Origin of the sequence: Methanoregula sp. (genome assembly GCF_035543475.1) — an archaeon.
Lineage (GTDB): Archaea > Halobacteriota > Methanomicrobia > Methanomicrobiales > Methanospirillaceae > Methanoregula.
Window position 1 is genome coordinate 54,781 of record NZ_DATKKA010000023.1, and the last position, 111,160, is coordinate 165,940.

The 111,160-nt window shown below is 55.9% G+C and carries 121 protein-coding genes and 1 tRNA gene (2 of these 122 running past the window's edge); 75 read left to right on the forward strand and 47 right to left on the reverse strand.

Features of this window, described 5'->3' with window-relative positions:
* Positions 1–180, forward strand: the 3' end of a protein-coding gene (locus VMS83_RS07735) for a histidine kinase dimerization/phosphoacceptor domain -containing protein (protein WP_325411497.1). 1,158 nt of this gene lie to the left of the window's left edge; 180 of the gene's 1,338 nt are visible here — the last part of the coding sequence; the start codon falls outside the window, past its left edge; its stop codon occupies positions 178–180.
* A 186-nt stretch (positions 181–366) separates the two neighbouring features.
* Entirely contained in the window at positions 367–2,151 is a 1,785-nt protein-coding gene (locus tag VMS83_RS07740) for a CHASE4 domain-containing protein (protein ID WP_325411499.1), read from the forward strand.
* A 47-nt stretch (positions 2,152–2,198) separates the two neighbouring features.
* Here the strand turns inward: VMS83_RS07740 and VMS83_RS07745 are convergent, their stop codons facing one another.
* Positions 2,199–2,810, reverse strand: coding sequence for a hypothetical protein (locus VMS83_RS07745; protein WP_325411501.1), 612 nt, complete (start codon positions 2,808–2,810; stop codon positions 2,199–2,201).
* Between the two features lie 251 nt (positions 2,811–3,061).
* Here VMS83_RS07745 and VMS83_RS07750 point away from each other — a divergent pair, with 251 nt between their 5' ends.
* Positions 3,062–3,508, forward strand: a complete 447-nt coding sequence (locus VMS83_RS07750) for a hypothetical protein (protein WP_325411503.1) — start codon at positions 3,062–3,064, stop codon at positions 3,506–3,508.
* A gap of 348 nt (positions 3,509–3,856) precedes the next feature.
* Here VMS83_RS07750 and VMS83_RS07755 read toward each other — a convergent pair whose 3' ends face one another.
* Positions 3,857–4,045 carry a hypothetical protein gene (locus VMS83_RS07755; RefSeq protein WP_325411505.1) on the reverse strand — a complete coding sequence of 63 codons (189 nt, stop codon included), beginning with the start codon at positions 4,043–4,045 and terminating at the stop codon, positions 3,857–3,859.
* The gene (locus VMS83_RS07760; protein WP_325411507.1) at positions 4,042–4,404 is read right to left on the reverse strand and encodes a DUF5658 family protein; all 363 of its coding nucleotides are present in this window, start codon (positions 4,402–4,404) and stop codon (positions 4,042–4,044) included. Before VMS83_RS07760 ends, VMS83_RS07755 begins: the two co-directional genes overlap by 4 nt.
* Positions 4,405–4,637: 233 nt before the next feature.
* On the opposite strand from VMS83_RS07760, the gene VMS83_RS07765 reads away from it, so the two are divergent.
* The 7 genes from VMS83_RS07765 (at position 4,638) to VMS83_RS07795 (ending at position 13,922) form a co-directional block, all read left to right on the forward strand.
* Entirely contained in the window at positions 4,638–5,321 is a 684-nt protein-coding gene (locus VMS83_RS07765) for a hypothetical protein (protein WP_325411509.1), read from the forward strand.
* Between the two features lie 85 nt (positions 5,322–5,406).
* Entirely contained in the window at positions 5,407–5,736 is a 330-nt protein-coding gene (locus tag VMS83_RS07770) for a hypothetical protein (protein WP_325411511.1), read from the forward strand.
* Positions 5,737–5,827: 91 nt separating this feature from the next.
* Positions 5,828–6,643 carry an exodeoxyribonuclease III gene (locus VMS83_RS07775; RefSeq protein WP_325411512.1) on the forward strand — a complete coding sequence of 272 codons (816 nt, stop codon included), beginning with the start codon at positions 5,828–5,830 and terminating at the stop codon, positions 6,641–6,643.
* A gap of 471 nt (positions 6,644–7,114) precedes the next feature.
* The gene (locus VMS83_RS07780; protein ID WP_325411513.1) at positions 7,115–8,122 is read left to right on the forward strand and encodes a substrate-binding domain-containing protein; all 1,008 of its coding nucleotides are present in this window, start codon (positions 7,115–7,117) and stop codon (positions 8,120–8,122) included.
* A gap of 31 nt (positions 8,123–8,153) precedes the next feature.
* Positions 8,154–9,062: a phosphate ABC transporter permease subunit PstC gene (gene pstC, locus VMS83_RS07785; RefSeq protein ID WP_325411514.1), complete on the forward strand. Its 909-nt coding sequence runs from the start codon at positions 8,154–8,156 to the stop codon at positions 9,060–9,062.
* Between the two features lies 1 nt (position 9,063).
* Positions 9,064–11,586 carry a phosphate ABC transporter permease PstA gene (pstA, locus tag VMS83_RS07790; RefSeq protein WP_325411515.1) on the forward strand — a complete coding sequence of 841 codons (2,523 nt, stop codon included), beginning with the start codon at positions 9,064–9,066 and terminating at the stop codon, positions 11,584–11,586.
* Between the two features lie 290 nt (positions 11,587–11,876).
* On the forward strand, positions 11,877–13,922 hold the full coding sequence (locus tag VMS83_RS07795; protein ID WP_325411516.1) for a PKD domain-containing protein: 2,046 nt from the start codon (positions 11,877–11,879) through the stop codon (positions 13,920–13,922).
* 213 nt (positions 13,923–14,135) lie between these two features.
* On the opposite strand, the gene VMS83_RS07800 is transcribed toward VMS83_RS07795, so the two are convergent.
* Positions 14,136–14,771 (reverse strand): hypothetical protein, encoded by a 636-nt coding sequence (locus VMS83_RS07800; RefSeq protein ID WP_325411518.1) that lies wholly within the window; start codon positions 14,769–14,771, stop codon positions 14,136–14,138.
* A 138-nt stretch (positions 14,772–14,909) separates the two neighbouring features.
* Here VMS83_RS07800 and VMS83_RS07805 point away from each other — a divergent pair, with 138 nt between their 5' ends.
* Together VMS83_RS07805 and VMS83_RS07810 are read left to right on the forward strand one after the other, a co-directional pair.
* Positions 14,910–16,226, forward strand: coding sequence for a PKD domain-containing protein (locus tag VMS83_RS07805; protein WP_325411520.1), 1,317 nt, complete (start codon positions 14,910–14,912; stop codon positions 16,224–16,226).
* 197 nt (positions 16,227–16,423) lie between these two features.
* Positions 16,424–18,229 carry a type II/IV secretion system ATPase subunit gene (locus VMS83_RS07810; RefSeq protein WP_325411522.1) on the forward strand — a complete coding sequence of 602 codons (1,806 nt, stop codon included), beginning with the start codon at positions 16,424–16,426 and terminating at the stop codon, positions 18,227–18,229.
* A 108-nt stretch (positions 18,230–18,337) separates the two neighbouring features.
* Here the strand turns inward: VMS83_RS07810 and VMS83_RS07815 are convergent, their stop codons facing one another.
* The 4 genes from VMS83_RS07815 to VMS83_RS07830 form a co-directional block, all read right to left on the reverse strand.
* The gene (locus VMS83_RS07815) at positions 18,338–19,570 is read right to left on the reverse strand and encodes an archaellin/type IV pilin N-terminal domain-containing protein (RefSeq protein ID WP_325411524.1); all 1,233 of its coding nucleotides are present in this window, start codon (positions 19,568–19,570) and stop codon (positions 18,338–18,340) included.
* Positions 19,571–19,833: 263 nt separating this feature from the next.
* Positions 19,834–21,066 carry an ABC transporter permease gene (locus tag VMS83_RS07820; protein ID WP_325411526.1) on the reverse strand — a complete coding sequence of 411 codons (1,233 nt, stop codon included), beginning with the start codon at positions 21,064–21,066 and terminating at the stop codon, positions 19,834–19,836.
* A gap of 169 nt (positions 21,067–21,235) precedes the next feature.
* Positions 21,236–22,510: a hypothetical protein gene (locus VMS83_RS07825; protein ID WP_325411528.1), complete on the reverse strand. Its 1,275-nt coding sequence runs from the start codon at positions 22,508–22,510 to the stop codon at positions 21,236–21,238.
* The gene (locus VMS83_RS07830; protein ID WP_325411530.1) at positions 22,494–22,688 is read right to left on the reverse strand and encodes a hypothetical protein; all 195 of its coding nucleotides are present in this window, start codon (positions 22,686–22,688) and stop codon (positions 22,494–22,496) included. The genes VMS83_RS07825 and VMS83_RS07830 overlap by 17 nt, the downstream gene beginning before the upstream one ends.
* Positions 22,689–23,002: 314 nt before the next feature.
* Here VMS83_RS07830 and VMS83_RS07835 point away from each other — a divergent pair, with 314 nt between their 5' ends.
* Positions 23,003–23,968 (forward strand): phosphatase PAP2 family protein, encoded by a 966-nt coding sequence (locus tag VMS83_RS07835; RefSeq protein WP_325411532.1) that lies wholly within the window; start codon positions 23,003–23,005, stop codon positions 23,966–23,968.
* A gap of 8 nt (positions 23,969–23,976) precedes the next feature.
* On the opposite strand, the gene speB is transcribed toward VMS83_RS07835, so the two are convergent.
* Positions 23,977–24,951 carry an agmatinase gene (gene speB, locus VMS83_RS07840; protein ID WP_325411534.1) on the reverse strand — a complete coding sequence of 325 codons (975 nt, stop codon included), beginning with the start codon at positions 24,949–24,951 and terminating at the stop codon, positions 23,977–23,979.
* Between the two features lie 54 nt (positions 24,952–25,005).
* Here speB and VMS83_RS07845 point away from each other — a divergent pair, with 54 nt between their 5' ends.
* Both VMS83_RS07845 and VMS83_RS07850 read left to right on the forward strand, forming a co-directional pair.
* A complete protein-coding gene (locus VMS83_RS07845; protein WP_325411536.1) occupies positions 25,006–25,149 on the forward strand; it encodes a hypothetical protein in 144 nt (47 codons plus the stop codon).
* Positions 25,150–25,241: 92 nt separating this feature from the next.
* Positions 25,242–25,433, forward strand: coding sequence for a hypothetical protein (locus VMS83_RS07850; protein ID WP_325411538.1), 192 nt, complete (start codon positions 25,242–25,244; stop codon positions 25,431–25,433).
* Between the two features lie 273 nt (positions 25,434–25,706).
* On the opposite strand, the gene VMS83_RS07855 is transcribed toward VMS83_RS07850, so the two are convergent.
* Entirely contained in the window at positions 25,707–25,871 is a 165-nt protein-coding gene (locus VMS83_RS07855; protein ID WP_325411540.1) for a hypothetical protein, read from the reverse strand.
* Between the two features lie 313 nt (positions 25,872–26,184).
* Here VMS83_RS07855 and VMS83_RS07860 point away from each other — a divergent pair, with 313 nt between their 5' ends.
* From VMS83_RS07860 to VMS83_RS07925, 14 genes are all read left to right on the forward strand, one after another.
* Complete coding sequence (locus VMS83_RS07860) at positions 26,185–26,421, forward strand: hypothetical protein (RefSeq protein WP_325411543.1); 237 nt, start codon at positions 26,185–26,187, stop codon at positions 26,419–26,421.
* 183 nt (positions 26,422–26,604) lie between these two features.
* Entirely contained in the window at positions 26,605–27,117 is a 513-nt protein-coding gene (locus VMS83_RS07865; protein ID WP_325411545.1) for a hypothetical protein, read from the forward strand.
* Between the two features lie 111 nt (positions 27,118–27,228).
* On the forward strand, positions 27,229–28,167 hold the full coding sequence (locus VMS83_RS07870; RefSeq protein ID WP_325411547.1) for a PD-(D/E)XK nuclease family protein: 939 nt from the start codon (positions 27,229–27,231) through the stop codon (positions 28,165–28,167).
* Positions 28,157–30,469 (forward strand): hypothetical protein, encoded by a 2,313-nt coding sequence (locus VMS83_RS07875; RefSeq protein ID WP_325411549.1) that lies wholly within the window; start codon positions 28,157–28,159, stop codon positions 30,467–30,469. The genes VMS83_RS07870 and VMS83_RS07875 overlap by 11 nt, the downstream gene beginning before the upstream one ends.
* Before the next feature lie 143 nt (positions 30,470–30,612).
* Positions 30,613–31,056 (forward strand): hypothetical protein, encoded by a 444-nt coding sequence (locus tag VMS83_RS07880; protein ID WP_325411551.1) that lies wholly within the window; start codon positions 30,613–30,615, stop codon positions 31,054–31,056.
* Positions 30,996–32,210, forward strand: coding sequence for a hypothetical protein (locus tag VMS83_RS07885; protein WP_325411553.1), 1,215 nt, complete (start codon positions 30,996–30,998; stop codon positions 32,208–32,210). The genes VMS83_RS07880 and VMS83_RS07885 overlap by 61 nt, the downstream gene beginning before the upstream one ends.
* A gap of 192 nt (positions 32,211–32,402) precedes the next feature.
* On the forward strand, positions 32,403–32,906 hold the full coding sequence (locus VMS83_RS07890) for a hypothetical protein (RefSeq protein ID WP_325411555.1): 504 nt from the start codon (positions 32,403–32,405) through the stop codon (positions 32,904–32,906).
* 10 nt (positions 32,907–32,916) lie between these two features.
* Complete coding sequence (locus VMS83_RS07895; protein ID WP_325411556.1) at positions 32,917–33,054, forward strand: hypothetical protein; 138 nt, start codon at positions 32,917–32,919, stop codon at positions 33,052–33,054.
* Positions 33,055–33,185: 131 nt separating this feature from the next.
* Positions 33,186–33,323: a hypothetical protein gene (locus VMS83_RS07900; protein ID WP_325411559.1), complete on the forward strand. Its 138-nt coding sequence runs from the start codon at positions 33,186–33,188 to the stop codon at positions 33,321–33,323.
* Positions 33,324–33,459: 136 nt separating this feature from the next.
* Positions 33,460–34,113, forward strand: a complete 654-nt coding sequence (locus tag VMS83_RS07905; protein ID WP_325411561.1) for a tetratricopeptide repeat protein — start codon at positions 33,460–33,462, stop codon at positions 34,111–34,113.
* Between the two features lie 133 nt (positions 34,114–34,246).
* Entirely contained in the window at positions 34,247–34,843 is a 597-nt protein-coding gene (locus tag VMS83_RS07910; RefSeq protein ID WP_325411563.1) for a hypothetical protein, read from the forward strand.
* Positions 34,844–35,024: 181 nt separating this feature from the next.
* Positions 35,025–36,440 carry an MFS transporter gene (locus VMS83_RS07915; protein ID WP_325411565.1) on the forward strand — a complete coding sequence of 472 codons (1,416 nt, stop codon included), beginning with the start codon at positions 35,025–35,027 and terminating at the stop codon, positions 36,438–36,440.
* A gap of 39 nt (positions 36,441–36,479) precedes the next feature.
* Entirely contained in the window at positions 36,480–37,190 is a 711-nt protein-coding gene (locus VMS83_RS07920; RefSeq protein WP_325411566.1) for an NAD(P)H-dependent oxidoreductase, read from the forward strand.
* A 212-nt stretch (positions 37,191–37,402) separates the two neighbouring features.
* Entirely contained in the window at positions 37,403–38,320 is a 918-nt protein-coding gene (locus VMS83_RS07925; RefSeq protein ID WP_325411568.1) for an AEC family transporter, read from the forward strand.
* 94 nt (positions 38,321–38,414) lie between these two features.
* Here VMS83_RS07925 and VMS83_RS07930 read toward each other — a convergent pair whose 3' ends face one another.
* On the reverse strand, positions 38,415–39,041 hold the full coding sequence (locus tag VMS83_RS07930) for a hypothetical protein (protein WP_325411570.1): 627 nt from the start codon (positions 39,039–39,041) through the stop codon (positions 38,415–38,417).
* A gap of 158 nt (positions 39,042–39,199) precedes the next feature.
* Positions 39,200–39,925: a 4Fe-4S double cluster binding domain-containing protein gene (locus tag VMS83_RS07935; protein WP_325411572.1), complete on the reverse strand. Its 726-nt coding sequence runs from the start codon at positions 39,923–39,925 to the stop codon at positions 39,200–39,202.
* Between the two features lie 125 nt (positions 39,926–40,050).
* On the opposite strand from VMS83_RS07935, the gene VMS83_RS07940 reads away from it, so the two are divergent.
* From VMS83_RS07940 to VMS83_RS07975, 8 genes are all read left to right on the forward strand, one after another.
* Entirely contained in the window at positions 40,051–40,665 is a 615-nt protein-coding gene (locus VMS83_RS07940; RefSeq protein WP_325412001.1) for an FmdE family protein, read from the forward strand.
* A 77-nt stretch (positions 40,666–40,742) separates the two neighbouring features.
* Positions 40,743–40,985, forward strand: coding sequence for a hypothetical protein (locus tag VMS83_RS07945; protein ID WP_325411574.1), 243 nt, complete (start codon positions 40,743–40,745; stop codon positions 40,983–40,985).
* 97 nt (positions 40,986–41,082) lie between these two features.
* The gene (locus VMS83_RS07950; protein ID WP_325411576.1) at positions 41,083–43,065 is read left to right on the forward strand and encodes a M3 family metallopeptidase; all 1,983 of its coding nucleotides are present in this window, start codon (positions 41,083–41,085) and stop codon (positions 43,063–43,065) included.
* Positions 43,066–43,111: 46 nt separating this feature from the next.
* Positions 43,112–45,754 carry an aminotransferase class V-fold PLP-dependent enzyme gene (locus VMS83_RS07955; RefSeq protein ID WP_325411578.1) on the forward strand — a complete coding sequence of 881 codons (2,643 nt, stop codon included), beginning with the start codon at positions 43,112–43,114 and terminating at the stop codon, positions 45,752–45,754.
* Between the two features lie 383 nt (positions 45,755–46,137).
* On the forward strand, positions 46,138–46,938 hold the full coding sequence (gene thiM, locus VMS83_RS07960) for a hydroxyethylthiazole kinase (RefSeq protein WP_325411580.1): 801 nt from the start codon (positions 46,138–46,140) through the stop codon (positions 46,936–46,938).
* 11 nt (positions 46,939–46,949) lie between these two features.
* Positions 46,950–47,600, forward strand: a complete 651-nt coding sequence (gene thiE / locus VMS83_RS07965; RefSeq protein ID WP_325411582.1) for a thiamine phosphate synthase — start codon at positions 46,950–46,952, stop codon at positions 47,598–47,600.
* Positions 47,593–47,979 (forward strand): DNA polymerase ligase N-terminal domain-containing protein, encoded by a 387-nt coding sequence (locus VMS83_RS07970; RefSeq protein ID WP_325411584.1) that lies wholly within the window; start codon positions 47,593–47,595, stop codon positions 47,977–47,979. The genes thiE and VMS83_RS07970 overlap by 8 nt, the downstream gene beginning before the upstream one ends.
* Before the next feature lie 113 nt (positions 47,980–48,092).
* Entirely contained in the window at positions 48,093–48,575 is a 483-nt protein-coding gene (locus tag VMS83_RS07975) for a hypothetical protein (protein ID WP_325411586.1), read from the forward strand.
* Positions 48,576–48,606: 31 nt separating this feature from the next.
* Here VMS83_RS07975 and VMS83_RS07980 read toward each other — a convergent pair.
* A tRNA-Thr gene (locus VMS83_RS07980) sits at positions 48,607–48,678 on the reverse strand.
* A 58-nt stretch (positions 48,679–48,736) separates the two neighbouring features.
* The gene (locus VMS83_RS07985; protein WP_325411588.1) at positions 48,737–49,033 is read right to left on the reverse strand and encodes a DUF3467 domain-containing protein; all 297 of its coding nucleotides are present in this window, start codon (positions 49,031–49,033) and stop codon (positions 48,737–48,739) included.
* 154 nt (positions 49,034–49,187) lie between these two features.
* Between VMS83_RS07985 and VMS83_RS07990 the strand changes: the two genes are divergently transcribed.
* The 4 genes from VMS83_RS07990 to VMS83_RS08005 all read left to right on the forward strand — a co-directional run bounded on the left by VMS83_RS07990 (position 49,188) and on the right by VMS83_RS08005 (position 52,500).
* Positions 49,188–49,823: a recombinase RecB gene (locus VMS83_RS07990; protein WP_325411590.1), complete on the forward strand. Its 636-nt coding sequence runs from the start codon at positions 49,188–49,190 to the stop codon at positions 49,821–49,823.
* A gap of 161 nt (positions 49,824–49,984) precedes the next feature.
* Positions 49,985–51,010 carry a radical SAM protein gene (locus VMS83_RS07995; protein WP_325411592.1) on the forward strand — a complete coding sequence of 342 codons (1,026 nt, stop codon included), beginning with the start codon at positions 49,985–49,987 and terminating at the stop codon, positions 51,008–51,010.
* The gene (gene uppS / locus VMS83_RS08000; RefSeq protein ID WP_325411594.1) at positions 51,007–51,774 is read left to right on the forward strand and encodes a polyprenyl diphosphate synthase; all 768 of its coding nucleotides are present in this window, start codon (positions 51,007–51,009) and stop codon (positions 51,772–51,774) included. Before VMS83_RS07995 ends, uppS begins: the two co-directional genes overlap by 4 nt.
* Before the next feature lie 75 nt (positions 51,775–51,849).
* Positions 51,850–52,500 (forward strand): primase-like DNA-binding domain-containing protein, encoded by a 651-nt coding sequence (locus VMS83_RS08005; RefSeq protein WP_325411596.1) that lies wholly within the window; start codon positions 51,850–51,852, stop codon positions 52,498–52,500.
* A gap of 15 nt (positions 52,501–52,515) precedes the next feature.
* Here VMS83_RS08005 and VMS83_RS08010 read toward each other — a convergent pair whose 3' ends face one another.
* A complete protein-coding gene (locus VMS83_RS08010; protein ID WP_325411598.1) occupies positions 52,516–53,157 on the reverse strand; it encodes an undecaprenyl diphosphate synthase family protein in 642 nt (213 codons plus the stop codon).
* Positions 53,158–53,291: 134 nt separating this feature from the next.
* On the opposite strand from VMS83_RS08010, the gene VMS83_RS08015 reads away from it, so the two are divergent.
* The 6 genes from VMS83_RS08015 (at position 53,292) to VMS83_RS08040 (ending at position 58,163) form a co-directional block, all read left to right on the forward strand.
* Positions 53,292–53,999 (forward strand): RAD55 family ATPase, encoded by a 708-nt coding sequence (locus VMS83_RS08015; protein ID WP_325411600.1) that lies wholly within the window; start codon positions 53,292–53,294, stop codon positions 53,997–53,999.
* Complete coding sequence (locus tag VMS83_RS08020; protein WP_325411602.1) at positions 53,996–55,159, forward strand: GTP-binding protein; 1,164 nt, start codon at positions 53,996–53,998, stop codon at positions 55,157–55,159. The genes VMS83_RS08015 and VMS83_RS08020 overlap by 4 nt, the downstream gene beginning before the upstream one ends.
* Before the next feature lie 37 nt (positions 55,160–55,196).
* Positions 55,197–55,949 carry a diphthine synthase gene (dph5, locus tag VMS83_RS08025; RefSeq protein ID WP_325411604.1) on the forward strand — a complete coding sequence of 251 codons (753 nt, stop codon included), beginning with the start codon at positions 55,197–55,199 and terminating at the stop codon, positions 55,947–55,949.
* On the forward strand, positions 55,943–56,521 hold the full coding sequence (locus tag VMS83_RS08030; protein ID WP_325411606.1) for a DUF357 domain-containing protein: 579 nt from the start codon (positions 55,943–55,945) through the stop codon (positions 56,519–56,521). The genes dph5 and VMS83_RS08030 overlap by 7 nt, the downstream gene beginning before the upstream one ends.
* 106 nt (positions 56,522–56,627) lie before the next feature.
* On the forward strand, positions 56,628–57,644 hold the full coding sequence (locus tag VMS83_RS08035; RefSeq protein WP_325411608.1) for a flippase-like domain-containing protein: 1,017 nt from the start codon (positions 56,628–56,630) through the stop codon (positions 57,642–57,644).
* Between the two features lie 69 nt (positions 57,645–57,713).
* Positions 57,714–58,163, forward strand: a complete 450-nt coding sequence (locus VMS83_RS08040; RefSeq protein WP_325411610.1) for a bifunctional nuclease family protein — start codon at positions 57,714–57,716, stop codon at positions 58,161–58,163.
* A 32-nt stretch (positions 58,164–58,195) separates the two neighbouring features.
* Here VMS83_RS08040 and hisE read toward each other — a convergent pair whose 3' ends face one another.
* The 3 genes from hisE to VMS83_RS08055 form a co-directional block, all read right to left on the reverse strand.
* On the reverse strand, positions 58,196–58,507 hold the full coding sequence (hisE, locus tag VMS83_RS08045; RefSeq protein ID WP_325411612.1) for a phosphoribosyl-ATP diphosphatase: 312 nt from the start codon (positions 58,505–58,507) through the stop codon (positions 58,196–58,198).
* Positions 58,507–58,950 carry a NusA-like transcription termination signal-binding factor gene (locus VMS83_RS08050; protein ID WP_325411614.1) on the reverse strand — a complete coding sequence of 148 codons (444 nt, stop codon included), beginning with the start codon at positions 58,948–58,950 and terminating at the stop codon, positions 58,507–58,509. Before VMS83_RS08050 ends, hisE begins: the two co-directional genes overlap by 1 nt.
* 161 nt (positions 58,951–59,111) lie before the next feature.
* Positions 59,112–59,825 (reverse strand): SIMPL domain-containing protein, encoded by a 714-nt coding sequence (locus tag VMS83_RS08055; RefSeq protein WP_325411616.1) that lies wholly within the window; start codon positions 59,823–59,825, stop codon positions 59,112–59,114.
* Between the two features lie 170 nt (positions 59,826–59,995).
* Between VMS83_RS08055 and VMS83_RS08060 the strand changes: the two genes are divergently transcribed.
* The 4 genes from VMS83_RS08060 to VMS83_RS08075 all read left to right on the forward strand — a co-directional run bounded on the left by VMS83_RS08060 (position 59,996) and on the right by VMS83_RS08075 (position 63,630).
* A complete protein-coding gene (locus VMS83_RS08060; RefSeq protein WP_325411618.1) occupies positions 59,996–61,246 on the forward strand; it encodes a 3-isopropylmalate dehydratase large subunit in 1,251 nt (416 codons plus the stop codon).
* 68 nt (positions 61,247–61,314) lie between these two features.
* Positions 61,315–61,812 carry a 3-isopropylmalate dehydratase small subunit gene (locus VMS83_RS08065; protein ID WP_325412003.1) on the forward strand — a complete coding sequence of 166 codons (498 nt, stop codon included), beginning with the start codon at positions 61,315–61,317 and terminating at the stop codon, positions 61,810–61,812.
* Positions 61,791–62,906: a 3-isopropylmalate dehydrogenase gene (locus tag VMS83_RS08070; protein WP_325411620.1), complete on the forward strand. Its 1,116-nt coding sequence runs from the start codon at positions 61,791–61,793 to the stop codon at positions 62,904–62,906. The genes VMS83_RS08065 and VMS83_RS08070 overlap by 22 nt, the downstream gene beginning before the upstream one ends.
* 25 nt (positions 62,907–62,931) lie before the next feature.
* On the forward strand, positions 62,932–63,630 hold the full coding sequence (locus VMS83_RS08075) for a hypothetical protein (protein ID WP_325411622.1): 699 nt from the start codon (positions 62,932–62,934) through the stop codon (positions 63,628–63,630).
* A 12-nt stretch (positions 63,631–63,642) separates the two neighbouring features.
* On the opposite strand, the gene VMS83_RS08080 is transcribed toward VMS83_RS08075, so the two are convergent.
* From VMS83_RS08080 to cutA, 17 genes are all read right to left on the reverse strand, one after another.
* Positions 63,643–64,572 (reverse strand): PAS domain-containing protein, encoded by a 930-nt coding sequence (locus VMS83_RS08080; RefSeq protein ID WP_325411624.1) that lies wholly within the window; start codon positions 64,570–64,572, stop codon positions 63,643–63,645.
* Between the two features lie 168 nt (positions 64,573–64,740).
* The gene (locus VMS83_RS08085; protein ID WP_325411626.1) at positions 64,741–65,160 is read right to left on the reverse strand and encodes a hypothetical protein; all 420 of its coding nucleotides are present in this window, start codon (positions 65,158–65,160) and stop codon (positions 64,741–64,743) included.
* 118 nt (positions 65,161–65,278) lie between these two features.
* Positions 65,279–66,409 (reverse strand): nitrogenase component 1, encoded by a 1,131-nt coding sequence (locus VMS83_RS08090; protein ID WP_325411628.1) that lies wholly within the window; start codon positions 66,407–66,409, stop codon positions 65,279–65,281.
* Positions 66,402–67,442 (reverse strand): nitrogenase component 1, encoded by a 1,041-nt coding sequence (locus VMS83_RS08095; protein WP_325411630.1) that lies wholly within the window; start codon positions 67,440–67,442, stop codon positions 66,402–66,404. The genes VMS83_RS08090 and VMS83_RS08095 overlap by 8 nt, the downstream gene beginning before the upstream one ends.
* Positions 67,408–68,220, reverse strand: a complete 813-nt coding sequence (gene cfbC, locus VMS83_RS08100; RefSeq protein ID WP_325411632.1) for a Ni-sirohydrochlorin a,c-diamide reductive cyclase ATP-dependent reductase subunit — start codon at positions 68,218–68,220, stop codon at positions 67,408–67,410. Before cfbC ends, VMS83_RS08095 begins: the two co-directional genes overlap by 35 nt.
* A gap of 78 nt (positions 68,221–68,298) precedes the next feature.
* Complete coding sequence (locus VMS83_RS08105; RefSeq protein ID WP_325411634.1) at positions 68,299–69,756, reverse strand: TrkH family potassium uptake protein; 1,458 nt, start codon at positions 69,754–69,756, stop codon at positions 68,299–68,301.
* A 72-nt stretch (positions 69,757–69,828) separates the two neighbouring features.
* Positions 69,829–70,209 (reverse strand): desulfoferrodoxin, encoded by a 381-nt coding sequence (locus tag VMS83_RS08110; RefSeq protein ID WP_325411636.1) that lies wholly within the window; start codon positions 70,207–70,209, stop codon positions 69,829–69,831.
* A gap of 18 nt (positions 70,210–70,227) precedes the next feature.
* Positions 70,228–71,412 (reverse strand): FprA family A-type flavoprotein, encoded by a 1,185-nt coding sequence (locus VMS83_RS08115; protein ID WP_325412005.1) that lies wholly within the window; start codon positions 71,410–71,412, stop codon positions 70,228–70,230.
* Between the two features lie 270 nt (positions 71,413–71,682).
* Positions 71,683–72,150, reverse strand: coding sequence for a tryptophan-rich sensory protein (locus tag VMS83_RS08120; protein ID WP_325411638.1), 468 nt, complete (start codon positions 72,148–72,150; stop codon positions 71,683–71,685).
* 187 nt (positions 72,151–72,337) lie between these two features.
* Positions 72,338–73,306: an IPT/TIG domain-containing protein gene (locus VMS83_RS08125; protein WP_325411640.1), complete on the reverse strand. Its 969-nt coding sequence runs from the start codon at positions 73,304–73,306 to the stop codon at positions 72,338–72,340.
* Between the two features lie 106 nt (positions 73,307–73,412).
* Complete coding sequence (locus tag VMS83_RS08130; protein ID WP_325411642.1) at positions 73,413–74,249, reverse strand: hypothetical protein; 837 nt, start codon at positions 74,247–74,249, stop codon at positions 73,413–73,415.
* A 77-nt stretch (positions 74,250–74,326) separates the two neighbouring features.
* The gene (locus VMS83_RS08135) at positions 74,327–75,175 is read right to left on the reverse strand and encodes a thiamine pyrophosphate-dependent enzyme (protein WP_325411644.1); all 849 of its coding nucleotides are present in this window, start codon (positions 75,173–75,175) and stop codon (positions 74,327–74,329) included.
* Positions 75,172–76,830: a 2-oxoacid:acceptor oxidoreductase subunit alpha gene (locus VMS83_RS08140; RefSeq protein ID WP_325411646.1), complete on the reverse strand. Its 1,659-nt coding sequence runs from the start codon at positions 76,828–76,830 to the stop codon at positions 75,172–75,174. Before VMS83_RS08140 ends, VMS83_RS08135 begins: the two co-directional genes overlap by 4 nt.
* Before the next feature lie 92 nt (positions 76,831–76,922).
* A complete protein-coding gene (locus tag VMS83_RS08145) occupies positions 76,923–77,312 on the reverse strand; it encodes a response regulator (RefSeq protein ID WP_325411648.1) in 390 nt (129 codons plus the stop codon).
* Positions 77,313–77,424: 112 nt separating this feature from the next.
* Positions 77,425–77,718: a DUF1894 domain-containing protein gene (locus VMS83_RS08150; RefSeq protein WP_325411650.1), complete on the reverse strand. Its 294-nt coding sequence runs from the start codon at positions 77,716–77,718 to the stop codon at positions 77,425–77,427.
* Positions 77,706–78,197, reverse strand: a complete 492-nt coding sequence (locus VMS83_RS08155) for a DUF1890 domain-containing protein (protein ID WP_325411652.1) — start codon at positions 78,195–78,197, stop codon at positions 77,706–77,708. Before VMS83_RS08155 ends, VMS83_RS08150 begins: the two co-directional genes overlap by 13 nt.
* 64 nt (positions 78,198–78,261) lie before the next feature.
* Positions 78,262–78,606, reverse strand: a complete 345-nt coding sequence (cutA, locus tag VMS83_RS08160) for a divalent-cation tolerance protein CutA (RefSeq protein ID WP_325411654.1) — start codon at positions 78,604–78,606, stop codon at positions 78,262–78,264.
* Between the two features lie 117 nt (positions 78,607–78,723).
* Here cutA and VMS83_RS08165 point away from each other — a divergent pair, with 117 nt between their 5' ends.
* From VMS83_RS08165 to VMS83_RS08185, 5 genes are all read left to right on the forward strand, one after another.
* Positions 78,724–79,872: an LL-diaminopimelate aminotransferase gene (locus VMS83_RS08165; RefSeq protein ID WP_325411656.1), complete on the forward strand. Its 1,149-nt coding sequence runs from the start codon at positions 78,724–78,726 to the stop codon at positions 79,870–79,872.
* Positions 79,869–81,161, forward strand: a complete 1,293-nt coding sequence (gene lysA, locus VMS83_RS08170; RefSeq protein WP_325411658.1) for a diaminopimelate decarboxylase — start codon at positions 79,869–79,871, stop codon at positions 81,159–81,161. Before VMS83_RS08165 ends, lysA begins: the two co-directional genes overlap by 4 nt.
* Positions 81,162–81,172: 11 nt before the next feature.
* Positions 81,173–82,471 carry a nucleic acid-binding protein gene (locus VMS83_RS08175; RefSeq protein ID WP_325411660.1) on the forward strand — a complete coding sequence of 433 codons (1,299 nt, stop codon included), beginning with the start codon at positions 81,173–81,175 and terminating at the stop codon, positions 82,469–82,471.
* A gap of 86 nt (positions 82,472–82,557) precedes the next feature.
* A complete protein-coding gene (radA, locus tag VMS83_RS08180) occupies positions 82,558–83,535 on the forward strand; it encodes a DNA repair and recombination protein RadA (RefSeq protein ID WP_325411662.1) in 978 nt (325 codons plus the stop codon).
* Positions 83,529–84,227, forward strand: coding sequence for a phosphoglycolate phosphatase (locus VMS83_RS08185; RefSeq protein ID WP_325411664.1), 699 nt, complete (start codon positions 83,529–83,531; stop codon positions 84,225–84,227). The genes radA and VMS83_RS08185 overlap by 7 nt, the downstream gene beginning before the upstream one ends.
* On the opposite strand, the gene VMS83_RS08190 is transcribed toward VMS83_RS08185, so the two are convergent.
* Together VMS83_RS08190 and VMS83_RS08195 are read right to left on the reverse strand one after the other, a co-directional pair.
* Positions 84,209–84,463, reverse strand: coding sequence for a PRC-barrel domain-containing protein (locus VMS83_RS08190; protein WP_325411666.1), 255 nt, complete (start codon positions 84,461–84,463; stop codon positions 84,209–84,211). The genes VMS83_RS08185 and VMS83_RS08190 overlap by 19 nt on opposite strands.
* A 124-nt stretch (positions 84,464–84,587) precedes the next feature.
* The gene (locus tag VMS83_RS08195) at positions 84,588–85,466 is read right to left on the reverse strand and encodes a CBS domain-containing protein (RefSeq protein WP_325411668.1); all 879 of its coding nucleotides are present in this window, start codon (positions 85,464–85,466) and stop codon (positions 84,588–84,590) included.
* 45 nt (positions 85,467–85,511) lie between these two features.
* Between VMS83_RS08195 and VMS83_RS08200 the strand changes: the two genes are divergently transcribed.
* Positions 85,512–86,504: an NOG1 family protein gene (locus VMS83_RS08200; RefSeq protein ID WP_325411670.1), complete on the forward strand. Its 993-nt coding sequence runs from the start codon at positions 85,512–85,514 to the stop codon at positions 86,502–86,504.
* Here the strand turns inward: VMS83_RS08200 and VMS83_RS08205 are convergent.
* Positions 86,445–87,425 (reverse strand): presenilin family intramembrane aspartyl protease PSH, encoded by a 981-nt coding sequence (locus VMS83_RS08205; protein WP_325411672.1) that lies wholly within the window; start codon positions 87,423–87,425, stop codon positions 86,445–86,447. The two genes, VMS83_RS08200 and VMS83_RS08205, sit on opposite strands and share 60 nt — an antisense overlap.
* A gap of 66 nt (positions 87,426–87,491) precedes the next feature.
* On the opposite strand from VMS83_RS08205, the gene VMS83_RS08210 reads away from it, so the two are divergent.
* The 3 genes from VMS83_RS08210 (at position 87,492) to VMS83_RS08220 (ending at position 90,954) form a co-directional block, all read left to right on the forward strand.
* The gene (locus VMS83_RS08210; RefSeq protein ID WP_325411674.1) at positions 87,492–87,806 is read left to right on the forward strand and encodes a hypothetical protein; all 315 of its coding nucleotides are present in this window, start codon (positions 87,492–87,494) and stop codon (positions 87,804–87,806) included.
* Positions 87,807–87,851: 45 nt separating this feature from the next.
* Positions 87,852–88,853: a flap endonuclease-1 gene (gene fen, locus VMS83_RS08215; protein WP_325411676.1), complete on the forward strand. Its 1,002-nt coding sequence runs from the start codon at positions 87,852–87,854 to the stop codon at positions 88,851–88,853.
* Positions 88,854–88,977: 124 nt separating this feature from the next.
* On the forward strand, positions 88,978–90,954 hold the full coding sequence (locus tag VMS83_RS08220; RefSeq protein WP_325411678.1) for a PAS domain S-box protein: 1,977 nt from the start codon (positions 88,978–88,980) through the stop codon (positions 90,952–90,954).
* A gap of 437 nt (positions 90,955–91,391) precedes the next feature.
* On the opposite strand, the gene VMS83_RS08225 is transcribed toward VMS83_RS08220, so the two are convergent.
* Positions 91,392–91,937, reverse strand: coding sequence for a protease inhibitor I42 family protein (locus tag VMS83_RS08225; RefSeq protein ID WP_325411679.1), 546 nt, complete (start codon positions 91,935–91,937; stop codon positions 91,392–91,394).
* A 144-nt stretch (positions 91,938–92,081) separates the two neighbouring features.
* On the opposite strand from VMS83_RS08225, the gene VMS83_RS08230 reads away from it, so the two are divergent.
* Together VMS83_RS08230 and VMS83_RS08235 are read left to right on the forward strand one after the other, a co-directional pair.
* Positions 92,082–93,020 (forward strand): cation transporter, encoded by a 939-nt coding sequence (locus tag VMS83_RS08230; RefSeq protein ID WP_325411681.1) that lies wholly within the window; start codon positions 92,082–92,084, stop codon positions 93,018–93,020.
* A 118-nt stretch (positions 93,021–93,138) separates the two neighbouring features.
* Complete coding sequence (locus VMS83_RS08235; RefSeq protein ID WP_325411683.1) at positions 93,139–95,439, forward strand: PAS domain S-box protein; 2,301 nt, start codon at positions 93,139–93,141, stop codon at positions 95,437–95,439.
* A 51-nt stretch (positions 95,440–95,490) separates the two neighbouring features.
* Here VMS83_RS08235 and VMS83_RS08240 read toward each other — a convergent pair whose 3' ends face one another.
* Positions 95,491–96,432 carry an ABC transporter substrate-binding protein gene (locus tag VMS83_RS08240; RefSeq protein ID WP_325411685.1) on the reverse strand — a complete coding sequence of 314 codons (942 nt, stop codon included), beginning with the start codon at positions 96,430–96,432 and terminating at the stop codon, positions 95,491–95,493.
* Between the two features lie 3 nt (positions 96,433–96,435).
* Positions 96,436–96,924 (reverse strand): helix-turn-helix domain-containing protein, encoded by a 489-nt coding sequence (locus VMS83_RS08245; protein ID WP_325411687.1) that lies wholly within the window; start codon positions 96,922–96,924, stop codon positions 96,436–96,438.
* Positions 96,925–97,027: 103 nt separating this feature from the next.
* Between VMS83_RS08245 and VMS83_RS08250 the strand changes: the two genes are divergently transcribed.
* From VMS83_RS08250 to comE, 5 genes are read left to right on the forward strand one after another with little or no spacing between them, the layout of a single operon-like run.
* Complete coding sequence (locus VMS83_RS08250; protein WP_325411690.1) at positions 97,028–97,840, forward strand: ATP-binding cassette domain-containing protein; 813 nt, start codon at positions 97,028–97,030, stop codon at positions 97,838–97,840.
* Positions 97,837–98,544: a GTP-binding protein gene (locus VMS83_RS08255; protein WP_325411692.1), complete on the forward strand. Its 708-nt coding sequence runs from the start codon at positions 97,837–97,839 to the stop codon at positions 98,542–98,544. The genes VMS83_RS08250 and VMS83_RS08255 overlap by 4 nt, the downstream gene beginning before the upstream one ends.
* A 4-nt stretch (positions 98,545–98,548) precedes the next feature.
* Complete coding sequence (locus VMS83_RS08260) at positions 98,549–99,166, forward strand: (Fe-S)-binding protein (RefSeq protein WP_325411694.1); 618 nt, start codon at positions 98,549–98,551, stop codon at positions 99,164–99,166.
* A gap of 7 nt (positions 99,167–99,173) precedes the next feature.
* On the forward strand, positions 99,174–100,448 hold the full coding sequence (locus tag VMS83_RS08265; protein WP_325411696.1) for a cysteate synthase: 1,275 nt from the start codon (positions 99,174–99,176) through the stop codon (positions 100,446–100,448).
* Positions 100,441–101,556 carry a sulfopyruvate decarboxylase subunit beta gene (gene comE / locus VMS83_RS08270; protein WP_325411698.1) on the forward strand — a complete coding sequence of 372 codons (1,116 nt, stop codon included), beginning with the start codon at positions 100,441–100,443 and terminating at the stop codon, positions 101,554–101,556. Before VMS83_RS08265 ends, comE begins: the two co-directional genes overlap by 8 nt.
* A 60-nt stretch (positions 101,557–101,616) precedes the next feature.
* On the opposite strand, the gene VMS83_RS08275 is transcribed toward comE, so the two are convergent.
* Together VMS83_RS08275 and nadA are read right to left on the reverse strand one after the other, a co-directional pair.
* On the reverse strand, positions 101,617–102,480 hold the full coding sequence (locus VMS83_RS08275) for a methanogenesis marker 8 protein (RefSeq protein ID WP_325411700.1): 864 nt from the start codon (positions 102,478–102,480) through the stop codon (positions 101,617–101,619).
* A 131-nt stretch (positions 102,481–102,611) separates the two neighbouring features.
* Positions 102,612–103,523: a quinolinate synthase NadA gene (gene nadA / locus VMS83_RS08280; protein ID WP_325411702.1), complete on the reverse strand. Its 912-nt coding sequence runs from the start codon at positions 103,521–103,523 to the stop codon at positions 102,612–102,614.
* Between the two features lie 124 nt (positions 103,524–103,647).
* Here nadA and VMS83_RS08285 point away from each other — a divergent pair, with 124 nt between their 5' ends.
* Both VMS83_RS08285 and VMS83_RS08290 read left to right on the forward strand, forming a co-directional pair.
* Positions 103,648–103,842 (forward strand): MoaD/ThiS family protein, encoded by a 195-nt coding sequence (locus tag VMS83_RS08285; protein WP_325411704.1) that lies wholly within the window; start codon positions 103,648–103,650, stop codon positions 103,840–103,842.
* Positions 103,843–103,846: 4 nt separating this feature from the next.
* Positions 103,847–104,782, forward strand: coding sequence for a TIGR00269 family protein (locus VMS83_RS08290; RefSeq protein ID WP_325411706.1), 936 nt, complete (start codon positions 103,847–103,849; stop codon positions 104,780–104,782).
* On the opposite strand, the gene fdhD is transcribed toward VMS83_RS08290, so the two are convergent.
* Genes fdhD through VMS83_RS08305 form a run of 3 tightly spaced genes read right to left on the reverse strand, consistent with a single transcriptional unit; the run spans position 104,768 to position 106,770 of the window.
* On the reverse strand, positions 104,768–105,535 hold the full coding sequence (fdhD, locus tag VMS83_RS08295; RefSeq protein WP_325411708.1) for a formate dehydrogenase accessory sulfurtransferase FdhD: 768 nt from the start codon (positions 105,533–105,535) through the stop codon (positions 104,768–104,770). The genes VMS83_RS08290 and fdhD overlap by 15 nt on opposite strands.
* Before the next feature lie 17 nt (positions 105,536–105,552).
* The gene (larE, locus tag VMS83_RS08300; protein WP_325411710.1) at positions 105,553–106,389 is read right to left on the reverse strand and encodes an ATP-dependent sacrificial sulfur transferase LarE; all 837 of its coding nucleotides are present in this window, start codon (positions 106,387–106,389) and stop codon (positions 105,553–105,555) included.
* Positions 106,390–106,431: 42 nt separating this feature from the next.
* Entirely contained in the window at positions 106,432–106,770 is a 339-nt protein-coding gene (locus VMS83_RS08305; RefSeq protein WP_325411712.1) for a transcriptional regulator, read from the reverse strand.
* Positions 106,771–107,002: 232 nt separating this feature from the next.
* On the opposite strand from VMS83_RS08305, the gene nifS reads away from it, so the two are divergent.
* The 5 genes from nifS to VMS83_RS08330 are packed head-to-tail and all read left to right on the forward strand — an operon-like array spanning position 107,003 to position 110,168.
* Positions 107,003–108,199, forward strand: a complete 1,197-nt coding sequence (nifS, locus tag VMS83_RS08310) for a cysteine desulfurase NifS (RefSeq protein WP_325411714.1) — start codon at positions 107,003–107,005, stop codon at positions 108,197–108,199.
* Entirely contained in the window at positions 108,192–108,626 is a 435-nt protein-coding gene (gene nifU, locus VMS83_RS08315) for a Fe-S cluster assembly scaffold protein NifU (RefSeq protein ID WP_325411716.1), read from the forward strand. Before nifS ends, nifU begins: the two co-directional genes overlap by 8 nt.
* Positions 108,627–108,668: 42 nt before the next feature.
* Positions 108,669–109,436, forward strand: a complete 768-nt coding sequence (locus tag VMS83_RS08320; RefSeq protein WP_325411718.1) for a HesA/MoeB/ThiF family protein — start codon at positions 108,669–108,671, stop codon at positions 109,434–109,436.
* Positions 109,437–109,451: 15 nt separating this feature from the next.
* Positions 109,452–109,730 carry a ubiquitin-like small modifier protein 1 gene (locus tag VMS83_RS08325; RefSeq protein WP_325411720.1) on the forward strand — a complete coding sequence of 93 codons (279 nt, stop codon included), beginning with the start codon at positions 109,452–109,454 and terminating at the stop codon, positions 109,728–109,730.
* A 12-nt stretch (positions 109,731–109,742) separates the two neighbouring features.
* Entirely contained in the window at positions 109,743–110,168 is a 426-nt protein-coding gene (locus VMS83_RS08330; protein ID WP_325411722.1) for a molybdenum cofactor biosynthesis protein MoaE, read from the forward strand.
* A gap of 27 nt (positions 110,169–110,195) precedes the next feature.
* Here VMS83_RS08330 and VMS83_RS08335 read toward each other — a convergent pair whose 3' ends face one another.
* Positions 110,196–110,450 carry a hypothetical protein gene (locus VMS83_RS08335; RefSeq protein WP_325411724.1) on the reverse strand — a complete coding sequence of 85 codons (255 nt, stop codon included), beginning with the start codon at positions 110,448–110,450 and terminating at the stop codon, positions 110,196–110,198.
* A gap of 215 nt (positions 110,451–110,665) precedes the next feature.
* Here VMS83_RS08335 and VMS83_RS08340 point away from each other — a divergent pair, with 215 nt between their 5' ends.
* On the forward strand, positions 110,666–111,160 hold the beginning of the coding sequence (locus VMS83_RS08340) for a small ribosomal subunit Rsm22 family protein (protein WP_325411726.1). It continues 1,050 nt past the right edge of the window; the window shows 495 of its 1,545 coding nt (coding positions 1–495); it begins with the start codon at positions 110,666–110,668; its stop codon lies beyond the right edge, outside the window.

Below are 111,160 nucleotides of genomic sequence, written 5' to 3' on the forward strand. Positions count from 1 at the left end.
ACCCTTGGGATCCGGCTGATCCATATGCTTGTACGCCAGCTCAGGGGAGAAATCCTGATGACCAACCATAATGGCACCCATGTACGTATCCAGTTTCCTCTCGCCATGCATGACTACGGGATGCAATCCACTGTTTCATGCATGGCTGAAGAACAGACAACAATTTCCCGTTGGTCATGAGCTGTTTATATGTGCGTTGTGCCGCGTGCACTATTGTAAGGAACGGCTCGTTTGGGTAAAGGCTTGTATCCTGCCTAAAGTTGGCCGCTTTCCCGATAAGGGGATCCCGTGTGTCTATATCACTATAGAGTCTAAATAAGAAATTATGATGTGATCTTAGCAAAGATAATATCCCTGGGTTCTTCAATGAAGGTCCGCACACGCACCCGTTTGATCCTGGCTGCCATGGCGTTAATTTTTTTGATCGGCCTCAGTTTTGTTACCCAGTTTGTCATCCTTGATTCCTTTCGTTCTATAGAAATGCAGCAGATGACAGCGAATGTAGAACGGGTAGTTGCAAATATCAACAGCCAGGAGAAAACGGTTGCAGCCTCCTGCAGGGACTGGGCCGGCCGTGATGATACGTATACTTTTGCGGGGATCATGGAAACACCCGGGCCATCATCCGGGGGGACTTTTAACCAGCCGGTTCTGCTGGGAACCCTGGATGTTGACTATCTCCTGATATACAATACTTCAGGGCAGCTGGTCTTTTCCGAAGGGGCGCTGGGGGCCGATGGAACCCCGGAGATTGTACCCCCACAGCTGGGAGATATTGTCGATGACAGCATCATTCCGCCAGGTGTACCGGGTGGGGTATCGGGGCGGCACGGGATATCGTTTTTGAACGGCGAACCAGTTATCATGGCCGGCTACTCAATACAGGGGAGCAACCTGTCGCAGCCTTCTCATGGCACCCTTGTCATGGTCCGGGTCCTCAACAGCCAGAGGATCAATGATATGGAGAGTGTTCTCCAGATCCCCGCCTTTACCCTGCTACCTCCTTCTCAGGGAACAGGTATCGAGGGGATCAGTACCACAGACATACAGAGAATGAAAAAAGGCAGCATTGTCAGCCAGCCGATCAATAACAGCCTGATGGGGGGAACAGCGATGATTTCCGGTATCGAGGACAAGCCAACCTTCCTTACGCTCCAGGTGTATACAGATCGGATGGTAATCGATGAGGTCCAGACCGCAATTCTGATCGTAGCAGCGGTCATCATCCTCATGAGTGTAATTTTTATTGTCGCCGTCCAGCTCCTGCTGCAGCGTTTCGTCCTCGGACCGATGAGTGCTGTTGATAACAATATAAAAATAATCGGACAATCCGGCGATCTCTCCCGCCGGATCCCGGAACAGGGTGACGAGGAGATCGTTTCGGTGACCCATGCCCTCAACCAGTTGCTTTCTGATCTTGAAGAGAAAAGGGCCGAACTCTCCGCAGCGAGAACAGAGCTGGCCCAGCGGAACCGTGAGCTGGAGGAGCTGAACCGGAAGGCAAACCTCTACCTGGACATTTATCTCGATGTGATCACGTACGAGATCCTGAACGCTCTCATGGGTCTGCGGGGATACGCCGAGTTCCTTAACGAAAATGCCCGGGAAAACGAGAAACGTTTCCTGAAAAAAATCAGCGAGCTGGCGCAAAAAAGCAGCAATGTCATTCGTAATATCGAGACTATCAGCCGCATCTACAAGATGCAGCCGGGAGTCAGTGCCGTTAACCTGGAAAACGTCCTGAGAAATGAGATGACGGGTAGCCCTGGTGCCCATATTCTCCTTGAAGGATGTAACCGGATGGTTTATGCAAATGACATGCTCGGGGTGGTCTTCAATAACCTGTTCTCGAACAGCTTCAAGTTCGGGGGACCTGATGTATGCATAACCGTCTCTGCCGGTGATGCCGGCGAAGGGATGCTTGAAATATCGGTTGCGGACAATGGCCCGGGAATCACTGATGAGATGAAACCCGGAATCTTTGACCGGTTTGCCAAGGACAGTAAAACCCGCAGCAGCTACGGGCTCGGGCTCCATATCGTCAAGATGCTGATAGAAGGGTACGGGGGCCGGGTGTGGGCTGATGACCGCGTACCGGGGGTGGTCTCGTCCGGTGTTGCCATCCGCTTTACCCTGAGGCTGGCAGAATAAAAACGATATCGCGGTTTACCGACAGGTACCTTGAAGGGAATAATGCCTTATCCGTGTCGCTCACGGGTATCGATAAGGAAACCGTCCTCGCTGACGGTGAACGGCAGCATCTTTTCAAGGAGCCGGGCTCCCTGCATCTTGGGGATATTGAGATAACGCTTGAGCTTATCGCCTTCAGTGACCGTGGTAATCTGGATAACACCGTCTGCCATGGCCCGCAGAAGTGCCTCATGCCGTTCCGGGAGAAGACCGCGATCCATCAGCAAAAGAAAGACTTTTCCGGATTTTGCTGTTGTTCCGATACGGGAGATCGCTTCACGGATCTCCGCAAGGGATGCATCAAGGAAATACAGGGAGAACTGGTCCACGATGACGATATCCCCGATACCCTGAAGGGTGAGATGATCGAGGAGTGTGTTTGGGGAAACCGCAGGCAACTCCTCCGCGTGAAAATCTTTTGGAGGCAAAATCCGCATCCGTTTCATCTCGTTGAGGATATCATCAGCGGATCTCGTGGTGATATACCTGACCACTTTTCCGTTCCCAACTGCTTCGGCGGCTATGTACTCGGCGTACACCGTTTTGGCAAGCCCGTTATCCTCTTCGATCAGGATCACGCTCTTTTCCGGAAATGTATCCATGCCATGAACGGGTGCCATTACCTTACGTTTGCATGTTCCCTCTCATAAGTGCTTTGAAGATACGATCGGGATCATCAATAACACTATTGAAAAATACGACTCAATCGGTCAAAGAATGCGATTTCAGTAAATATATCCGACTGGATCCCGCAATAAGCCAGTTTAACTCATTATTTTGGAGAATTATAAATAGTTTGACCGCAGATTATTCAGATATCCCCCACAGAGACCGTTTCAAAAAAAGGGTGAGTCTCAGGGATGCATCCATCATGCAGACCATCCCAACCCTCTTGAAGCGTATCTACCATACGCCGGCTTGCATTGCCCTTATTCCCCCGCTTGCAGTAATTATCGATTATTCGCTGACATTTTTCCTGGCGGGAAGTAACCAGATGATCCTCCAGTGGGAAGCAAGCCTCCTTGTGCGCTATGCTGTCGCACACAATATCCTCGATATTTACCTGATCGGGATCATCCTGTTCTATTACGGGGCATCCTATGCCGTGCTCCATATCCTGAAACAAACCCGCTATTACGCGTTTGGTGTGGGCCTTATCGGGATGGTGAGCATCATCCACGTTCTGGGTGGGTTGTCGTGGCAGATGAAAACAGCGTGGTACTCCAACTGCATAATGTCCCTGTCATTTTTGTCCGTCATCATTGCACTCTGCCTGTTCGGATATTCTGTTGTGCGTCAGGCACGTTCAGTACCTTAAGGTTAAGAACCCGCAGAAAACGAACGGATTTTTCCCTCTATTATCTCTATATTAATCATATATGCCTATATTTTAAATTCAAAAAGAATATATCCTGAATGGTACAGATTACTCCCCCGGACAGGCAGTGCGGGCAATGCAGAACCACAGACCCGTAATAAGAAGGAGCGAAGCAACCCGTGAGCAAGACACAAACAGACCCGGAAAAGCTAAATCATAAAATAATTCCCGCCGCTGCCTGTCTTACCCTTCTTACTGTAGCGAGTTTGTCGGTTTACGGGAGTTTTGACCTTATTTTCCCGTTTATCGCCACTCTCGCGGGGATAGTCATTGTATATCTGGCGGTTCTTAGGGTAACTGCACAGAAGATACCGGCATAACCCCCAATAGGGATTCATCTGTTTTATCCATTATTGTTTTTCTGTTCGTATCACCGGTATCTTCCCGGGCAGTCCTGAAATCGGGAACGATATGCAGGGAGGGTCCATCTCCTTCCGGGATGCAAATCCTCTCCTGTCGAAGAGCATCGCTGGTCATCCATGGGCAAGGATAAGCAGCTGGTCTGAGTACGTCAGCCAGAACAGGTTCATCGTGAAAGCAAGCATGTAAGGAATGCAGGCAACCTGGACAATCCGGAGGCCCAGACCCCGGTAATTACGTTCCATGATGTTTGCCACCAGGATCGTAAAAAGGGCAAACAGCAATTTGATGCCGAGGTGGAGAAAGGGCTGGTGAACGATATATGCCATGAAGGGATTAGCTTCCGTTGCTGCTCCCGCACCGGCCCCTTTCCAGAGGAGCAGTGTTGTGGAGAGGACATCAAAGATGACAAGAAACGTCAGAAAAAGCATCCATTGGCTGTCAATGGCGATGTTGTCCGGAAATATCGTCTGCATCGCAGATTTAAAAGGGGATGACCGGGTCTTGCACTGCATCAGAGGGAATTCTCCGGGTGGTTGCTCGTTAGATGAGTATCTTCTGTTTCCCTATAAATAGATATACCGGTTTCCTCAATAAAAACAAAAAATCTTTATTCAATATCTTTTTAATATAGAGATTGTACCTTAAGTATAGATGTCGGCACACGGGCGTGCCGGATCTGTCCTCTCCTCCCCGGGGTCGTGCGGCCGTGAACCTGATCATCCTGAAATACGGCATCCTTATCGGAGCTCTCCTTGCAACCACGCTGTACGTTTCCCCTTCTTTAAACCCGCTGTCCTCACCGTCCGGAGATCAGAACAGCAGTGAGATCGATGCGCAGTCCATCTTCGCTTTCGGATCTCAGGTTTTCTACAAGGAGGTGTCAAAGCCCGGGAACGAGTACATGCAGACCAGCGTGCAGGGGTATTCGAAGAACCTGGTACCGACCGATTCAGATAACCAGGCCTATGCCTCATCCTGGCAGGCCGGGGTGGCAGACTTTGTAGCCGGATACGACCGGTGCACTTCCGCGCTCTTCGACCTTGCCTCAGTGCCAACGATGCTGACGGCAAAGGAGAAGATGGCGGTATGCGATGAATTTGCGAACGGGGAAAGTCAGATGACCAGGGGGCGGGGAGAGTTCGCTTCAGCAAAGGGAAGTGCATCACCGGCGACCGACTCAGGCTTTACCATTGCGATGGTACTGGAACGGGTCGATGAGATTATCCAGAGCTCGGATGACGCGGACACGGCATGCATGAAAGCAGTCGTCGCCGATCATAACCATGATCCGTCAGGATTTTCAGAGAATCTCAAAGACGCACAGAGTGCTGTGCAGGAGATGCAGCGGGTCTATCCCGAGCTGAAAGTGCTGAGCAGTGATTTTACCTGAAATCACGGCAGGAGATGCTGACAGATGAAAGCAGACAAAAATTTTGCAAAAACTCCGTATGCGGAGAAGAACAGGTGATATGCACATGAAATTACCCGATCCCAGAAGACTGCTCATTGACGACAGGCCCGTGAGCGATGAAGAGTTCAGGTCCCAGAACCTGGTATATGTGATCTCTGCAGCGGTCCTGATGATCACCGGGCCGCTGTTTATCTATCATGGTTTTAACCTCCTGACCTGGCCGTATACGGCAAAATGGGGGGCCCTGTCGATCGCCATTGGATCTTTTGTCCTTATCTTTGGATTCAGCCTCTGGCAGGATCGCCAGGTGCAGATCCTCCAGCGAATGTACAGGAAAGATGCTGAGGAGATGAAACAGGTCCTCAGGGAACTGAAAGATGAGAGAAAATCGTAGCGGAAAGGTATGCAGGTATGATCGCCTTCTGGCTGCATTATCCCGGCCCTGTGCTTCGTGGGCCCGATCCTGAGAATTGTACAGAGTGCGTATGATACTGACCATCCTTTCCTGGAATGTGAACGGCCTGCGGGAGTGTTACGAGAGGAAATATTTCCTGCCGGTCTTCCGGCACAACCCGGATCTTGTCTGTGTCCAGGAGACCAAGGCATCCGGGGAAAAACTTCCGGAACGGGTGCGGAACCTGATCGGGTACCACACCTTTTTTTCCGCGGTCCCGTCGGGTAGTACCGCCGGTGTCGGTCTGTTTTCCCGGAGCAGCCCGCGATCGGTGCAGTATGGTTTCGGTGACCCCCATTTTGACAACAAGGGTCGTGTCCTTGTCGCCGATTACGGCAGTTTTGTCCTGCTCAATATCCATATCCCCCTGGGCATACGGCCCATGGGGAACCTCGATAACAAGCTGAAATTATTCGACGCTTTCCTCCTGTATGTCCGGTCACTCCGCGAAAAGGGCCGTGAGGTTATTATCTGCGGGGATTTCAACGTGGCACACACCAACAGGGATCTCTATAATCCTCCCAAAAAACCGGTCCGCCAGATTGGTGTATCGCCGGAGGAGCGCAGCAGGCTCGATCAGCTTCTGGCCCTCGGGTTTACGGATACATTCCGGATTTTCCATCAGGATCCCGGCCACTATACACGCTGGCCGTTCCAGAACAATTCGCGGGAGCGGAATTTTGGCTGGCGTATCGATTATTGTTTTGTCAGCCCGGGCCTGCGTCCGTACATCTCAGATGCCGCTATCTTAAACGAAGTCAGGGGATCGGATCACTGCCCGGTCATGGTCGAGCTGAACATTCCGGATACGGAATTGTCCCCGGAGACCGGGAAAGCCGTATCATGATACGCGGCTTGGACAAATGACCCCCTCTGGAATGGTCTTACCGTATGGTCTCGCCCCTGTGTTTTCTTTGCAGTTACCGACGGGGATAAGATTCCGCTGGAAGCGCGGAGGAAATCTGTCTGGCGGGACCAGGCCACACAGAAAATACGCCCTGTCATGATCTTCACAGAGTATATCAGAACTGCAAGGATCGAAACCAATCTGGCCTGTTTCCTGTCTTCATTATGGGGTTTCCCGGATTATCGCCGGAAAATTGTTTTCACTATATCCTATTGCGATCACTATATTGAAAAGCCTTAAATCTATATCAAAAACGCTAAAAATATATAGTCAAGGGACGATATTCTGATTGGTGAATTGACATCTGTGGGGGATGTATGAACTTCACCAGAACTCCGTGGCAAATCCATCAATCTCTGCAAAAGTTTTCTTTGTAAAATCCCATCCACAAACACCAAGGTGAAATCAGTAATGTACGCAAACAAGAAACGCATGAACAATGAGATGGCAGTCTCTCCGATTGTCGCGACTCTCGTCCTTATCGTCGTCGCAGTGATCGGTGCGGTTGCCGTAGGTACCATTATGGGTACTTTCTCAACAGATGTATCGAAGCAGGCAAGTGCAGGCCAGGCCGCATCCGCGTCCTCGACCAACGTCCTCCTCGCAGGTTCGACCACTATCCAGCCCGCAATGAACCTTGTTGCAGCTGACTACATGGCAGCAAACCCCGGCGTTAAGATCACCGTCCAGGGTGGCGGATCGGGCGCAGGTCTCCAGTCAGTTTCCTCGGGCATCGCCGACATTGGCATGTTCTCCCAGGCAATGGACACCGCCCAGCTCGCAGCATACCCGACCGTTAAGCAGTATGTCGTTGGGTATGGCGGCGTCGTCGCAATCTACAACAACGGCACTACCCCAAGCACCTATGTTGCAAACGTATCCGATCTCAAGGGATTCTACACTACTGGAGCAACCTACCATGCGCAGAACGGAATGAACGGTCTTGTCCCGACAGAAATCGTCACACGCTCCGATGTCTCCGGTACCGCTGACAGCTTCGGCTCGTACATCGGCCTTGCATCCGGTGCAATCTACACCACCACCACCAACAATGCAGTTGCCAAGAATGGCAATGGTGACATGAACACTGAAGTCAAGGGTCACGTAGGCGCCCTGGGGTTCACTGACCTTGACTACGCTCTGACTGCAACCGGCTATATCTACCTCCCGTGGGACAACATCGGCGGCGGCAAGACAGGTAGCGTCACAACGACCTATACCTACAAGGATGTCCGGGACGCAAAGAACGGCATTGCCTCAACCTTCCCGGTTGGCGCAGTCCGCCCGCTCGAGCTCCTGACCAACGGCCAGCCCAGCGCACTTGAGAACAGCATCATCCAGTTCACTACGTCACCCAGCGAAGCAGGACAGTTCCACAGCATCAACCTCGTGCACGCTTCCGATGTCGTGACCCTGTAAGACTGATGATCTCCTAACTCTCTTTTTTTCCATGAACCTCAGCCGTGATCCGCAGTGGCTCTTTCTTCTCTGCGCATCATCAGTGATCGTTGCAGTCGCCCTGATCTTCGGGTTTATTCTGGTCACAGCGGTACCCGCGATCCAGATGTCCGGCCTCAATCTTATTCTCGGCTCGGTATGGGACTATAATACCCACCAGTATGGGATGCTGATCCTGATCACCGGGACGCTCTTTCTGACCGTCCTGACACTTGCCATTTCCGCACCGGTAGGCATCCTGACGGCTATCTATCTATCAGAATACGCACAACCCGCAGTTGAAAAAACCCTGCGCCCGCTCATCGAATTGTTGGTCGGGATCCCTTCGGTTGTGTATGGTATTTTCGGTTTCTTCCTCCTTGAACCGGTCTTCAGGACCGTTATCAATCCTGACATCGGATCGCTGCTCGGGTTCATTCCCCTGTTCCAAAATGTCAGCCCCATTACCGGAGAGGGGTATCTCCTTGCGGCAACTGTTCTCTCGATCATGATCCTTCCAACCGTGATCGCTCTTTCCCATGAATCTCTTCGGGCCGTTCCTGCCGAGTATCGAGAGGGTTCGTTTGCGCTGGGGGCCACCCGCTGGGAAACGATCAAAAATGTTGTCATTCCTGCAGGAGCGTCCGGCATTATCACCTCGATCGTGCTTGGTGCTATGCGTGCCATGGGTGAAACCATGGCAGTGGTCATGCTGATTGGGGGGGTCATGCATGTACCAACTTCGATCCTTGACCAGGGTTATACGATCACATCTAAGATCCTTTCAGACTCATCCTATTACCTCATGTTCCCGGGAACGCGGTCAGCAATCTTTGCCATGGCAATCGTCCTCTTTGCCATGGAGATCGGTTTTGTCGCGCTCATCCGGCTGGTGAGCAAAAGAATTTCTGGGCAGCAGTAACATGACGTTTTCCCGTCGGCTCGTAATAGATCGCCTCGTAGGATATCTCTGTCTTAGTACAACAATTGCCTCAGCGGCTCTCCTGTTTGTCATCCTTGGGTACCTCTTCATCGGTGCCCTGCCGGTGCTGAGCCTGAACTTTATTATCCTGCCGGAATCGGCATTGCGAATCGCTGACGGTGCAATCGGCAACGCCATCGCCGGCACCATCCTGATCTCCGTTCTTGCAACCCTGGTAGCAACGCCGTTCGCTTTCGGCACGGCTGTATACCTTGCGAAGTACGCCAAAAAAAACAGGTTCACGGACACGCTTCGGTTCTTCATCGAAGTGCTGTCCGGAACCCCCTCCATCGTGATCGGGATCTTCGGGTTCCTCATCCTTGTGATATACCTGAAACCCTTCACGGGAGGGTTATCCCTGATAGCCGGGGCTATGGGGCTTGCAATCCTGATCGTGCCGGTCATAGAGCGTGGGGCAGAAGAGGCAATAGCAGCGATTCCGGGAGATCTGGAAGAGGGCAGTTATGCGCTGGGGGCCACCAAATGGCAGACCATCAGCCTTGTCACGGTACCGGCAGCACTCTCCGGGATTATTACCGGGATTGTCCTTGGCTTCGGACGGGCGGCAGAAGAGTCTGCGGTCGTGCTCCTCACCGCCGGGTACACTCAGTTTATGCCTGAATTTGCTATTAAGACAAACCCGAAAATGTTTCTGGGGATACAAATATTTCCCCTCCAGGATCTTGTCGCTACCCTTCCTTTATCAGTTTACCAGGCTTACGAACATGCAAATATCGTCCCCATGGCAAACGGGTTTGCCGCTGCTTTTGTGCTTGTCTGTATTGTTCTTGTGATCAACATCGTTGCAAGAACAATTACCGCCAAGTATACTTGGACCGGTCCTAGAGACGATTCGTTGATATCGGAGCTGATGGAAAAGCTGTCCATACATCAAAGAAACAGGGCATGCTATGATAGTAATGCTGCAAAAACCGGGACCCCGAGCGTACCGGAAGTCGAAAAACCTGAACTCTTATGGGGCGACGGGGAATCCGGTGGATATGGTACAGTTCCACCCGGATCGGCCTCTTCTCCTCCTCTTTCTGGAGATATTTTAACAGGTACACCTCTGCCGGCTCAAGGGATTGCTCCCCCGGCAGTTCAATCTGGAGAGGATGCCCGGAGATCTGCCCTCATCCCTAAGCTGTCCTTATGGTCACTCAGGAGGATGGGTATCCGTACCCGGCTCCAGAAAATCCGCCAGAATCTGTCCGCACCGGCCTCACCCCGGCAACCGGAACCACCGGTTCCCCAAAAAGAAAAGCCGCAGTCCCGGTTAAACCTTCTTCCCTTCCTTTTCACTCTTGCTCCTTTCATACTCGTTGCAGTGCTCCTGCTGGTTTTGACCTTTGTCCTGCCCGGTGCCACTGCAGGAGGATCGAACGGTATAACCGGCATCCTGTTCGTCTCTCTTGCGGCGCTCACTCTTTGTAGTATCGGTTCGCTGGGGGCCCTCTTTTTGTTGAAGCTGGCAAAGGTTCGCATACGTAACCGGCGGTCTAGGGTCGCCGCGATCGCTCTCGGAATCCTCATTGTCCTGGGCGGGGCAGGTCTCTTTTCTGCCCATCTCTTTATCCCGGCCGGGGATTCAGGAGCCGGATCCGGTCTTTCCGGTCTCCTGCATCTTTCAGGATCCCCGGCCGCCGCGAACGCCACAGATTCATCCGACCGGCAGGCACGACTGGCGGCATTCCTTGCCCAGCAGAACAGCGGCGATGCAGGCTCTCCGGCTCCTGCAACCACCGGTACTCCCGCACCTGCAGCCACGCCAGCACCTGCGCTGGCAGCGACCCCTCCCGGCCAGGCCCCGGCGGTCCCGGTCAAATTCGCGCTCGATGTCGGCGAATCGTACTGGTATGGCGACAATTACCGGCCGTGCTTAGCCACGGTGTATAACGTGCAGGTCCTCCCGTTCTACTTCTGGTGGGATATGGACTGGAACCGGTTTGTCCAGCAGACCCCTGTCCAATCCGGCGATGTTTTTCTTGTCACTTACATACGGATTGAAAATACCGGCAACATGAGTGCGATCGTCCCTTCCGCTGACGAGTTCTTTCTCACGAACAATGGCCAGGTCTATACCCACAACATTTATTTCGACACGTCTGTCCTGAGCCAGAACGAGATCAATTATTATTCTGACAACTTTGACAAGCTGCCCTACCAGTGGATCCGCGAGATCGGAGAGCAGAAGCGTGATTATGCCTACCTGACCGGTTACAATGTTTTTGGCGAGAACCAGACAGTAGTAACTAACTACACCAGCACCAACAGTGCACTGATACCCCCATCCCCTCCCGATACGAACGGCCAGGGATACTTCCTCAACCCGGGCCGCAGCAACGCCATTGACGGGTACCTGATCTACGAGGTTCCCGCAACCGTGGCTGCAGACCTTAAAGATACCTATCTCCAGACTTCCTTCAACAGTTTCAGCCCGACCCGGTGGCGGCTGGGGAAATAGGGGACGAGGTGGCCACCAGGTAAAGACACCACTAAGATTCAGGGCAGGCACCTGTGAAGTGCCCGTAGTGAGCAGTACAGAATGCAAACCCGGGCGTGAGTATATTGCACTCTATATTCTAAATTCAAAAGATATATTTCAGCAGGCCACGTACAGTGTGATACCAACCGGATTCTGATGCAACCACAGGGAGATGGCAGGGTTATTACATCATGGCAGACCGGGGACTTTTTTTCAAGGAAGAACCGGTTCCCGTTTTGTGCGCCGTTGCTGAAGAGTGAGGAGGGGGCATGAAGATAAAAATCCCATTGAATACAAAGAAGATCCGTCTCCCCCGCCTCAACAAAAAGGCCCGGCTCCTTCTTGGTACCGGGGTAGTGATCCTCCTCCTTATTTTGGGGATGTACCTCCACATCCTCCCCTCGCCAGGGACAATCCCTCACTTCTTTGAACCGCGGGTGACCGCTGCCCCGCTCACCTCTCTTAATGGTGCAGACACCGCCCTTTCCACGCCGCTTTCACCCCCTCTTATCGCTGACTTCCTCGCTGCACCCGTAAACCAGTCCGATCCCCTGACCGTACAGTTCTTTGACTTAAGCAGGGGAAATCCCTCGGGGTGGACCTGGGACTTTGGAGACAACTCTTCCTCGAGTCTTCCGTCTCCCGTTCACCACTACGCAGTGCCGGGCACCTATAATGCGACGCTGATAGTAAGCCGGGGAGATGGCGCCACGAGGACGGTAACGGCGTACGATGTCCTTGACACCCGGCAGTCTGCAGAGATGCCGGTACTGGTTGATACGATCCGCAACGGGGTCATCAAAAAAGGCTCATTTTTATCCTTTGTCTCTGCTGACGATACCTCCTCTGTCACCGTCAACGGGGTAAAGACCACCCTGCCGTCAGGATCCCGGGTAAAGATCCGTGCCAACGCGGACACGACCGGGACCCTTTCCCTGCGGAGCACCAACATTCTCGGGTGCAGTCTTGCTGACGCCACCCTCTTTGTGAACGGGGCACAGGCCGCCCGGGGAAGTTTTTCGGACTGCCTTGTCCCCTCCGTCAGCGAGTACCATGCCAACCTGACGTTTGCCATAGAACCGACCTACGGGGAGGTCCGCCAGGTCCAGGTCAACGGCAGCAGGATCCTTGCCGGGCCGGACAATTCCTATATCGTCGTTTCCCAGGACACCCAGAATCCCCGCAATGACCTGACGATCGTTGCCGGCCCCGGGTATTATGGGGGGTCTGCCAGCAGTTTCTCGGTTTCCCCTGCCCTGATTGCAGGTTTTATTGCCACATCCGCCACCGAAGGTGATGCCCCGCTCAATGTCTCGTTTATGGATCGCTCCGCCGGAGCGCCGGATTCATGGTCCTGGGATTTCGGTGATGGTACCAGCTCCCGTGACCAGAACCCGACCCACCTCTATTCCGCTCCGGGAGTGTACGATGTCTCCCTCACTGTAGAGACTCAGGACCAGAGCGATACCGCGACCATCCAGAGTGAAGTGATTGTCACCCCTCCCCGGCTTGTCGCCAATTTTTCTGCACAGCCCATTTCCGGTACTGCCCCGCTTACGGTCCGGTTCACCGACCTGTCTTCCGGTTCACCAACCTCATGGAACTGGACATTCCAGGAGGTCACAAACATTTCGTTTTTGACCATCGGTACCGTCCCCTATGCTACCTCCGGCGACCAGAACCCGGTGATCACCTTTACTGACCAAGGGATCTATAATGTCTGGCTGACGGCGAACAACATCTATGGGAGCAGCGATCTTCTCAGGGCGGGGTATATCGAAGTCTCTGCACCGTATAACATTACCACCAATGATATCGTGATAAAAACCGGAAAACCCGGGCATATCGAACAGGGCTCAAGCCTGCAGTTCATGGTCAGTAATACGCCGGCCGCTCTCACCATCAACGGGACGTATCACATCCTCCGGAAAGGAGACATTGTCCGGATTGTAGCCGACAGCAACCAGCAGGGCGATATCACGATCGACAGCATGCGGATCCTCACCTTTACCTTCCCCGATATGGCGGTGTATGTCAATGGCGATCTGCTGGACAAGGGAGAGATAACGAGCATCTATGTCCCGTCCATGACGCAGTTCCAGACCGGGCTTACCTATTACTTCTCACCTGATTCAGCCCAGACCTACGAGGAGATCAACGGGCAGCCGTACCTCTCCAGCCTGGACAATGCCTGGATCCGTATCTACAGTCTCGGCCTGAACGAGGGAGGAACCCTCTCCCTGATCTCGGGGCCGAATACCACCTATATCGAAGGTGGCATGAACCAGACGGTCCAGGACTGGATTCTCCAGTGACTTTGCGGGTTCATGGAGGGAAATCCCGTGACCTCCGGCCGATGACGGGGCATTGGGTGAGTGTCGCGAAAATACATTTTTTGTTGGTGTACCTGCGCCCTCCTGTGGCAGCCCGTGACTGCCCGGGCTGGAACTCTATCGGATAAGTTCCGTGATCGGGCCGGACCCACCATACCGGGTGCGCAGGGAATGCACGGAAAGAAAAGAGGCCGGTTACTGGCGCTGCTGGAGCAGCTGCGCAGTTGCCGTAATATTGGAGAGGGTTAAATCGCTCTGGTCAAGTGAAGAGATGGCCTGGGCCTTTGCGTCCATGGCCGCCGTGCGCATCGCGTCATCCCGGTAATCAGGATCGTCCACGGAGAGGTATGTGCTCATATCCTGGGTATAATCGACAAAGTGCTGCTGGGCGTTCCCCATCTGGATCGTGTAGATCTTCATCTCCTGTGCCAGCAGGCCGGCAAGATGGGGGGTCTCGCCATCGCTTCCAAACTCAAGAGCAGATGTGTCAGAAGAGAACGTACCGGTGGCACTCTGGAGTGCCTGGATGGCCGCGCCCCACTGGCCGATGGCCTGCTGGTCTGCAGCCACATCCCCCCGCAGGGTTGCCGGATCAGGGGAGCTGCCGGCGGTATCCCGGTTATAGGCATCAAGAGTACTCCCCAGCTGCGCAAGGGATGTTTTGACCTGTGCCGAAGAGGCATTCTGCTGAGCCGCCCACTGGTTATAATCCTGGATAACGATGGTCGTGTTATGCGTGTCGCCCATCCGTGGGGTCGTGCATCCTGCAGCCAGAAGGACGCATACCGTCAGAAGAGCAAGGCAGAAAAACGCACGGGATTGATCCTTCATCACTAACTATAGTGATGCAGTTTTCTTGAATCTTTCGTCATGATTTAAGCACAATATAGAACTTTCAAAGGCAAGGTATCATAAATTATGTTTTTTGAAAATAGAATAGTTTAAGACTATAGTAAATTAAATAAAAATATGGATAATGCGGGAACGCTAGTATGCTGTTTTATCCTGCTGCTGATCGGGGCATGCGGGTGTACCGGTACTACCCCCGGATCCAACACGACAACCGGCGAAACGCCAACTCTTCCCGCTGCGTATGTTGCAGGAGAAACAACGCCCCTGTCCACAAATGCCGCTGCTCCACTCCTCCCGGTCACCACGAATACCGCTCCCGCCAATATCATGGGCGCCCAGGTAAATACAACCCTCACGGAGGTGACTATAGCCTGTACCGGGCAAACGTGTACCAACGGGGTGAACAATGACACGACCTCCGGTTCCGGCACGGTAACGGCACCGGTCAGCGCGATAGCGGCCAACATGACGATGGCGTACGTGAAACAGGACCCGGACGTTGCCGTCCAGTTCACTGATGCCTCGGTAAATACGCCCCCGTATTCATATATGTGGAGCTGGGCACCGGGCGGGAACCTCACCTTCAATAGTGACCCCTCCATTGTCCTCGTGTTTACCCGGTACGGGATCTATACGGTGACACGGAGCGTCACCAACAGCGCAGGCGCTGCCAGTTCCTCGGCAACGGTCTCTGTCTGCCCCCTGGTTGCATCGTTTGCCACGAACCAGACCACCGGCCCGGCGCCTCTTGCAGTGCAGTTCACCGACACTTCGACGGATCAGCCGACATCCTGGTCCTGGAACTTCGGGGACGGGAGCACGTCCACCCTCCAGAACCCCGTCCACTCCTTCACGATTGCGGGATCGTATACGGTCAGTCTGAGCGCGACAAACAGGCTCGGCTCCTGCGGGAATACCACCGGGATATCGGTCTCGTCGCTTTCTGCATCGTTTACCGCAAACCAGACCGCCGGCCTTGCGCCTCTTGCAGTGCAGTTCACCGACACTTCGACGGACCAGCCGACGTCCTGGTCCTGGAACTTCGGGGACGGGAGCACATCCACTCTCCAGAACCCCGTCCATACGTACTCCGGCGCCGGCGTTTACGAGGTGAATTTCAGTGCCACAAACGGGTTTAACGGATGGATTACTGCACCCTCGCAAAGCATAACCACCTATTCACTTCCTGTGGTATCTTTTACGGCAGCTCCGCTCTCCGGTACGCCGGGAACATCGGTCCTTTTCAGCGACCAGAGTGCCGGATTCCCTGCCCCCTCATCCTGGTACTGGGACTTTGGTGACGGGTTTTCCAGCACCCAGAAAAGCCCTTCACACCAGTATGCCCGCTCGGGCGCGTACGCCGTGAGCCATTCCGCGACAAATTCCCAGGGAACCGTCTGGCTGAACAAGACCGCATATATCACCATATCATGACGTCCAAATCTGCTTCGGGGAGGATTTCCTCCTTTTTTTTCGATGATGACTCCGGGGATACCCTAACGGAGGGCGGAGGGGATACGCCAGGATCCCTGTCAGGGCAGCCACGTGAAAATGGCGGGGGCCGAAAGACCGGTCCGGATCAGGGATCACCTCCACCGGTATCTCCCCGGTCCTCTCCCCTCAGGAGATTCATGGCCGGTTTTATTGATACGGAAGAGGATTCTCCCACCGAAGATCTTGGTATGGGACATTCCATTGTCCCGGAAGTCGTGCCGGAAACGACAGATATTACCGCAACGGCACAGCCGGATCCCGCTTCGCCCCCGGCCGATTCAGGCCAGAACCCGCCTGCCCGGCCTTCGTTTCTGCAGAAGATCCGTTCCGTGTTTACCTCACCAGAGCAGAAGGAGATCCAGACCCTGGACTTTGATCCGGGCCCGCTTGACACACCTTCGCTGGAAGGATCGCTGCGCGACGTCAATATCACCTACACGATCGATCCCCCCTACCAGTTTGTCCATATCGAGTACAGCAAAAAAGACGGGGCCCTCATCTACGAGGTGGTCGAACCGCAGCTCTCCGGAGATGAGTTGACCGCTCTCGACATCATCGAACGGGCATTCGAGAAACTGGTGAGCACCAACCTCGAGGTGATCGAAGGCGAGCGGCGGTCCGAGTATCTCAGGGAGCGTTTCTATTCCCTGGTCAATATCTTCGGGCTCAAGCTTTCCGAGCACCAGAAAGAGCGGATGTTTTTCACCCTGAAGCGGCAGTATCTCGGCTACAGCCGGATCGATACCCTGATGAAGGACAAGTACATCGAGGATATCAGCTGCAATGGTTCGGATATCTTCCTGTACGTCCAGCACCGTATCTACGGTTCGATCCGCACCAACGTGAGGTTCGGCGAGGTTGAGCTCAATAACTTCGTGCTGAAACTGGCGCAGGTGGGGGGCAGGCATATCTCCCTCCTCCAGCCCATCCGCGATGTCTCGCTCCCGGACGGGAGCCGTGGCAACCTGACGCTGGGCGGCGAGGTAACCAAGAAGGGATCGACCTTTACCATCCGTAAGTTCCGTGCAAACCCGATCTCGCCCATCGAGATGATGGACTACCATTCGGTAGACGCCATGGAACTGGCATACATGTGGATCCTGATGGAGTATAAGCGGTCGATCCTCGTCTCCGGGGGGACTGCCACGGGTAAGACAACGTTTTTGAACGTCCTGTGCAGTTTCATCCCGCCGGAGTACAAGATCGTCTCCATCGAGGACACCGCCGAATTAAACCTGATGCACCCCAACTGGATCCAATCCATTACCCGGGCCGGGTTTGGCAGCTCCAGCGGGGGCGAGTCGGTCTCCGGGATCAGCGGTGTCTCCTCAAAGACGCCCGGGGACATCTCGCTCTACGATCTGCTCGTTGCCGCACTGCGGCAGCGCCCCGAGTTCATCATTGTGGGGGAGGTCCGTGGCGGTGAAGCGTTCACGCTCTTCCAGGCGATCGCCGTGGGGCACGCGGCGCTGGGCACCATCCACGCCGGCTCCATGGACGAGCTCCTCGCCCGCGTGGAATCAAACCCCATGAACGTTCCGCGGAGTCTCTTTTCGAACCTCGATGTTGTGCTCTTCCCCATGCACATCAAGAAAGGGGAGCGAAGCATGCGCCGGCTCGCCAATATCGTCGAGATGCTGGAGCTTGACCGGGATTCTGGCGACCTCATCACCAACACGGTCTTCAAGTGGCTGCCGGATGTCGACCAGTTCCAGTTCCAGGGCAAGAGTTTCCTCTTTGACAAGATCCGGGATACCCATGGCGTAAACAAGGACGTGCTCAACCAGGAACTCAAGGACAGGACTGCCTTTCTCCTGGGCCTGCAGAAGGCAGGGATCCGGGAGTATAACGCGGTGACCGAACAGATACGGGCCTATTACCGGGACAAGCCTGGCGTGATGAACCGGATTGTTGCCGTGCAGACCGACGAGATTGAGGAGTAATCACCTGCCCGCAGTTTTTCCCCTCGGGAATTTCCCCGTGCACCTTCCGGAATAGTTCCTCGTTTACCGGATGAATGCGATCAGATCGCCTGATACTGTTTTTATACCTCAGCATCCGCTGTTCGCGCTGACCGCCACGGTGATGGGCTGCACCTGCCCGGACACGATCTTGACCGTACCGGTGCCGCAGGTAACATTGGCACTGGTCATTCCGAGGCTGTTGGTTGTCCCGATGTAATTGCTGAGGGAAAGGTTCCCGAACTGGTTTGTATCCAGGACATAGTTGACCGCCGCGTTGCTGACGGGGTTGCCGTTGATATCCCGGATGGTGACATTGATCACCGGGGGATTATACGTGGTGTTGAAGGTTGCGATCAGGTCTGCCGCCGGGGTGAATGCGGTATCAGCGGGGATGGTCTGGTCAGGGGATGTCGTGGCCACCATCCCGTTGCTGTCGGTCACCGTAAGGTTGGCGCAGAATGGTCCCGCCACCGGGGGAGAGATATGGATGGTCCTGCCGCTGAACGTGGGGGCGAGGCCGCTTACCGGCACCAGGTTGTTCGTATCCGAGCAGTTCCCTGGAGCGGGCCAGGTAGAGGCAGCGTTTGTGAGGGCCCAGTTCCAGCTGACGATGGTGGCGTTGGTGGAGGAGGACTGGGACCCGTCCAGCACGATGCTGTCCCGCTGGACCGTGCCAAGGCTGGAGGTCTCCGTGTTATAGGAGATGACCGGGGTCGGCAGCCGGTAGGTCTGCTCGAAGATGTTGGTGAGCGAGGTCAGGATCTTGATATCGATCTGGTCCCCTGTCCCAACGAAAGGTGGTGTCGGGGAAGTGAGACTTTCCGTCAGGTTGAAGGTGACCTGGATGCTTTTTCCCGCCGGGATCGTGAGGTAGGGGGTCGCCGAATCCGAACCCTGCACCTGGCATCCCCCGCCCCCCACGGAGAGGTTGCAGGACCCCTGGGGTGTAGAGAGTGACAGGGACGTGAAGTTCAATGGGTATGCGTAGTAGTTGTTGATGGCAATGCCTTCTATGGCCACATCCTGGGTATTCATGTTCATGAGGTTGAACGAGATCGAACTCCAGTTCTGGGAGCCCGGGATATTAAACGGCGGATTGGGGTACGTTGCATTCCAGTTTACTGTATTGGCAAGTTTCATCCCGGAGATCACGATATCTTCGTCTTTGACTGCCTGGATCTGTGACTGCCGGGTCATCTCGGCTTTCTGCATCTGTGAAACCATCAGAGCCAAGGCTGCAGCTGCAGTCACGGTAATGAGGATCAGCAGGAGAGTTCCGACAATAACAGAAACACCCTGATCGTTGCGGGTCCGGGTCATGGAATGTCACTACGATCTTGGTCATCCTCGAATAAATTAATTCGCTATTTTTTATGTATATATACATACCAGACATCACTATCTCTATATTTATCTGGCCGGTGATCCCCGTTCCTGCGTACACACAGCCGCCGAACGCAGCCACGATACCCTTACCGGTGTACATGAGCGTGGCAAATAATAGGACCGGTGCGACCGCCGTAACATGGATTTCAGCCCGTCCTCTTTTCCCGGGCATCGGCCGCACACCTGAGGGGGGCTTCTTACTCTTCGCTCCGTATTGCATCGATGGGGTCCATATTGGATGCCTTCCAGGCCGGGTACATCCCGGAGAGGACACAGACTGCTACGCCGATAAGCATGGCGGCCGGGATGTAGAGGATGCTTGCCGGCAGGAAGAAGTACGCGGTCGTCCCGATCATCGCTTCTACGACCGTGTACCCGATGGCAAGGCTGCACGCCCCACCCACCCCGGCCCCGAGAAGTCCCAGGATAAATGCCTCGTACAGGAACATCCGCCGGATCTCCCCTTTCTCGGTCCCGATGGAGAGCAGGATGCCGATCTCCTGGATCCGTTCGGAGACCGACATCATCATCACGTTGAAGATGCTCACCGCGGCAACCAGGAGCGAGATCCCGCCGATGGCCATGATAAAGGTCGTCACCGTGCCAAGGGCAGCGGTCTCGGTCGCGAGCTGCGAGGTGGCATCCCGGGTCCGGATAACCGGGGTTTTCTCATTGGCGTTTACCTTCCCGCTGATTGCCGATTCAATATCGCTGATGTTGTCCACGTTGTTTACGATCACGTTAACCTGGTTCCACTCGTCCTCGCCGCCATACTGGTTGGTGTACCAGTTATCGTTCACCACGATCCCGTTATCGGTGGAGACGCCGTCGGCAACGGTCCCCCGGGGCATGAGCACCCCGGCAATGCGGAGCTCGGGCCGGGAAGCGGAGTTATACGACCCGATCCTGATACGGGTACCCACCTTGAGGTTGAAGTTCTCCGCGATTTCTGCCCCGACCAAGACCTCCCCTGCCCCGATATCGGTGGTCCCGTTGCCATACGACTGGTTCAAGGAGAGGAACTTAGGGATGTCAAGCGGGTTGATGCCGTATACCGAACCCCTGCCCGCAATGGAATTGATCGTAAACTGGGTATTGGTCGAGTAGATGGGGATTACCGTGCCGTTCGATCCCGTGGCCATGGTGATCTTCGCGAGCTCGTTTTTGGTGATCCCTGTGGCTGTGGTCGAGGATGAGGACGGGGCAAACCCGGGCGGTCCCATCCGGACCACGTCCGGGGTAATGACGATAGTATTTGCACTTGCCGAGAGCTGGTCTTTTACCTCGAGCTGCATGTTGGTGCCCAGCATTCCCATGGAGGAGATGGCAACGACCCCGATCACAATACCGATGGCGGCAAGGATCGACCGCAGGAAATTGATGCGGACGCTCCGTAATGCGAGGCTGAAGAAGATGTCTCCTTTAATCATGCCCCGCCTCCTGCCGGACACCGGCCAAAGGCGGGTTTCCTGCATACGGAGGAAGCCCTCCCGGTAAGACGGGCCCTTATGATCCCCGTGCCGGCGCGGCGCCCCGGGTACTCCGTACCCGTCCTGCAGGCATTCCGGCAACAGAGGATCCCGGTCATCTCCGGTCCCGTTACTGCTGCTTTTTTATTTTGAGCATGATCCATTTCCGCTTGACCCACAGGATGATCCCTACGACCAGGAGCACCGCACCGGCAATGAGGGGATAGAACGCAGCAATACCGCCGCCCCTGCCGCTGGTGATCCCGCCAAAGATGCTGTTGCTGCTGCTGCGCCCGCCATAGCTGCCGCCGCGGCTCATGCCACCCGTGCCGCCGTTAAAGTTCCCGCCGGTTCCGGTTCCCGCGGTCACCCGCGGGCCGCTGCCCGCTGTTGCGTTGGCGGTCCCGGCCGGCGAGGCAAGGTTGAGGGTCTTGGTGAGGCTGTAATCATTGCCCGCAGAGTCCTTCCAGGTGATAACCACGGGCACGGCAGAGAGATCGCTCGTTGTAAAGGTCAGCTCGAAGGTTCCCGAATCGTCCGAGGCAATGCTGCCGATGGCATAGACGGGATAGGTCCCGGTGCCGGTTGCCGGGGATCCAATGTTCACGATCACGCCATAGGCATCCGAGATCCCGGCATTGGTGATATCGCCGGTGATATCATACCCTGTGGCGGTGGTTGTGAGTTCTACATCGTTGAGGACGGGGACGGCGGCGGTCTTGTCCTGGCCGATGGTGATCGGCAGCACCACGTCGGTATAATGGGTATTGTCTCCATCCTGGTAACTGATGTTAAACGTGAGGGTTGATGCCTGGTGGGAGGTGATGCCGAAGGTGTCCGCGTACGAACTGGAGGAAGCAAGCGAGGGGATGAGATCCATGGCCGGGTTGGCGACAATGCCGGTCCCTTCGGGTGTGATCACGATGTCGTTGATCGCGCCGCAGCGGGTGTTCATTAAGGTGAGGGTTACGTTCTGTTCGGCCTCTGGCGCAAACGAGGTGGGCTGCGAGGTGACCGCAGCAAGAAGGCTGTTGGAGTTGACGTTGATCTCGACGGGGTAGTGGATGGCGTTACCTCCCTCTGTCCCGATCGTAAACAGGGCGTTGTACGTCCCGTCCGGCGGCATGACCGTGAACCGGAGGGTAAACGCGACGGTATCACCGGCACCTACGTAGGTCATGCCCTCCCAGTCGCTTTCCTGGACGTCAAGGTGGGGACTTATCAGGGTCGGGTCCTCCAGCCCGATTGACGTTGTACCGCCATTTGTCAGGGTGACGGTGACCGTCCCGGTGTCACCAGGGAAGTACGACCCGCTGTCCGTGGTGACATTGGAGACATAGACCAGTGCCGCGTTATCGGAGGTGCTTGAACTGCTCGTGGTAGATGAACTACTGGAACTGCTCATAGAACTTGTAGAACTGCTGGAATCCGATTGGGCTGCCCATGCAGTCGATATAACAAGCACCAGCAGGAGTATACTCACCATAACCCATCGCATCTTTCCCAAACCCCCCGGGGGGGAACCTGTCGCTGAACGCATTGTGGCACCACGGGATGTCCCTCCGGCGGGGTGCCCGGTACATGCCGGGGGCCCGCCGTAGTCGGACTATGTAATATATAGTTTACTTATTGTCATTTAAAATATACTGTGTCACGGTCCCGGCGGATAACCGGAATGTGCCGGTTGGTGCGGCATGGGTCTGGCAGTACGTGTTCCGCAGCCCGTGAGCCGGGCAACCGTCCCCGGGCGTTCCCTTCCCCTGCCGGAGGTCCCGCGGCGACGGACACTCTTATCTCCTTTCCTGAAGATATCAAAAAACAGGAGTATACCCCTCGTGATGCCCGCCCTGTATGTACCGGCCCGGCAGGAATGTCCCGGGGAGGCAGGTGAGCGGTGATGGCCCTCGTGCTCTTCGATCCCGGCACCATTGTCGCGCTCCAGCACCTCTCGCCCCTGCTCACCGACCTGCTTGCCGCGGGAAAAGACCTGGATTCCCTGCCGGTCTATCTGGTGGTCCTTGTCCTGTTCTACCTGGGTTTCTCGCCCAAGCACGGGATCCGGCTTGCGGTGGTGTTCGGCATCGCCGGCGGGGTGGATGAGGCCCTCAAGCTCTTCTTCCACCTCCCCCGCCCGTACTGGGTGTCCTCCGCGGTGAAGGCGTACTACTCCCTTCCCTCGTTTGGCTTTCCCTCGGGAGGTGCCATGTGCAGCACGGTGCTGTACGGGTATATTGCCGCGGTTGTCCGGCGCTTTTGGGTGGTCGTTGCCTGTATTGTCCTTGCGGCCCTGACCATGCTTGCCCGGATCTTTGCCGGCGTCCATTTTGTCACCGATGTTGTTGGCGGCTTTCTCCTCGGGGCCCTGTTCCTTGTCCTCGCGTTTACCGTCTCCCCCCGGATCGAGGCCTTCGGTGCCCGGCTCCGGCCCCCGGCCCGGATCCTCGGGATCCTCCTTCTCTCGGCGCTGCCGCTCATCATAGCCCTCCCCGCGTACTGCTCCCTTGCCGGATGGCAGGTGCCCGCGGACTGGGTGGCAACGGCGCTCGCCCAGACCGGCGCCACCATCAGCCCGGTCCAGATCCCGGGTGCGTGGGAGGCGAGCGGCTTTGTGCTCGGGGGCCTGCTGGGATACGAGTACCTGCGGAGCCTCGGGGGCTGGGAGCCGCCCGAGCGGATCCTTCCCCGGATCGCGGTAGCCCTGTCCGGGGTGGTCTCGACCCTGCTGCTCTTTATGCTCGCGATAGCGGTCCTTACCCTTCCTGCAATCCCGCAGGCCGCAGCGCTCTTTGTCTCCGCGGTGCTCACCGGTCTCTGGTTTACGGCCTGCGTCCCGCTCGCGGCCCGGCGCTGGATTCACCGGTAAAAAAAGTTTCAGCCCGTCCTCTTTTCCCGGGCACCGGCCGCGAGGCAGAGGATCTCGAAGAGGATGGTGGCCCCGGCAAGGGCAGTGATCCCTGCATGGTCGTAGGGCGGGGAGACCTCGACAAGGTCGCCGCCGATAATATCCAGCCCCCGCATGCCCCGGAGGACCTGGAGGGCCTCAAAGGTGGACATGCCGCCGGCCACCGGGGTCCCGGTGCCGGGGGCAAAGGCCGGGTCCAGGCAGTCGATGTCAAAGGAGAGGTACACCGGGCGTTTGCCGGCACGTTTCCGGATCTCTTTTATTACGCCCTTCCAGCCCAGCTCGTAGAACTCTTCGATGTGCACGACCCTCATGCCGCTCTCGTAGGAGAAGTCCCAGAGGGGCTCGCTCGATCCCCGGATCCCGATCTGGATGGAGTGTTTCGGGTCCACAAGGCCAGCCTCCACTGCGTTCTTCATCGGGGAGCCATGCGCACACCCGCACCCGTGGATGGGCGGGGCGGTGTCGCAGTGGGAGTCGAAGTGGACCAGGCAGACCTTCTCTTTTGGCGCGAGTCCTTTGAGGATCGGGTAGGTGATGGAATGATCCCCTCCTGCGGTGATGGGGGTGACCCCGGCAGCGGCAACGCCGTGGTAACAGGCGGCGATATCGTCCAGCGCCTCCTCGATCCGGTACACCGAGCGGAAGGGCACGTCCCCGGCATCGGCGATCCGGTGGGCAACGCAGGGCGAGGACCGGGTGCAGTGGTTGAAAATACCCACGCTCCGGGACTGGTTGCGCAGTTCCCGCGGGCCCATCCGGGTCCCGCTCCGGTCGGTGACACCGAGATCGAGAGGTACGCCGATGAGCGCGATGTCGAGGTTGTCGAGCGATTCGGTGTACGGGAGGCCAAAGAACGTGGCAATCCCACGGTACGGGTTGTCCACCATCTCTTTTGTGAAAGTCCTGCACTGCGCTGCCATCTTTTCGAGGTCGTTATCCATGTCTGCTGCCTCCGGGCCGGGATGTACTATAGGAATACCGGGGTGTGCAGGTATATGAAACCCGCCGGAACGGGTACCCCGGCCACGACCGCATCCGCACCGGCTGCGGGAACAACCGCGTCACCCCTGGGGACCGAAGTCGTGGTCCTTACCGCCTGTGGGGCAGGTGCACTGGCAGTGTTCCGGAAGAGGTCGTAAGGAAAGGGACGCGGGATATCCCATCCCTGGCCCCTTCACTTTCACACCCCCCATACCCAAAGGGTTTCTTATCCCCTGTTGTTCCGGTATGCATGGCAGAAGTGAAGTACTGGTGCAGCGACCAGTCCAGGACCGACGGGCATCTCCGGCCCGGTCAGGGTTCGGTACTGCTGCGGTGCATGAAAGACGAGTGCGAGCTGTGGGACGGTGACCTGAACTGTCCAGCCCTGAGCCTGAGCGTGCGGCTGGGCGGGAAGAACGTGGTCTGTTATTCGAATGAGTGAGGGGGGGTGGCCCGAACTTTTTAAAAAATTCTCAGCTGCCGGGTTGTTCTTTTTCCAGAATCTTCCGCTCATGACCCGTACATTTTTCAAAATCCTCAGCAGCCGAGTCACTCTTTTTTCAGAATCTTTCGCTCATGATCCGTACATTTTTCAAAATCCTCAGCAACCAAGGCGCTCTTTTTCCAGAATCTTTCGCTCATGACCCGAACATTTTTGAAAATTTTTCACTCCCGGCCCGGACTTTTTTTGGCGTGAACGGTTCTTGGATCGTGCCTACCGTCGGAAGAATGTGATGATTATTCGTGGGTATGGGTCTTCCGGCCTGGCAACGATCCCGTTCATTTTTGAAAATCCTCCGCTGCTGTATCGATCATTTTCCGGAATCCTCAGCTCGCGACCCGTAAATTTTTCAAAATCCTCAGCTGTCAGCTCGATCATTTTCCGGAATCCTCAGCTCATGACCCGTTCATTTTTGAAAATCTTCCGCTGCTGCATCGATCATTTTCCAGAAATCTTCCGTTGACCCCCGGCCATCCGTTTTGCGGCACCTCCCCTTCCCGCTCAAAAATCCGGGCCATTATAGCCTGCTTTTAGGCCGGCCGTGCCGCGTACCCTACCGGGTGCCCGGAACGGGTGTTTTCCTGCCGGAATCCGGGCTCATATCAGCCCCCGATTCCCCCAATAACTACCAAATTTTTCGAATCTACCGGGAAGCATTTAACCTGCAATGTTCTCTATAAAATAATCAAAAATGAGCCTGGATTTCTGCACACGGGTAACGAGGAAGATCGCGAAGATCGGGTATCCCAGAAAGGTTGCCTGCCGCATCGCGAAGTTCTGCTACCTGTCCATGACGCTCGTGTGCGGGCTCTTCGGGCTCTTTGAGAGAGTGAAAGCACCGATCTATCAGATCACCGGTTTTGGGATGTATGCTGCGGGAACCCGGACCGGGAACGTTTCACCCGCCTTTTCTCTAATACTCCGTTGACCGCCGGTCCGGGCGTCATTGGTACATCATCAACTGACAGCGTATGCCAGAGCTGGTCGCGTGTTATACCGCTCTTGCATGCCGGGATCGTCCTGTACCGGGCCGGCGTTGTTTTCCGTTTGCCATTCCCTTGCGAATACCCCGGCCCGGGGTCATGGGCGAAATCCAAAAAGGAGGAAGAACATGATTCAGACAGCGACCGTACAGGACGTGATTACTCCGGGTGGGATCGCATCCGGTGCCCTGTACCGCAACCGGATTAACCCCTGCGAAACAGTTGCAGGTGAGACAAATCTCATCCTCCGGACCGGAAAAGGAGGTGGACTGACCCTTGGCCCGGAGAACTACACCCGGTGCAACGCGATTATCATCGACGCGATGCGCATCCTGGAATGCCTCGGGTACCAGCCGGTACTCGTGAGGAAGTCAAGGATCCCGCTCGACCTTGTCGGGCTCCGGGCAGACGGGGCACTCATCATCGAAGTGGCCCGCTCCCGCACGGCCCTGCCAAACGCCCGCCAGGTTGTCCTGCACTGCAGGAAGGAGATGGATTACCTCAGTGAGATGAAGTCCTCCTCTCAAGTCAGGAAGATGCTCTGGGTCTATTCGCCCCAGTGCCGGTGGAGGTTCTATGATGTGTTCCCCGGCGGTGTCTGGCTCGCAAAGGAGATGATGGAGGGAGATGAGGGGAAGTGATAATTTTTTTTCGAACAGTGGGTTCAATTATCCCGTGGGGGTTGCTTTTTTGGATATTTTTAGAATTTGAAGCGATCACCCAAACCGAACATTTAAAACGATTCGTAGTAAATGAAGATCAATAATAATATAAAAATTGAAATAATTATGAGATGGTCCATTTCAGCACATAATACATTTCGACGATGTCAAAGGCAATTTTTCTTTGGAAATATTATGGCCTCACATAATGCCAAAGATCCTTTAAGACGAGAGGCATTTATTCTAAAACAATTAAAACATCTACCTGTATGGCGAGGTACTCTTGTTCATGAATGTTTAAGCGACTTTTTTGTACCTTCTATAAAAACGGATTTAATCAGTAAAAATGATTTAACGAAAATTACACTAGAGCGTGTAGATCAGCAATTTTTATTTTCGAAAAACCGCCTGTACCGTAAAGGCTCTTCAAAATCTTCATGTGGCTCACATTATTGTGCTCTTTATGAGCATGAATTGGGGTTGAATATAGATGATAGTCGGATAAATTTGTTAAAACATGAAATTTCCCAGTGTTTTGAGTATTTATATGGGAATGCAGACTTTATAAATAAATTAAAAAATTGTGCCTCCCTAACCAATGAGATTAATTTACCTTTTAAAATGGATGAAACGACAATAGCGGCAAAACTGGATTTGACATTTATTGATAATACGCATTTAAATATTGTTGATTGGAAAATTGGAGCAAGTGATACATCAGATTACTCTAAACAGCTATTTGTTTATGCATTAGCGGCCACTCACAAAATTGGACGAAGAATCGATCAAATAAAACTATTTGAAGTAAATTTATTGAAAAAACAGATTATTGAGCATGCAGTTGACCAAGATAAACTCCAAAATACAGAAGATTTTATTTATAAAAGCATTTCAGATATTAGATCAGTAACTCATGATCAAAAATATGAAAATTTGAATGTTAGTGATTTTGAAACTGCCAAAAATTCTAAGAATTGTGAATTTTGTAATTATCAAAGTCTTTGTGTGAGGATGTCAAATGAAAAATAATTGCACAAATTTGTTTGAAATCAAAAATATCAAACAACTTGTATTTGATTACAAACTATTAGAGATAAAAGGTCTTCCACAAGGTGAAGATTTTGAGAAGAATATTGGGATATTAAAACAAAAATTGGCTTTTGAATTGCGGAAACCAGTTGCTCTTCAAGTGAAAGACGGAAAATATTTTATCGCAATACCATTTAATTCAGAGAATCCAGAATTAGAGCAACAATTGGTTCCGCATATAATTACTTTAATACCAGAGAATATTCGATATCCATTAAAATTGGAGAATTCAACGTCAAATGAAATTTCAATTATTGTCTCATTTTTGGAATATCAAATTAAATCCACTCTTTGGAATAATTCAAATCTTTGGCAACCGCTCCCTGGAAAAACATATTATTGGAAAAACCCCAAAAATGTTGATGAACCTAACCGAGAAATTGATATTTTTGGTGGATTCAGCTATAATGTCATAATTTGTAATCAGAGGGCATTTTTCTCATTAGATTTGGCAACAAAGTATTTAGATAGAAAATTTCTCACAGAATACCTTGATAATTCTTCAATTCATCGTTTTTTACATAAAAACTTTATTTATCAATATGGGGAACGGTGGTACCAGATTACGCTGTCTGGTGATCCAAAACGAAGCATAAAAGAACATAAATTCGTCGATAAAAAGACAAATGAGACAATTGATGTATATACCTATATCCAAAAAAATGTTCAATCAAAAACGGACCTAATAAAAAACTTAGACCCCAACAGTCCGGCAATTTTATATTATCAAAAGGGGAAAGCAACGAATATGTCTGCTGCAGCAGCCTTATGCAAGCGGATATATAATACAGAAGATCCACGAATAAAACCCCTCCATTATCGTTCAATCCAAAACCCCACTCAAAGATTCAATGAAATTATTACGGACATTAAAACAATTTTTAGAAATTCGAGATATTTGGATATTCCATTAGAGATTAGTGAAAAACCACTAGCTATTCAAACAGTTAATTTTCAGATTCCAGATCAATTATTCGGCAATGGTTATTTGATTCACACGAAAAAACAAAATGAAGTCAATGGAATCTCCATAAATAATTTAGGAAAAGAACGCTTAAATGCTCTCCAAACGCCAAATATTAGAATTTACTCTGATTTTCCTTTTGATCCGCAATATCTGTTTGTCCCTTCTACACTACCAAGAGTAATAAGTGACGATTTTAAAGATCAGATCACTCAAACAATTCAAAAATTTTCAAAATATCAATACACACCTCAACGGATTGTTTACGATTGTTCAAAGGCAAAGAGTCTAAAAACGCAAATCGATTCTATTAAAAATTCAATTGGGACAAATTCCATTAAAAGAGGATATGTCTTACTTGTTTTACCAAATAATGCAGATGTAAATCTACATAATTTCTTGAAAAAGGAGTTGTGGCCAAATTATCAATTCCAATGTGCAATGGCTCATAAACTCTCAAGTTATTACGAAGAATATCATGAGGGTGGAGAGACGAAATTCCGCGTAAAAAATTACACACAGCATAATTATCAATCTTACTTAAGAAATATCGCATTAGGAATGCTAATTGTCAATCACAAATGGCCTTGGGTACTGGAGAAATCACTTAATTATGATGCTCATATAGGAATTGACGTCTCTAATTCAATTGCAGGGGTCTCGTTTATTTACAATGATGCAAAAAAATGTGTGTTCAGAAGTTATCCCTCTCGAAGAAAAGAAAAATTGCAATCATCACACATTAAGACCATCGTTTACGAAGGGATCAAGGATGATATTGTCAATTCAAATTTAACATTAAAATCTATTGTATTACAGAGAGATGGAAAAATATTCTTGGAAGAAAGAAAAGGTTTCGAAGAGGCCATTGCCAAATTGAAACATGAAAACATTATCGATAAGGATGCTAAATCCTGTATCGTTGAAATTCGAAAGAAAACTTCCAAAGGTATACGTATTGTTAGCTCCGATGATTCAGGAAAATTCGAAAATCCAATTGTTGGAACATATTTTATCTTAGGCTCTGATGAGGCATTTATTTGTACGACGGGGGTTCCCTTTCTCTCGCAGGGAACTGTAAGGCCGTTATATGTCGTAAAAACATCGGATGATCTTGATTTGACTAAAATATCTGAAGATATCTTTTCGCTCTCACAACTTATTTGGGCAGCCCCGGATAGATGTGGAAGACTCCCGATTGCGATCAAATTGATCGATGATTTTCTAAAACCCATCTCAAGCGAATCTGATGAAGATGAGGCAAGGTACGGGGATTGATGATCCATTCCGTAATGGATGAAATGTTAAAGTTGTTCTGAGATCATCTATATACAAATGAGAATCAAATTGTACTGATTGGTAGCAGGGTTACAATTAAATATAATAAAAGAAACTCAATAAATTAAAACAAATGGTGCGGTATGAGCAATTTGGGTGTTTTCTCTCATAGATACAGTTCAATCTCTAATTTATCGAGAGAGATAAACGATGCTGCGATAATCATCAAAAAAGCTCATTACAACTTGGCCGGAAACAAAGAGATTTCTCCTCCGCAATTAGCGGAGAGTAAGAAAAATTTAACTAATATTTTTATAGCCTTGATAAAGGATATTCAACCTGACATTCATGAGTTTGATTCGGATCTCAAAAAATCAATTCAATTGCCAATTTCCTTTGTTGATCATGTGAAAAATTCCAATAAAGGAGATATGGTCTACTTCATTGACGATATGAAAAAAATGATTAATCATTTAGAGAACAATCGAAAATTATCAATTCAGGATTTGAAAATATTAGATAAGATGTGCTCTATAATGGACGAGGAAACTTCGGCCTCATTCAGAAAATTTTGGCGAAAAAGATAAGCATGGACTCTTTTTTTCCACCATTGGTCATTGAATTACATAATCGGTGTGAAAAAATTATTCAATTATTGAACAGTCTTTCTCTACCGCAGGATATAGCACCAAATTTATCCAATACAATACAAAATGCCATCAAGATAAAGACAGATTTAGAGTCCATCTTAAATGATCCCGATTTTGGGGCACCGGAATTACTATTAAACCAAATTACCAGTTATAAAAGGTGCTATGAATCATATAGTTTTATCGAGAATATGCTGTTACCGATTTTATTGCGATATTCCGGAAAAGATAGATTCTTCCACGCATTTCTAAAACGTTCATTATCTCAAATCAATTACAATATTGACGTTCCATTAATTTCTGCAGCAAGCACAAATTATTACGAAGTATATGCAGATAAAAATCCATTATTGTCATCATTTTATGTTCCAATTGTTGATGATATGTTTTTATTGAATTTGCCTGATCTTTTTCACGAGATTGGACATCTTATTTATCTGCACAATGAAAACAAAATGTCAGATGAATTCATAGTAACTTTAAACAAATATATCTCCGATGAAAAAAAGAGGATAAATGATCAGATACGACCATTTGATAAAAATTTTTATGAAACTCTTGAGGAACTATGGAAAGACTGTTGGATAAAAGAGCATGCTGCAAACATGATAGCTACCTATTGTTTAGGGCCATCGTTTGCATGGCAATGCCTTCGGATCTGTACAAATACAGGCGAAGATGTATATGTTCCAGCAGAAATTGAGATTGACCCCATAGATCATCCATCATTTGAATCTCAAATTCAGGGAATTCTCGAAATTTTGAAAATAATGGGTATGTGCTCTGAAGTTTCGAATTTGCAAGAAAAATGGGAGCATTACAAATTGATCTGTCTTTTTGCAAAACCCACTGAACATGATCATTGTTATCCCGACCATCTGATGAAGGAACTAGCTAATAATGTATTTAGAGGATGTAAAAAAATTGGATTAACTCCGTACACCTCTCAAAAATTAAATGAGGATGCAATCAACATTCCCTTGGCGCTTAACGAGTCATGGAAATTATTTCAGAGAGATCCCAAAAGCTATCTAATTTGGGAAGAGATGGAAGTAAAAAAGATCAAATTTTACCTGTGTGAAAAATCCTAATTTTGTTGTTCTACTTCCAATTTCATCATTATTTTCCTCTTTTTGCACACCAAACGCCCCCAATCCCCAAACCGGCCATAACAGGAGCCCGGATTGCAACCCCCTGCTTACCCGTAATACCCCATATGGTCCACAGGTATGTGTCAAAGGGGCCCCCGAGACAGGAAAGAAAAAGAAAGGAGATGAGAGAAAATGGCAGACTTCCAGAATGGAACTACCACCAAGACCGCCTTCCGCAATCTGACAAACCCGATTGAGGACGCGACGACCTTCAACGCGATCGTCCAGGCAGTTGTTGTATCGAATCCCTTCGGATGTGTGTCCTACATATCCGGAGGTGTCACCCACCCCGGTGTGGAGAAGACCCGCGAGGCTTACACCGCGAAGATCCTGTACCAGGACAACGAGGCAAAGGTTGTCGGGTACCTGACCGACCGGTACAGCAGCCTGACCGATTTCACCGCCGGCACCGCAGCACTGCTCGCTGCCGGTTCGGTCACCGCTGCACACGGCGGGATCCCGGCCCGGGACTTCGACAAGGAAACCTACTCGGCCACCCTCAAGTGCCATGACCCCAACGGTGAGATCTACCTTCTCCACTTCAACAGGAACCGGATCATCATCTCGTCCTACACGGACGAAGCGATCCGGGAGAGGATCGAGACCTGGGCCGACACCGAGACGGCCCTTGCCTGAGGTGAACCTCATGGACAACGAGCTCATCCTGGTCGGGGCCTTCCTTGGCACCGGCCTGCTCGCCTACGTGATCGTTCCCGGGCTCCTCGTGATGTGGGACCGGGTGCTCGACCACATGGAAGAGTCCGCAGGAGAGAGAAAAGGATAAATGAACAAGGACAGGGGGAACTTCCCCCTGCCTTCCTGTTTTTTGGGATTTTACCCTGGTTCAGGGATATTTTTAAGATAAAATAAAGAGTAATAGAACCAGTCACAGGCGTAATAAGAGGTTTTCTGAAAATGCCAACCAGTAAGAAACAGTTAACGAAGCTGAACCAGGTAAAGAAGGTCAAGGCAGAAGAACTCGCAAAGCAGGCAGCAGCCGGCAGCGAGAGCGCGAAAAAGAAGCTCAAGAAACTTGAGAAAAAGATCAAGTAATCCTTCTTTTTTCGTTTCCGGCTCTTTTATTCACTGCGGGACTTTGCACCCGAAAAGCATCTGGTTAATTACCCATGAACAGGGAGATGATTGATAGGTACTGCCTTCCCCTCACGGGGGAGTGCACCCGTGAACCATGCAGACGAAATGGATCCTCCTTCTGGCCCTTGCGGTAATCGCCGGGATTGTCGTCATCGTCCCGCTCGTCCTCCCGGGATTAACCCCCGCAGGTATCGTGCAGCAGGGCCAGGCCACGGCGGGAGATGCCTTCATGCTGGTCAACCAGTCCGGGATGGCCCTCTCCCTGTATAACGGTGCCCTGGCCGCGAACCCGGGCGATCCCGTTCTCCTGCAAAAGAAAGCCGAGGCCCTGATCGCGTCCGGGCAGACCGGGGAGGCCGAGCAGATCTACCGGCAGCTGCTCGCCGCAAACCCCCATGACCCGGTTGTCCTTGTCCGGATGGGGGATTTCTCGTACATGGACGGGGATTATCCCGGGGCGATCGCGTATTACGATGCCGCGCTTGCGATCCAGCCAAAGAGCGCACCGACCCTGCTGCGGGACGGGGATGCCAACCTCATGCTCGCCGCCACCCAGTACCAGCAACAGCACGCAGTCTTCCTCGATAACCTGGACGCCTACCGGACAGCGCTGAACGAGTATGCGCAGGCAGAAAAGCTCGACCCCCGGCTCTCTCCCGTGGTCTCGGCCCGGACACTTGTGGCCGACAATTACGAGGCCGGCGGCAATTACCAGGACCTCGTTGCCGCACTCAGAAGGTCCTCGTAAGCGAGCGGCATCCCCGGTATACCTGCTCGTCAGACCCCACCGGTGTACGGGGGCCTTTCATACCCGTTTTTTATTTAATCCGTATTTTAAAATTCACCATACTATTATATTCACTGCGGAATATCCACTACGTATGCCACCAAATCCTCCAGCCCCCCAGGCCGCCCCGCCACGCTTCGCGGGTTTCGTCATCAAGGAATATACAAGCTCCAAGTATGAGGGAACTGATGCGAACGCACTCTGGAACCTCACATATTCGCCTTCTGGCGCTACCTGCAGCTCTCCGTGTGACCGGTCCCTCATCCACCGCTTCGGCCTGAAAGTGGAATACCCGGTAGGGATGGTTGACCCCACTACCTTTCCCCCGTCAGTCTTTGCAGTCCTCTATTCCGGTGACCCGGGTGAAGACGATACCATGGTCCTGCCGCTGGTATCTGCAGCAATGGGGCCGGCTCCCAACACGACTCCTGTCACGTCACAGAAATACAACGCGGAGATGCCTGATGTCAGGAGAGACCACCAGATAGCATTGCAGCAGCGGAATCCAAGACCGGATTTACAGAATTTCTATTACGGGTTCCTGCAGCTCGATTACCATTTCGACGCGTTCTCCTACCAGGCCGGGACCTATACTATTGGAGTGATGCTGGGGTGGGGACCCGTAAAGGCCCAGCCCGACAACTGGACAGATCCCATACTCTGCCAGTGGCAGATCACTCCCCCCACGTAGGTAGCTGCGGCCAAAACTGCACCCGGGAAGACAACACCCATGGGAAGAACGGGGAGCCACAGCTGCCTACCTCACCTCATCAGGGAACGGGCTTCCGCACACACTCCCTCCCGGGAACCGATGGACTGATCACCCGGGACTGCCAACCTGAGAGACCAGTTCATATCCCCACGTGACGACCATGCCCGACACCGCCGTTCCGGCCACGCAGGACACCTTCGCCTTTGCCCACCGCGGGGCCATTCTCCTCATCGTCCTTGTCGGCCAGTTCATGGCCGTGGTGGACAACAATATCGTGGCCATCGCCCTTCCCACTATCACCCGCACCTTCCATGTACCGCTCGGCCAGTCCCAGTGGATCGCAACGGCCTACATCATCACGATCATCGCGACCGTCCTCATCTTCGGCACGCTCTCGCCGGCGCTCGGGAAGACCCGGCTCTTCCTTTTCGGCCTGGTCCTCTTTACGGCAAGCTCCGCTGCCTGCGGCCTTGCCGGGTCCCTCCCCCTGCTTGTCCTTGCCCGGATTGTCCAGGGGATCGGGGCCGCGATGCTCCTCTCCATCTCCATGGCGATCATCATGCAGGTCTTCCCGCCCCACGAGCGGGGCAAGGCACTCGGGTACGTGACCGCCACCATCGGCCTCGGCCTCATCATCGGGCCGGCGCTCGGCGGGATCCTGGTGGATGCCTTCGGCTGGCCGTTCGTCTTCTTCGTAAACGTCCCCATCGGCATTGCCCTGCTCGTCCCGGCCCTCCACTACCTCCGGCTCGGGGACGGCGGCGGGAGGCTCTCCCTGCCGGACTGGCCCGGGGCCGTGCTCCTCATCGCGCTGATGGCCGGTTTCGCCCTTTTCTTGAACGAGCTCGCAAACCCCCCGGTGAATATCGCCAATCTCGCGGCATACGCAGGCTTCTCCCTTGCAGCCCTTGGCGCGTTCGTGGCCCGGGAGCGAAAGGCTGCCTCCCCGCTTCTTGACCTCTCCATCTTCTCCACCCGCAGGTTCGTGCTCCCCGCCGCAAGCCTGATCTTCTACTTTGTCGCCACCTTCATCCTCCTCATCATCCTCCCGTTCTACTTTGAGGGGGTCATGGGATGGAAGCCCACGCAGGTCGGGTTCATGGCCTTTGTGATGCCGGTAGCCATGATCGCCAGTGCCCCGATCTGCGGCTGGGCATACGATACCTTCCCCTCGAAGAACTACCCGGCCGCGGGTGTCGCGGGGATGGGCGCGGCCTTCCTTGCCTGCGGGTACGGGTTTGGCACGCAGGATGTGCCCCTTATCGTCATCGCCCTCATCCTCGCCGGCCTCTGCCGGTCGGTCTTCCAGGGCCCCAACGTGATCGAGATCATGGGGGCGCTGCCGGCCGAAAAGGCCGGGGTCGCGTCGAGCATCCTTGTCACCCTCCAGGATCTCGGGATCATGCTCGGGATCTCCGCGGCAAGTATCCTTCTGGTCCTTCAGCTCGACCACCTCGGGTATACCGGCGCTATCCTCGATGCCGGGGCAGGGATCCTCCCTCCCCTTGTTGCCAACGCCCTCTATGCCGGCGGGCTCTGCTGCTTTGTGGCAGCCCTCCTCTCGTTCCGGCGGTAGGCGGCAAATCCATATCAGCCCGGCAGTAAAGAGTATTTCATGCCATCTCCCATGGTCGGAAGGAAGTTCGGGGTCGGCGCGATCGCGGCACCGGACCCGGTACGCGTGAAGGGCACCCGGGTGGTCGGGATCTCCGGATCAAGCCGGCAGGAGCCGGGCATGTCCAAGTCGGAACGCCTGCTCCGGCGGGCGCTGGACCAGTGCTCGGCGCTCGGGTGCGAGACACAGTTCATCCGGTTAAAGGACCTGAAAATCTACGAGTGCGAAGGCAACTACTCGGAGAACCCGGAGTATTGCACCTACCCCTGCCAGTCCACCATGAAGTACGAGGACGACGAGATGGACAAGGTGTATGCCGCTGTACTCGACTGCGATATCCTCTTTCTTGCCACCCCCATCCGCTGGAACAACCACTCGGCGCTTGTCCAGAAGTTTGTCGAGCGGATGAACTGCATCGAGAACCAGTACTCGTGGTTCGGCAACCGGATGATCAAGGACAAGGTCGTGGGGCTCATCATCATCGGGCACGTGGACGGCATGCAGCACGTGGCAGGAAACCTCCTCAACTTCTTTGCATGGCTGGGATTCCACAGCCCCGAGGTCTCGATCGCCTCGTGGGTCGGTGAAAACGATGAGGATACGACAAAGGACTGGGCCCAGATAGAAAAGAACCAGTACACGCAGGAAGACCTCGCGGACATGGTGAACTCCTCGCTGCGCCTGGCCTGCAGCCTCAGGCACCAGCCCTGACCACCTCACCCCGGCCTCTCCTTTTTGGTATCCTCCGGCACCTCACGGTATACCGCCCCGGACGATCTGAACTATCCTGCAGGTGCCGGCACCCCCCTTTTCCGGCCTGGTCCGTTCCTAACGTATAAGTCCGCCCCGGGCCAACATTCCTGCCGGACACTCCCCGGCCGGCACCGCCCCGGGCAGGAACCAGTCATCTCGGGATACCGGACATGGAACTTGTCGCCATCATCATCGCCCTTGTCACCCTCTTTATCCTCATCGGCACCGGGTATGCCGCGCGGAAGTACGGCATCCTCAACGGCGACCGCGTCCACCTCATCTCCCACGTGCTCGTGAATGTGGCGCTCCCGGCCCTCTCCATTTCCAGCCTGCAGGTCCCGGAGACGGCAACCACCATGGGCATCGTGGACGTCATGCTCCTCGTAGCCGTGGCGTACTATCTTGCCGCGTTTGTCGTCGGGATCCTCTTCTGCCGGCTGGTCCCCTCCACCGCGGAGGAGAAAGGGGTCTTCCAGTTCATGCTGGTCTTTCCCAACACCATGTTCATGGGGATCCCCGTGGCTCTGGCCGTGCTCGGCCCTTCCTCCCTCTTCTACGTGATCCTCTTCAATGTCCCGTTCTACTTCCTGGTCTTCACGCTGGGGGTCTGGCTGCTTGCCCGGGGCCGGCCCGGGAAGATCGACCTCAAAGTCCTCCTCTCGCCCGGCCTTGTCGCGGCCATCGTGGGGCTGGTCTTTTTCCTGCTGCACTACACGATCCCCGCCCCGGTGGAGTACGGGCTTGACCTGGTCGGTTCGGCCACCACGCCGCTTGCCATGCTCGTGGTGGGGGCGATGCTTGCCACCCTCCCCCTGGAGCGCCTCGCCGGCGACTGGCGGGTATATCTCGTGACCGCGCTCCGGCTCCTCGTTCTCCCGGTTGCAGCGTTCCTCGTGCTCTCGCCGTTTATCGCGGACAAGCTCCTGCTCGGGGTTGCCGTGCTCCTGATCGCGATGCCGGTGGCGGCAAACTCTGTGCTCCTCTCGGAGGAATACAAGGTGGACGCCACGCTCGCCTCGCAGGGAGTCTTTATCTCCACGCTCCTGTGCCTGGCCACGATCCCGCTTCTCGAGCTCCTGCTCTTTTAGGCGTACGGAAAACCGGCAGGTTCCGGATGCGGGATTGCTTTTTTAAAACCTGATGCAGAGTGGCGGGAAAAAAAAGGGTGGGGGATGAATGGTCTTATCCGGACGACTGGGTGGCAGCCGGTACCGGGTGGTGCCACTGCGGGTGAGTGGTAGTGCCCATGATGCCCGGGTGGGCCTCAGCATACGACTTCAGCCATGACATGACGGTTGCGGTATCATTGTTCTGGAGGGCGGTCTGGATCGTGCTGACATCCACTCCCTGGCCCTGCAGTTTTGTGATAAATGCCTGGAGGTGTGCCTGCCGGGTGGTGGCATTCGCCGTTACGGCGTGGCCGGTCTTCTGGCCCGCCCGCGGGGTGAAGCTGCCTTTGTGCGAGGCTGCATAGGACTGCATCCAGGACTTTATGCCCGCAGTATCCTTGTTCTGGATCGCGGCCTGGAGCTGGCTCGTGTCTACTCCCTGGCCCTGCAGTTTCGTGACCATGGCCTGGAGACGTTCCTGCTGGAGCGTGGCGTTTGTGGCAAATGCGTGGCCGTTCTGCGGTGCGGTGCCGTTCCTTGCGAAATGGGGCTGCCCGGTCCCGTGACTGTGCAGCGCGGTCATGTTCCCTGAGGCCCAGGATCCCGGCGAAGCGCTCACCGGGCCGATCCCGATTCCCAGGACAACAAGGGCAAACAGGAGCACGGCAATGCTCCCTGCCAGAGTCTGTGGTGATTTCATGAATGTGATCTCCCCTTGTGTAGATGTGGTCATTTTAACCCAACATCTTGTACAGTTTATTTTACATTTTGTGATATAAACGTTCTCTTTGCGGAAAAGTAATGTATACATTACCCCGCCTCGTACCAGACGGGAAAAAAGTGCCCCCCGGCTCCGTACTACCTGCCGTTCCCGCCCCGCAGCTTCCGGCCATGAGGGCAGATATACAGGCACATGCCGCAGACCGCAATCCCCCGGCTCTTCTCCATCTCCTGGAAATACCGATCGCAGGCTGCGGCATCGAGCCGGGCCTCGCGGGGCTCGTTTTCTGCAAATACCCGGCCGGTGACGGCCCGGGCCGGGCAGGCATCGGTGCACTGCGTACACGTGCCGCACCGCTCTGCCATGGGGCTCCCGGTGGGCTGGAGCGGGGCATCGGTGAGCACGGTGACCCACCGCACCCGGGGGCCGTGGTCCGGGGTGACCAGGAGACAGCTTTTGCCGATCCAGCCAAGGCCGGCAAGGTGCGCGGCTAGTTTATGGGAGAAGACACTTGCGATCTTCTCGTCGCTTGCCCGTTTTGAGGCCGGGACCGGGAGCGCCGCGTGACCGGCCCGCTGGATGATGTTTGCCGCTGCAAGAGCGATCTGGTCGAGCGCCAGGTTCACCACGTCATAGCTGTTGTGCCGGTAGAGCATCGCTGCTGCCGGGTCCTCCCGCTCAGGGAGGAGGTCCACGAGCGAGTCCTGGAGCACGATCCCCATCACCACTGCCCGGGGGTACCGTGCCACCCGTTCGCCCCCCTGTGCGAGGATGAACTCCCGCGCCGGGGCCAGATCCGCAATCCCGTAATAATCCGCCCCGTGCCAGAGTGCAGAGGTCCTGAGTTCTTCTGCCAGGTACATACCGGCTTCTCCGATCCCGGATATCTCTTTTGGGGGGATTAACGGTTTGCTCTCCCTGCTGTGGCAGGGGGCCGGCACAACAGATTTAGCCTGCCACCGACAAGTAACCGGATTACGTGAAGATCATGGCCTGCACATTCCAGAGCTACGAAGATGCCGTTGCCTTCCACGGGCACACCTGCCCCGGGCTTGCCCTCGGGTACCGTGCCGTAACGCACGCCCTTTTCCTCCTCCATGCCGGGCGAGCCAGGGACGAGGACCTGGTCGCCATTGTCGAGAACGATGCCTGCGGGGTCGATGCAGTCCAGGCCATTGCCGGCTGCTCCGTGGGAAAGGGGAACCTGATCCTCCGGGACCTGGGCAAGCACGCGTACACCTTCATCAACCGGAAGACCGGCACCGCTGTCCGGCTGGTCCAGCGGCCGGAACCGCTCACCGAACGGCTCGACCCGGCAGCATCGGCACTGCGCACCAAAGTGATGGCCGGCAGGGCCACGCCCACCGAGGTAAAGGAGTTCCACGAACGGCAGGAAAAGATCATCGAAAAGATCCTTACCCTCCCGATAAGCGAGCTCTTCCTCGAGAGAGAGGCACGGTCGGAGATCCCGGAGCGGGCCCGGATCTCGGCCTCGGTGCAGTGTGCCACCTGCGGGGAGATGGTGGCAGAGCACCGTGCCCGGGTCAGGAACGGGAAGACGGTCTGCATCCCCTGCGCCGGCGAGTACAGCCGGGGCTGGTAATTCCTCTTTTCAGGAAGAAACGCTGGTACTTTTATCTGTTTTCCCGATCCACACCTGTTGTTCTTGGGTGACGTTTCATGGGCGCACTGGACGGTATTCAGGGCATGGTGGCAGCGTACCTTGCCTCCCCGAACGGGCAGCAGACCATCCGATCGTTTCTCTCGTCCCCGCAGGGGAAAGAGGCGATCGATGCATATCTCTCCACCCCCGAAGGCCAGCAGATGGCCCGGTTGTTACTGGGCCGGGCGCTGGACAGCCTGAAGATCTCCGAGCAGGTCAAGGACCAGATCCGTACTGCCCTTGCCGAGGCTGAGGCCTGAGGCCAACGCCCCCGGCCGGAGACCTGATCCCTTTTACGCTCTCAGATCCAAGGTTCCTGTCAGGTTTTTCGATCCCTGCGCATACCCGGTGTATTTTATGACATCCGCCCTCCCCCCATCCCCCCTGAAGACCGGCTACCGGCCCGGCGAGATCACCGCCCTGTGCGATGCGGCAATTGTTACCGCTACCGCCACCCTCGACCGCATCGCATCCCTGCCTCATGAGAAGCGATCCATGGAGACCACCCTGCTCGCGTTCGAGAACGCAATGGCAGACTTTTCGGATGCAACCCTGCCCCTCACCCTCATGGGCTACGTGTATCCCGACCCTGCCGTTGCTGCCGAGGGATCGGCCAGCGAAGAGAAGGCGGGGAAGTTTGCGATCGGTGTCTTTACCCGCCGGGACCTCTATGATGCGATTAGGGTATCCGTACCCCGGACAAACGAAGAAGAGCGGCTCCTCTCCGAGACGCTGCGCCAGTTTAAAAAGAACGGTCTTGCCCTCCCCGACGAGGGTCTTGCGCGGGTCCGGGCCTTAAAGGAGCAGATCACCGAGCTTGAGGTGAAATTTTCCGCGAACCTCAACAACGATACGACCAGCCTGGACTTTTCCGCGGAGGAACTTGCGGGAGTCCCGCAGGAGGTACTGGCCACCTTTTCCCGGGCCGCGGACGGCCGGTACCGGGTCACGACCAAGTACCCGGACTACATCCCGGTGATGCAGAACGCGAAGAGCGCTGCGACCAGAAAACAGCTGTACGCCGCCTTTGTCAACCGGCAGGCATCTCCCAACACGGCGCTGCTCGAAGAGGCGATCCGGGTGCGGCAGGAGTGTGCCCGGGAACTGGGCTATGCGAGCTGGGCGGACTTTCGGCTCGACGGCCGGATGGCAGAGAATACCGCCACAGTCCATTCTTTCCTTAACGGACTCAAGGAACCGGTCAAAGAGAAGGTCCGCTCTGACCTTGCAACACTCCTTGCCCTCAGGCAGGAACTCGTGCCGGGTTCAGACCGGCTTGACCCCTGGGACCTCGCCTACCTCACCGAACAGGAACGAAAACGGAAATTTGCGCTGGACAACGAGGAGATCCGGAAGTACTTCCCGTTCGATTTTGTCCTGGAAGGCATGTTCCGGTGCTTCGGCCCGCTCTTCGGGATCCGGTTTACCGTGGTGCCCGATGCACCGGTCTGGGCGCCGGGGGTCCGGCTGATCCGGATCCTGGACAGGGACAGTGACCGGGCGCTTGCATACCTCTACCTTGACATGTTTCCCCGGGACGGCAAGTACGGGCACATGATGATGTCGCCCCTGATCGCGGGCCGGGAAAGGGAAGGCGGGTATGCGGTGCCGGTCACTGCCATTGTGGGGAACTTCCGGGCGCCCTCGGGGGAGATCCCCTCTCTCCTGACCCATGATGATGTTGAGGGACTCTTCCACGAGTTCGGCCATGCGCTCCACGGCTGCCTTACCCGGGCCCCGTATGCAAGCCTTGCGGGATCGAGCGTGGAATGGGACTTTGTCGAGACCCCCTCGCAGGCACTGGAGAACTGGGCCTGGGAACCGGAAGTGCTTGACGAAATTTCCGGGCACTATGCGAATCCTGCGGAGAAGCTCCCGGCCCCGCTCCGGGACCGGATCATCGCTGCACGCGACATCGGCGCCGGGTTACGGTACACCCGGATGCTCGTGATCTCGACCGAGGACATGGTGTTCCACACGGCTCATGGCCCGGTCGATGTGACCGCCACGGCAGACCGGATCTACCGGGAGCTCATGGGCATCCCGCCGCTCGAAGGGGGCCACGAACCGGCCACCATCGGCCATTTCATGGGCGGGTACGATGCCGGTTACTACAGCTACCTCTGGGCCGAGGTGTACGCGCTCAATGTCTTTGCCCGGTTCAAAAAAGACGGCCTCTTCAATGCTGGCACCGGTGCCGCTTACCGGCACTGGATCCTTGAGCAGGGGAATATGCAGGACGGAAAGGCGCTCCTGAAAGGATTCCTTGGAAAGGAACCCGGCATGGATGTCTTCTACGAAAGGCTCCATATCCGCCCACCCTCCCCTGCATCCCCGTAACTTTTTCCTCCAAGCGTTTCTCTTATCTCCCCTGCGCCCCTATCATGTGAATGTGACGCACGAGCCGCCGGTAAAAAAGATCCTGTACTGGTGCGACCGCTGCAATGTCCCGCTCATCGGCCGGACCTGCTCCTGCGGTGCGGAGGGACGCGCGATCGAGCTCCTCCAGCCGTACGATGTACGCCCGGCTCTTGCAGCCGACATGGCGCTCATCATCAGGCTCGTGCGGGAGCGCTTTGGGAATGTCCCCGTCCCCACGGTGCTCCTCCTCAACAAGACCGGCGGGGTGGACCGGGCGGATCTCGTGATCGCCCACGGGCACCGTTTCGGCTGGCTCTCCTTTGACCCCGTGGCCCGGAAATTTGTCTTCGATCTCGCTCCCGAGGCGCTCCCGTATATTCTCAAGCACGTGACAAGCGGCATTATCGACCTTGAGACCGGGATAGAGACCCCCGCAGGGCAGGGGAGGATGGGGGGCAAGAAGTTCCGGCTCAAAAATGCTGTTCCCGATGGTACCGTGATCGTGAAGCTGAAAAACCGGTTCGGGACCGGGGTGGTCAGGGAGGGGCAGGTCCGGGTAAAGGAGCTTGCCCCGGTCGAACTCTTCACCGCACCGAACCCGGGCTGGGCACAGGTGATCGAACAGAACCGGTACCACCTCAAAAACCTCGAACGCAGCGCCATCCGGATGATCAAATCCCACATTCACGACCGCCCGGTCTGCAATGTATCGTTCTCGGGGGGAAAGGACAGCACCGCGGTCCTCATCCTCGCACGGAAGGCCGGGGTGACCGACGCGTTCTTCCTCAATACCGGCATCGAGTTTCCCGAGACCGTTGAGTTTGTACGCTCGCAGGGCGTACCCGTGATCGAGAAGGCCGGGGACTTCTGGCAGGCGGTGGATAAAGCCGGGCCGCCGGGCAAGGACAACCGCTGGTGCTGCAAGCTCCTGAAGCTCCGGCCGCTCCAGATCCACCTCGCGGAGACCGGCCCCTGCGTGACCGTCCAGGGCAACCGCTGGTACGAATCGTGGAACCGGGCGGCGCTCGAAGAGACCAGCCAGAACCCGGCAAACCCCCTGCAGCTCAACATCTCGCCCATCCGGAACTGGCGGGCGCTCGAGGTCTTTTTCTACCTCTGGTGGCAGAAAGCCGAGATCAATCCCCTGTACGAAAAAGGGATAGAACGCATCGGGTGCTGGGTCTGCCCCTCCATGCTCGAGAGCGAGTACGAGGAGCTCCGGGCCTTGCACCCGGAGTATGCACTGCGCTGGGACGCATTTTTGACGAACTATGCAAAAAAGCGGGGCCTCCCCGATGCATACCACCGCTGGGGGCTCTGGCGCTGGCGGGCGCTCCCGCCCAAGATGCGGGAGCTCTGCCGGGATCGGGGGATCCCGGTCCGGGACGATTATACGCTCCAGCCGGAACCACCGGAGGAGCGTGAAGAAACGGTTGAAATACCAGAAAAAAGAACCTTGGAACCGGATATGGCAGCAGTCGGAAGCGGGGAATACAACGTGGAGGCTGTCCGCCGGGACTTCCCCATCCTTGGCGATCTCATCTACCTGGATAATGCCGCCACCAGCTTCTCCCCTGAACCCGTGATCGCTGCCATGGTCGAGTTCGAGCACCGGTACCGGGCAAACGTGGGCCGGGGCGTCCACCGGCTTACCGGTATCGCCAGCCAGCGGTACTGGCACGCCCACGAGAAGGTGGCAGAGTTTATCGGCGGGAAACAGGGGACCACCGTCTTTACGAAGAATACCACCGAGTCAGTGAACATGGTGGCGCAGGGCCTCTCCTGGAAGTCCGGCGACCGTGTCGTGACCACGATCCTCGAACACCATTCGAACCTGCTCCCGTGGCGCCGGCTTGCCCGGCAGGGTGTGGTCACGGAAGTTGTCGGGATTGGCGAGGATTACCAGGTTGATTCTGCCGCCCTTGAACGGGTGATCACGGAGAACACCCGGCTTGTGGCGGTGACGCAGGCATCGAATGTCCTGGGCGTCGTAACTCCCGTTCAGGAGATCGCGAAGATCTGCCACGAACGGGGGGCCCTCCTCCTTGTCGACGGGGCACAGGCCGTCCCGCACCTGCCGGTCAATGTGGAAGCGCTCGGGTGCGATTTCTACTGCTTCTCGGGGCACAAGATGTCCGGGCCGACCGGGACCGGTGTCCTCTGGATGAAAGAGCCCTGCATAGAACCCTTCGTGCTCGGCGGCGGGATGGTTGAGGCGGTGAGTGCCGACGGGTACACACCGGCACCGGGCTACCAGCAGTACGAGGCAGGCACCCCTAACATCGGGGGAGGCATCGGGCTTGGTGCCGCCGTAGACTACCTTACGGCAATCGGGATGGCCCGTATCCACCGGTACGAAACCGTCCTGACGGACCGGCTGATCGCCGCCCTTTCGAAGAACAACCGGATCCATGTGTACGCCCCAAAGGACCCCGCCCACCGGATCGGTGTGGTCTCCTTTACGGTCGAGGGCTTCCACCCTCACGAGGTGGCCCAGCAGCTTGACGAGGCTGCCGATATCATGGTGCGGTCCGGCCACCATTGCTGCCAGCCGCTCATAGAAAGTCTCGGCCTCTCCGGGGGGACCGTGCGGGCGAGCCTCGCCTATTACAACACCCGGCAGGAGATCGACCTGCTCGTGGCGACGCTCGATGAACTCACAAGGTGAAAAAAGTCTCTTCGGCCTGTTTTCCGAAAATATTGTTATTGCATTCTGACTACGCTCTTGGGGGCTGCCGCCCCCGCCGCTGGGGCCACCCCCCCATTGCGATAGTGTTGTATTACCTGTACAGGGAATTGCAGCATCAGGCGATATGCACGTACAGGTAATACCCACGGAATCGCTCGCGCCCCCGCCCCCGTGGGGGCAGGGATGGCGCAAGGGGGGCATCACTATGGTGAATATTATTGCAGATTACGAGGAAGATTGTTTTACTGTTACTATACCCAATACCGGGTAGAATTTTCCTCATTGATCCCTCCTTTTTGCCTTCCCTGCCCACGGTTTATTACGCGTCCCGTCCTATAAACGGTAAGAAAACAGTGGATCCTATGGACAACAAAGTCTTCTCCGAGATCTTTGCCCGGGCGAGGGAACAGCACCCCCTTGTCCACCACATTACCAATTACGTGACGGTCAACGACTGCGCCAATATCACCCTGTGTGCCGGTGGCGCACCGGTGATGGCGGATGCCCGCGAAGAGGCAGGAGAGATGGCAGGCTTTGCCGGCGCCCTTGTCCTCAATATCGGGACGCTCAATCCCGGGATCATCGAGAGCATGATCCTTGCCGGGAACGTGGCAAACGAGCGCAGGATCCCCGTCATCCTCGACCCGGTAGGAGCGGGGGCAACCCGGCTCCGGACAGAGAGCACCCGGCGCCTGCTGGAGGAACTAAAGATCGCTATCATCAAGGGAAACGCCGGGGAGATCGGGGTACTTGCCGGCGCTGATGCAAAAGTCCGGGGCGTGGATTCTGCAGGCATCACCGGTGACCCGGTGACGATTACCCGGACCTTTGCCCGCGAGACCGGTATAACGGTGGTAATGAGCGGGGCAACCGACATCATCTCCGATGGGAAACGTATCCTTCTGGTGGAGAACGGCCACCCCCGGATGGGGGCGATCTCGGGGACCGGCTGCATGGTCACCTCGGTGACCGGGGTCTGTGCAGCGGTTGAGAAGGACCGGGTCATGGCAGCAGCAACGGCCCTTGCCGCGTTCGGGATGGCCGGCGAACAGGCAGCGGCAGCCAGTAAGGGGCCGGGCTCGTTTAAACCGGCGCTCTTCGATGCAATGGCCGCGCTCGCGCCGGAGGCTCTCCTTGCTGGGGCCCGGGTGCGGTCGGCCTGAAACAGGATACTATGCGGTTCGATCTCTACGTGATCACGGATGAGGCGAACGGGGGCGGGCGCAGCCACGCGGAGATCGCACGGCTCGCCTGCACCGGGGGAGCGGATGCGATCCAGCTCCGGGACAAGTGCTGCAGGAGCAGGGAACTCTGTCGTATCGGCCGGGAGATCCGGGAGATCACGAAGGAGACCGGGGCGCTTTTTATCGTGAACGACCGGCTGGACGTGGCGCTGGCCTGCGGGGCAGACGGCGTCCACCTGGGCCAGGGGGACCTCCGCCCGGACACGGCCCGGCAGCTTGCCCCCCGTCCCTTCATCATCGGGATCTCGGTCGGGAACGCGGCAGAAGCAGTTGCAGCAGTGGAGGCCGGTGCGGATTACGTGGCGGTAAGCCCGGTCTTTGCCACTTCTTCCAAGGACGATGCCGGCCCGGGCTGCGGGCTTTCCGGCCTGCGGGAGATCCGGGCCGCGGTCTCGGTACCGGTGATAGCCATTGGCGGCATCGGCCGGGATAACGTGGCGGAATTGATCGCCGGGGGCGCTGACGGGATCGCCGTTATCTCGGCGGTTGCCGGTCAACCGGACATCACGGCCGCTGCACGCGATCTCCGGGAGCGGATTACGGCTGCAAAGAAACGGTACACGGGGAGAAACGATGACTGAAGGTTCACTGCACTTTGTGCTCCACGAGCATTTCTCGCAGCACCACCATTTCGACTTCCGGCTGGAACACGACGGGGTGCTCGCGAGCTGGGCGGTCCCCAAGGGACTGCCGGAGAAGCCCGGCGAACGCCGGCTCGCCATCCAGGTAGATGACCATCCCCTCTCCTACGGGAACTTTGAGGGCACGATCCCGGAGGGGGAGTACGGAGCGGGCGAAGTAAAGATCGCTGATGCGGGTACCTGCGAGACCCTCGTGTGGGGCGATGAACGCATCGAGGTCGTGCTCCACGGCAGGCAGTTTACAGGCAAATACGTCCTCCTCCGGTTCAAAAAAGCCGGGGAGAAGAACTGGATCGTGCTGAAAGGAAAGGAAGGCTGAATGCCAGCGTCACCGGGCCCGGGCACGCTGCATCATCCAGAATCCCGGTCATAACTGCAGGAATATTGGCAGTTATCGCCGGGTCTTTGTAGTTTCGCCGTAGATAAGAACGTATGAATTACCCAACCCTTGTCCTCCTCACCCTGGGTATTGCGGCTATCGTTGCTGCCGGGTGCACCACAACCTCTCCTGTCACCCCGCAGAATATCACTGCATCGCCATCCGGGGTGGTAATTGTTGCGATCCACCCCGACATCACGCACTACACCGTGTTCATGTCCTCGGCCCCGGGTATCGGGCTTTCCCCTGTTGTCAGCGGCCCGGTCCCTGCCGGGAACCTTACGTACGTGTGGAAGACCGACTACGGCCACTTCATCTCGTGGAACGCCCCGGATTACACCGTGCAGGAACTGGGCGCGACCGCAACCGGCAGCGGGACAAAGGTGTACTGGACGTTCATGGACGAGAACGGGAGCGTCTCCCGGCCACTGGTCCACATCACGCTTACCGTCATCGACCCTGCCACCGGCGCCACCCTCGGGAACGCGGAGGAGATTATTGGCTGGGATGCGAACGATACGGCAGTGATTGGATAACTCTTTTTTAGAAAAAACCACTCAAAAGAAAAGCCGCCGGAGGGAATTGAACCCTCGACCTGCTGATTACGAATCAGCCGCTATGCCGCTAAGCCACGGCGGCGCACTGCCTCACAATATCGACCTGTGCGCTAATAAAATCTGTGTTTGGCAAGGATCTGTTACGAATACCCGCGCAGTGTCGTCACGCTGTCGGGGGCATGGGGCTCTTTTGCGGCCGAGATCGTCCCGAACTTCCCTTCATAGTCAGCCACGGTCTTCTGGAGGACGGCTAAAAGGTTCTTTGCGTGCGCCGGGGTGATGGAAACGATCGCCTTTGCCCGGGCCTGGTTGACCTGCGGGAGCTGGTGGAGGAAGACAAACGTAAACTCATCGTCCTTGTACGCGATCTGGATCATATTGCTGTACACGGGATCCAGCGTCGGGGGGATATTGACGGAAATTTCCTGTCCGGTCATACAGATCCGTATGCCGTTCCTGATATGAATAGTTGGTCAATCCCCCGGCGCGGGAAAGGGCTTTCTCCCATAAGTATATCTGGCATATTTCCCTCGATTCTTTAGAGGAATTATTCTGGCGGATCAGGAGCGGCATGTCACGATCTCCGACCTGGTGCGGGTCCATGCCTGCCCGGTCCGGTTTTACTACGAAAAAGACGGCCCGGTCACGGAATCGGACCGGTATGCGGTCTGCAAACAGATCTCGTATCACCTCGGCCACACTCTCGATGCCGCTGCAATCTGGGAGGAGGTACTCGTCGTCCGCCCGGCGACCGACCCGGCACTCCGTGAATTCCTGGATATCTGCATTGCCTCCTGCAACAAGCATGAATGGAAACCGGCAGCCCAGACCGACGTGACGGTAGGTTCAAAGAAGCACGGGATCGCTGGTATGATCGACCGGGTGGCAGATGACGGGAGTTTCTCGATTGTGCGGGCGGCCGGGGCGATGCCCTTTGGGACCTATGCCGCCGATCGGCTCCGTATTGCAGGGATCGCGTTCTGTCTTGAGGAGATGACCGGAAAAGAGGTGGAAGGCGGCCATGTGGAATATATCCCGGACGGTATTTCGCGGTACCATGCGGTCCAGCCCCGGGACCGGCGCCAGCTCCTCGCCACGCTGCATAAGCTACGGGCGATCCGCCGGGGTGAGGCGCCCGCCCACCCGCTCAATGCGCCCTGCAACCGGTGCAAATACAAGACGCGCTGCGAAGAGGGAAGCGGGCGCAGGCTGAGCGAGCTGCTGTGAGATTTTGCTCCGGAGAAAGTATTCAGATCCCTTGGGGGACACTCATGGGGGCGACGGCATTTGATGCCCCCGCCGCTCTGGCATCTCCCGTAGAGCGATAACCCCCGGCCCTTCAAGAAGGGTTTTGAATCCCTATAACGAATGTAATACGCATACTTTTCATGACCGTTCCCCCCCACCCGCAGGAGGTTCCCGCAAACCTCGCAAAAGGCTGCGTGCTCTGCTACCAGGGCGCAAAGATGGTGCTCTTTGTGACGGGACGGTGCCGCCGCTCCTGCTGGTACTGCCCGCTCTCGGAGGAGCGAAAGGGAAAGGACGTGATCTTTGCAAACGAGCATCGCGTCACAAGCCCGGAGCAGGCCATAGCAGTTGCGGAACGCATGAGTGCCCTCGGGACCGGGATCACCGGCGGCGAACCCCTTCTCTGCCTTGACCGTGTCGTGGAGTTCGGAAAGGCCTTAAAAGAACACTTCGGGCCGGAGCACCAGATCCACCTCTACACGGCGCAGGCCCCGGCAAGGGAAGACCTCGCCCGGCTCAGGGGAGTCGTAGACGAGATCCGGCTCCACCCCCCCCGCGAATGCTGGGACCACATTCCTGATACTGAGTTTATCAGTTCCGCAAGAGCGGCAAAGGAGATGGGTTTCGATATCGGGATCGAGGTCCCGGCACTGCCCGGTCTCGACCTTCTCGTCCCGGCCCTCCCGTACCTCGACTTCCTCAACATCAACGAGCTCGAATGGGGCGAGACCAATGCCGACGAGATGCGGGAGCGGGGCTATGAGCCCGCTGATGGCGTGCACAACGCCATTGCCGGGGCGCGCGACTGGGCAGAAGAGATCGTCCGGCATGAGAAGGTCCACTGGTGCGCATCGTCGTTCAAGGACTCGGTCCAGCTCCGGGAACGCCTCAGGCGCATCGCGGAGAACACCGCCCGTCCGTTCGATGAGGTGACCGATGACGGGACCATCGTGTACGGCGTCCTTGAACTCCACCCGGGCACCCGGGACGAGGTTGTTGCCCGGTGCCGGAAGTTCCTTGCCGGGGACGAATTTGCCGACTGCGGCGACCGGGTAGAGACGGCCTGGTGGCTGCTCGAGGAATACAAGGAGAAGATCCCCGGCAAAAAGAGCGTGGTCGAACGCTACCCGGACGGGGGCATGGTAGTCGAGGTGACGCCGCTGTGACTCTCCGCAGGATCCTCGAACCTCTCTACGAGCGGTACCTCCGGATGCAGTGCCCGCAGATCCCCACCCATATTGCCATCATCCAGGACGGTAACCGCCGGTTTGCAAAGGAGATGGGCATCGGGACGGCAAAGGGCCACCGGGCCGGGGCGGACAAGACCGAGGAGATGCTGGACTGGGCACACGAGCTGGGCATCCGGTACATCACCATCTACTCCTTCTCCACGGAAAACTTCAACCGGGCCGAAGAGGAGGTAAAAGAACTCTTCCGGCTCTTCAAGGAAAAGTTTATCCGGACCATTACCGACGAACGGGTGCACCGGTACCGCATCCGCATCCAGATGGTCGGCGACCGGGCACTCCTCCCGGAGGACCTGAAAACGGCCATAGAGGCGGCGGAAGAGGCCACGAAAAACTACGATGGCTTCACCCTGAGTGTGGCGCTTGCGTACGGGGGGAGAAACGAGATCGTGCTTGCCGCCCGCGAGATCGTATCTGCCGTCCGCGAAGGAAGGATCGCGCCGGAGGAGATCGATCTGGCAATGGTCGAGTCCCACCTCCACGAAGGAAAAGAGATCCCGCCGGTCGATCTCATCATCCGGACCGGGAACGAGTTCCGCACCTCCAATTTCCTTCCCTGGCTTGCAAACGGTCATGAATCCGCGGTCTATTTCTGTGCCCCGTACTGGCCGCTCTTCCGGAAGATCGACCTGCTCCGCGCTATCCGTACCTACGACCAGCGGCTGAGCGCACGGGCGCACTGACTCCGGATCCCTTTTGCAGGATCTGCTTTCGCGAACTATATTTCCCGGAAGATACCATCGGGAATATGGTGAACCATGGGTGCGGGAAAGATGACAGGGCCCGGCTGGCAGCAGGTAACGGTCCAGCTCCGGTCTGATATCGTGGCTGCGGCAGAGAAAAAGCGGCTGGACATAAATGACGAATGCAACCGGGTGCTTGCGGTGCGCCTGGGGATCGTGTATCCCTCCCTTCCCCGGGCGCCCTCCCCGCAAACGTCCCGGGTGATTGTTGCCCCGGATGCAGCAGCTAAACCTCCCGGGGCGGTGGCGGCAGATCCGGTGATCAATGCCGAAGATCCCACGGTACCGGGGAAGGTGCTCCGGGAGAAAAAGGAGAAGAAAGCCGCGGCAGCCCAAAAACCTCCTGTACTGGCAAAAACGACCGCTCCCGCCCCCCCGGCTGCGGTTCCTGCAAAACCCGCACCAAAAACCCGGGCAAAGGGCCGGAAGGGGGATCCCATCCAGCGGTTCGTGAGTACCCGGCTTGTGCGGGAGGCGGAGGAAGGCCCCGATGCGATCATCGCAAAGGACGATCTCTACCAGCGGTTCGAACGCTGGTGCCGGGACCAGGATTACCCCGCGGTCCCGGAGCGCCGGGTCTTTTCCGTGGCTCTCAAGAACAAGTACGCGTTTGCCGAACGGATCGTGGGGGGCACCCCGAGCTGGGTCAGCATCCGCGTAAAATAAGCAGTCTCTTTTTCCTTACTTCCCGAACCGGCGGATACGGGACTGGTAGTCGCGCAGCACCCGCAGGAAGTCCACGCGCCTGAACGATGTCCAGTTGACGTCGGAGAAGAAGAGCTCCGAGTATACCGACTGCCAGATCAGGAAATCGGTCAGGTGATCCCCGCCGGTCTTGACCACGATATCCGGATCGTACCGGAAGGTCAGGCAGGACTCGAGCACCTTCTCATCGATCGCTGAGGGGGCCACCCCATTCCGGGCCAGCTGGCGGATGCAGTCAGTGATCTCTTCCCTCCCGCTTTTCCCGATCGCTACCACGACATCGAGACCGGTACCCGCAACTTCCTCGGTAGTACCGTGGTGCAGGCTGAGCCGGGCGATGGATGCAATCTTCCGGAGTGCCGGGAGGGTACGGGTGAGCTCCCCGGGCGAGAGGCGGTTGATATGAAAGGTCAGGCTCTGGATGGCGGGCGGATGATGTGCAGCCGGAGACCGTGGCGTGTGTGCGGGAAGGGTATTCAGTCCCGAGCACCAGCCGGTCACCTCCAGGCATTTCTCCGGCTCTGCGACAAGATCCTCCCCGCTGATCATAAAACAGATGTGACGGGGGAGGACCTGTATCTGCGAGAGAAGCATCCGCTCGTAGAGCCAGTAGAACATCTGGCCTAATTCTAAGGCAGCGGAGGTTATCAGGTTTTACCTGTGCACGTTCCTATCCCGGGAAAGGTTTCCGGTTGCAAACCAGCGCCGGCGCAAGCACTTATAAGCATTCCTGTGGAATAATCCAGCTAGAGATGTACTCTTATAAGTCCGGCATCCCCCAGATCGACCAGGCCACCGGGGGGTTTGATGCAGGAACCAATCTCCTCATTCTGGCACCATCGCTCAGCTATGCGGAACGGCTGGCGTACAGCCTGTCCCGGCCCCAGCCCGGGGAGTATGCGATCATGCTCTCGACAAACGAGCGTGCCTCGGAAGTGATCGACCAGTTCAAGGCCATCGGGTCCGACAAGCATTTTGTCGGGGTGATTGACGCGATCACGAAGAGTTCGACGCCGGCGGTCGCGGATACCGGGCGGTTCATGTTTGTCACCAATCCCACCGATCTTACCGGGATCGGGATCAAGTTCTCCCAGATGATTGAGATGATATTCGACGGTTCGTTCTCCGGCAAGGAGACAGGTCTGTTTCCTCCCCCGATCCGGTTCTGTATCAACTCGGTTTCGACCCTTCTGATGTACCGCAAGCTGGAGGTGCTGTACCAGTTCCTCCATGTCATGACGGCCAAGCTCAAGAAAGCGGAGGGATTCGGGGTATACGTCCTCAACAGCGAGGCATTTGATGAGAAGACAATCTCGCTGATCAAGCAGCTGATGACGATCGTGATTGAGATCAAGGTGGAGCGGAATGACAACTACTTCCGGGTGATGGGCCTGCGGGGCATCAACGCCGACTGGCACAAGTTCACGGTCAGCAAGGGAGAGGTCGTGATGGCGTTATGATATCGACAGGAATGTCCGGGATCGATGATATGCTGGGAGGAGGGATCCCGGAAGGCAGCCGCGTGCTCTACAGCCTCGATCCCGGGGTGGACGGGCAGCTCTTCATGATCTCGACCCTGTTTTCGGTGCTCGAAAAGAAGCAGGCATGCCTTCTCATCATCCCGCATACCACGGTCGAAGCGTTCCTGAACGATGTCGGCCAGCTCCGGGGAAAGACGATCCAGGCCCAGGACCACCGGATGGTCTTCATCGACAGCGTCGACCGGGAGCGGATCCAGCGCAGTACCCTCACCCGGGAGGCAGCAGGGCGGGAATGGCAGGCCCGGATCAACAAACTCTGTGACGAGAACAACGTGGAGGTCATCTTCGGGTATTTCGACATCATTTACGAGGATTTTGGCCTGGAGGGGGGACTTAACCTTCTCTCGAAATCCTGCTGCCCTCCCAACTCCACCATCATCATCGAGCACCTGAACCTGGAAGGCGAGACGTTCCTTGAATCGCCAGTCGTGCAGAAATCATTCGATCTCCTCCTTGCGATCAAGTCCTCGTTCCGGCCTCTCCCGCACTTCAATTACTTCACGATCCTGTATACCTCGTGGTCCCGCCAGCCGCGCCGGTCGGTGCCCTTCCTTGTCAGAAACGGCCATATTATTCCCTATATCCCCAAGATCGTCGTGACCGGCCCGCCGGAAAGCGGGAAGTCCCGGTTTGTTGCCAGTGCAACCGAGCTCGGGGTCTCGGTGGACCGTACGGGCCCTCGCGGGGAACCGACAACGGTGGCCATGGATTTCGGCTGGCTGCACTGGCAGGATTTCGATATCACCCTGTACGGCACCCCCGGGCAGCCCCGGTTTGACCCGATGCTGCCGGTGATCCTGAATAATGCGATGGGTGTCGTCCTGCTCGTGGATGCCACGAACAAGGACCAGCTCTCGCGGGCCCGCCACCTCTACAAGATTATTACCCGGCTGCACGTGCCCATCGTGGTTGCGGCAAACAAAAAGGACCTGCCCGGGCTGATAAGCGAAGACGAGATCCGGAAAGGGATCGGCATGGCAAAGGGCATCCCGGTCTTTTTGATCTCCGCCCACCAGAAAGAAGACGTGCGGGCGGTTCTTGAATCGCTCGTGGACTCGATTACCCGGTACATCTACTGATACCGGAGCGGTTTGTCCCTCCCGGAGAAATGCGGATATGCTCACGTTCATCGGCCTTGGCCTCTACGACAAGCACGACGTCTCGGAAAAGGGGCTGCGTCTCATCAGGAGCGCAGACTCTGTCTTTCTCGAAGGGTATACGTCCCGGCTCATGGGAACCACCCGGGAGGAGCTCGAGGAATACTACCAAAAACCGGTACGGCTGCTCATGCGGGCCGATGTGGAGCAGCACCCGGACGAACTGCTCGACTGCGCGGCGAAGGGGAACACGGTCTTTCTCTGCGCCGGGGATCCTATGGTCTCGACCACCCACGCGGATCTCCGGATCCGGGCGGCCGAAAGGGGCATTCCCACGGCCATTATCCACGGGGCGTCGATTGTCAGCGCCGTCTGCGGGCTCGCGGGGCTCCAGAACTACCGGTTCGGCAAGTCCTGCTCGGTCCCGTTCCCGCAGGGGGCCTGGTCGCCGACATCCCCCCTCGATGTCATCACCGGGAATAGGGCGCAGCGGCTCCATACCCTGGTGTATCTCGATATCCAGGACGGGCGTTACATGACCGTAAATGAGGGGATCGCCCTCCTCGAAGCAATGGCGCAAAAAAAGCAGGTAACGATCCCGCTCTATATCGGGATCGCCCGGGCCGGTTCCGATGCACCGGTCGTGCAGGCCGGGAGTGCCGGTGTTCTCAGCTCCGCTGATTTCGGCCTCCCCCTCCATATCCTCGTTGTCCCCGGGGAGCTCCATGATATGGAGCGGCAGTATCTCGAGAGGTTCGCCGGCCTATGCTGATTGCGCAATGCGGGACGCTTCTCTCCCGCGATCTGGATTCAGTAACCATTGTCCCGCCGGAAGGTACGCCGCTGGCCGCGCTCGCCGTTGCCATAAAAGGCATGGCACGTGCCTATGCCGACGATGGTGCCACATTTCTTATCAGCGGCGACCAGGTCAATGCCCATGCAGCCTTCTTCTACGGGTTCGGCTGGCTGCACTTCGGCCTTGCGTACGGGCTGCTCTCCGGATCGGGAAATGTGCCGGCCTGTCCCTTTGCAGGGCCGGCAGAGAAACTCTCCCCGGCCCACGCGGCCCGGCTCGGTGAGAAGACGCACCGGTATGCCCGCCTGCTTGACACTGCGTGTGCCTCGGTTACCCCCGCCCCGGAACCGGAAACAGCGGGGGGCAGGTTTGCCCGAAGTCTCATCCTGATCGGCACCTGCTATGCGCGGGGAGGTAAGGCCACTCTTGCCACAGGGGCAGAGGAGGAGGCGCTCGCCCGTTTCAGCTATGGGCACGGGTGGCTGGATGCCGGAGTCCGGGCAGGGCTTCTTGTGATTACGGGTAACCGGGAGATCTTCACCATCTGAAAAATACGGCCGGCCAATCCCTTTTCCGCAGATAAAAGATGTTTATACTATGCACCATAACGTTTTAAGGTAAAACTGGCAGGCGTTACCGGCCAAAGAGGGAACTATGGATCGATCGCAGAAAAAATGGCTGTTCATCTCCATTACGTTCTCCTTTGTGGTCCTGGTCATCATCCTGTTCCTGACCATAAACAAGAACACTATTCAGTACCTCAGGGGGATCAACCCCTGGTTCCTGCTGCTTGCCTTCCTCACGCACATCCTGACCATGTGCTTCTGGGCGATGCGGGTCAAGAAGATGTCCGGATCGCTTGGATATCCTATCAAATTTTTCTATTCTCTTAACCTGGTCTTCGCTAACCTCCTTGCTGCCGCTGTTACCCCGGCGCAGGCCGGGGGCGAACCGGTCCGGGTGCATGAGCTCTACAAGGCCAAGGTACCCCTGGGGGATGCAACGGCGATCGTGATCATGGAGCGGGTACTGGACGGCGTGGCCCTGGCCTGCCTCGCAGCGTTTGCGATGTTTGCCCTCTCCGAGCAGTGGAAGAGCCTTGGAGCGATCTCGGATATCATGGTCTACATCACGTGGATCTTTGTTGCCGGCTGTCTCTTCCTCTTCTACCTTGCCATCCGCAGGCCCGATGTGATGAAGCGGGTGGCGGACCGGGCCGCACGGTTCTTTACCCGGAAATGGGAACCGGCCCGTGCCTCATCTGTCCTTGAACGGATCGATGCCGAGATTGTCAATTTCCATGCTGCAGTCCTCAAATTTGTACGGACGGCAAAGTCCGGACTGGCATGGGGGATGCTCTTTACCCTCCTCTACTGGGTCTCGGAGATCGTCACCGCCTCCCTGATCCTCATGGGCCTTGGCCAGCCCCCCCTCTTCTTTGAATCATTTGTGATCCAGCTCATCCTTGCGATCCTCATGATGCTCCCCCTGACCCCGGGCAGCTCCGGCATCGCCGAGGTGGGGGCCGGCACCATGTATGCGCTCTTCATCCCCGGCCCAATCGTGGGGGTCTTTGTGGTTATCTGGCGGATCGTGCTGTACTACTTCAATATCGCCCTGGGGATTGTCTCCAGCCTCATTATTGTCCGGCGCGAGTCCTCAAACCCCTGATGGCGCACAACCGGCGGTGTATTCCAACCTCAACTCTTATCATACACCGGGGCGTTCTCTTCACCAGACATGCAGCAGGTCAGGTGCGGGGTCCGGGGTGTTTTTGTGGCCATGAACGATACGGCTACCATACCGGCCGTGGTGCTGGCCGATGACGCCGGCCGGTTAATGCCGATTTACGTGGGCCTCTGGGAGGCGGTTTCCATCAGCAGTGCCCAGAACAAGGAGGTCCCGCCCCGCCCGTTCACCCATGACCTCTTTCTCGATCTGATGGGGAAGTACGCAATCTCGGTGGACCGGCTCGAGATCGACAGTGTCGAGGACGGGGTGTATTATGCGCACCTGGTGCTGGTCTCGGATGGCCGCACCGAATCCCTTGACTGCCGGCCCAGCGACGGGATAGCGGTTGCCCTGCGCGCCGGTGCCCCAGTCCTCGTGGAGGAGGGGCTGCTTGCCGCCGCAGGACAGAACGAGAGTATGGCCTCTATGGTAGATCTCTCGGTATTTCTCCAGAAATAGGATATCTGCCCCGATCCTGACGGGGCAGCGTATTACTTTCGCCGGTGCTCCAGCTCGCGGATGACCTCTTCGAGATCAACGTCTGCCGCCCGGAGTGCGACCAGGATATGGAAGAGGAGATCGGCTGCCTCTTCCGTGGTGCGCTCCGGCACCCCGTTTTTTACGGCAAGGATGAACTCGGTGGACTCCTCGCCCACCTTCTCGAGCACCTTGTCGATCCCTTTGACGTCCCGCAACAGCCGGCTCGTGTAGGACTTTTCGTCAGGGTGTGCTGCCCGCTCGCAGATGACCTCCCAGAGATCCCGGATCACCCGGGGATCGACGCCACTTTCTTTTTCTGCCATTAAGCACTCTCCTGGGGGAGAAGGACTTCCCCGATTTCAAGGCCACAGAAACGCCGGCAGAGGATGCGCGCCTTCTCGATATTGCAGCCGGCCTTCCCGATTGCTATCCCGAGGTCGCTCTTCTTGTTCACGAGAACATTTACCGGGCTGTCATCCGCGCTGCGTTCGATCCCGACGACTTCGGCGGGCTTGAAGATGTTCGCGATAAAGAGCGCCGGGTCCTCGGCATACTCGACCATCTCGATGCGCCGCCCCAGCACGTTCTGGAGCCTCTTGATGTTGTCCCCCTTCTTTCCGATTGCAAGGCCCATGTCACCCTGCCGGATCACGTAGATCACCCGGTCGAACCGGTCATCGATGACGCAGTCAAGCGCAGTCGCCCGGGTAAGGATCCTCAGCTCTTCAATATACCTTCTTTCCTTAAAGCCGATATTGCGCTCCATATGAAAATCAATCCTATTGTATCCGCAGTTTTTCCGGTATTCGATGCTTGGATATATGCCGGGCCGTAAGGCCCGATACATTGTTTGCGGGATTATGAAATAATCACACGCTGCGCAGGTAAAAAAGTTTGGAAAAAGAGCTGGGGGATCCTGCCAGGGGATCAGTCTATCGTGTAAATGACGGTTACCTGGGCTGTGACCGTGATATCCCCGGACTGGACCGGTGTCGGAACTGCTGCCTTTCCTGCGGCAAGCGTTGTGGTATCGTAATTGCTGTAGACCACGGGGGTATATCCCTGGCTGATGTCTGCTGATTGTGTCCCGGTGATAGAGACATTGAGGGCGGCAGCAACGGCACTGGCATCGGCCCTCGCGTTTGCAACTGCCTTTGCAAGCGCCTGGCTCCGGAGCGCCTGGGCCTGCTCATCGGAGAGCATGAACTGGATGGAGTTTACCTGGTTTGCCCCGGCACTGACCGCGGTATCGATGACCTGCCCGGTTACGCTGGTGTCCTTGAGCGTGACCTGGAGGGTGTTTGTTACCTGGTAGGACGTGGCCGGACCTGAAAGGATGCCATTGGTGTCCTGCTGGGTAACCGGCGTAATCGTGTACCCGGTGGTCTTCATCTGGTCACGGGGAACGCCCGCTGCAGCAAGCGCGTCCATCACGTTGTTCATCGCAAGGGCATTGTTTGCCTGTGCGATCCTGACATCTGCATTCTGGGTCTGGACGGCAAAACTGATCTGTACCCGGTCGGGTGTACCCGTAACCGTACCGCTGCCGCTGACCGAGATCACATGGTCTGCGCTGGTGTCAGCTGCAGCCACACAACCGATCATTGCCAGGGTAAAGAGTACCAGGACGAATATCGCCAAACGTGCTTTTTGCATGGTTTATCAGGCCAATACTTGGAGACCGGAATGATTAAAGATTGCTTTAACTGCGAAATTATTCGTAATTATCACAAAATATCGCGCTAAACACCCCGGATTGTCCTGCCCCAAACTACATGTGCCGGCAGCGCACATGGTACAGGCGATAGTGCATGGGATCAACAATCGTTGAGAAGATCTTCTCACGGAAATGCGGCAGCGATATAAGGGCAGGCGAAGTGGTCATGACCCCCATTGACGGGGCCATGATCCACGACATTACCGGCCCGCTTGCCATCCAGAAGTTCTTTGAGATGGGTGGGAAGAACGTTTTCGATCCAAAGCGTGTGATTATGCTCTTCGACCACCAGATCCCGGCAGATTCGCTTGAAGCGGCCAAGATCCACCAGTACATGCGGAATTTTGCCGCAGAACAGGGCATCCACAACTATGATATCAACGAGGGGGTCTGCCACCAGGTGGTATTGGAGAAGGGACGGGCGGCGCCCGGCGAGATCGTGGTCGGGGCCGACTCGCATACCTGCATGTACGGTGCAGTCGGGGCATTCGCAACGGGCATCGGTTCTACCGATATGGGTTTTGCGCTCAAGTTCGGCGCCCTCTACTTCAAGGTGCCGGAGACGATCCGGGCTGAGGTTTCGGGAAAATTTTCGAAGCGTGTCGGGGCAAAGGACCTGATCCTTGCGATTGCCGCCGATATCGGGGCCGACGGGGCGACCTACCAGGCGATTGAGTTCACCGGTAAAACCATGGCAAAGATGGATATGCCAGGGAGGATGACCTGTTGCAACATGGCCATCGAGATGGGCGCTAAAGCCGGGATCGTTCCCCCGGACAAGGTGACCTGGGACTACATGAAAGGACGGCGGAAGGTAAAGCCGTTCGATCTCGCGAGCGACGAGGATGCAAAGTTTGCGGAGAAGCGATCGTATGATGTCTCGGACCTTGAGCCGCAGGTAGCCGTCCCCCATAACGTAGACCAGGGGGTGCCGGTAGGGAAGGTCGAAGGAACGCACATCGACCAGGTCTTCATCGGCTCGTGCACGAACGGGCGGTACGAGGATCTTGCTGAAGCCGCGGAGGTACTGGGCAAGAAGAAGTTCGACCCGAAGGTCCGGGTACTGGTCATCCCCGCGTCCCGGGACGAGTACCTCAAGGCGCTTGAAAACGGTCTTGTGGAGAGGTTTGTAAAGGCGGGTGCCCTTGTCGAAGCACCCTGCTGCGGGCCCTGCATGGGCGGATCGTTTGGCCTGATAGCACCGGGCGAGGTTTCGCTCTCCACATCGAACCGGAATTTCAAGGGCCGGCAGGGCAGCACCGAGGGCAAGGTGTACCTCTGTTCGCCGGCAACGGCAGCGGCGAGTGCGATCCGAGGCGTGATCACCGATCCGCGTGAGGTGTGAGCATGGCAGAAAAGACGATCTCAACGGCAAAAACCACGGAAGCCGGCCTTGTCTCCCGGGGTAAGGGCGTGCGGGTCTGGAAATTCGGGGACAATATCGATACCGATGCCATCATCCCGGGCCGGTTTTTGACTATCAATAATCCCGACGAACTGGCAAAACATGCCTTTGAAGGCACACGGGATGAGTATGCAAAGAAGGTAAAGGAAGGCGATGTCGTGGTCGGCGGGAAGAACTTCGGGTGCGGCTCCTCGCGCGAACATGCGCCGCTCGCCCTTCTGGGCGGAGGCGTAAACGTGGTACTGGCGCAGTCGTTTGCCCGGATCTTCTTCCGGAATGCCATCAATGTCGGCGTCCTGCCGGTGGTCTGTCCCGATACCGACAAGATCGCGGACGGCGCAAAGATCGTGCTCGATCTCAGGAAAGGATACGTGGAAGCCGAAGGAAAGAGACTGGCCATTGAGCCGGTGCCCCCCTTCATGCAGGGGATCATCGATGCGGGCGGTCTTGTGGAGTACGCAAAGAACCTCAGGGAGGTGCCGGTATGTACAAAGTCGCGGCGATAGGCGGGGACGGGATCGGCCCGGAGATCGTTACCGAAGGAAAAAAGGTGCTTGAGGCCGCAGGAGAGCGGTATAATTTTGATATTGAATGGACGGATTTCGATATCGGGGCAGACCGGTACCTTGCCACAAAGAAGCTCCTTACTGAAGAGGATCTCCAGGATCTCAAAAAGTTCAAGGCGATCTATTTCGGTGCCATCGGCGATCCCCGGATCCCGCCGGGTATTCTCGAGATGGGGATCCTCCTTGCCCTCCGGTTCTCGTTCGACCAGTACGTGAACCTGCGGCCGATCCGGTTACTTGCCGGCGTCGAGACGCCGCTCGCCGGCAAGACCTCGAAGGACATCGACTTCGTGGTAGTGCGGGAGAATACCGAAGATTTCTATGTCGGGATCGGGTCACGCTTTAAGAAGCACCAGAAGACCCGGCTTGAGGTCGTCCGGGAAATCTATCACGTGAAGTTTGGTCTTGATGTCGAGACCGATGCTGAAGAACTGGCCTACCAGATCGGGGTTATTACCCGGGAAGGGGCACGCCGGGTCCAGACCTATGCCTTTGATCTGGCCATGCAGCGCCGCAGGAAGCTCACCTCGGTGGACAAGGCAAACGTGCTCTCGGATGTGTATGGTCTCTGGCGGGACGTGTTCACCGAAACGGCAAAGAAGTACCCGGAGGTGGCTACAGATTTCAACTTCGTCGATGCAGTTACGATGTGGTTTGTGAAGAACCCCGAGTGGTTCGATGTTGTGGTTACACCCAACATGTTTGGTGACATTATCACCGATCTCGGCGCCATGATCCAGGGCGGTCTCGGCCTTGCCCCGGGCGGGAACATCAACCCGAAAGGCACCTCCATGTTCGAGCCGATCCACGGGTCGGCACCGAAATACAAGGGCATGGATGTGGCAAACCCGATAGCGACCATCTGGGCCGGTTCACTCCTGCTCGATCACCTGGGAGAGCACAAGGCGGCAGCGGCGATTGTCAGCGGAATCGAACAGAGTATCCGGGACGGTGTCGTGACCAAGGATCTCGGCGGATCAGCGGGGACAAAAAAAGCCGGCAGCTACATTGCGGACTGCGTCCGCCGCAGCTGAGCCGGCAGCTGTTTTTTTCCTTTTTATGCCCTCCGGTACTTCTCCGTTCCTGATCGATACACTCCTTGCCGGAATCCAATCCTCCCGCAGACAACCTGCCTGTGTCGGGATCGATCTTACCGGATCCGAACGCAGGGCCTCGGGCATCTGCGTGCTTCAGGACCGGGAAGCACGGTTGTCGCTGGTCCGGACCGATGATGAGATCCTCAGATCTGTCGATGCTGCCGCTATCGGTCTGATCTCTGTTGATTCATCCCTCGGTCTCCCGGCTGGCAGGTGCTGCGCAGAGGATACCTGCGCCTGCCGGCAGTACGGGATCATGCGGGAATGCGAGCGGATCCTCCGGAAGCGCGGGATACGGGTATATCCCACCCTGATCAGGAGTATGCAGAACCTGACGGTGAGGGGGATACGTCTTGCCGGGATCCTCCGGGAACAGGGATACGAGGTGATCGAAAGTTATCCGGGAGCAACGCAGGATCTGTTACAGATCCCCCGGAAAAAGACCGATGTTGCCCGGCTCAGAACGGGCCTTGCAGGAACCGGCATCCGCATCTCTGCCGGCGGCGGGCGGGTGACGCATGATGAGCTCGACGCCTTGACCTCGGCACTGGGGGGATATTTTTACCTTGCCGGCTGGTATGAGGCGATCGGGAATGCGGCAGAAGGCTGCCTGATCCTTCCCGATATGAAACGGGTCCCGCAAGTTCAGGTAAACGGTTAAAAATAGAACGTGCTAACGGAGATTATCCGGGATATCCAGCGGGAGATCGCTTTCCTCATCAGTTTGCCGGGGAGACAGGATTGATTTGAGGGATGCAAACGGCCCTCCCCTGGCCTCTCCCTCCTGGACATTGTCTTTTGGTTTCCCGCTCCCGTAGTTCTTTAAGAGGATCTCTGCCTCGATAAGCCCCTCTTCAACTTTTTTCTTCTCGGTCACATCGACCATGTACCCGGCGATAGCAACGGTCTTCTGGTTCTTTACTACCGGAATCTCATTTACTTCTACCCAGACCTTTGTCTCATCTCTGCCATAAAACTCAAGGCGGTACGGGGGTTCGCGCCTGCCGGAGGCGATCGCCCTGAGTGTCCTCTCCAGTCCTTTTGCATTGAGGGGGTTGTCGGTCAGGTAATCGGTCCACAACCGTTTTCCTGAGCGCGGGGATACCCCGAGAAGAGCCCGGATCCGGGGACTGACATAATAAAGGGTATGATCCGCACTGTGCGTATAGTACAGCTGCTTTCCGCTTTCGAGAAGGAGCATCAGTTCTTCATCGCGTTTCCGCATGGCCCGGTGCTCCTTGTGCCACCGTGTAATGTCGTGCCCGGTAGCGACAATTGCAGTTACCTCTCCTTTACCATTGGTAATGGATCGCGCTGACCAGCTGATGCATCGCTGGCCCCGGGGTGTGGAGATCCATTGTTCCACCTGGCAGGCATAGGGGGGCCGGAAGAGTTTGGTCAGCTGGGTAGCCAGTGCATCGGAATACCGCTGGTCGGTGGCAGGCATGAAGACACTGCCCACCAGATCCTCCTTTGTTTTCCCCAGTGTCTCACAGTAGGCTTTGTTGACAAACTGGAGTTTTCCTTCAGGACTGAACTTGACCAGCATATCCTGCTGATGTTCCACAAGCTCCCTGTACGAGGGATCATCGCAGGTATCCATTCGGTGACTCCATTTCGGTAAAGGGAGGAACCGGGGGTGTTCCCGGCTCCCGCATCTTTCAGTACACGTTTCCCTGCAGGACTATTAATGTTGTACACCCTCTACCGCAAAGGCAGCAGGGTGATCTCCGGCAGAGAAAATGAGGGAATAAAAAAAAGTGTGTGGAGATCAGACCAGCGCGCTGATCTGCTGCTGGCCGGTAAGCCTCTTGTCTTTCCACGCGGCTGAAGCGGGCTGTTCGGGGATCCGGGCGACGGTCGCATGGCGCTCCCTGCCGTAGATGGCCGCACGGAGGGCACCCAGCGAGACCGTGAAGCTCCCGGCGTCGAAGAGTTCGAGGTTGAGGGCCTTACCGGATGCCGATACCTGGGCAAGCCCGCAGGTCGTACCCAGGAAATCGTTCCACTCCCGGACAAGGGCCTCTATCTGGATGACCACCTGCCGCCCGGATATCCCTTTTGCCAGGTCCGCAAACCGGATCGCGTAGCGTGCCCCCATGATATGCAGCTCCACGACTTCCTGGAGCCTGCCGTCATGGTCGATTGCCCTGCATCCTGTTCGCCGGATATATCCTGCCTTCTGCATCATACACGACCACCTTCTGTCGTAATAATGCGTCTTTACCCTCGGGTATATAACCCGGGGCCGTGCGCGGGGTGAAAGTGATCAGGATACGGGAGCAGGCCGTGGCCGGCCCAGGCGCTGGTCAGGCTGTCCGGTCCATGCAGGCGTTCAGGACTTCTTCGATAAAAGAGAGCATCCCGGCTGTACCCGCGAGGGAATGGAAGGAAAGCCGGACTTTCCCCCGGAGAGGCGGAATGATCCCCACAAAGGGCCGGTCGGGAACCAGGGATCGCTCGAACGAGGATCCGATCACGAGATCCGGCGCAGCATCTGCGATCGTGCGGCTGACCTCTTCAAGCCCTGCCAGTTTCTCAACCCGGTACTGCCTTTCTGGTTGTTCCGGCAGATTGTTGCGGGTCCCCACCACCAGAATTTCCGTGTCGAGATACCGTTCCAGGGTATCTGCCGCAAAGAGGGCGTACGCGGCACCGGCAAAGACTGCAACGCCCGGCGGATCGTACCGGCGCAGGAACTTATCGCAGGCATGAATCGCCCGCTCTTCCTGCCGGTCCAGTTCTTTCAGGACCGGATCAACATCAGCACTGTCCATAATATCGGCAAGACGGGAGAACGTTGAGCGGAGTGCCGGGATACCGAGGGTGCCACCAAGAGAGGATCCGACACCGGATCCAAAATCCCCGTTCGTGCCGATAGTCAGCGGAGATGCATGACCGGCCATCCCGGCCCGGTCACAGGAGAAAACTGTCCCTACGGTAATGCCGGCACGGTGCAGCAGCCGGGTAACCTCATGGAGGTTTCCCTCGTAAAAGGGATCCGAGAGTGATATGCCATCGATGTTCACCCCCCGTTGTTCCGTGCTGACTGCCGGGGTGAGCGCAGCAAGGGCCGCCCGGTAACCGGCTTCCAGTTCCCCGGCAAACCCCGGGCTGTCCACAACGATGATCTCCTCATCATCTACCATCGAGCGGATGTCCTCCCCCAGAGCAGAAGGAACACAGGTGGTGATGACAGCAATCCTGCCGCCTTTGCCGGAGAGATTGGCAATCACCTCGCGCAGCCGGTCTCCTGATCCGAAGATCACTTCATTTTCGAGGATAAAGGTGCCGTGAAGGGGTGCATGGAGAAGGGTGGCCGGGTAGTAGTAGCACCCGCTTGACCCGTGGATCACAACGGATATCCCCTCGAATCCTGCAAGACATGCAGCAGCCCCGGTCATCGCGCAGGGCCACAGCGGTGTTGTGCATTCAGGCATGGATCGCACGCCTCCAGCGGTGAAGCATCCGGCGCACGCCGGCGGTTCCAACCGGCGGGGTGAGAGGGACAGGAACGGGGCGCCCGGATGGCGTGATAGCGAGGCGGAGGGCTTCGGCCATATCCTGTGCCACCCTGCTCCCCTCCGGATCACTGAGCGACGGAGAAAAGGAGATGCCGGCGCCTGCAATATCCGCAAAGTCGTCGAAGATCTCTTTACGGAATGCCTGCTCCGCATCTATTGCAGGCCGGGGATCGATACCGCAGGTATTCGCTGCGGACTCGAGAAATGCGATGGGACCGGAGATCCCTAACGGAAATCCCGGAATGTAGGGTGTCCCGAAGCGCTCCCTAAGATATTCTCCCACCGGTACGAGGGCAGGATCGCGGAGCACGTTGAGCCTTGCTTCACCCAGCGATGCGATCTGTCCGACCGTGCTGTCGTGGACAAAACGGATATTCACGGAGAGGCCCAGAAGGGAAAGCAGTCGGGAGACTTCAGCGAAGTTCTCGTCAACCTCGTATTCGAGGTTCATTTCTCCGATGATGTTTACCTTCCCGTTTTGCGGGGCCAGCTCTGCCATCCCGGCAAGGGATATAAGTGCGTTATTAACGCCGGTCTGGAAGGATCCTCCCAGGAACCCTGCAGTCGGAACCACGATAACCGGCACCCCGGCCTTTGAACCGCAGACCCTCCCGACATCATCGCCAATGGTTTCGGTAATACAGGTCGAGAGGACAAAAATTGCCGCGGGATCGCGTTCAATCACCTGATCAAGCGTCCGGTCAAGTGCCCCTTCTCCCCCGAAAACCACGTCGGTCTCCGAAATTGCGGTCGAGACCAGGGGTGGAAGCGTGATCCGGTCGTTGTCGAGACTGGTTGCGTGCAGGAGAGAGAAATTGTGATGAGTACACCCGGCGGGGCCGTGGATTATGGTAATCGCATCGCGGACATGAGTGGTCACCGAGAGTGCCCCGGTAAGGGTGCAGCCTGCGGATCTACATAAAGTCGATGGCGAGGGTCTCAAGCTCATCAATCCCGAGAGGGGTTGGGATGGTAAACCGGGTGTTTTCCATCACGTGTGCAGCCAGATCCCGGTACACCTTTGCCTGCGCTGACGCGGGTTCGTATTCGATCACGGTTTTGCGATTCAGCTCGGCAAGCTGCACCGTGCGGTCCCGGGGAATAAACTGGACAAGATGGCTGTTGACCCGGTGGGCGAATTCTGCCACCAGTTCTTCCTCCCGTGGCTGGTTCTTCGCATTGCAGATCACACCGGCAAGCCGGCACATGCTCCGGGGCCGGGCGCTCAGTCGCTGGATGGCTTTGCAGATGTTGTTTGCTGCGTACAGCGACATCAGCTCCCCGGAGGTGACGAGATATACTTCCTGCGCATAGCCTTCACGCATGGGCATGGCAAACCCGCCGCAGACCACGTCGCCCAGTACATCGTAGACGATCACATCCCCCGAAAGTGTACCGAATTTTTCCAGCAGCTGGAAGGTGGCGATGATACCCCGCCCGGCGCAGCCGACACCCGGTTCCGGCCCTCCCGCCTCAACACAGCGGACCCCATTAAACCCGGTATAAACCACATCGGTGGGCGTCACCGATTCTGCACCCCGCTCCCGTACCAGATCCATGACCGTCGGTATCAACCGCCCCTGCATCAGCATCCGGGTACTGTCTCGCTTGGGATCGCAGCCGATCTGGAGAACAGTATGCCCTGCTAGCGAGAGGGCTGCGGAAAGGTTGGCTGATGTCGTGGATTTTCCAATGCCGCCTTTTCCGTACAGGGCGATCTGCTTCATTATCGTACTATAGGCCGGCAGTTTATATTAGATCTTCTGAAGTTAACAAAAGTAGAATTGTGTTTGAGGGCCTTTGCCCTAATCAGAACCCCGGAGAAGTGCCATAAACAGGACCAGGACCGGGATCACCTCGAGCCTGCCCAGCCACATCACAATAATAAAGACCCACTTCGAGACAAGCGGCATGCCCGGGGTGACATAACCTGTACTGATACCACATGTGGAGAACGCGGACGTGACATCAAAGAGAATCCCATTGATGGGAGATGCCATCTGCTGGAACTGAAGGACGATGATAGCGGCAATAAAGATAACGACAACCGAGAGGATGATCACGAGCATGGTCTTTGCCGTTTCAAGTTCAGCCGTTGCCCGCGGGATGACCCTCCCTTCGCTCCTGAAGGGGATTAACACCTTGCCGCTGACAAAGAGCCGACGGAACCACCAGACCAGCGCACGCAACCCCAGCATCACCCGGTTTAATTTGATGCCGCCGGCTGAGCTGCCGGATGTACCCCCGATAAAGACGAGCATCATCAGGAAAAAGAGCGTAACGCTGGCCCATGTCTGGAGATCGACAATCTGGAAACCTGTCGTTGTCAGGGCAGAAACGGTCATGAAAACCCCTTGGAAGAGGGCAGAGCCGATGTTCAGGTTATTAAAATAGACCAGATCGTAGGTAAGGACTGCAGTCCCAAGGGCGGTAACAACCAGGAAGAGCTTGACCTGCTCGTCGCCGAACAGGCTCCAGCGGCGGTTCTCCCCAATCAGGTAGTACAGGCGGAACGGCAATGCCCCGGCGATCATGAGCGGGATGAGCAGCACTTCCAAAAAGATGTTGTTATACGAGAGAATGCCCCCATCGTGCGGGACAAATCCCCCGGTGGAGATCGTGGTAAGCGCAAGGTTGACCGAGTCCCAGAGGGAGAGCCCGGTAAAGAGGATAAGACCGATCGCGAGAAAGGTCAGGAGCCCGTAAATCTTCCAGATTGCCCTCCCTTTTGAGAGGATGCTGGGCATAAGAGGTTCATCGCGGCTTTCGGTACGATAGATCTTTCCCTGGAAAAGCCCGGTACTGCTTGCAAGTGCTATCACAAAAGCAATCGTACCAATCCCTCCCATCCACTGCATAAAAGAACGCCAGAAAAGCAGGGTATGTGGGGCTGTGTCAAGGGAGGGCATCAGGGTAAATGCGGTCCCGGTCCATCCGGCCATCCCTTCAAAGAGTGCATCGGTAAAGCCCATATGAGCGCCAAGGAGGAACGGGATGCCGGACACCATAGCGCAGGTAAACCAGAAGAGGGCGACCGAGCAAAGCGTGGTTGAGAGCCGGTTTTCGCGTTCGTTTCTGGGCAGACGTTTTAACAAAATGCCCAGGGAAAAGAACAGGGCCGGTACTGCAGCCATGGGGAAAAACAGCCCCCACTCTGAGAAGAGCAGGGTAACTACCAGGGGGAGCGCTGTAAGGGGGGCGATAAAAAAGAAGATTGACCCGAGGTCCGCCACAATGGTGGAGAGATACAGAAGCCGGCGCATTACCTAGCTGATTGTCACTGGAGATCTATGAGCGTTTGCCTGGAGAAAAGATCCGTAAAAGAAGGAAAAGGGTTATGCTTTATTGGTCCAGAGTCCGTGGACGCTGCAAAATTCCCGCGCCTTCACATTGGTGTCGCTGATCGGGAACTCCGCTTCGGGTTTCTCCCCGGGCTTGAGCCACGTGATGTGTGCCTGGTCACCGGAGCGTACTTCGACCCACTGGATGTAGTGCTTCTCTTCCATCGGGTGAGGAATGGATCCGACTTTCACCAGAATTCCCTTCGCGGTCTTCTCGATCACCGGCACATGTTTCTCCTTGCCCTGGTCCGCGGTCTTTTCCAGCTGGAGGGCCATCGGTTTCCCGCAGCACACCATGGTACCACCGGAAGCCCCGACAACCATCACGGTATTCCCACAGACTTCGCACTTGTAGATCTCGAAGAGTTTTGTCATGTCTGTCGCTCCTTTCACTTACACGATGTTAATCTCTTTATGCTTCTTTAAGATTTCGTCAGCCAGCCGGTCGAGATCCTGCATGGCAGACTCGCCGGGCTCGCCGGTAACCATGACCGGGGGAAGCAGATCCACCTTGACATGATCCAGCATCTTTGTGATCGTCTCCACGCTCTTGCCCCCCCATCCATAGGATCCGATGACTGTGGCAAACCGGGTCTTTGGTCGCAGGGCATTTGCAAGGTACGTCGCGGAGACAACGGACGGGTGGGGGCCAAAAAGGACGGTCGGGGTGGCAATCACCAGCGTAGCTGCATCCACCAGGGCAAGAGCGAGTTCCCCGACATCAGTCCGGGTGAGGTTGAAGGGTTTTACCGTAATCCCCCGGGCGATGAGAGCACCGGTGAGGTGATCAACCATCTTTGCAGTACTTCCATGCATGGAGATGTACGGGATAACTACCTCGTTTTTAACAGCATCCGATACCCAGTCTGCATAGGCATCAAGGATAAACTGCGGGTTTTTGTTGACCGGCCCGTGGCTGGGCGCTATCATAACCGGTGAAAGTGCCCTGACCTTCTCTACGTAGCCTTTGATGCTTCCCCTGAACGGCATCATGATCTCCGCGTAATACCGTTTTGCTGAACGGTATGCCCATGCCTCATCCGTGATGAACAGATCACTGGTTGCGGCATGGAAACCGAACAGATCGCAGGAAAAGAGGATCCTGTCCTCGACAAGGAAGGTGACTTGGGTCTCGGGCCAGTGTGTCCATGGCGTAAGGAAGAACCGGAGTGTCCGATCCCCCAGCGACAAGGTCTCACCGTCAGAGATCACCAGGAAGCGATCCTGCGGGATATGGAGCAGGCTGATGAGGAGATCCCGGCACTTTGCATTCGTGACCACCCGGGCGTCCGGGTAGAACTCCAGGATCATCGGGAGCGATCCCGAATGATCCTGTTCAGCATGGTTGATTATGATATAATCAATGCACTCCACTCCCGCTTTTACCAGGTTTGAGATAAGATCGTATTCCTTGGAAGGATCGACGGTCTCGACCAGGGAGGTCTTTTCGCTGCCACGGATAAGGTAGGCATTATAGCTCGTGCCCTCCGGCAACGGGATCAATTCATCAAATATCCGCCGGTCAAAATCGAATGCCCCGACGGAATACACACCATTTACGAGTTCACGGGAGACCATCATACTCACCAGGATTCATGTTCTTATTCAAAGGGTAATTTGCAACAGACAGAGCCGCCCTGTCTGGTCCTGCCGACAGACAGGGCCGTATCATGGCAGGCGGATCCTGCTCTGCCGGAAACAACGCATTTTTTGAGATGATGGGAATGGCATATGGCGTCTCCAGCCCCCTCCCAAAAAGGACGTTTCGGTGCGGACAGGTAAAATGTAGCGTATTGGAAGGAATAACCGTTTCGATAAGGAACATTCCACGGTCACCGTGTGGTCGCATCAGGGTATAATTCCCCACACGGGAAGGCCGGCATTCAGCTCGACTATCTGCAGGTTGGCGTAGCAGATGATCAGGAGCAGGATCAGGCAGGGGATAATAAAGAATGCGGCGTTTACCGCGGAGCGCAGGATTTGGGCAAGCGTACAGAGCGTGACGGCAATGACCATTACCATCACGATAAACGCAAAGAAGACTGACTGTAGGTAAAAGAATGATACAAACCAGAGCATGAGGAGCGTCAGGGTGAACAGGAAGAGCTGGAATGCGGCCTGGACCTCGCTGCGACCGAGCCCGGCATTCCATATAGAATAAAGTGTCAGGCCCAGAAGACAGAAGAGGATAATGATTCCATAAAAGGAAATAAGATCAGACGGAAGAAAATCCGGTTTTTTCAGGCCGGAGTACCATCCGGGAATAGAGGTGGTGAAGAGATAAAGAGCCACATAGCTGGGAATAAGGCACGCCACAAGAGACGCGACAATTCTTCCGTAATGATGTTCTCTTTTCATTCTGCTCTCTGGAAGTACTCTCTCCCCGGCACGCTTATAAAGGTTACCAATTTTTCAGAATCGCGGACATTTTGACTCAAAGAAATAAAAAGGGCAAAGTAACCCCCCTTTTCTTTAACGCTCTTACTATTTGTCTGCTAAAAAATTATGATGTGGCGTTGTTGATCGTAAACGCCGAATTCATCGTACCTGTCGTACCATCGGAGGTGATAACTTCTATCCCATATACGCCGGGAGTTGCCGAACTGGGCAATACAAGACTGCAGCTGATCTTTGTATCTGCGGAGGCTGATGGGCTTGTACAGGGAATCTCTGTTGATCCACTTGAAGAAACCAGATTTACCAATTGTACATTAGTGAATGTCTGTCCATTCAATGTCATCGTGTATGTTTGCCCGGGAGAGCCACTTGTGGGACTAATACTGCTGATGGTTGGTGAAGCTACACCTATGGTAACCGCACTATTCAGTAATGCCGATCTTCCATCAGGATTAACGACCTGAACATTCGCCGGGCCCGCATTCATGCTGGCCAGATTAAAGGTGCCGGTGATCTGGGTAGAGGTTACCGAAACACCTGATGCAGCAATCGGCTGGAGGCCTGGCTGAACCAGACGGAGTGAAGCCCCGTTCTGGAAGTTGCTCCCCGTGACAGTAACGGAAAGACTACTCCCGATTGCACCGGTAGTTGGGGAGACCGCACTTATTATCGGCCCGTTTCCTGAAAGCGTGGTCTGGACGGTGGTGGGAACAGTCGGGGTCGCATAGGTGACCGAGGCTACGGAAACCTGGGTAACCAATACCTGATACAATTTTTCCACATCCATTTTCGTGTCCTGTAGTGATGCGCCGGTAACCTGGCTCCAGGTTCCATCGGAATTTTTCTGGACAAGAACACGGTTGTACAGGTTATTGGTGGAATCGTATGATGTGATAAGCCAGAATGACGAGGATGCGTTATTCGTAATGATATCCCCGGCCGTATATTTTGCCGCGGGGGGCGTGGTGACCTTTGCGATCGTCGTCGTTGAACTCTGGCTCGAACAGCCGGCAAAGAGCACGCACAATACAAGAATCAGACCCAGCATGAGTCCGTAAGATGATTTTACGGTCATAGCATAGCGTTCTGCACACGGACGGATAATAATTTTGTCTCAAGGAACCGTTTTCCGCTGCCTCTTCACATCATCAGGAGGCAAGGAGTTGCCATAAGAAAACCGTTTATTTTTGCGGGATCTGAATTGTGGTATAATGCCGGGAGAAATGCCAGTGAACTCCTACAAGTACCATAACAACTGCAAACCCGCACAGAACAACGACGGGGTTGACCGGGGTCAGATATGCCGGATCAATGTGGGTATTGAATAAGATCACAAGACCGAAAGTGACCACAATAATGGTTGCATAGACATCGCGGACGGCAAAGAAAAAGAACGCAGATATGCAGCCGCTTACGAATAAACCGATAAAAACTTCACGTAAATTCAGGTCTGTAAACAGGGTCGAGAGAGAAAGTGCAAAGATAAGCGCTGTGATGAGAATCCCGGCAAGTACCGATACTGTCACACCTTCGCTGCGGACATATGCCTGGATATGTGTTCCGACCATCGCCCAGCAGATCATCACTGCAGCGGTAGCTGTTGGGAGGAAGAGCAGGAAAAGAGAGCCCCCCTCAAGAAGCCAGTCAGATAACCTTCCCGGTATCCCGGTGAACACAAGGAACAGGTAACACGCAAGAGCTGTGAGGCCGACGGCGATAAGGGTCCTTCGGGATGATCGGAACCCTATCTGGAACATATTGACCGCACCGGAGAGAAACGCCGCCCGTATCCGTACGAAGGGGACAATAATCCCCACAAGAATCGCAGAGAGTGCAGAATAGAGAACAAGATCGAAAAGATTGACTTTCCAGAAAAGGCGGGTTGTTCCGGCCAAGAGATAATTTTCCACCGCCCAGATAAGGACGATCACGAGTGGTACGAGGACCAGGGAGATCCAGGAGGGATTCCGGGCTCCCTGTGGGGATTCATCTGCGGTGCACGTGTTGGTCTCGTCCATGATCTCCCCCCCATCGTATTTTCGGTACCGGATTCTGTCAGATCAGATCTTCCGCTGGCATCCTGCAGGGATAATCGTCACTTTGCGGCCTCAAAAAGGTCACGGATGCGGTGAGCTCGTTCATCTGGTGTGAGGTTTTGGACAAAAAGACGCTCGTCAAACGTGGGGAATGATTTCTCGTAGAATACCCCAAGGGCGATGGGCGCGTCGCGGTTATAGTCCCACTCCCGCGCTTTTGCACACGCCATCCCGAAGTCGCCGGTATCGTGCCCGGAGAGATCATAGACCCGTGACTGGTAATATTCCGTCATGTTAAAGAAACTCGCGCAGATCTGGAGGATATCGATGAAGGCAAAACCGTGGTGGGCGATCCCCTGCCGGATCAGCTGTGCCAGCTGCGGTATTTTCTTTGTATAGCCCCGCGCGATATAGGTTGCGCCGCTTGCAAGCATCAGTTCCAGTGGATTGAACGGGTACTCGGCAGTTCCGGCAGGTGTAGACTTCCCCTTAAAACCGAGCGGTGATGTGGGAGTGTATTGTCCGGTGGTAAGGCCATAGACGCGGTTGTTATGGACGATCATCGTGATATCGATGTTTCTCTTTGCAGCAAAGATCAGGTGGTCAAGCCCCTCGGCATACGCATCGCCGTCCCCGGCACAGCAGATCACGGTGAGGTCCGGGTTTGCAAGTTTCAGGCCTGTTGCCACCGGGATTGTCCGCCCGTGCAGGGTGTACACGGTATTGATGTTGAGATAATCGGCTATCTTTGCGTGGCAGCCGATACCGGAAACGAGCACCACGTTGTCAAGGGAACTGCCCTCCTTTTCCCTCACAGCGAGGATATCCTTGAGTGTGTGTTGGATCGAGAAGTTGCCGCATCCCGGGCACCAGGTGTTCTGCGCCGGGGTGATCAGGTTCCGGGTCATGACGTGAGCACCTCCTGGACTTTTACCAGCAGTTCGGCAGGAGTAAACGGCCGGCCGTCATATCTGAGAAGTGTCGCCTGAGTAGTGACTCCCTGTTCATGGACGAGGGCCGCAAGCTGGCCGGTCGCATTTTCCTCTACCGCAATCAGCCGGTCTATGCCACGGCACGCATCAGAAAACTGCTCTTTTGGGAAGGGTGAGAGCACGACCGGCTGGATAACGCGGAGGCCCAGCTGGCCAGCCACTTCATCACAGGCATTGCGGACCGAACCCCAGCAAAGGAGCGCGGTAGCAGCCCCGGGTGATCCCCGGACATTGACACAGGGATACCGTTTGAGATCTTCTCTGAGATGGGTCTCCTTCCTTTTGCGCTTTTCGGCCATCCCGGTAACGAATCCTGCGTCTTCTGTGGTAATTCCATCCTCGTCGTGAGCATAGCTGTTCACTTTGACAATGGAATCTTTCCTGCTGGGGAATGCAAGTGGTGAGATACCGTCAGCGGTGTTGAGGTACCTCCGGTAGGTCCCTTCGCCATCCCAGAGCACCGGGGCCGCAGAGGGGAGTTCCCTGAGCTGGTTATTATCAACGCTGTACGTGCCTTCTGAAAGGGTCTTATCGGTCAGTACAAATCCCGGGATCTGGTATCTCCAGGAGAGGTGGAGTATTGCCGTTGACCAGAGATATGCCTCCCCGGCATCGGCAGGTGCCACCACGAGACGGGGAAATTCCCCCTGCCCCGCGTGAAGTACGAACCGGAGATCTGCCTGGCCGGTATAGGTCGGGAGGCCGGTAGACGGTCCTGTCCGCTGGGAGACCACGATCACAATAGGAATCTCGGCCATCCCGGCAAACGAGAGCCCCTCGGTCATCAGGCAGAATCCGCCGCCCGATGTGCCGACCGCGGTTTTTGCCCCGGCAACTGCACTTCCCAGCCCCATCAGCATAACTGCAATCTCATTCTCCGGGTGGATCACCCGGATCCCAAGCCGTTCCGCGTTCCCGGCAAGGAAATGGAGCAGGGTGGACGATGGTGTCATCGGGTACGCAATATATGCATCCAGACCGCCGGCCGCAAGGCCAAGCCCGATGGCCTCGTTCCCGGTGAGCAGGCTGTGAGCAGTTCCCGGGATCGGGGGAACTGATCGCACAGACTGTACTTCGTCATATGCCCGTTTGGCAACGCGGATGTTCTCATCTGCTGCCTTGGGCAAATGCCGGCGGAAAACCTCCCCGACCACCTCCCAGGGAATCCCCGCAGATTTTGCAAAAGCCCCGATCATGGCCGAGTTCCCGGTGATTGGCGGCGCGGACTCTTCTTTCAGGATAGCATTGACCGAGAGGGTCTGGCCTTTTTGTAAGGATTTTACCAGATCAGCATTTGCCACGACCGTGCAATCAGTACACTGGGGGAGATGCTGAGTAACGGTTTCCTGGTTAAGCGCGATCAGATAATCGATATGGTTGTTGTACGCACCGACGGGTTCGTCCGCTGCGCGGATAAGGGCAAAATTATGCCCCCCTCGGATCAGTGAGGGATAATCGGTATACATATAGACAAAATAGCCAAGATGGTTGAAGAGCTGGGCAACCATCATTCCGGCATTACTGATGCCATCGCCAGCCCTGCCCCCCACAAGCACGGATAGATCCTTCATAAAGAGACCCTTAACATTGTGGTGCTTTGGGGAACGGTATATAGGTTGGGATAGAGTCTATTCTTTCGATGGACAAGTGTCCAAAAAAAGGGTTAGTTTTTCCGGATCATCTCTTCCAGCAGCGTTTTCATCTCATTAATACGATAGGGCTTGGTAAGCCTGCCGGAAAAACCATAATCTGCATAATCCTGCATGACCGGATCATTGGTGTATCCGCTCGACACTACGGCTTTTACATTGGGATCGTAGCTGCGGAGCTTCTCTATGGTCTCCCGGCCCCCCATCCCCTCGGGTATAGTGAGATCGATGATAACGAGATCAAACGGCTGGCCGGCTTCTTTCCCCTGTTTGTACAGTTCTATTGCTGCCCCTCCCTCTTTTGCAAAGGCAGCGTCGTACCCGAGAAACCGGAGCACCTCCCGGGATACATCAAGAATGATCTCTTCATCATCCACCAGGAGTACTTTTCCTTTACCGGCCATGCCCAATCCCTCTTGATTTATACTTCACGCAGGCGTACTATATAATTTCCCCCGTGAGGATGATTACGGGAATCCCTTGCGGCCGCGTTTATTTGATCCTACCCTGCTTCGGTTATATATCCGGTAACTTGCCCTTTTTTAAGGCCCGGAGACGGGCTGCCTCAACGCCATCTTCCACCCTTAATAAAAAGGTCCCGTGGCAGGGCTTGGTGTACGGGAATATCACGAAGTTACCTTCGAGACCGACTGCGATCGGGGGGACACCGATGGTATGGACATCGAAGATCTTGAAGCCCGGCTGAACATCGATCGATTCCGGGAAATGGCTTTTGATATACTCCCGGCACTCCTTGAACGAGGCGTCCCGCAGGATAATCTCGTAGTTAAGAGCCTCTACGCAGCCCATGTCGGTGCCACCTCGTCAATTACTTTCTTTAAGGGCATGGGGTTGTGCACGGCCTTTGCGGCAATCTTTGTGCAGGGGAAGGTGATCTGGGCTGCCATCTCCTCCCAGTGCTCGCCATAGATCACCGGGAAGATTTTTGCTTTCGAGATCGCTGCCATGGTTGCGGCATAGCTCACTCCGGCATCGTTATGGATAAAGACAAAGCAGAGGTCAAAATCCCGTTTCTTCTCGGATATCTGGGCGACCGCACGGTCAAGGTCCGTCACCTCTTTCAGGTAATGCCGTTTCGGGTCAGCAAGCACAAGGAGGGTGATTGCCGCCTTGTTCCCGGCAATGGTCGGGGCAATGCCGGCCCCGGACAGCTTGTCCACCAGGTACAGCGCAACGCTCGTCTGCACCGGGACCTGCGGGCAGCCAAGGACAAGAACTGCGGTCTTCTTTGTTTGCGGCGCCTCTCCCGTGATATCGTTTCCTGCCATACTTACCTGTACAGCAATGTTCCGGGGGACAAAAAACCTTCGCCTCGTGGCCATGCCGTCCTTGTTACGGCTGATCTGTCTCCCCGTATACCCAGTCGAGGTACGGTGCATGGCCCGTGATGACCGGTAGTGCGATAATCTCCGGGACCTCGTAGGGGTGATCCACCTTCACCGCAGCAATGGTGGCCTGCACGAGGCTTTTTCGTGTTTTAATGATGAGCAGGTCTTCGCTGTCCTCGCAGGACTCCCCTTTCCAGCGGTAGAGGGAACGCACCGGCATGATGCTGACGCAGGCGACAAGGTGTTTTGCCAGCAGGCTCTTTGCGAGCGTCTCCGACTGCGATGGCGGTGCGGTCACGTACAGGACGCAGATCTCCTTCTCCCTCTTCTTTCCAGGTCCGGTCTCCATGGGAGTGGTGTTGGCTGTTCCCGGCAGATAAGGGTATATGACCCGGGCTCGCAAATTGTCAGTTTCTTCCGTGAGAGTTACTTTCTAGTATCGCCCGATCCAATGATAGGTACACGTATGTACTCAGCACGCATGAGCAATCTCCCGCCGTACCTTTTTGCACGGATTGACGAGATGAAAGCAGAGCAGCAGAAAAAAGGCGTGGACATCATTGATCTGGGTGTCGGCGACCCGGATCTCCCCACCCCTCCCCATATCGTAGAAGCTCTCTGCACTGCCGCACGCGACCCGAAAAACCACCACTATCCCTCGTATGCCGGCATGCCCGCCTACCGCGAGGCTGTTGCCGGATGGTACCACAAGCGGTTCGGCGTTACGCTCGATGCGTCAAAGGAGACCCTTGCCCTGATGGGTTCCAAGGACGGGATCACTCATATCGGCGAGGCGTTTGTGAACCCGGGCGACTACGTGCTCGCCCCGAGCCCCGGCTACCCGGGGTACTCGACCGGCACCCTCTTTTCAGAAGGGAAAGTCCACGAGATGCCCCTGTTACGGCAGAATAATTTCCTCCCGATCCTTGATGATATCCCGGAAAAGGTCGTGCGCTCTGCAAAGCTCATGTTCATCAACTATCCAAACAACCCGACGGCTGCCATCGCCCCGCTCTCGTTTTATAAAGAGGTCGTGGACTTTGCCGCGGACCATCACATTGTCGTTGTCTCGGACAACCCGTACTCCGAGGTTGCTTTCGATGGCTACAAGGCACCCTCATTCCTGGAGGCAAAAGATGCGATGGAGGTCGGGATCGAGATGCACTCGCTCTCGAAGACCTACAACATGACCGGCTGGCGTATCGGGATGGCGGTCGGGAATGCGGAGATCCTCTCTGGCCTTGGCCGGGTCAAGACCAATGTCGACTCCGGGGTCTTCAACGCCGTCCAGTACGCGGCAATTGCCGCCCTTTCGGGTCCCCAGGATTGCGTGAAGGAGGCCTGTAATATCTACCAGGAACGCCGCGACGTACTGGTCTCGGGGCTCCGCGAACTCGGCTTTGACGTTCCGGCACCGAAGGCGACCTTTTATGTCTGGATGCCGGTGAAAGACTGCATGTCCTTTGCGGCAAAACTCCTGAATGAAGCCGGCATCGTTGTCACGCCGGGTGTTGGCTTTGGCTCCGCGGGAGAGGGCTATGTCCGGTTTGCTATCACCCGGCCGGTGGAACGGATACGTGAAGCCATCGAACGGATGCGGAGGCTCTCTCTGTGAAACTGCCGCCCCACCTCACGGTCAAAGGAGGGCACCTCTTTATCGGGAGTCAGGACTGTGTTGCCCTTACCGAAAAATATGGCACCCCGCTCTATGTGACCAGCGAGGACCGGATCTGTGAGCACTTTACGGCATATCATGCCGCACTTTCCAAAAGATACGGGAAGGTGCAGGTCCTCTTTGCGGCAAAGGCAAACGGCAACCTTGCCGTGATGAGGGCGCTTGCCCGTCTCGGAGCCGGGGCAGACGTCTTTTCCGCAGGCGAGCTTGCCCTTGCCCTCGAGGCTGGCATGCCGGCGTCTAAACTGCTCTTTAACGGCAGCTCAAAGACACCTGCTGACCTCGCCCTTGCGGTCAAGCAAGGTGTGAAGGTCTCGCTTGATTCCCTCGACGAGCTCCATCAGCTTGACGTGATTGCTGCAAAGGCGGGAAAAGTCGCGGAGATCTCGTTCCGGGTCAACCCAGCCCTTGAAGTCCCGACCCACCCGAAGATTGCGACCGGCCTCAAAACGAGCAAGTTCGGGATCCCGCACGAGCAGATCCCTGCCGCATACAAAGAGGCGCTTGCCTGCAGAAACGTAAAACCCGTCGGGATCCACTGCCATATCGGTTCGCAGATCCTTGATGTCGTGCCATTTGCAAAGGCGGCAGAGGTGATGGTCAGGATCGCAAAGGAGCTCTCCGATATGGGTGTGAAACTGGAGTTCCTCGATCTCGGTGGGGGCCTTGGCATCCCGTACCACCACGACACGGACCCGGCACCGACACCGGAGGACTACGCGGATGCCGTGATGCCGGTCTTTCTTGAGGGGATCAAAAAGGCGGGCATCACCCCTACGCTTTGGATCGAGCCGGGCCGGTTCCTTGTTGCCGACTCGACCGTGCTTCTCACCCGGGTCAATTCGACCAAGACTGCCCACAAGAGATTCGCAAACGTTGACGCCGGTTTCAACCTCCTCGTCCGGCCCGCGATGTACGACTCCTACCACGAAGTTGTTGTCGCTAACCGTGCGGACGCCCCGCTTGATGCCGAGTACACTGTGACCGGGCCGATCTGCGAGACCGGGGACATCCTTGCTGCCGACCGGAAGCTGCCGGAGCTTGCGGCGGGAGACCTTATCGCGGTGCTGGACGCCGGTGCGTACGGCTATGCGATGTCCTCGCAGTACAACGGCCGGCCCCGCTGCCCTGAAGTGCTTGTCCATGGGAAGGACGAGGCGCTCATGCGGCGCGCCGAGACGCTTGCCGACCTGACCGGCACCATGGTGCGGCCTCCCTGGCAGCGGTAGGGAGCGAAATCGTGGTTCTCTTCCACTATGCGCTGGTCGATGACCTCATCAGCCAGGAAGAGTTCGAACGGCGCGTAGAGCAGAAGATCGAGGAATGCGGAGATCTTCTCGATGAGCCGACTGCGGCAATGCTTGTGGTCGGTGCACTCGGGCGCCAGCATGTCAAGGTCCGTGAGCTCTCCGGGAAATCCAGCCTTTTTTGTTTCTTTGCAAAAGTCATCGGAAAGACCGAACCCAAGGAGTTCGACCGGAAGGACGGCGAAAAAGGCTGGGTCGCAACGCTCCTTGTAGGTGACGAGACCGGCACCACCCGCGTTGTGCTCTGGGATGAACGGGCAGGAGCGGTTGTCGAGATCGCTGTCGGCGACGTGCTGGAAGTGATCGGAAGGCACCCGGCAAACAGCACGAAAGAGATCTATGCCCTTGCCCTCAGAAAAGCTACCTGTGAGATCACCTGCACGGCAACGGCAGGAAACGGCCTTTCAATGGAGCCTGTCGATCTCGATGTTGTTGTGATCGGTGCAGAGAAGCCCCGGAGTTTCTCCCGCCGGGATGGGACGACCGGGGAACTGATGGAGTGTCTCATCGGTGATGCCCGGGGGACTGCCCGGCTCGTGTCATGGTCCCCGAACCTCCTCCTGGGCATACCGCCGGGAAGCACTATCCACATTACCGGGGCAAAGCCCGACCGCCGTGCGGAAGGTAGGGCCTACAGCATTGACGAAACGAGCACGGTGAGTCTCTCGGACACACCCGTGACCGTACCTTTTACCCCGCTCGGGTCAGTCGCGGATACCGGGCAGTACTCTGTCACCGGCGAGGTAAAGGTTGCACAGGAACCCCGTTCGTTCACCACAAAGGCCGGCAACCCGTCATGGGTGAAAAACATCCGTATCTGTGACGGGACCGAAGAGCTTGCGGTTGTGCTCTGGGGGGACCTCGCACTCCAGCCGGTCCGTCCCGGTGACCGGGTCGAGATCTTCCACGGTTCAGCCCGGGCCGGGCGCTTTGGCGGGATCGAGCTTGGTGTGGGTAGGGGAGGTCTCCTCCGGTTGCCGCAGGAGGAGCGGAAGGAGATCGCCTTTACCGGAACGATCATCCCCGGGAACGGGGGTACCTTTATCGACAACGGGAACGAGCGGTACCTCATCGAGGGCGAATACCCGGCCGGCGCTGAGATTGCAGTTGTTGGGATGCTTGCCGGCAGCCGTATTATCCCAGAGACGGCAGTGCCGGCCGAGAAGGACCCGCAGGAGGTGGCAGGGCGCCTTGCCGCCCTGCTTGCACGGCTGGAGGCACCCCTCACCTGACCCCCCTACACTTTCACCCCCCGCATGGCCACGGGTTATATGGAGAGAATTAAAATGGTGTTGTGCCATAGGAGATGTAGCAAGAAATGGCTGACAAAGCGTTGGAGATAGAAGATTTACCCGGTGTCGGGCCAAGTACGGCTGACAAGCTTCGCGAAGCAGGATACCTTTCCGTTGAGAGCATTGCAACTGCCTCACCTGCTGAACTTTCCGAGATCACGGAGATCTCGGAGTCCACGGCAAAAAAGATCATCAAGGCGGCCCGCGAATCCGCAGATATCGGCGGTTTTAAGACCGGAAAAGACATTTTCGAGCAGAGAAAGGATATCAGGAAACTCTCCTTCAGGGTCCCTGAACTCGACACGCTCCTGGGCGGGGGTCTGGAAACCCAGGCCATCACCGAGATGTATGGTGAGTTTGGTTCCGGTAAAAGCCAGATCGTCCACCAGATGGCAGTCAATGTCCAGCTGCCCGAGGACCAGGGAGGCCTCAACGGCAGCGTGATCTATATCGATACCGAGAACACCTTCCGCCCCGAGCGTATCGAGCAGATGGTAGCGGGCCTTGGTATCGATGGCATTCCGGACACCCAGGAGTTCCTGGACAATATCCATATCGCCCGGGCGCACACGTCCGATCACCAGATGCTCCTCGTAGAGAACTCCCGGGACCTTGCAACCGAGCTCAAGTCAACCAAGAAGCCGGTCAAGCTCTTCATCATCGATTCGCTCACCGCCCACTTCCGGTCCGAGTACGCCGGGCGGGGAACTCTTGCCGCACGGCAGCAGAAACTCAACCGGCACATGCACGATCTCTTCAAGCTCATCGATGAGCACAATGCGGTTGGCCTCGTAACCAACCAGGTCATGTCCAACCCTGCAGTATTCTTCGGTGATCCGACAAAACCCATCGGCGGCAATATCGTGGGCCACACGGCCACCTTCCGGATCTACCTGCGGAAGAGCAAGGCCGGCAAGCGTATCGCACGTCTCGTGGACAGCCCCAACATGCCCGAGGGCGAGGCACCATTCATGGTAGAAGAGGCGGGACTCAAGCCGTGTTAAAAGCGCTCCTGACCGATGTTGACGGGACCATAACAGACCCGACCCGCAGGATTGACCTGGGGGCGATCGAGTCTATCCGCTCGCTTGTAGATGACGGGATCGAAGTCGTCCTGGCGAGTGGGAATACTTCCTGTTTTATGGATGCCCTCTGTAAAACGATTGGCACGAGGGGGACGTTTATCGCGGAGAACGGGGGGGTGTACCGGATCGGGTACACCGGATCCCTCCATGTTGATGGCGATCAGGGAGTTTGCCGCACTGCCCTTGAAACACTCCAGACCTACTACCGGAAGAAAGGGATCGAACTGGATCTCTATAATCCCACGTACCGGTTCGCGGACCTTGCATTTGCCCGGACCGTACCGGCAGAAGAAGTGATGCAGGTGCTTGCCGGCCAACCGGTACAGGTGATCGACACCGGCTTTGCCATCCATCTCCAGTCCGAAGGCATCAGCAAAGGGACTGCCCTTCGAGCCCTGGCAGGCGATATGGGGCTCTCCCCTACAGACTTTTTTGCAATCGGTGACGGGATCAACGATGCCCGGATGCTTGAATGGGCCGGCCTTGGCATAACCATCGCCAATGCCCACCCGGCAACGAAAAGAGTTGCCGCCGACGTGATGGAAGAGGCGTACGGGAATGGCTTTGTCCAAGCCGTAAAAAAGTATAGGTCTTACCTGCGGGCCAGGTAACGGTCAACAACGATATAGTCCTTGATGTCTTTTACCGACTCAAAGGGAACGACCAGCAGGTTGCCCTCTTCAAGATTGTATCCCTCGGTGACAAAGGACTGATCCGGGTGGATGATCAGGTCAAGGACCTGTCCGGAATCGAAGTCAACCCTGAGGTTTTTGAGCGTCCCAACAAGCTTGCCGTCGTTACTCATAACCTTTTTTCGCGAAAGGCTGCGGGCAAATGTACGAGTCATAAAAAAAATGACGATGTATTAATATATAAAGTGTTCTGAAATAGCAGGGTATAACAGGCTCTTTTGAGAAATTAATCCGATTTTTTCGCTCTTTCCTATGCGCGGTCCCCGGGCAGGGATATAATCAGAGGGAGGGGAAGACCCGGATAATATCGGACTGGGTAAGGATCCCTACCGGCTTCCCGTCCTCGGTCACCACCAGCCGCCCGATCTCGCGTTCCTTGAAGCGCCGGATCACATCGAAGAGCTTGATATCCGATGGCGCCTGGACCACGTCATGCGTCATCACCGAGGGAAGGGGCGTATCCAGGGACAAGCCCATGTCAAGAGCCTTTGCGATATCGCTCATCGTCACGATCCCGGCAAGACGATCTCCTTCAAGAACCGGGGCACCATGGATACGGTATTTGTGAAAAAGGGCAACGGCATCCTTAATGGTATGAGACGTGGTGAGGGCCTTAAGGGGGGTGCTCATATAGGCCTTGATCGGCTGTTTGGGGAGGGAGAGCATCTCCGATGTGGCAATAAGAAGCGCCTGCTTTGCCTCATCTTTCCCGAAAACCTCACCACGGATCAGGAGCTTGTTTACCGGGGTGGGGCCAATCGTGATCTTGTCCCCTATCTCGAAGATCTTCGCGCTGCCCACGAGCTTAATAACCGCGTGGCAGATATCCGGGTGACAGAGTGTAGTAAAATCGATCTCCTGGACATGTGCCCCTGATACCCTCTCGCCATCGCGGCTGATCGGGACGTCGTAGTCCCCTTCAGACACGTTCAGGTTGAGCTCCTGGTAGGCAAGCTGGGTGGGGATGTACCCCCCTTTGGGTCCGGGAACCCCGTCCACAAGACCGATCGCTTTTAATGACTGCATCTGGTTCCTGACAGTGCCCGGGTTCCGCAGGATCATTTCCGCAATCTCCTCGCCCTTGATGGAGTGGGATTTCTGGTGGTAAAGGGTGATGAGGGTAATGAGGATATCCTTCTGGATCAGGGACAGCTCCATAACGATAAGACGTATCACGCTCTATGAATATATAGGTTGGAGTTTGTGGAATTCGAACGGATGCCTACGGTGCCCACTGCTGATGAGATCCTTGATCGGAGCTTCAGGCGTGCAGCAAAGAAGAGAAAAGAGAAGCTCAACAAGGACCGGGCAAACGAGGAGTTTGTGAGGGCCGTCGGTGCGGCAATCCACGACCGGCTGGTCTACATTATCCGGGGATTCCCCGAGTTTGAAAAGATCCCGTCCTTTTACCGGGAGATGGCCGATATTCTGTACGGGGTGGATAAGATCAAGCAGTCCCTTGGGGCAGTCGGGTGGGCGGCCAAGCACACGAAGATGGTAGGTCACCAGATTGCAGTGCAGACCAGAAAAGCCACCGATACCATGGTGTACCGGAAGCGGGCGGTGGCCCGCCTTGCCTCCATGGTCCACCAGATCGACAAGGACCTCATTTTCTTAAACGAGGTGAGAAACACCCTGCGGAAACTGCCCCACATAGAAGACGCCTTTACGGTCGTAATCGCGGGCTACCCCAACGTTGGCAAATCCTCGTTTATCCGGCTTGTCTCCTCGGCAACACCGGAAATCGCGTCCTACCCATTCACGACAAAGGGTGTGATTGTCGGGCTCCGCGAGGAAGGCCGGGTCCGCATCCAATTCGTGGATACGCCCGGTATCCTTGACCGTCCCGCAGAGGAAAGAAACCCCATCGAGAGGCAGGCGCTCTCGGCGATGATGAACGTGGCAAGCGTGATCCTCTTCATTCTCGACCCGTCGGAGCACTGCGGGTACCCGATGGAGGTGCAGCTGCGCCTTCTGGATGAGGTACAGGGTATGGTAAAAGTTCCGGTGATCGTTGTGGCAAACAAGTCCGACATTATGGTTGCGGACGGTTACCGCGCCATGTCAACGGAAACAAGGGATGGGGTTGATGAGGTGCTCGCCGAACTCCTCTCCCACCGCAAGGCTTGGGAAGACTCACGCAAAGCCGATGAGTGCCCAGCCGATGATAAACCCGAGGATAGTTCCGCCGTTTAACGGGGGCAGGCCAGCCTGCGGCTTCCCTGACATCACAAAGTAGAGCAGGACAACAAGGCCGCAAATCGAGCCGACGATCGCCCCGAGCACCGGAAGATTGAGGATCCCGAAATATTTTGTCCCGTGGGTGAAGATCCCGGCGGAAACGACGAGGATCGATGGCATGATGAAGTCACCCATACCGATGATGAACGCGGAGCGTTCCCCACCCTCCGATATCTTCCCGATCCCCTCTTTAATAAACGAGTAGTCGCGCTTTTTCGGGATCACAAAGAGGATCGGCGTTTTTAAGTCCATGACTCCCTCGGCAAGGGTAATCATGTGCTTGGTCTTGTACACCGAGATTGCATCGTAGACCGCGAGGATCAAAAGCAGCAGTACGACCGGCAGGATGTCCAGCGACGCCCCAAAGATCGCGGATACACCGGCGGCAAGGAGAATTCCCAACAGGTCAATCACGTACCATTCGGGATATTTGTACAGCAGCAGGGTTGCGAAGGTGGCAAGGATAAGGACAAGGGCCGTTGCCACAATCGTACTTGCAGTGGTCGAATAGACAAGGACCGCCGGCACCAGATCCTCCCACCAGGCACCGGTTCCTGCGGCCGTCACGTTCATGGCGCCATAGACAAGAGCCGCAAAGACAAAACAGAATGTAAAAAAGATCGAGAGCCCGATGATGGCAGCGATCAATTTTTTCAACGCGTATTTTATCAGGATCAAAATAACGATGGTAAAACCCAGGATCATCGCAAGGAAGATGAACGGGTTTGCCACGGACTCGGGGTCCTGGAACGCAACAAGGCCCGCAGACTGGACCGGGGCGGCAAGCAGGAGAGCGCCGAGTTCGACCACAATAAGGAAGATCGGCATCACGAGGAGGGGCAGGGCATCTTTGAGCCGGGCAAATGTCGTGTCCATAATAGTTCTGTACTCCGCGAAAGAGGATAGTTAGCTTAATGATGTGCGCTCTCATCATCTAAAAGCATGGACATTCCCGAGTATCTCCCTGACATCCTGCTCACTGCAGTCATGGTTATCTCGACTCTCTTTCTTATCCTGCGGTTCTGGCAGGACCTCACCATTGCCGTAGCTGCTGCCCTTATGATGCTCTCGCTGGGCGGCCTGTTTTTGTCCCTCCAGATCAAGGTACGGAACCTCGAAAAGAGCGTGATCACCCGGGAGCGGATGCTGCGCACGAACCTTGAAGAGATCTCCACCCACATGAACGAAAAATATGACAAGACCACCGGCAGGCTCGAGGAGCTTGTCGGCGAGCTCTCAAAGCGGGCCTATAAATAAGAGCCCGACGGGCTCACACGATGGCGCGAAAACAGAGGGACGGATATGGGTGTCGCACTCCGGGATATCATTGCAGATTACAAGACGCCGGTTACCTGGGAAAACCTTTCCGGGGTGGCAGCGGTCGATGCAAACAACGCCCTCTACCAGTTCCTGACTATCATCCGGCAGCCTGACGGGACGCCTTTGATGGACCATCACGGGAGGGTGACATCGCACCTCTCGGGAATCCTCTTCCGGATGGTCAATTTCCTGGAAAAAGGGATAAAGCCGGTCTTTGTTTTCGATGGAAAACCCTCGAATCTCAAGGATGCAACCATCGCCATCCGCCGGAAGAGCCGGGAGGTGGCCGGGGAAAAGTGGAAAGAGGCTATCGAACGGGGCGATGAGGAGGAAGCGTATAAGCAGGCGCGGTCTTCGAGCAGGGTGGACGAGACGATCATTTCCACGTCAAAAGAACTGCTCGACCTGATGGGAATTCCCTGGGTTCAGGCAGCCGGGGAAGGAGAGGCACAGGCAGCCTTCATGGTACAGCGGGGCGATGCCCGGTATGCGGTCTCGCAGGATTATGACACGCTTCTTTTTGGTGCACCCACGCTCGTGCGTAACCTCACCGTGAGCGGGAAGCGAAAGATCCGGGGCCGCGTGATCTCCGTCAACCCGGAACGGGTGGTCCTTACCGAGGTGCTTACCGGCCTTCACCTCACCCGGGAGCAGCTGGTCCAGGTGGGGATCCTTGTCGGCACGGACTTCAACACAGGTGCCGATGGTGTGGGAGCAAAGACCGGTCTCAAGATCGTGCAGAAAGGTGAATTTGAGGCGAAGCTTGCAGAGAAATGCCCCGGTTTTGACCCGGAGCCGGTCATGGAACTGTTCCTGCGCCCTCCGGTGACAACCGGATATACGCTTGCTTGGGGTCACCCGGATCCTGAGGGGATACAGCGGATGCTCTGTGACGGGTACGATTTTGCCCGTGACCGGGTGGATGCTGCACTCGAACGGTATACCGTCAAATCCGGGCAGAAAACACTCGAGAGCTTCTTTTAAAGCAATTGTTCCGGGAAGGGCCGGTAAATGCCGTTGTCCCTCTTGTATCTGAATCCGGGACTTTTTTGCCCGCATTTTCTTATTTGCGTATTTATTTATAGAATAAATCCAGATAACGATTTCAATGATCCCCGGTGCTGCAAAATCCCTTCTGTCCGTCCTGTACGTGGATGATGAGCCCGGCCTGCTCGAAATCGGGAAACTGTTCCTTGAAGACAATGAGGATGTTCATGTCGATACCGAAACATCAGCCCGTGCAGCGCTTACCACACTGGAGAAAAGCACCTACGATGTGATCATATCCGATTACCAGATGCCGGAGATGGACGGCCTTGCGTTCCTGAGGGAGGTACGGGTACAGTTTCCTGACATCCCCTTTATCCTCTTCACCGGCCGGGGACGGGAGGAGGTGGTCATCGAGGCGATCAACAATGGAGCTGATTTCTACCTCCAGAAAGGAGGAGAGCCGACGTCACAGTTCTCCGAGCTCGCCCACAAGATTCGCCAGGCGGTTCGCAGGAGAAAAGCGGAACTGGCCCTTGCGGAAAGCCGGGATTATCTCAACCTTATCTTCTCCTCGGTCAAGGCCGGGATCCTCGTGATAGACGCTGCGACCCACCTGATCACGGATATTAACCCGGCCGCTTCTGCTCTGATCGGTCTTCCCCGGGAGCAGATTATCGGGAAAGAGTGCCACCGGTATGTCTGCCCGGCGGAAGCGGGGAAATGCCCGATCACAGATCTCGGGCAAACGGTGGATAATTCCGAGAAGATCCTGATCACAGCAGAGGGAAAGAACGTGCCGATCATCAAGTACGTTACCCCTGTGACAATCTCCGGCAAACCCTCCCTTCTCGAGACCTTCATCGATAATACGCAGCGGAAGCAGGCCGAGCAGGAACTCCGGAAGGCCTATGGCGAGCTCAAGCGGAACCAGGAAGAGATCCAGGCGGCATACGCGGAACTAGCCGCAAACGAGCAGATCCTGATGCATGATTATGCCGCCCTGGTAGAGAGCGAGCGCAGTCTGAGGGAGAACGAGGAGAAATTCCGCGGCGTATTTAATAATGCCAACGATGCCGTCTACATCCATCTCCAGAACGAGAACGGCCCGGGAAAGTTCCTGGAGGTCAACGATTTTGCCTGCAGCCTGCTCGGGTATTCCCGGGAAGAACTCCTGAAAATGAGCGTTGTGGATATCCTTTCACCGGCGCACCTTCGTGAGGTGCCCCGGATCAGCAAAACGATCTCAGAAGAGGGCTACTTCTCTTTTTATGCCGAGTTTATACGGAAGGATACCTCAACGTTTCCGGTAGAAGTAAACACCCATGTCTACCGGTTCTCAGGCCGGGAAGTAGTTCTCGCAATCGCCCGGGATATGACGGAGCGCAAACGTGCCGAGCAGTCTGTCGCTCTGGCGGGCAGGAAGCTGCATATGATGACCGAAATTACCCGGCACGAGATCACCAACATCATCACCGGGCTTGTCGGCCTTGTGGATATGGCATACGGCATGCCGGCAGGTGAGGGTCGCGACCAGCTGAACCGGGAGATAAAGGGCCTTGCCCTTGCCATCCAGAAACAGATGGAGTTTACCCGGGAGTACGAAGAGATCGGGGTCAAAGAGCCCCGCTGGCAGGACGTGCGCAGGATGATTCCGTCGTTTTCCCGGCCTGATATCGTGACCTCACCCTCTCTTGATGCTCTCGAAATCTATGCTGATCCACTGGTGGCGAAGATCTTCACTTATCTTGCCGAGAATGTGATCCGCCATGGCGGGCATGCAACGACCATCAGGATTGGGACAGAGCGCCATGAGCCTGGCCTGAAGATCGTTTTTGCTGATAACGGGGTGGGCGTTCCCAAAGAGATGAAGACATCGATTTTCGAGCGGAAAATCGGGGAGAAAAAAGGTATGGGCCTGTTCCTGGTGCGGGAGATCCTTGCGATCACCGGGATTACGATCTCAGAGACCGGGACGCCCGGGGAGGGTGCCCGGTTCGAGATTCAGGTGCCGGAGGGAGGGTTCCGGTACCGGAAGAACGGGAACGCCGTGCCGGCCGAGGGTGAAGTGCCGGCGGGTGTGCCGGGGAGATCCTGAAGGGGGATCGTGCCAAAAAAAAATCACAGGCCCCCCTACCCCCCCATGGGGGTCTCTGCAAAAAAATAACCGGGACCCGCTTTACTCAGCATAAAGCGGGAGTCCCTTTGCTTATTCCAGTTTCTGAACCTGTGTTTCCACTGAAGTGTCAGACGAGAGGGGATCGGGGGTCCCCCTTCCCTCAATGCTAAGTGGGACCCCCTTCATATGATCATAAGGGGGAGTCCCTTTCACCATTCGCGGATCGAAAGGACCCCCACTCCCCCATGGGGTCCCTGCAAAAAAATAACCGGGACCCGTTTTACTCAGCATGAGCGGGAGTCCCTTTACTTATTCCAGTTTCTGAACCTGTGTTTCCCCTGAAAGTTCGGGCGGGAAGGTATCAGGGGAAAGACCGTAAAAAAAGGAGTGAGGTAAAGAGAGGGGGCTTCCCCCGGCTACGTGGGGGTTGCTACGATCACCAGGCTGAAGGAATCGGCAGCAGATGATACACCCTCCCATGGGCGTATGTACACTGCCTTGAAGGTGTAGGTTCCCACCGTGTCCGGGGCGAGGATCCACTCATGGTAACCTCCGGCTCCGATCAGGGAGGTGTTGGGTGGATAGTAGATATCAGAGATTACTGCAAGACCTTTTGAGGGGGTCGCATTCCAGGTATACCCGGTTGTCGGGTTCTCGTTGAGCCTGACCAGTACCCGGTCACTGGCCGGAATGGTCAGGATATCTCCGTTCGAAGAGCTGTTCACAAAGATGGTCGTGACAGAATTCATGGAAGGCGATGGTACAGGTGTCATGGCTGTTGCCGGGGTGGTCATCACTGCTGTTGCGGTCACCGCCGGCATGCCTGAAGGTAGTGTAGTCTCTGGCGGTACCGTAGGGGAAGGAGTAGTCGTGGAGGATGCGGCTTGTGTGCACCCGGCAAGGATTATGGCTGCAACAATGAGTGCGCAGCACAGTGCTCCGGTAATAAGGGATGTTCTCATTCTTCTCACCTGTTAAATAAACTCATTATTGCGGGAATTTTAATAAATCTGGCGATAACTACGATTTATTTTGCAGTCAACCGACGGGTAATTTACAAATCGAATTCTCTTTTAGCCTCACGTGTATTACATATCCGGGATCATATGGATCTCTCTTTTGGGCCTGGCAGGGAGGTGGCCGGATCCTCCGTCTCTAGAGAAAGGACTGTAGTAATCAGCCTTCTTTGCGACATTGGACTCTGGCTCCCGGAAATTCTGGCCGTCGTCCTTACCGGCTCGGTCACGCTCTTTGCCGATGTGATGAAATGCGGCAATGAGATTCTTGCCACAATCTTTGCACTTGTCATTCTTATAAAGATGAAAAAAGGGGGAGCCTTCACCTACGATTACGGGATGGGTAAATTTGAGACATTTACCCGGAGCGCCACCGGGATCGTGATGCTGGTCTCCCTTATTATCATCTTCTTTACCGCGTTTCACCGGATCTTTGTTCCTGAGACGCTCCAGCCCGCCGGTGCGTTTATCGCCGTCCCCATGATGATAATCTCGGCCATCATCGATACCTACCTCTGGCAAAAGAACTACCGGATCTCCCGGGTCGAACCCTCGCCTATCATGGAAGCCCAGTGGCGACTCCGGCGAGCCAAGTCCTTTGCCGATGTTGCGGTCCTTCTCTCCCTGGTCCTCTCGTTTGCCCTGATTGGCTATTCCTGGGCCACATATATTGATCCTTTTGTCTCCTTTGTCATTATCGGGTTCCTTCTTATTGCAGGGTTCCGCGAGATCTCCTCCTCCATTCCCGATCTCTTCGACAAGACCCTCGAAGAGGAGCTCCAGATCGTGATCTTACAGGAACTCTCTGCATTCTTTCACGAATACAATGGGTTTTACGGGGTCCGCTCGAGACGCTCCGGCAGCAAGATCTATATTGATATCTTCCTGGGATTCGACCCCGGACTGAAAATGGGAGCAGTCCAGGACACCAGCGACAGGCTCAAATTCTCCCTTGAAGGCAAAATCCCCGGAAGCATAGTGTCCATTGTTCCTACCAGCGAGAGATCTTTGCCGGATGGTCACCCATGATTTTTCTCTCCTGTTATTGATCTGTCATCACCGCTCCGGAAAACAACCCGATTCTGATCGAAGGGAAATTGTTTAATAACGTACACGACAACCCGATCGTATCGAGTGTGTACTTCCCGTGATCCGTGTCCTTTCCATTGACGATGAACCTGCCCTGCTCGATCTCACCCGGTTGTATCTCGAGCGGACCGGTGAGTTCAGCGTCAATGTCGTTCTCTCCCCAGAGGAAGCACTCAGCCTTCTCGCAGATCATCACTACGATGCCATTATCTCCGATTATCAGATGCCGGGAATGGATGGCATCGCCTTTTTACAGGAGCTCCGGCAGTCGGGAAATACCACCCCTTTTATCATTTTTACCGGGAAAGGCCGGGAAGAGGTAGTGATTGAGGCTATCAACAGCGGTGCTGACTCCTATCTCCAGAAAGGTGGCAATCCACGGGCACAGTTTGCCGAACTTGCCGAGAAGCTCCGCCAGATAGTCCGGAGATCGCGTGCTGAAAATGCACTCCGGGAAGCCGAGGCACGGTACCGTGCCATCTTCCAGAATGCATCTGATATCATCCGGATTCTTGACCGGAACGGGAGGATCACCTATGATTCCCCGTCATCCTTGAAGATCCTCGGCTATCCTCCCGGATCGCTGATAGGAAAGGATCCGATGGACTATATCCATCCGGAGGATCAGGATCGCATCAAATCCGATCTGGCCACCGTTTATGAGAAGAAAAATGACCACATCCCTTCTGAATTCCGTATACGCAGGGCAGATGGCAGTTATTTGTGGGTTGAATCTGTCGCTGCCAACCTGACCGGTGTTGAGGGAGTAGATGGCGTGGTGGTTACCACCCGGCCGATCGCTGAGCGGAAGGAAGCAGAAGAACAGCTGAAAAGGAAGCACGAAGAACTCTCCGCTGCCTTCGAACAGCTGACCGCGACCGAGGAAGAGCTGCGCCAGAACTATAATGAGCTTGCTGCAAGTGAACACCGGCGAGCCGAGTCAGAACATATGATTCGGACTTCGGAGGCGTTCCTGAAATGCGTTATCTCGGATGTCCGGGAGGGCATCATTGCCTTTGACACCTCCCTGCGTATCACGCTCTGGAACCCGTTCATGGAAGAGCTTACCGGTATTGCGTCGGGAGATGTGGTGGGAAAGGATCTGCAGATGTGTTTTCCTTCCCTCAAAAAAACAGATATCCCCCTCACGATTGAACGCGCACTGGGGGGGGAGACGGTGGAAACCTCCGATGTCCAGATCCTGCTGAGTGTGAAAAAGAAAAACACGATTTGGGTACGGGGTATTGCCACCCCTCTCAAGGGGCATGACGGGACTATACAAGGGGTCATCGGGGTTGTTCAGGATATTACCGCACGCAAAGATGCCGAGCTTGCGTTGCTCTCGACAACCCGGGAGCTCCACGAAAGTGAGGAGAAATACCGGAATGTCTTTGAAGCGAAAAACGATCCCCTTATCCTTGCCGATATGGAGACCCGGGCCATCCTTGACATGAACCAGGCAGCAGCTGAACTGTACGGGTATTCGCGGGAAGAGATGCTCCGGATGGTTCTCCTCGATCTTTCCTCCGAACCGGAGAAAACAAAGGAGGCCCTTGAGCGCCGGGTTCCCCGTGTAGCCCTGCGGTACCACCGGAAAAAAGACGGGACCGTATTTCCTGCGGACATTGCACTTGCCTATTTTACCCTTAAGGGCCGGTCGGCTCTGATCCTTTCGATCCGGGACCTGACCGGCGTCCAGCAGATCGGGGATGCCCTTCGCATCGCGAACGTGAAACTGAATCTCTTAATCGGCGTGACGCGGCATGATGTTCTCAATTCGCTCACGGTGCTCCTTGCCTACAACGGGTTTCTCCGGGAACGGGAAAACGATGAGACCACCCGCGAACTTCTCGAAAAAGAGCAGAAGGCCCTGCTCGCTATCCGCGGCCAGATCGAATTTACCCGTGCCTATGATGATCTTGGCATCAAATCGCCGCTCTGGCAGCATGTCGGAAATACAGCAGCCCGGGCGTTTGCCCAGTTTATCAATACCATCTCCTTTACCTGTGAAACCGGCGATCTTGAGATCTACGCAGATCCGATGCTTGAGAAAGTCTTCTACAACCTTTTTGATAATGCATTCAGGTACGGGGAAGGGGTAACGAAGATCCGGCTCTACGGTGCAATGGACGGAACAGATCTTCTTCTCTCTTTTGAGGACAACGGGATCGGTGTCATGGACAATGAGAAAGCGCGGATCTTCTCCCGGGGCATTGGAAAAAACACGGGGCTTGGCCTCTTCCTGACGCGGGAGATCCTCGCCATCACCCGTATTGGGATAACTGAGACCGGGGAGTACCGGAAAGGGGCCCGCTTCACCATGCGGGTGCCCCGGGGTGCTTACCGGCTGATGAAATAGTCCTCCCGCCCAATCGCGAAAGAATATCCTCGCGGAGGGTATACGTTTCCGCTATCCGCCTGAGATTCCGGCAGTGTAATGGTGTGGCTCTGTATGGAGGGTTTCGATCAGGGATCGCTCGAAGCATTCCTTCTCCCCGATCAGGCGGGACGTGTAACCGAGTGCATGGAGCGTTTCTGCAAATTTCATCGTGGATGCAATATATTCCGGCGGAAGTGCAGCACAGTATTTGGGCGAGATGCGATATGTATCGAGGACAAATGATGCGTCTACCATCCCTGTCGTTTCTGCCACAATCCGGGCACATGCATTTGGATCTTTCCGGATCCATTCACAGGCAGCTTCATGGGCGGTAAGGAACCGGGTAATCAGGTCGCGTTTTTCGAGCATCTTCCTCATCACCACAATCCCGTAACTCGGGTTAAATGGCCAGAGGCGATGAGGCGGTACTACCAGCCGTGCGTTTCCGTAACGCCCGGCAGTCGTTGCAAGCGCCGGTGTCCCGGCAGCAGCCGCGATCTCCCCGTTGACGAGCGCATCGGAAAGGAAGTCCGCCCAGGGATAATTGCGCACCGCTATATCCGTTCTTTTGTTTTCTGAAAGGAGATTATTGACTATCACGTCGTGAATGGATCCCTTCGGGGGAGTTCCGATGGTCTTACCGGATAACTGAGAAAGGAACTCAGCCATGTCGTTGCACGCATCAAGGGTCCGGATCGTGTTCCCTGCGATCATCACCGTTCCTTCAATGTGCCCTCCTGCGATGCAGGCAAGTTCCAGTCCCCGGTCGATCCCGATGATAACCGGCGGAAGGCCGATGTACCCCAGGTCCAGCCTGCCCTCCTGCATTGCGCCGATAATATCCGGGCCCGAAGGAAAGAGGGTCCAGGTGGCCTTGATATCCTGATCTGCAAGCAGGCTGGATCCCCGGAGCAGGAATGCAGTATGGTACAGGGTGGAGAGGTGGCCGATCCTGATAGTGTCCCGGGACATTGTTTACCCAACCTTCTTGAGTACCGCACCGATCGCCTCGTCCACGCAGGAAAGTTCGGGACGGAGCATACCGACAGGTACATCCACGATCTTCTCAACAATCGAAGCAAGAATCGGGGCGCAGATGATCCCTGATGCCCCATCCTTTTCCGCCCGGGCTGCAGCAACGATGCACTCATCGAGGGAATGGGCGGAATACCCCTTAATGGAAAATGTGTTCCCCCCGGATTCCACTTCACGTGTGGTAACGGAGTCAAGCAGAAATTTTGCGGCGATCACCGCAATAAACCGGTGCCGCTCCGGTTCGAGAACAGAAACAATTTTTTTCACCGTGGAGAACCGGGGATCCCGTTCTCCCAAAGTTATCTTATAGAGTGTCGAGACCGGGATACCGGTCTGTTCAGCGAGATCCTTCACGGTCATGTTCTTACGCTCCAGCTCGTCGCTGAGCGCCGTGATAAAATCGGCCTCAAAGATTCTTTTTGAGAACATATTATCCTTTATGTCATATTTCAAAGATTATAATTATTACTATAAGGCTAATTATTTTAAAAAATTGGAAAACTATTTGAATAATCCCGCTGATGATCCTGCGATGTACAGCGATCAGGAGTACGAACTGACCATCCTTCCGGGAACAACCCGTGACGGAAAAAAGGAAGGGTTTGACCGGATCGTGATCCGCCCCGGGGATACCCTTTCTATTGTAGGGCCTACCGGTTCAGGAAAATCCGCATTCATCAATGATATCGAAATACTGGCACAGGAGGATACGGTGACGGGCAGGAGAATCCTTGTCAACGGCGGGGAACCCTCGGAAGAGATCGTGCGCGATCCGGCAAGAAAGCCCATCGCCCTCATTACCCAGAATACCCGGGTTCTTGCTGATCTGACCGTTACACAGTTCCTCTCTCTCCATCTTAAGGCACGAAATACCGGTACTGATGCCATGATCTCCTGTACCATTGAGCTTGCAAACGAATTTACCGGGGAGAAGATTGACGGATCGATGCGGATGACCGGACTCTCCGGAGGCCAGACCCGGTCGCTCCTGATCGCTGATGCCATCCTGATTGGACAGACACCGATCCTGCTTCTCGACGAAGTGGAGAACGCCGGTATCAACAAGGAACGGGTCATTACCTGCCTGCGGGAATACAGAAAAGCAGTAATTTTTGTTACCCATGACCCCTATATCGCGCTTATCACCGATCGAAGAATCGTTATGAAGAATGGTGCTGTTTTTGCGGTGCTCGAACCCGATGGCTCTGAAGGTGAGATAATTGGCACCGTATCCGGCATGGACTCTTTCCTGTGGCAGCTCCGGGAGAAGATCCGCAGCGGTGATCTCGTGGGAAACCGCAAAGGCATCCGGTCTGCTCCTAAAAAGACCGGTATTCCCGCATGAAACTCCTGATTGTTGCCGGTCCACCGAGTGCCGGCAAGACTGCGGTCATCCGCCAGATCATCAAAAAATTTGTCCATTCGGATAAACCCGCATATCTTAAAATCGATGTTGTCAGGGCATTCGAGGATGAAGAACTGCGGGATGAATTCAATATCCCGGTACGAAAAGTCTATTCAGGCGATCTCTGTCCTGATCATATGGGCATCATGGTGTTAAAGGATGCCATCGCCTGGGCAGAGAAAATTGGCGCCGGAATGCTCATCGTGGAGAGTGCCGGGCTCTGTCTCCGGTGCACTCCCTACATCACTCAGGCGTTTGGTATCGCTGTCCTTCCTGCAGTTTCCGGAAGTAATGCGCCTCTCAAGATGGCACCTCTGATCTCTCTTGCCGACGCCGCGGTAGTAACCAAGACCGACCTGATCTCGCAGGCGGAAAAAGAGGTGTTCCGGGAGTGTATCCGGGGGGTGGTCCCGAAGATCGATATCATTGAGACCAATGCAGTGCAGGGCACGGGTCTCCGGTACCTGTTCCAGGCCATCACGAAATACCCTGCTGTGGAGGATCCGGAGACCATTATGCTGCGGGGCACCCCGCCACTCGGCGTCTGTACCATCTGTATTGGCAAAAAGGAGATCGGATGGCAGCATCATTTTGGCGTCATACGTCCGCTTGAAGAGGCTGACAACATTTACCGGGGAGACTGAATCTATGGTATGGACCCCCCCGGGAAAGAACTGCGGATCCTGCGGTCTCCCTTCTTGTGACGAGTTTACTCATGCCGTCAGTACCGGTACGAAAAATCAGGCCGATTGTCCCTTCTCTACCGGGGATCAGCCTGCACAATCCACCGGCAGGGCCCGCTATTCCGGGACGGACGTGACAGGAGCGCAGTATGATTTCGTGATCCACGCGTTCCCCGGGGAGCCCTCGGCCCGCAAGTTCATCGTACCGTTTCGGGCAGACCTGGTGGAAAAATGGGATATCCGGCCCGGGGCACTTGTTACCGGCCGTCCTGCCGGCCCTGGTTGTCCGGTATACCATGTTCTCCGTGTGCTCTCTGCAAACCCCGTAACAGGGGTTCTGGAATGCCACACCGTCGGCCCTCTGGCAGCAAGGAGAGAGAAAACGGTTGATGTACAGGCATACCATGTTCACGCGTTCGAAGGGATTGCGGAAACCATCCATCGCCCTCCCACCCTGGGTCTCCGGCAGCGTTTTCTCCCGGGTTACTGTATGATGGACCTTTCCCACACTGCGGTTGTCAACATGGTCTTAAAGAAAACAGACGGCATCCATGTCAGAGTTGAGGATATCCGAATCCAGTGAATGTTCTATGATCCCTAAATACCGTATCCGATGCGTCGGCGGGGGTGAACCCGTTTCCGATATGACCTCCCTGTCCTGCCCCGCCGGCCATAATTCCCTGCTGCGCACCGAATACAGCAGCCGCAGACTCAAGCTGGCTCCTCACAGCGGGATATTCCGGTACCTCTGCTGGCTACCGGTGACCCATCCGCTGCTTCCTTCGGGAGGGCCGGTGACGTTCACCAATAAAGATCTGTCCCAGGAGATGGGTCTTTCCCATCTGTCAATCTCGTTTTCCGGGTACTCTCCCGAGCATCACGCCACCCTTACCACCGGATCATTCAAGGAACTTGAGGCCCTGCCTACGCTGGAACGGCTCTGGGAGCTGGGGAAGAAAATACCCGTGATCGCCTCAGCAGGAAATACCGGGCGTGCCTTTGCCGGTCTTTCCGCGCAGTACAAAAAACCGGTGGTAGTGGTGGTACCACGGGACGCTGTCCCGCGACTCTGGACAACGACACCCGCACAGGATGTCTTCCTTGTAGCGGTTGACGGCGATTATACCGATGCCATTACCGTAAGCGCTGCTCTTGCAGCAGTTCCCGGGTGCGTACCCGAGGGCGGTGCAAAAAATGTTGCCCGCAGGGACGGGATGGGTACGGTGATGCTCGATGCAGCGGTAACCCTGGGCAGGATTCCCGATCATTATTTCCAGGCAGTCGGGAGCGGGACGGGAGCCATTGCTGCATGGGAGGCAGCGATCCGGCTCATCATGGATGGAAGGTACGGAACGAATCTCCCGCGTCTCCACCTTGCCCAGAATAAACCCTTTACCCCTCTAGTCTCCGCGTGGCAGCAGCGCCGCCGCACCATCGATCCGGAGATTGATATGCCGGATGCGTCCAATGCCATACAGGCAGTTATGTCCCCGGTTCTTACCAACCGGAGTCCCCCGTACGGCATTGCAGGGGGACTCTTTGATGCTCTCTGTGCAACGGACGGGCGCATGTATGGGGTATCGAACGAGGAGGGAAAAACAGCAATGCAGCTCATCCGGGATACCACGGGGATCGATGCAGATCCGGCAGCTGCAGTCGCCACTGCGGCCCTCATGCGGGCAACAGAGACGGGAGCGGTCGGCCCTGACGATCATATCCTCCTGAACATCACGGGAGGGGGGTGTGAACGGATCCGGGAGGATTATACACTCTATCCCCTTGAAGTGTCCGCAATGGTTGCCGCAGGGGAACCTTTGGATGAGACAGGGGCAGAGCTCAGGAGATGGGTGGAACAGTATGGATGAAATCCAGATCATCGGGGAGCTCAAACGGCAGGGAATCGATCTTGTCAGCTCGATCCCCTGCGACCGGGCCAGGGGTCTTTTTTTTCTGCTGCCGGACCATTTCCGGCACATCGGCCTGACCCGGGAGGAGGATGGTGTGGGCATATCTGCGGGGGCCTATCTTGCCGGTGCCCGCCCGGCACTGGCCATCCAGAGCTCGGGAATCGGGAACATGCTCAATGCCATCCTCTCCCTCACGGTAACCTTCGGTCTCCCGCTCCCGATCCTTGCGAGCTGGCGGGGGTGCGAAGGGGAGAAGATCCCGGCCCAGATCCCGTTCAACCGTCCGCTTCCAAGCATCCTTTCAGCAGCAGGAATTGCCTGTACGGAAGTTTCCGGGCCCGGTGCAGCCCATGAGATCGGGGAAGCGGTTGCAGCGGCATACCGGGACCGGGCACCCCATGTCATCCTCCTGCGGCCGGAATGCTTTGCTGAAGCCGGGGGCAGTATCCCCGCTGCGGCAGGATCCCCCCGGCCGTTTTCCCTCAACTACAGCCGGAACTGGCGCTCACCGGTCATGACGCGGTACGATGCGATCCGGGCCATCGCCGGGTGTGTGAAGGATGAGATCCTGGTCTCAAATATTGGTGTCCCGTCAAAGGAGCTCTACGCAGCAGGGGATCGTCCGGAAAATTTCTACATGCTGGGAAGTTACACCCAGACATCGGCGATCGGCCTTGGTATTGCGAGTGCCCGGCCGGACAAAAAAGTGATTGTGATCGATGGCGACGGAAGCCTTCTTGGATCAGCGATTCTGCCCGTTATTGCAGCGACGGGACCGGGAAATCTTACGATAGTATGCCTTGACAATGGTGTCTTTGGCAGTACCGGAAACCAGCCCCGGCCCGGGCAGGATAGTGCAGACCTTGCCCTTATGGCGCTCGGGGCGGGGTTTGAGCATGCTTCAACCGTACACGAAGCCCAGGAACTCGAAGCTGCGCTTGCCGCAGGAAAAAGTGACGGGCCGGCATTTATCCACGCCCGCATCCGTCCGGGCAACAGCGATGTGCCCAACATCCCCCTGACACCCGCCCAGATCCGGGACCGGTTCATGGCAGCGTTATCCTGACCATGTAACTGAAAAAGAACAGGGTGGATCTCCCCTTCCACAGGAATATCTTTGGGACCTTTACAAAAGGGGATCCGGGAGCTCTGGGCCATAGACCGGCAGTTTTGAACCGGAAACCAGCACCGGCCGGTCTGAACGGGCGATCTTGTCGAGAATGAGCTGCTTGCCCTGTTGTGTCAGGGCAAAGACCGGGACGGCGGTTCCTGCTTGGAGAAGTGCACGGGCCCCGGCGACCTGCCAGATCCATTTCGAAGCGCAGGCCGTTACAATATCGGCGACACCGACAATCCGTTCGGCATCGGCTTCCGTAATCCCGCTCATGTGAACGCCGAAAATAAAAGCATCCGGGAACTGTTCGCGGATTGCCTGTGCGGTTCCTGCTGAAGCCACCGTAACTGCCACCCGGGTAAAGCCCCGTTCATATGCCCGTGCAACGCCGAGTACCGGGTCTATGGTGGCCCTCACCCGGTCAAGGACAATTCCCCCGTTCTCCTCGATCCGATCCATCTCTTCGGTGAGTGGCGAGGTGCTCACGAGTCCTGACATCCTGCCCCCGATGCCCTGTACCATCTCCGGCGTTGTTACAATCACCGTTCCCGCACCATCACAGGCAAGCACCGCGGCATCCATGCTCCCGGTGAGAATGCCGGAGCTGATCAGTTCCGAAGCGCCAAAGCCGACAAAATCAACGGTCCCGAGTACCTTCCGGTGGGGTTGGCACATCCCCCACGAATCCATCCGGTGTTCGATGTTTGCCTTCACAGCGTCCTGGGTAATATCCTCTACGGGCCGGGCAAATTTTTTCGCAAGCGGGCACTGGCGGAGCTTTGAGACCGATACTTCAGCAACATTCCCGTTTTTGATAATTATTCTCGATCGGCCGATTGCTTCGATCACATGAATGTCTTCATCATTGCTCGTCACAGGTTATTCCTCCCTATTTCTCCTCCTGACAAAGGTTGATCCTTTACGATCCTTCCCGATCAGGACTGGTATTTCCTGTGTGGATCTTATGCGTGGACGTGTAATAATGCCGTGCCCTGCGGCAGGATCGTTTAAGGAACCGCCAGCATGCGTTCGATAGCCCGGCGGGCCCGGCCTGCGATCTCTTCCGGCACAACGATCCCCGGTTGGTGGGAGATGAGTGCATCGCGGACATGGACAAGGGCGGTCTTTTTCATGTTCACGCAGACTGCCTTTTCCGAGAGCGGGTAGCAGCGCTTGCCCGGGCACTCCTTTTCGAGCCGGTGCAGGATACCGATCTCTGTTCCTATGATGAATTCATTGCCGGGCGCATTCCTGATATGCCGGACAATCCCTGAAGTGCTTGCAACATGATCTGCCCTATCGATGACCCCGGGCCTGCACTCCGGGTGGACGAGCACGACTGCATCCGGGTGCAGCTCTTTTGCGCGGGTCACATCGGCAGGCGTGTAACGGTCGTGGACAAGACAGAACCCTTCCCAGGGCAGCACGGTCTTTTTAGTAAAGCGCGCCACGTACTGCCCCAGGTTTTTATCCGGTACAAAGATGACGGTGTCCTCCCGGACCGCATTCACCACGTCGATCGCATTTGCCGAAGTACAGCAGATGTCGCTTTCCGCTTTGACATCAGCAGTTGTATTCACGTAGCAGACAACTGCCGCATCAGGATGGCGGGAACGGGCGAACCGGAGTTCTTCTGCACGTACCATGCCCGCCATGGGACAACAGGCATCCGTGACAGGCAGGAGCACGGTCTTTTCCGGGGCGAGGATGGCAGCGGTTTCTGCCATGAAATCGACCCCGCAGAAGACGATGGTATCACTGTCCAGGGCTGCTGCGGCGCGGGCAAGCTCCAGCGAATCACCGGTGAGATCCGCAATATCCTGCACCTCGGGACGCTGGTAATTATGCGCGAGGATGATCGCGTTTCTCTTCTTCTTGAGCCGCAGGATCTCCTCCTGAAGCGTGGCTGTGTCCTGCATCGGTAAACTCACATGCGGTTGTATCCTAGTAGTGTGTTTTGGGGCATCAAAAAGTCGCTGGCAGGATACCCTGGCTGTACCGGGATGTTTATGCACCGGGCATTCCTATCTTCTTCCGGCGACCATGAGAGTGATTCTGCCGGATCAGGGTATACGGATGGTTAAAAACGATCCCGGCACGGTTGCGGCGCTCCTGCACGAGCTCGGGATCAATCCCCTTGAGGTGATGGTGGCGAGAAACGGTACCCTCGTCCCTGAGCAGGCAACACTCCGCGGAACTGACGAGATCCGGATCATCCGGATCGCGCACGGAGGATAGGCCCGTGTACGGACCTGATGCTCACGGAGGAATTCCCGCCTGTTCCTGCTGCGGTGAACCTGCGGTCATCTTCCAGCCGGGAAAACAGCGCCATCTCTGCGGGACTCACCTCGTACAGGATGTCGAAGCCCGGGTTGCAGCAACAATGAAAGGAGAGGATCAGGTACGGCCCGGTGACCGGATAGCGGTTGGCCTGAGCGGAGGAAAAGACAGTACCGCGCTCCTTGTCATTCTCTCCCGGCTCCTGGACGGATGGAAAGGGGCATCTGTCATTGCCATCACCATTGACGAAGGTATTGCCGGGTACCGTGCCGACACCCTGCGGGCAGCAGAGGCCCTGACCCGGCAGCTCGGCGTGGAACACCATATCATCTCATTTTGTGACCTCTTCGGCAGGGACCTTGATGCACTCCTCCAGGGGCGGGAAACACAGGCCTGTACCATCTGCGGCATCCTGCGAAAAAAGGCCCTTGCGGATGCAGCCCGGGGAGCCGGGGCAACCGTGATTGCGACCGGCCACAACCTTGACGATGAGGCCCAGTCGGTACTGATGAATGCCTTCAGGGGAGATATCCCCCGCATGGTCAGAAACACCGGTACCGGCCGGTCGGGGCGTTTTCTCCCCCGGATAAAACCCCTTGCGGCAATTTCGGAAAAAGAGATTGCCGTCTATCTCTTTGTTCAGGGACTATTTTCCCCTCTCCCTGAGTGCCCGTATACACGGTATGCACTCCGTTCCGAAGTCCGGGCCATGCTTGCCGGGCTTGAGTGCCGGCATCCGGGAACCATGCTGCATCTCATGGAGAGCAAAAGAAAAATCGAACGCATGTGTGCAGGAACGCCCGTTATGGAGCATCTGCATCGCTGCCGGGAGTGTGGTGATCCCTGCTCCGGAGAGATCTGTCAGGTCTGCCGGCTCAGGCACTCAGTTCTGGAGTGATAATATCCCGGAAATCCGCTCCGGGTGGGAATAGATATTCATCCTGGTGCTTCGGACAAAACCGACGATGCAGACCCCGGTCTGCTCAGCGATGGTAACCGCAAGGGTTGTTGTTGCGCCGCGTGAGACCATCAGGGGAATATCTGCAACCAGGCATTTGCGCACCATCTCGGATGAAACCCGGCCGGAGCAGATGGCAAAGGTCCTCGAGAGATCGATCCTGTTTCTCAGCGCGTACCCGATTACCCGGTCAAGCGCGTTATGCCTCCCGATATCCTCGGAACAGGTGATAATGCCGCTTTCCGATGCTAACCCCACTACGTGGATCCCACCGGTGATGGAATGGAGTTCGGATTCAAGGACTTCTTTTGTGACAGTACGGAGTAAATCCGGTGAAATGGTGAGTTCTGAGGTGATCCGGGGTAGTTTTTCAGTATCAATAAACGATGCTGCCCCCCCACATCCGGAGAGGATCGTCTTTTTGGGGCCGAGCACCTTGAAGAGATTTTTGGTGATCACGCTGATGCGGTTTGTCTCGATCCTGATGGATTCGATCTCATCGGCGCTTTTGATGATCTGTTCGGTGAAGAGGTAACCGGTGGCAAAATCCTCAAGCCCGGTCGGGCTCATCATCGCGGTCATCGCGTGCCTCCCGTTCACAAATAAGGCTTCGGGAACTTCGTCGATAACCTCGTGTGTCCCGGATTTTGCAGTTTCCCCGTCCAGTTTGATGCAGGGCAGAGTCTTAAACATAAGTATGGGCATCAGGATCACCGGTTTTGTCGGGAGGACAATTTTTTACTGGCAGGAGGGAGTACCTCGTCCATGCTCCCGGTCCGGTATCCCTCCATGTCGAGGGTCACGTACGAGAACCCGAGTGCACGAAGGGCACATGCTACGGTCGCATGCATATCCAGTACTGCGTGCATCTCCTCTTTAGGTACTTCGATACGGGCAACCTTCCCATGTATGCGGACCCTTACCTGCCTCACGCCTTTCCCGTGCAGGAATGCCTCGGCTTCTTCTGCCATGCGGAGGTTGTCGCGGGTTATTTTATCCCCGTAAGGGATCCGGGAGGAGAGGCAGGCTGCAGAGGGTTTGTCCCAGAATGACAAACCCTCCGCCCGGGCGATCTCCCGGATATCGTTTTTGGTCAGGCCGGCGTCGAGAAACGGATGAATGATCCCCTCCTCGGTACTTGCGGCAAGGCCGGGCCGGTGCTCCCCCTTGTCGGAGAGATTGGTGCCATCGGCGACACAGACAAATCCCAGATCCTCTGCCCGCCGCCGGAGTACGGCAGCGGAATCCTTCTTGCACCAGTAACAGCGGTCCCCGGGGTTTCGTGTGAACCGTTCGTCCTCCATCACGCTCGCGGGAAGGATCTCCAGGTCAAGATGATATGTACGTGCGATGAGCCGGGCATCCTCAACTGCCTCCCTGGGGACGACCGGGCTGTCGAGCAGGACGCACCGGCTTTTCTTGCCCAGGGCTTCCCGGGCCAGCACCGCAAGGAGACTGCTGTCAACGCCGCCGGAAAAAGCGATAAGCATTGACCCCCTGCCGGCAATAAGGTCAAGGATCTGTTTTCGACGGGCTGGTATATCCATAGGGTCTGTACTCCGGATTGCAAAAAGAAAAAGAGACTGGGATCAACTGCCGCACCGGCGGTTTTCTGTGCTGCTCCCGCACTGGTATTCATCGCCTTCCCGGAGCTGGCGGCAGATATCGCAGGTACGCTGGACGAGATTGACCTCTTTGCCTTCTTTTAAATCCCGGGCCAGACGTTCGATGGATCGCTTCACATCGTTCTCGAACTCAATGCGATAGCCGCGTTTCCCGGAAAGGTACTGGGAGACGGCAGAAGGAGCGATGGCAAGCATTCGTGCCGCTTCGACCTGCGATACATCACATTTGACCAGCTCCACTGCAATAGCTGCACGGATGGCCGGCAGTACATCCCACACGATCTTCTGGCAGGGGGCTTCCATTATATCACAACCTTTAAGTTATCACAATTGTTACATAATAGATCGTATTCACAATTGTGAATTTGGTGTAAGGGCATAAATAAATTCCCGCATTTACCTGTCTGACGCGGCATCCTGACGGGATCTATCCCCTAAATGTCACAGCAAGGATTCGATACCGCCGCCGCGGGAGAACAAAAGAATAATCAGACGACACGCGCACCTATTCACTGCAAAGACGAGGATCTCGAGCATGGGAAATCAGCATATCATCTACATGGATCATTCCGCAACAACGTACACGAAGAAGGACGTTGTCGATGCAATGCTCCCCTACTTTACGCAGCACTTTGGCAATCCTTCGTCCATCTATGGTATTGCCCGTGAATCAAAACAGGCCATCGATGCGGCCCGGGCACAGGTGGCAAAAGCGATCGGGGCACAACCCGAGGAGATTTATTTTACCTCGGGGGGAAGCGAATCCGACAACTGGGCGATAAAAGGCGTTGCGTACGCCAACCGGAAGCGGGGTACCCATATCATTACCACCGGGATCGAGCACCACGCGGTCCTTCACACCTGCCAGTTCCTTGAAAAAGAGGGATTTACGGTCACGTATCTCCCGGTCGACCGGTATGGCCGCGTTGATCCCGCCGATCTTGAAAAGGCAATCACCGATAAGACGATTCTTGTCTCGATCATGTACGCAAACAACGAGATTGGGACGCTCGAACCGATCCGGGAACTTGCGGCCATTGCACAGAAGCACAAGGTGTACTTCCATACCGATGCGGTACAGGCAATCGGGAATGTCCCCCTCAATGTCAAGGATGAAAAGATCGATCTGCTCTCCCTTTCCGCACACAAATTCTACGGCCCCAAGGGTGTCGGGGCACTCTATATCAGGAACGGTGTCCGGATCGAGAACCTGATCCACGGTGGCGGACAGGAACGAAAGAAACGTGCCGGAACCGAAAATATCGCCGGGATTGTCGGGTGCGGAAAGGCTATCGAGCTTGCCACGGCTGATATTGAGGGTCACAATGCACGGATCCGGGCCATGCGCGACCGTCTCTCAAAAAGTATCCTTGAAACGATCCCCAACGCACGCCTCAACGGGCACCCGACAGAACGGCTTCCGGGAAACCTCAATATCAGCTTCGAGTTTATCGAAGGAGAGTCCATGCTCCTGTGGCTGGACGATGAGGGAATCTGCGCCTCGACCGGCAGTGCCTGCACATCCGGGTCGCTCGAACCTTCTCACGTGCTGCTTGCCACCGGCCTTCCCGTGGAGATCTCACACGGCTCGCTGCGGCTGACCCTTGGCGATGCCAATACGGAGGCCGATGTCGATTTTGTACTTGAGGTGCTGCCAAAAGTAGTGTCCCGCCTGAGGGAGATGTCCCCCCTGTACCAGAAAGCGGGAAAGAACGGAGGATGCAATGTATAGCGAAACGGTGATGGATCATTTCAAGAACCCGCGTAACGTCGGGGAGATCGAGAACCCCGATGGTGTCGGAGAGGTCGGGAATCCAGTCTGTGGCGATATCATGAAGATCTTCTTAAAGATCGAGAATAATATCGTTGTCGACGCGAAGTTCAAGACATTCGGCTGCGGGGCGGCAATCGCGTCGAGCAGCATGGCCACCGAACTGGTCCGGGGAAAGACTCTTGAAGAAGCATGGCAACTCTCCAACAAGGCAGTTGCCGAGGCTCTTGATGGCCTGCCGCCGATAAAAATGCACTGCTCGGTGCTCGCAGAGGAAGGAATCCACAAGGCAATCAACGATTACCGGGTGAAACACGGCCTTGAACCCTGGAAGGAGACCACATCTCACGCCCATGATCATGGTGAGGAGCCAGTGTGCGAGCATTAGTCCTCTGTACTTGTTGATGAACCGTTATTCTTGGTGAACCAGATGCTCTCTTCCCGCGAATGCGAACGGTACAAACGCCAGATGATGCTCTTTGGCGATGAGGGGCAGGAACGGCTCAAAAAGGCCCATATCTTCATTGCCGGGGCCGGTGGACTAGGTTCCCCGGTTGCAATATACCTTGCAGTGGCAGGAGTCGGGACTATCACCGTGGTAGACAAGGATGTGGTCGACCAGTCCAATCTCAACCGGCAGATCCTACATTATGACCGGGACATCGGCAGGAAGAAGGTAGAGTCGGCAGAAGAGAAACTGCAGGCCTACAATCCTGATATTACCGTTCGTGTGATCGACACAACCATCGATGAATCGAATGCAGCCTCGCTGATCGGGCGTGCCGGCGGTATTGTCGATGCAATGGACAACTACGCAACCAGGTATCTCCTCAACGAGATTGCGCAGGCAAAAAAGATCCCGCTCTTCCACGGAGCTATACGGGGGTTCTACGGCCAGGCGACCACCATTCTCCCGGAGGAGACTGCCTGCCTGCGCTGTATCTTCCCCTGCGCACCCCCCCAGGAGGTCTTCCCGGTGGTAGGTGCGACGCCGGGAGTGATCGGTACGATCCAGGCCACCGAGGTGCTCAAGTATATCCTTGGTACCGGGGATCTGCTCACAAACCGGCTGCTGATCTGGGATGGCATGGCCATGCATGCAGAAGAGATCCGGTTTGAACAAAACCCTGCCTGTCCTGCCTGTGGAGTGAGACGCGGTTCGAAAATGGCGCAGGCATCAGAAGGAAAGAAACCGTAAAAAGAGGAAGACAGAATGACAGTCAGGGTCAGGTTTTTCGCCCGGTTCCGGGAGCTGCTCGGTACCGATATCAATGTCACGGTACAGGAGGGAACGCATATTAGTTCCCTGGTCAGGGAAATAGCGGAAAAGAACAAGGAAGGGTACGATGCCATCTTCGATCCAAAGGGAGCATTCCGGGAGTTTGTGATTATCATGCAGAATGGCAAACGCGTTGACACTGCCGATGCAGGGTCGACTCCGGTCGCGGATGGCGACGAAATTGCAGTTTTCCCGCCAGTAGCGGGAGGGTAAACCGGGTGCGGCATGATCGCGATCCAGACCGAGGACATTGATATCGGGGCCCTGATCAACAATGCCAGGAAGCGGGGGACCGGGGCGATCGTTGTTTTTGACGGCATAGTCCGGGATGACGATATCCGTGCGATGGAGCTGGAAGCATACGAGGAAGTGGCAGTTCCCGAGCTCGAGAAGATTGCATCAGAGGCAACAGCTGCCTACAACCTTATTTCCGTAGATATTATCCACAGGATCGGCCGTCTTGCCCTTGGGGAAAACATCCTCGTAATCGTGGTGAGCGCGGGCCACCGCAAAGAAGCCTACGAAGGCTCCCGGTTTATCATCGAGGCAATCAAGGCCGGCGTCCCGATCTGGAAAAAGGAACTCTCCCGCGACGGTGACCGCTGGGTGCCCGGGGAGCACCCGCACGGCAGCGGAAAAAAGATCGTATAATCGTATCAGGGTTACTGCAGGCCCTTTTCAGGCCACTTTCTTTTCGGTAAGTTTCCGGTACATCTCTTCGCCTACGCACTCTTTTGCATGCTTGCACCACTGCACACACGAAGCAATATCATTGTAGATCACAAACCCGCAATTGCTGCATTTTGCGGAGACATCGTTGGAGAAGATCTCAACCTCCTCACCACACTGGGGGCACTTCTTGATGGATAATGTCGGGGTTCGTATATTTGCTGCACCGGGACAGTGATCGTACATGACAGCTTCCTCTGGCACATAGGTTGTTTTCCCGGCTCATGAACCGGATGGTTCGGGACAATTTCCCGAGATAACAGACGGGAGAGCGGCTGCAGGACCTCACGGAATACCGGGAAAACCGTCAGGGCTCCGGGGGCAGGAGTCATCCAAAGATGTATGAGCGCCCGCGGCAAAGATTCCGGCAGATTATGGCCGTAAATCAGTTTCTTTCTACGGTAAAATACGTGGCAGGAATGAAATCTTCCTTCCTGCTTTCCGAGCTTACGGCCTATCTGGACGAATCGCAGACCGTCGAACAGATGTACGCGACGCTCAGGCCGCACCTTGCCGGGCTCGGGCTTGCCGCACACAAGACCGGTGAAGACTACACAATTTCGCGGCTGCAACCATCCCTGCCCTATATCCTGAATGCTGCTGAGGAAAAACGCCTTAATGCGTACCTTTCCCTCAGCTCCATGCCTTCAGTTCTTGAAGAGGCCATAGAACAGTATATCACCAGAAAAACCGGCAAAGACTGGTCTGATCCGGTTATTCTCGAACGGCTCCGCCGTGCGATTGTCTCCCAGAAGAACGATTACTGGAAACCGACAGGCCAACGGTCGCTCCAGTACACGAAAGGATATGCAGTACTCGGGTATCTCGCGTATCATTTCCCGGTCTATTTCATGCAGGCCCGGCACCTGCTCGCTATGCTCGCCCGCGATGGCCTGCTTAAACCGGAGATGACA

What these genes read in the sequence shown, in the direction of transcription:
- cfbC (WP_325411632.1), bottom strand. Translation starts at nt 68,220, where the DNA reads ATGAAGCAGATCGCCCTGTACGGAAAAGGCGGCATTGGAAAATCCACG.
- VMS83_RS07920 (WP_325411566.1), top strand. Translation starts at nt 36,480, where the DNA reads ATGCCATCTCCCATGGTCGGAAGGAAGTTCGGGGTCGGCGCGATCGCG.
- VMS83_RS08195 (WP_325411668.1), bottom strand. Translation starts at nt 85,466, where the DNA reads ATGGAGCTGTCCCTGATCCAGAAGGATATCCTCATTACCCTCATCACC.
- VMS83_RS08140 (WP_325411646.1), bottom strand. Translation starts at nt 76,830, where the DNA reads ATGAAGGATCTATCCGTGCTTGTGGGGGGCAGGGCTGGCGATGGCATC.
- VMS83_RS07845 (WP_325411536.1), top strand. Translation starts at nt 25,006, where the DNA reads ATGAAACCCGCCGGAACGGGTACCCCGGCCACGACCGCATCCGCACCG.
- VMS83_RS08125 (WP_325411640.1), bottom strand. Translation starts at nt 73,306, where the DNA reads ATGACCGTAAAATCATCTTACGGACTCATGCTGGGTCTGATTCTTGTA.
- speB (WP_325411534.1), bottom strand. Translation starts at nt 24,951, where the DNA reads ATGGATAACGACCTCGAAAAGATGGCAGCGCAGTGCAGGACTTTCACA.
- VMS83_RS07755 (WP_325411505.1), bottom strand. Translation starts at nt 4,045, where the DNA reads ATGACCAGCGATGCTCTTCGACAGGAGAGGATTTGCATCCCGGAAGGA.
- VMS83_RS07815 (WP_325411524.1), bottom strand. Translation starts at nt 19,570, where the DNA reads ATGACCCGGACCCGCAACGATCAGGGTGTTTCTGTTATTGTCGGAACT.
- VMS83_RS08110 (WP_325411636.1), bottom strand. Translation starts at nt 70,209, where the DNA reads ATGACAAAACTCTTCGAGATCTACAAGTGCGAAGTCTGTGGGAATACC.
- VMS83_RS07805 (WP_325411520.1), top strand. Translation starts at nt 14,910, where the DNA reads ATGGATAATGCGGGAACGCTAGTATGCTGTTTTATCCTGCTGCTGATC.
- VMS83_RS07780 (WP_325411513.1), top strand. Translation starts at nt 7,115, where the DNA reads ATGTACGCAAACAAGAAACGCATGAACAATGAGATGGCAGTCTCTCCG.
- VMS83_RS08190 (WP_325411666.1), bottom strand. Translation starts at nt 84,463, where the DNA reads ATGACTCGTACATTTGCCCGCAGCCTTTCGCGAAAAAAGGTTATGAGT.
- VMS83_RS08115 (WP_325412005.1), bottom strand. Translation starts at nt 71,412, where the DNA reads ATGGTCTCCCGTGAACTCGTAAATGGTGTGTATTCCGTCGGGGCATTC.
- VMS83_RS07800 (WP_325411518.1), bottom strand. Translation starts at nt 14,771, where the DNA reads ATGAAGGATCAATCCCGTGCGTTTTTCTGCCTTGCTCTTCTGACGGTA.
- VMS83_RS07970 (WP_325411584.1), top strand. Translation starts at nt 47,593, where the DNA reads ATGACTGAAGGTTCACTGCACTTTGTGCTCCACGAGCATTTCTCGCAG.
- dph5 (WP_325411604.1), top strand. Translation starts at nt 55,197, where the DNA reads ATGCTCACGTTCATCGGCCTTGGCCTCTACGACAAGCACGACGTCTCG.
- VMS83_RS07875 (WP_325411549.1), top strand. Translation starts at nt 28,157, where the DNA reads ATGAAAAATAATTGCACAAATTTGTTTGAAATCAAAAATATCAAACAA.
- thiM (WP_325411580.1), top strand. Translation starts at nt 46,138, where the DNA reads ATGGACAACAAAGTCTTCTCCGAGATCTTTGCCCGGGCGAGGGAACAG.
- VMS83_RS08040 (WP_325411610.1), top strand. Translation starts at nt 57,714, where the DNA reads ATGCAGCAGGTCAGGTGCGGGGTCCGGGGTGTTTTTGTGGCCATGAAC.
- VMS83_RS08320 (WP_325411718.1), top strand. Translation starts at nt 108,669, where the DNA reads ATGCTCTCTTCCCGCGAATGCGAACGGTACAAACGCCAGATGATGCTC.
- VMS83_RS08035 (WP_325411608.1), top strand. Translation starts at nt 56,628, where the DNA reads ATGGATCGATCGCAGAAAAAATGGCTGTTCATCTCCATTACGTTCTCC.
- VMS83_RS08285 (WP_325411704.1), top strand. Translation starts at nt 103,648, where the DNA reads ATGAGAGTGATTCTGCCGGATCAGGGTATACGGATGGTTAAAAACGAT.
- VMS83_RS08015 (WP_325411600.1), top strand. Translation starts at nt 53,292, where the DNA reads ATGTACTCTTATAAGTCCGGCATCCCCCAGATCGACCAGGCCACCGGG.
- VMS83_RS07975 (WP_325411586.1), top strand. Translation starts at nt 48,093, where the DNA reads ATGAATTACCCAACCCTTGTCCTCCTCACCCTGGGTATTGCGGCTATC.
- VMS83_RS08255 (WP_325411692.1), top strand. Translation starts at nt 97,837, where the DNA reads ATGAAACTCCTGATTGTTGCCGGTCCACCGAGTGCCGGCAAGACTGCG.
- VMS83_RS07950 (WP_325411576.1), top strand. Translation starts at nt 41,083, where the DNA reads ATGACATCCGCCCTCCCCCCATCCCCCCTGAAGACCGGCTACCGGCCC.
- VMS83_RS07935 (WP_325411572.1), bottom strand. Translation starts at nt 39,925, where the DNA reads ATGTACCTGGCAGAAGAACTCAGGACCTCTGCACTCTGGCACGGGGCG.
- VMS83_RS07870 (WP_325411547.1), top strand. Translation starts at nt 27,229, where the DNA reads ATGAAGATCAATAATAATATAAAAATTGAAATAATTATGAGATGGTCC.
- VMS83_RS08095 (WP_325411630.1), bottom strand. Translation starts at nt 67,442, where the DNA reads ATGAGCTTGAGACCCTCGCCATCGACTTTATGTAGATCCGCAGGCTGC.
- cutA (WP_325411654.1), bottom strand. Translation starts at nt 78,606, where the DNA reads ATGGAGACCGGACCTGGAAAGAAGAGGGAGAAGGAGATCTGCGTCCTG.
- larE (WP_325411710.1), bottom strand. Translation starts at nt 106,389, where the DNA reads ATGGATATACCAGCCCGTCGAAAACAGATCCTTGACCTTATTGCCGGC.
- VMS83_RS07905 (WP_325411561.1), top strand. Translation starts at nt 33,460, where the DNA reads ATGCAGACGAAATGGATCCTCCTTCTGGCCCTTGCGGTAATCGCCGGG.
- VMS83_RS07770 (WP_325411511.1), top strand. Translation starts at nt 5,407, where the DNA reads ATGAAATTACCCGATCCCAGAAGACTGCTCATTGACGACAGGCCCGTG.
- VMS83_RS08020 (WP_325411602.1), top strand. Translation starts at nt 53,996, where the DNA reads ATGATATCGACAGGAATGTCCGGGATCGATGATATGCTGGGAGGAGGG.
- thiE (WP_325411582.1), top strand. Translation starts at nt 46,950, where the DNA reads ATGCGGTTCGATCTCTACGTGATCACGGATGAGGCGAACGGGGGCGGG.
- VMS83_RS07760 (WP_325411507.1), bottom strand. Translation starts at nt 4,404, where the DNA reads ATGCAGACGATATTTCCGGACAACATCGCCATTGACAGCCAATGGATG.
- VMS83_RS07995 (WP_325411592.1), top strand. Translation starts at nt 49,985, where the DNA reads ATGACCGTTCCCCCCCACCCGCAGGAGGTTCCCGCAAACCTCGCAAAA.
- VMS83_RS07880 (WP_325411551.1), top strand. Translation starts at nt 30,613, where the DNA reads ATGAGCAATTTGGGTGTTTTCTCTCATAGATACAGTTCAATCTCTAAT.
- VMS83_RS08150 (WP_325411650.1), bottom strand. Translation starts at nt 77,718, where the DNA reads ATGGGCTGCGTAGAGGCTCTTAACTACGAGATTATCCTGCGGGACGCC.
- VMS83_RS08050 (WP_325411614.1), bottom strand. Translation starts at nt 58,950, where the DNA reads ATGGAGCGCAATATCGGCTTTAAGGAAAGAAGGTATATTGAAGAGCTG.
- nifU (WP_325411716.1), top strand. Translation starts at nt 108,192, where the DNA reads ATGTATAGCGAAACGGTGATGGATCATTTCAAGAACCCGCGTAACGTC.
- VMS83_RS07850 (WP_325411538.1), top strand. Translation starts at nt 25,242, where the DNA reads ATGGCAGAAGTGAAGTACTGGTGCAGCGACCAGTCCAGGACCGACGGG.
- nadA (WP_325411702.1), bottom strand. Translation starts at nt 103,523, where the DNA reads ATGCAGGACACAGCCACGCTTCAGGAGGAGATCCTGCGGCTCAAGAAG.
- VMS83_RS07740 (WP_325411499.1), top strand. Translation starts at nt 367, where the DNA reads ATGAAGGTCCGCACACGCACCCGTTTGATCCTGGCTGCCATGGCGTTA.
- VMS83_RS08325 (WP_325411720.1), top strand. Translation starts at nt 109,452, where the DNA reads ATGACAGTCAGGGTCAGGTTTTTCGCCCGGTTCCGGGAGCTGCTCGGT.
- VMS83_RS08080 (WP_325411624.1), bottom strand. Translation starts at nt 64,572, where the DNA reads ATGGATACCTGCGATGATCCCTCGTACAGGGAGCTTGTGGAACATCAG.
- VMS83_RS07940 (WP_325412001.1), top strand. Translation starts at nt 40,051, where the DNA reads ATGGCCTGCACATTCCAGAGCTACGAAGATGCCGTTGCCTTCCACGGG.
- VMS83_RS07985 (WP_325411588.1), bottom strand. Translation starts at nt 49,033, where the DNA reads ATGACCGGACAGGAAATTTCCGTCAATATCCCCCCGACGCTGGATCCC.
- VMS83_RS08075 (WP_325411622.1), top strand. Translation starts at nt 62,932, where the DNA reads ATGCCCTCCGGTACTTCTCCGTTCCTGATCGATACACTCCTTGCCGGA.
- VMS83_RS08145 (WP_325411648.1), bottom strand. Translation starts at nt 77,312, where the DNA reads ATGGCCGGTAAAGGAAAAGTACTCCTGGTGGATGATGAAGAGATCATT.
- VMS83_RS07830 (WP_325411530.1), bottom strand. Translation starts at nt 22,688, where the DNA reads ATGTACCGGGCACCCCGCCGGAGGGACATCCCGTGGTGCCACAATGCG.
- VMS83_RS07915 (WP_325411565.1), top strand. Translation starts at nt 35,025, where the DNA reads ATGCCCGACACCGCCGTTCCGGCCACGCAGGACACCTTCGCCTTTGCC.
- VMS83_RS08010 (WP_325411598.1), bottom strand. Translation starts at nt 53,157, where the DNA reads ATGTTCTACTGGCTCTACGAGCGGATGCTTCTCTCGCAGATACAGGTC.
- VMS83_RS08210 (WP_325411674.1), top strand. Translation starts at nt 87,492, where the DNA reads ATGGACATTCCCGAGTATCTCCCTGACATCCTGCTCACTGCAGTCATG.
- VMS83_RS07890 (WP_325411555.1), top strand. Translation starts at nt 32,403, where the DNA reads ATGGCAGACTTCCAGAATGGAACTACCACCAAGACCGCCTTCCGCAAT.
- VMS83_RS07810 (WP_325411522.1), top strand. Translation starts at nt 16,424, where the DNA reads ATGGCCGGTTTTATTGATACGGAAGAGGATTCTCCCACCGAAGATCTT.
- VMS83_RS07910 (WP_325411563.1), top strand. Translation starts at nt 34,247, where the DNA reads ATGCCACCAAATCCTCCAGCCCCCCAGGCCGCCCCGCCACGCTTCGCG.
- VMS83_RS08130 (WP_325411642.1), bottom strand. Translation starts at nt 74,249, where the DNA reads ATGGACGAGACCAACACGTGCACCGCAGATGAATCCCCACAGGGAGCC.
- VMS83_RS07775 (WP_325411512.1), top strand. Translation starts at nt 5,828, where the DNA reads ATGATACTGACCATCCTTTCCTGGAATGTGAACGGCCTGCGGGAGTGT.
- VMS83_RS08135 (WP_325411644.1), bottom strand. Translation starts at nt 75,175, where the DNA reads ATGACCCGGAACCTGATCACCCCGGCGCAGAACACCTGGTGCCCGGGA.
- VMS83_RS08105 (WP_325411634.1), bottom strand. Translation starts at nt 69,756, where the DNA reads ATGCGCCGGCTTCTGTATCTCTCCACCATTGTGGCGGACCTCGGGTCA.
- hisE (WP_325411612.1), bottom strand. Translation starts at nt 58,507, where the DNA reads ATGGCAGAAAAAGAAAGTGGCGTCGATCCCCGGGTGATCCGGGATCTC.
- radA (WP_325411662.1), top strand. Translation starts at nt 82,558, where the DNA reads ATGGCTGACAAAGCGTTGGAGATAGAAGATTTACCCGGTGTCGGGCCA.
- VMS83_RS08085 (WP_325411626.1), bottom strand. Translation starts at nt 65,160, where the DNA reads ATGATGCAGAAGGCAGGATATATCCGGCGAACAGGATGCAGGGCAATC.
- VMS83_RS08265 (WP_325411696.1), top strand. Translation starts at nt 99,174, where the DNA reads ATGATCCCTAAATACCGTATCCGATGCGTCGGCGGGGGTGAACCCGTT.
- VMS83_RS07750 (WP_325411503.1), top strand. Translation starts at nt 3,062, where the DNA reads ATGCAGACCATCCCAACCCTCTTGAAGCGTATCTACCATACGCCGGCT.
- VMS83_RS07865 (WP_325411545.1), top strand. Translation starts at nt 26,605, where the DNA reads ATGATTCAGACAGCGACCGTACAGGACGTGATTACTCCGGGTGGGATC.
- VMS83_RS07745 (WP_325411501.1), bottom strand. Translation starts at nt 2,810, where the DNA reads ATGGCACCCGTTCATGGCATGGATACATTTCCGGAAAAGAGCGTGATC.
- VMS83_RS08305 (WP_325411712.1), bottom strand. Translation starts at nt 106,770, where the DNA reads ATGGAAGCCCCCTGCCAGAAGATCGTGTGGGATGTACTGCCGGCCATC.
- VMS83_RS07820 (WP_325411526.1), bottom strand. Translation starts at nt 21,066, where the DNA reads ATGATTAAAGGAGACATCTTCTTCAGCCTCGCATTACGGAGCGTCCGC.
- VMS83_RS07860 (WP_325411543.1), top strand. Translation starts at nt 26,185, where the DNA reads ATGAGCCTGGATTTCTGCACACGGGTAACGAGGAAGATCGCGAAGATC.
- fdhD (WP_325411708.1), bottom strand. Translation starts at nt 105,535, where the DNA reads ATGTTTAAGACTCTGCCCTGCATCAAACTGGACGGGGAAACTGCAAAA.
- VMS83_RS08030 (WP_325411606.1), top strand. Translation starts at nt 55,943, where the DNA reads ATGCTGATTGCGCAATGCGGGACGCTTCTCTCCCGCGATCTGGATTCA.
- VMS83_RS08250 (WP_325411690.1), top strand. Translation starts at nt 97,028, where the DNA reads ATGTACAGCGATCAGGAGTACGAACTGACCATCCTTCCGGGAACAACC.
- VMS83_RS08005 (WP_325411596.1), top strand. Translation starts at nt 51,850, where the DNA reads ATGGGTGCGGGAAAGATGACAGGGCCCGGCTGGCAGCAGGTAACGGTC.
- VMS83_RS08205 (WP_325411672.1), bottom strand. Translation starts at nt 87,425, where the DNA reads ATGGACACGACATTTGCCCGGCTCAAAGATGCCCTGCCCCTCCTCGTG.
- VMS83_RS07855 (WP_325411540.1), bottom strand. Translation starts at nt 25,871, where the DNA reads ATGATCGAGCTGACAGCTGAGGATTTTGAAAAATTTACGGGTCGCGAG.
- VMS83_RS07930 (WP_325411570.1), bottom strand. Translation starts at nt 39,041, where the DNA reads ATGAAATCACCACAGACTCTGGCAGGGAGCATTGCCGTGCTCCTGTTT.
- VMS83_RS08070 (WP_325411620.1), top strand. Translation starts at nt 61,791, where the DNA reads ATGTACAAAGTCGCGGCGATAGGCGGGGACGGGATCGGCCCGGAGATC.
- VMS83_RS07795 (WP_325411516.1), top strand. Translation starts at nt 11,877, where the DNA reads ATGAAGATAAAAATCCCATTGAATACAAAGAAGATCCGTCTCCCCCGC.
- VMS83_RS08090 (WP_325411628.1), bottom strand. Translation starts at nt 66,409, where the DNA reads ATGCCTGAATGCACAACACCGCTGTGGCCCTGCGCGATGACCGGGGCT.
- VMS83_RS08245 (WP_325411687.1), bottom strand. Translation starts at nt 96,924, where the DNA reads ATGTTCTCAAAAAGAATCTTTGAGGCCGATTTTATCACGGCGCTCAGC.
- VMS83_RS07945 (WP_325411574.1), top strand. Translation starts at nt 40,743, where the DNA reads ATGGGCGCACTGGACGGTATTCAGGGCATGGTGGCAGCGTACCTTGCC.
- VMS83_RS08165 (WP_325411656.1), top strand. Translation starts at nt 78,724, where the DNA reads ATGTACTCAGCACGCATGAGCAATCTCCCGCCGTACCTTTTTGCACGG.
- VMS83_RS08240 (WP_325411685.1), bottom strand. Translation starts at nt 96,432, where the DNA reads ATGTCCCGGGACACTATCAGGATCGGCCACCTCTCCACCCTGTACCAT.
- pstA (WP_325411515.1), top strand. Translation starts at nt 9,064, where the DNA reads ATGACGTTTTCCCGTCGGCTCGTAATAGATCGCCTCGTAGGATATCTC.
- VMS83_RS07835 (WP_325411532.1), top strand. Translation starts at nt 23,003, where the DNA reads ATGGCCCTCGTGCTCTTCGATCCCGGCACCATTGTCGCGCTCCAGCAC.
- VMS83_RS08225 (WP_325411679.1), bottom strand. Translation starts at nt 91,937, where the DNA reads ATGAGAACATCCCTTATTACCGGAGCACTGTGCTGCGCACTCATTGTT.
- comE (WP_325411698.1), top strand. Translation starts at nt 100,441, where the DNA reads ATGGATGAAATCCAGATCATCGGGGAGCTCAAACGGCAGGGAATCGAT.
- VMS83_RS08330 (WP_325411722.1), top strand. Translation starts at nt 109,743, where the DNA reads ATGATCGCGATCCAGACCGAGGACATTGATATCGGGGCCCTGATCAAC.
- VMS83_RS08230 (WP_325411681.1), top strand. Translation starts at nt 92,082, where the DNA reads ATGGATCTCTCTTTTGGGCCTGGCAGGGAGGTGGCCGGATCCTCCGTC.
- VMS83_RS07900 (WP_325411559.1), top strand. Translation starts at nt 33,186, where the DNA reads ATGCCAACCAGTAAGAAACAGTTAACGAAGCTGAACCAGGTAAAGAAG.
- nifS (WP_325411714.1), top strand. Translation starts at nt 107,003, where the DNA reads ATGGGAAATCAGCATATCATCTACATGGATCATTCCGCAACAACGTAC.
- VMS83_RS08155 (WP_325411652.1), bottom strand. Translation starts at nt 78,197, where the DNA reads ATGGCAGGAAACGATATCACGGGAGAGGCGCCGCAAACAAAGAAGACC.
- VMS83_RS08060 (WP_325411618.1), top strand. Translation starts at nt 59,996, where the DNA reads ATGGGATCAACAATCGTTGAGAAGATCTTCTCACGGAAATGCGGCAGC.
- VMS83_RS07825 (WP_325411528.1), bottom strand. Translation starts at nt 22,510, where the DNA reads ATGAGCAGTTCCAGTAGTTCATCTACCACGAGCAGTTCAAGCACCTCC.
- fen (WP_325411676.1), top strand. Translation starts at nt 87,852, where the DNA reads ATGGGTGTCGCACTCCGGGATATCATTGCAGATTACAAGACGCCGGTT.
- VMS83_RS07895 (WP_325411556.1), top strand. Translation starts at nt 32,917, where the DNA reads ATGGACAACGAGCTCATCCTGGTCGGGGCCTTCCTTGGCACCGGCCTG.
- pstC (WP_325411514.1), top strand. Translation starts at nt 8,154, where the DNA reads ATGAACCTCAGCCGTGATCCGCAGTGGCTCTTTCTTCTCTGCGCATCA.
- VMS83_RS07925 (WP_325411568.1), top strand. Translation starts at nt 37,403, where the DNA reads ATGGAACTTGTCGCCATCATCATCGCCCTTGTCACCCTCTTTATCCTC.
- VMS83_RS08220 (WP_325411678.1), top strand. Translation starts at nt 88,978, where the DNA reads ATGATCCCCGGTGCTGCAAAATCCCTTCTGTCCGTCCTGTACGTGGAT.
- VMS83_RS08260 (WP_325411694.1), top strand. Translation starts at nt 98,549, where the DNA reads ATGGTATGGACCCCCCCGGGAAAGAACTGCGGATCCTGCGGTCTCCCT.